Here is a 114,373-nt window from a genome sequence, read left to right on the forward strand (position 1 = left end):
TCGCGGGCAAGCCCGGCTCCCACATTGGAATGCGATCAACTGTGGGAGCCGGGCTTGCCCGCGATGGAGCCCTAGAGCACGGCAGCTTAATCCCTGACACCCACAGGTCAAGTACTCAAGTACCGGGCAATCAAGGCAATGCCGCTGGCCAGCACCAGCCAGGTCACCAACCGCACGAACGCCTCACGGGACATGCGCAGGGTCAGCCGCCGCCCCGCCCACAACCCGAGCGCCATGGCCGGCAACAGGCACACCGCCAACATCAACAAGGGTAGCTCGGCGTAAACACCCGCGATCAAAAACAGGCTCAGGCGCACCACCGTACTGCAGCTGATCAACGCGCTCTGGGTCGCCCGCGCGCCATCCTTGGGTAAACGGCTGTTGAGGTAGATCGCATACAGAAAGCCGCCACTGCCGAACAACGCCCCGAACAGCCCGCCGACAACCCCCATGGGAATCGCCCAGCCGGTTGCCATCTGCGTGGGCTTGGCCTTCACCGCCAGGCTGTAGATCGCATAGGCGCTGATAAACAGGCCTATCAGCAGCAGCAATAAATCGGAATGCAGGTTGAGCAGGAAGATCACGCCGAGGGTGCAGCCAATCGCCATGCACGGCAGCAGCCGCAGCAGTTCCGGCTTCACCACATCCCGCCGCGATTGCAGGAGGTTGCCAAAAGCCGCGACAAAATCCAGCAGCACCAGCAGCGGGATGATCTTCGACAGCGGCATGAACAGAATCAGGATCGGCCCCGCCACCAGTGCGGTACCAAAACCGGCGATGCCAAACACGATATAGGCCAGGGCAATCGCCACGCCGATCACCAGCCAGTCCACACCGCCAAATGACCAATGACTCAACAGCTCGACCGGGCTCATGACGTATTCCTTATTGGAGATGGCCATCACTTTAGCCATTAGCGAGGGTTGCGACTAATATCTTCAAAGCCCATCACTCATCTCGAAAAGGCATGACTCGTGATTTCCACCCGACAATTGCGTTACTTCGTCGAAATCGCCGACAGCGGCAGCTTCAGCGCCGCGGCCGAGCGGCTGTTTGTGGCGCAATCGGCGCTGAGCCGGCAGATCAAGGAGCTGGAGAACCTGCTGCAAACGCCTTTATTCGAACGTACCGCACGCCAGCCCAGGCTGACCGCCGCGGGCGAGGCGTTCTACCCACGGGCACGCAACCTGCTGGGCGAGCTGCTCAAGGCCAGTGAGATGGCGACGCAAGTGGGCAATGGCCAGCTCGGCACCCTGCGCCTGAGCCATTCGAGCACCGTACCCATGAGTGGCCGCCTGCTGCGCGGCATCGGCGCCTGGCTGGAGCAGTGCCCCGGTGTTTCGATGGATATCGCCAAACTGTCCTCCGAAGCCCAGTTGGAAGAAATCGCCGACGGCCGACTGGAGGTCGGGCTGTTGCGCTTGCCCGTGCTGCGCCAACGCGAAGGCGTGCGCATCGTGCCTTTATATACCGAGCGGCTGTTGCTGGCCGTGCCGCCGAACCACCCGTTGGCCGGGCACACATCCGGTATCGATTTGGCGCAACTGAAGAACGAAGCGTTTATCTCGATCCCTCACCCCCAGCGCGGAGGGCTGAGTTACCTGTCAGCCGAGTTGTGCATGCGTGCCGGATTTTTCCCCAAGGCCGCCCGGGTGATGTCGCGCAAGACCACGCAGTTACAGCTGATCCAGGCCGGATTCGGGATTGCCCTGCTGCCGGAGTCGATGCAGGACATCGCACCCGCCAACATCCATTTTTTGCCCCTGGCCGATCCCGACTGCCAAAGCACCGTCGCCCTCGCCTGCCAGCAATCGCCGAGCGCGCTGGTGGAGCAGTTCTGTCAAACCCTGCACGAATGCCTATAAACTGCCGCCCATGATTAAAGATCCCTTTGCCCGTCTGGGCCTGGACCGCGAAGTCCTGACTGTCAGCCAGCTCAACGGCCGCGCGCGGGTGTTGCTGGAAGACGTGTTCACCAATATCTGGGTCGAAGGCGAGATCTCCAACCTCGCCCGCCCGGCCTCCGGCCACGTGTATTTCACCCTCAAGGACAGCGGCGCCCAGGTGCGTTGCGCGCTGTTCCGGCAGAACGCCGCACGGGTGCGCCAGGCGTTGAAAGACGGCCTCGCGGTGAAGGTACGGGGCAAGGTCTCGCTGTTTGAAGGCCGAGGCGACTATCAACTGATTCTCGACACGGTGGAGCCGGCCGGTGATGGCGCGTTGCGCCTGGCCTTTGATGCGCTGAAGGAAAAACTCAGCGCCGAAGGCCTGTTCAGTGCCGAGCGCAAGGTGCCCCTGCCCGCACACCCTCGGCGTATCGGGATTATCAGCTCGCCTACCGGCGCGGTGATTCGTGACATCATCAGTGTGTTTCGCCGCCGGGCACCCAACGTAGAACTGACGTTGATCCCGACGGCCGTGCAAGGCCGTGAAGCGGTGGCGCAGATCGTCCGCGCCCTGAAGCTGGCTGACGCACGCGGCTTTGACGCGTTGATCCTGGCCCGTGGCGGCGGCTCGCTGGAAGACCTCTGGTGCTTCAACGAAGAAGCCGTAGCACGGGCGGTGGACGCCTGCGTGACGCCCATCGTCAGTGCGATCGGCCATGAAACCGATGTGTCCATCAGTGACTTTGTCGCCGACGTGCGCGCGCCGACCCCTTCCGCCGCCGCCGAGCTGTTAGCGCCGGATTCCAGTCACCTGACTCGCCAAGTAGAGAATCTGCACCGCCGCTTGGTGATGCTGATGCGCAACCGCCTGATGCACGACCGCCTGCGCCTGGAAGGCATGGCGCGCCGCCTGCGTCATCCGGGCGAACGCCTGCGCCAGCAAGCCCAGCGTCTCGACGACCTGGACATGCGCCTGCGTCGGGCCTTCGAGCGCAGCCTCAATACCCGTCGCGAGCGATTGATCCGCCTGGAAACCCGCCTCGCCGGCCAACACCCGGGCCGCCAACTGGCGCTGCTGCGCCAGCGCCTGGACAGCCTCGCCGAACGTTTGCCCCGCGCCATGCGCGAAGGCCTCAAGGCCCGTCGCCTGCAACTGCAAAGCCAGGTGCAGACGCTGCACGTGGTCAGCCCGCTGGCCACCCTCGGCCGTGGCTACAGCATTCTGCTGGACGAACGCGGCCAGGCAATTCGCAACGCCGCGCAAACCCACACCGGCCAGCGCCTGACCGCGCGCCTCGGTGAAGGCCAATTGCAGGTGCGGGTGGAAGACAACCACCTGACGCCCGTCACCCTCTCGCTACTGGATTGATTGATGCCACGTTTTTTAAGTGTGTTGATGCTGCTGTGCCTGACCTTCAATGCCCACGCCGACAGCTACATCACCCGGCTGCTGAACAAGCCGGTGCCCGGCGGCGTCGCGGTGATCGACCTCGGCACGTCGGCGACGGCGCCCAAGGCCACCTACCTGAACCGGCCGGTGCTGGTGGTGAAGGAGCAGAACAATTGGCTGGCGATTGTCGGGATCCCGCTGACGGTCAAACCCGGCACCCAGCGCATCACCAGCGGCAACCAAAACCTGCCGTTTATCGTGGGCTTCAAAAAGTACCCCGAGCAGCACATCATCCTGAAGAACAAAAGCCAGGTGAACCCCGATCCGGCCCAGCTCAAGCGCATCGAAGGCGAACTGGCGGTCCAGCTCAAGGCGTATCGCAGCTTCAGCCCGAACACGCCGAGCAACCTGCTGCTGGACAAGCCGGTGAACGGGCCGCTGTCGAGCAAGTTCGGCGTGCGGCGTTTCTTCAATGGCGAGGAGCGTAATCCCCATTCCGGCCTGGACTTCGCCGTGGGCGCCGGTACACCGATCAAGACGCCGGCGGCGGGCAAGGTGATTCTCACCGGTAACTACTTCTTCAACGGCAACACTGTGTTTGTGGACCATGGCCAAGGCTTTATCAGCATGTTCTGCCATATGTCGAAGATTGATGTGAGCGTGGGCCAGCAACTGGCACGCGGTGCAGTGGTGGGCAAGGTCGGTTCCACCGGCCGGGCGACCGGGCCACATATGCACTGGAACATCAGCCTGAACGATGCGCGGGTGGACCCGGCGATTTTTATCGGGGCGTTTCAGCCTTGACGCTCAATTGCGCACGCGGCAACGGGTGCGCAATCTAAACAACCCCGAGCACAATTCCCAACCATAAAATCTCGTTTCCTGCGCCAATAGCAGAACTTCTCTCAATTTTTTCCGACTGCTTGCCATCTTTCACCCCGGCGGTTAGGGTTGGACCTATGAAAACCTCTCACACCCTCATTCAGCTCCGCCAGCACCGCAGCTTGTGCCTCGTCAGCGCACGACTGCCAGGCTGAATCGATCTGCCTCGTCTTTTGCTTTATCCCCAATAACAGTTTTACGGCAGGCCGCCTTTTCTCGGCCCTTAAACAAAGGATTTCCCGATGAGCATGCTCAAAGACCCGTCTTCGAAGTACCGCGCGTTTCCGACCATTGATATCCCGGACCGCACCTGGCCGTCGAAGACCATCACCGCCGCGCCGATCTGGTGCAGTTCCGACTTGCGCGACGGCAACCAGTCGCTGATCGAACCGATGGACGCAGTGAAAAAGCTGCGCTTCTGGAAAACCCTGGTGTCGGTGGGCGTGAAGGAAATCGAGGCGTCATTCCCGGCTGCATCGCAAACCGACTTCGACTTCGTGCGCACCCTGATCGAAGACAACCACATCCCCGAGGACACCACCATCCAGGTGCTGACCCAGGGCCGTGAGGACTTGATCGCGCGCACCTTCGAATCCCTGCGCGGCGCCAAGAAAGCCATCGTTCACTTGTACAACGCCACCTCGCCGTCGTTCCGCCGCATCGTGTTCAACCAGGACAAGGACGGGATCAAGGCCATCGCAGTCAACGCGGCCAAGCTGTTCGTCAAATACGCCGCCCAGCAGCCGGAAACCCAGTGGACCTTCGAGTACTCGCCAGAAACCTTCAGCGCCACTGAGCTGGAGTTCGCCAAGGAGGTCTGTGACGCGGTGATCGAGGTCTGGAACCCGACGCCCGAGCACAAGGTGATCCTCAACCTGCCGGCCACCGTTGAATGCGCCACCCCGAACATCTATGCCGACCAGATCGAGTGGTTCGGTCGCCATATCAACCGCCGTGACAGCGTGATCATCAGCCTGCACACCCACAACGACCGTGGCACTGGCGTTGCCGCCACCGAGTTGGGCCTGATGGCCGGTGCCGACCGTGTCGAAGGCTGCCTCTTCGGCAACGGCGAGCGTACCGGTAACGTTGACCTGGTGACCGTGGCCTTGAACATGTACACCCAGGGCCTGGACCCTCAGTTGGACTTTTCCGACATCGACGGCGTGCGCAAGGTCGTCGAAGAGTGCAACCAGATCCCGGTGCACCCGCGTCACCCATACGTCGGCGACCTGGTGCACACCGCGTTCTCCGGCTCCCACCAGGACGCGATCCGCAAAGGCTTCACCCAACAGAAAGACGACGCCTTGTGGGAAGTGCCGTACTTGCCGATCGACCCGGCCGACATCGGCCGCAGCTACGAAGCGGTGATTCGCGTCAACAGCCAGTCGGGCAAAGGCGGCATCGCCTACCTGCTGGAGCAGGAATACGGCATCAGCTTGCCGCGCCGCATGCAGATCGAATTCAGCCAGGTGGTACAGGCCGAAACCGACCGTGTGGGCCTGGAGATGACGGCCGCACAGATCTACAGCTTGTTGCAGCGTGAATACCTGCAAGCCAACATTCCTTACGCGCTGGTCAGCCATCGCTTGCAGGAAGAGAACGGCAACAGCTCGGTTGAAGTTGAAGTTTCCGGCAAGGGCCAGGGCGAAACCAACCTGCGCTGGCACGGTAAAGGCAACGGCGCCCTGGAAGCGCTGGTGGCCGGCCTGCCGATTGGTGTGGAGATCATGGACTACAACGAACACGCGATTGGCGCCGGTACCAATGCCAAGGCTGCCGCTTACATTGAGCTGCGGGTGAACGGTGAACGTCCGGTGCACGGCGTGGGTATTGATGAAAACATCACCACGGCGAGCTTCAAGGCGGTGTTCAGTGCACTGAATCGCTCGTTGAGCCATCAGGAAGCCAAGGCGGCGTAACTACTGACCGCTGAAATGCAAAAGGCCCCGGGATGCGAATCCAGGGGCCTTTTTTGTGGAGTTCGAAATTTGTGGTGACTGTCAGGGCATCTTCGCGGGCAAGCCCGGCTCCCACAGGGGAATGCATTCCTCCAGACAACTCAGATCAACTGTGGGAGCCGGGCTTGCCCGCGATAGCGATCTCCCTGGCGATGGAGGTCCTTCAGGTGAACTCGAAGCTGTCCGCATCCAGGTTCGCCGGAAAGCGTGTGCGGTACGCCGCCAGTTCCGAGGCATCCAGGCACACCTGGAACACCCCGTCCGCCTCCCCCGCGCTCAGCAGGCTTTCTCCCTGGAAGTCCAGGACCTGGCTGTCGCCGGTGTAGGCAAAACCTTTCCCGTCGGTGCCCACCCGATTCACCGCCGCCACGTAGCACAGGTTTTCGATGGCCCGGGCCGGCAGCAGGCGGTTCCAGTGCTGACGCCGTGCACCCGGCCAGTTGGCGGTGTACAGCAACAGGTCAGTGTCCTGGGCATCACGGCTCCACACCGGGAAGCGCAGGTCGTAGCAGATCAACGGACGAATCCGCCAACCCTTGAGTTCGAACTGCACCTGGCGCTCGCCGGGGGTGTAGTGGTCGTGTTCACCGGCCATGCGGAACAGGTGGCGTTTGTCGTAGTGCAGCACCTCGCCATCCGGGCGCGCCCACAGCAGGCGATTGCGGTGGCTGCGGTCAGCCGCCTGGATGATCACGCTGCCGGTGATCACGGCGTTGTACTTTTTCGCCTGAGCCTGCAGCCATTGATGGGTGGGACCGTTTTCAGGTTCGGCGAGGGTTTCCGACTCCATCGAGAAACCGGTGGTGAACATCTCCGGCAGCACGATCAGGTCGGCGCCGCTTGCCTGTTCCAGCAGCAGTTCAAAATGCTCCAGGTTGGCCTGGCGGTCGTGCCAGGCCAGGGTGGTTTGCACCAGGGCAATGTTCAGGTTGGGCAGTGCACTCAGATCACGCATAGTTTCTCGGCTGCTTCGCGCAGCGTCTCCTCGCGTTTGGCAAAGCACAAGCGCACCAGGCGCTGGCCTTGCGGTGGGTTCTGGTAGAACACCGAGACCGGTATGGCCGCCACGCCATGTTCGCGGGTCATCCACATCGACATGGCGACGTCATCCAGGTCCGGGCGAATCTGTGAGTAATCCACCAGTTGAAAGTAAGTGCCGGCCACCCGGGTAAAGCTGAAACGCGACGGTTCCAGCAGGTCGCAGAACAGGTCGCGCTTGGCTTGATAGAAAGCCGGCAGCTCCTCGACGTGTTCCGGGTGTTCGGCCATGAAGTCTGCCAAAGCGTACTGCAACGGCGTCACGCCGCAGAAGTTGACATATTGATGCACCTTGCGCAGCTCGGCGCTGAGGGCCGGTGGCGCGATCACGTAGCCGGTTTTCCAGCCGGTGACGTGGTAGGTCTTGCCGAAGGAGCTGACCACGAAGGCGCGCTGGTACAACTCTTCGTGCGCCAGCACGCTGACGTGGGGCATACCGTCGAATACCAGGTGTTCGTAGACCTCGTCACTGACCAGGTAGATATCACGGTCGCGGATCAACTCAGCCAACTGGTCCAGTTCGGCACGACTGATCAGGGCGCCTGTAGGGTTGTGGGGGCTGTTGAGGATGATCATGCGGGTGCGCGGTGACAGCGCCGCGCGCAGTCGCTCGAAGTCCAGGGCGAAGTCATGCAGGCCCAACTGCACATGCACGCAGCGACCGCCCGCCAGTTCCACCGAAGGCTCATAGCTGTCGTAGGCTGGGTCAAACACAATGACTTCATCACCGCTGCGGATCACCGCCTGGATCGCACAGAAGATCGCCTCAGTGGCACCAGGGGTGATGGTCACTTCGCTGTCGGCATTCACCGTGGCGCCATAGCTGCGGGCGATCTTGGCTGCCACTTGCTGGCGCAGTACTGGCAGGCCGGTCATGGGCGCGTACTGGTTATGGCCGAGGCTAATGTGCCTGCCCACCCCATCGAGCAAACCCTGGGGCCCATTGAAGTCGGGAAAGCCTTGGGACAGGTTGAGCGCACCGGTATCGGCGGCGAGTTGCGACATGGTGGTGAAAATGGTGGTGCCGACATTCGGCAACTTGCTGGTGATCATCGGTGCGCCCCTTGCGGTGAGCCCCAAGTTTTAAGCTGCATGCCACGAAGGGTCAACCGCCAGGCACAAAAAAAGGGCTCTTGAAGAGCCCTTTTTCAACCGATCAGGATCAGCGCTTGTCGCGGCGCTTTTTGTCGGCTTTCTTGTGGTGCGTCATCATCCGGCGCTTTTTGTTGACCTGGCGGTCGGTGAGGCTGTTTTTGTTGCCTTCGTACGGGTTCTCGCCACCCTTGAATTCGATACGGATCGGCGTACCGACCAGTTTCAAGACACGGCGGTAGGTGTTTTCGAGGTAACGCACGTAGGACTTCGGCACTTTCTCCAGCTGGTTACCGTGGATCACGATAATCGGCGGGTTGGCACCCCCCAAGTGCGCGTAACGCAGCTTGATCCGACGGTTGTTGACCATCGGTGGCGCGTGCTCGCTGACCGCATCTTCAAGAATCTGGGTCAGGCGGTTGGTCGGCCAGCGGGTAACCGCGGATTTGAACGAGTTCTGCACCGAAGCGTAGAGGTTGCCCACGCCGGTACCGTGCAGTGCCGAGATAAAGTGGATATCGGCGAACTCGACGAAGAACAGCCGACGCTGCAGCTCGATCTTGACGAAATCGCGCTCGCTCGGCGTCATGCCGTCCCACTTGTTGATCGCAATCACCAGGGCGCGACCGGCTTCCAGGGCAAAGCCCAGCAGGTTCAGGTCGTGGTCTACCACGCCTTCGCGGGCGTCCATGACGAAGATCACCACGTTGGCGTCTTTGATCGCCTGCAGGGTTTTGACCACGGAGAACTTTTCAACTTCCTCGTGGATCTTGCCGCGCTTGCGCACACCGGCGGTGTCGATCAGCGTGTACTTCTCGTCGTTACGCTCGAACGGGATGTAGATACTGTCGCGGGTGGTACCGGGTTCGTCATAGACGATAACCCGGTCTTCACCGAGCATGCGGTTGACCAGGGTCGACTTGCCCACGTTCGGGCGGCCGATGATCGCGATCTTGATACCGTCTTTTTCGCTTGGGCCAGGAATGCGCTTGGCTTCCTCGCCTTCGGCAACGATCTCTTCTTCGCCTTCGACTTCATCCACGTCATCACGCGGGAAGTCGCGCAGGGCGATTTCCAGCATCTGGGTGATGCCGCGACCGTGAGCACCGGCGATCGGGATCGCGTCGCCCAGGCCCATCGGGCTGAATTCGGCGCGGGCCATTTCAGGATCGATGTTATCGATCTTGTTGGCCACCACGTAGGAACGCTTGTTGCGCTTGCGCAGGTGCTCGCCAATCATTTGGTCAGCAGCGGTGTAGCCCGCGCGGGCGTCCACCAGGAACAACACGACATCAGCTTCTTCAATGGCCAGCAGTGACTGCTCGGCCATCTTTTCGTCCATGCCATGCTCGTCACCGGAGATACCACCGGTGTCGACAATAATGTAGGAGCGCCCTTGCCACTTTGCCTCACCGTATTGGCGATCACGGGTCAGACCGGACAAGTCGCCGACAATGGCGTCGCGAGTCCTGGTCAGGCGGTTGAACAAGGTGGACTTGCCGACGTTCGGTCGGCCCACCAGGGCGATTACGGGAACCATGCGGCTCTCCACTTCGTTATTTCAGAAAATACAAAAGCCGCTGCAAGGCAGCGGCTGGTGCTCGACTGTAGGAGCGAGCTTGCTCGCGAAAAACGCAAAAGCACCGCGTTTATCCTGACTGCACGCGTTATCGTTGACGATTTTCGCGAGCAAGCTTGCTCCTACAGGTGAAGCTGCCTGAGGGTTAGCCCCCCAAGCATAGTTCTTACTTGATGGTCAGCGCTTCCAGTTTGCCGCTGTTGCCATACACGTAAAGCATGTTACCCACCACCAACGGACGAGCACGCAGGCCGTCGCTGTCGATGCGCTCGCGCCCTACGAAGCGACCGTCCACCTGGCTCAGCAGGTGCAGGTAACCTTCAAAGTCGCCTACCGCTACGTAGCTGGAGAACACTTCCGGTGCCGACAACTGACGGCGAGCCAGGGAATCGTTGCTCCACAATGCAGTGGTGGAACGCTCGTCGACACTTTCAACGGTGCCGGACGCCAGGCTTACGTAGACGCTGCCAAACCCTTGGGCGACACCGGCGTAGCTGGAAGCATCACGCTGCCAGTTGATCCGGCCGCTTTGCAGGTCCAGCGCCGCGACACGGCCCTGATAGGTGGCGACGTAGAGGGTTTCACCCGACAGCAGCAGGCCACCGTCGATATCCACTACACGATCAAGCTCGGAGCGACCCTGAGGAATCGCGACCCGTGTTTCCCAGGCCGGCACGCCGTTCTGGGTGTCCAGGGCGACCACTTTACCGGTCGACAGGCCTGCCAGTGCCAGGTTGCTCGTCACAACCGGACCGCTGGTACCGCGCAAGGTCAGGACCGCCGGCGTGCTGTCATACAACCAGCGCTGGTTACCGGTGGCGGCGTCGAGGCCGATCACACGGTCATCCTGGGTCTGGACGACAACGATGTCACCGTTGGTAGCCGGCGGCGAGAGCACTTCACTGGTCACGCGAGCGCGCCATTTCTCTTCACCGGTGCTCGAATCCAGTGCCACGACATCGCCTTTCAGCGTGCCGAGCAGCACCAGGCCGGAACCCACGCCAACGGCGCCGGACACAGGCAGTTCGAGGTCTTTCTTCCATTTGACGTCGCCGTTCATGCGATCCATGGAGACCACAACGCCGGTGGAGTCAGCGGCGAAGATGGTGTCACCGTCGATCGCCGGGACCATCAGGTTGTACAGATCGCCCTGACCGTCACCAATGGAGCGGCTCCACTGCTTTTGCAGGACCACTTCTTCCTTGAAGCTGGTCAGCTCGGCCGGAGGCAGTTCTTTTTTGCTGTTGCTGCTGCAACCCGCGGCCAAAACGGCCAGAGCCAGCAATGCTGCATGTTTCCAACGGATCACGTCACGCATCCCCTTTGGCCAAGTCGTCGAGCTTGATTTGTAAGCCACCGACCGCCGCTTCATCAGACAGCGCCGCCTTGGCTTTTTGGTACGCAGCATTGGCTTCGTCGGTACGACCCAATTGGACCAGCAGGTCGCCCTTGAGCTCTTCACGAGTAGCCAGGAATGCCTTGTCAGCATCGCCGTCGAGCAGTTTCAGTGCATCGTCAGCCTTGTTCTGTGCCGCCAGTACCTGAGCCAGACGCTGACGTGCGATTTCACCCAGTGTCGGGTTGGCCGGCTTGTCGGTGATGGCTTTCAGCTCGGAGGCTGCGTCATCCAGCTTGCCGTTATCGACCGCAACTTTTGCGACGAACAGGCTGCCGTATTGCGCGTAGGTGCTACCGCCGAATTCGCTCTTCAGCTTGCCGGCCAGGTCTGCCACTTGGGCGAGGTCCGGCTTGCCGTTTGGCGTCAGCGTGGTTTCCAGCAATTGCTGATAGATAATCGAGGCGCCTTGCGACTGGTTAGCCTGATACTTGTGCCAGGCTTGCCAGCCGAACACCACTACTAAAGCCAGCAAACCGCCAGTGACCAGGGGCTTGCCGTTGCGCTGCCACCAGTCTTTGAACTCGGCCAGCTGGTCATCATCAGTACTCGACACCCCAATACTCCTTAATCGCTAAATCGGCTGTTTGACAGCTTCAACCCTGCACGATGCAGGTGGCCAGGTGCGCTGCAAGCGCATCAAAGGCAATGCTTTGTTGTTCACCCTGACCACGCAGGGGTTTGAAACTTACCACTTGCTGGGCCAACTCATCATCACCCAGGATCAGTGCAAACAACGCACCGCTCTTGTCGGCTTTCTTGAACTGGCTTTTGAAGCTGCCGGCGCCGGCATTGACTTGCAGGCGCAGGTTCGGCAGTTGATCGCGCAGCTTCTCGCTCAGTTGCAGGGCTGCCAGTTCGGCCGCCTCGCCAAAGGCACAGAAGTACACGTCCACCTGACGGGAGATTTCTTCGGGGACCTGCTCCAGGGTTTCCAGCAGCAGGATCAGCCGCTCGATGCCCATCGCGAAACCAACGCCGGTGGTCGGCTTGCCGCCCATCTGCTCGACCAGGCCGTCGTAACGGCCACCGGCACACACGGTGCCCTGGGCACCGAGCTTGTCGGTGACCCACTCGAACACGGTCTTGCTGTAGTAATCGAGGCCACGCACCAGTTTCGGGTTGATGACGTAAGGAATACCGGCTGCATCCAGGCGAGCCTTGAGGCCTTCGAAGTGGATACGGGACTCGTCGTCCAGGTAGTCGGCCATTTTCGGCGCGTCCACGAGCACGGCCTGGGTCTCGGCGCTCTTGGTGTCCAGTACCCGCAGCGGGTTGGTTTTCAGGCGACGCTGGCTGTCTTCGTCCAGTTTGTCCAGGTGGGCCGACAGGAATTCCACCAGGGCTTCGCGGTAGCGACCCCGGGATTCGCTGGTGCCCAGGCTGTTGAGCTCAAGCTTGACTGCGTCACGGATGCCCAGCATGCCCCACAGGCGCCAGGTGAGCACGATCAGCTCGGCGTCGATGTCCGGACCGTCGAGGTTGAACACTTCCAGGCCGATCTGGTGAAACTGGCGATAACGACCCTTTTGCGGACGCTCGTGGCGGAACATCGGGCCGATGTACCAGAGCTTCTGCGGCTGGCCACCGCCGGTGAGGCCATGCTCGAGCACCGCCCGCACGCACGCGGCAGTGCCTTCCGGACGCAGGGTCAGGGAGTCGCCGTTGCGGTCTTCGAAGGTGTACATCTCTTTTTCGACGATGTCGGTCACTTCGCCGATGGAGCGCTTGAACAGCTCGGTGAACTCAACGATCGGCATGCGGATCTGCTTGTAACCGTAGTTATCCAGCAGGCGCGCGACAGTGCCCTCGAAGTAGCGCCACAGGGGCGTCTGCTCAGGCAGGATGTCGTTCATGCCACGAATGGCTTGCAGAGACTTGCTCACATCAAATCCTTAAATTCGTTCTTAGCCGCGCGCGATCAGCGCTGCGTCAGCCGCAACCTTTTCGGCCGCTTTCTGGCGGATCAGCCGTTCCAGCTCATCCACCAGATTGTCATTCGTCAATTTCTGCGACGGTTTGCCGTCGATGTAAATCAGGTTTGGCGTACCACCGGTCAGGCCCACATGGGCTTCTTTGGCCTCACCCGGCCCGTTGACCACACAACCGATCACCGCAACATCCAGCGGCACCAGCAGGTCTTCGAGGCGTACTTCCAGCTCGTTCATGGTTTTCACCACGTCAAAGTTCTGCCGCGAGCAGCTCGGGCAGGCAATGAAGTTGATGCCACGGGAACGCAAATGCAGGGATTTGAGAATGTCGTAACCGACTTTCACTTCCTCTACCGGGTCTGCCGCGAGGGAGATGCGAATAGTATCGCCAATCCCGTCGGCCAGCAGCATACCGAGACCCACCGCAGATTTCACTGTGCCTGAGCGTAAACCGCCGGCTTCGGTGATACCCAGGTGCAATGGCTGGACGATTTCCTTGGCCAGCAGGCGGTAGGCTTCTACCGCCATGAACACGTCGGAAGCCTTTACGCTGACCTTGAAGTCCTGGAAATTCAGGCGCTCAAGGTGCTCAACGTGGCGCAATGCGGACTCCACCAGTGCGGCCGGAGTCGGCTCGCCGTATTTCTTTTGCAGGTCTTTTTCCAGGGAACCGGCGTTGACGCCGATGCGGATTGGAATCCCGCGATCGCGGGCGGCATCCACCACGGCGCGAACCCGGTCTTCACGACCGATGTTGCCCGGGTTGATCCGCAGGCAATCGACGCCCAGCTCGGCCACGCGCAAGGCGATCTTGTAGTCGAAGTGGATATCGGCGACCAGCGGTACCTTGACCAGTTGCTTGATGCGGCCAAAGGCTTCGGCAGCATCCATATCCGGTACGGACACTCGCACGATGTCGACGCCGGCCGCTTCCAGACGATTGATCTGGGCAACAGTGGCTGCGACATCATTGGTGTCGCTGTTGGTCATGCTCTGTACCGCGATGGGGGCATCGCCACCCACTGGCACCGAGCCGACCCAGATCTTGCGCGATACGCGACGTTTGATTGGAGATTCGCCGTGCATGACTTTATTGTCCCAACTTCAGGCGAGCAGTCTCGCCACTGGTGAACGGCGCCACGTCCACAGGCTGGCCGTTGTAGGCCACTTGCGCGCCACGGGCAAAGCCCAGACGCAGCGTCAGAGGAGGCTTGCCGCCTTGGTCGAGCGTATCTCCCTTACGCTTCAGACCGCTGAACAGCACCTTGCCGTTGCCGTCGCTGACTTGAGTCCAGCAGTCAGCCACGTAGGTAATTTGTACACGACCATCCCCGGCGATAAGCGCCGGAGTGGTCGGCGCGGACATCGCCGGAGCTGCAGGGGCAACCGGAGCGGTTGTCGCCGGAGCCTGCGCCGGGGCTGCGGGCGTATGAACCGGTGCAGCAGGCGTCGCTGCAACCGCTGGAGCGGGTGCGACGGGAGCCTCTGCGGGGGCAGTACCTGCTTGCGGCGCAGGCTGCTCGGCGCCAGGCGCTGCCTCAGGCGCCGCCTGGCCCTGGGCTACGGCCTGGTCTTCCGGCTCGTCCAGCGGATGAATCTGGGTGGTGCCGTCGGCGCTTTCGACTTCGACGTGCTCCATGGCGTTGCTGGACAGGTCCTTGCCGCGCTGGGCGGTCTGGTCCTGCCACCACACAAAGCCACCGCCGATCACCGCGATCAGCAGCAACAGGCTGACAATCCGCAAAATAGTGTGGGAAACCCGCACAGGCTCTTCAATGCGGCCCAGGCCATGCACATTGCTGCCCTGGGAATCGGTACCGGTGATCTGGTCGAATTCCTGGACCAGCGCAGCCTGGTCGATACCGAGCAACTTGGCGTAGGCGCGGATATAGCCGCGGGCGAAGGTGTGCCCTGGCAGCTTGTCGAACGCGCCAGCTTCAAGGTTGCCCAATGAAGTCGTGGTCAAATTGAGCTTGAGGGCCACTTCTGCCAGCGACCAACCATTGCTTTCGCGGGCCTGACGCAAGGTCTCGCCTGGGTTTCCACGATTAGCTGCTACAACTTCCGGGTGCGCCGCTTTCATCATTGCTCCGACAGGTATTGCTGATATTCCGGCGTACCGGGATAGAGTCGTTCGAGTTGCTGGCCAAAACGTGCGGCCTTGTCGCGTTCTTCATGAACCGTCGCCAGGCGCACACCGAGCAATAGACTACGTGCATTTTGCCCGCTCAGCAGGCTAAAACGCTCGTAATAGTCACGTGCCGGCACATAATGCCTGTCTTCGAAGGACAACTCAGCCATTTCGAGCAACGCTCGTGGCTGGCGCTGGTTCAGGTGCAGGGCTTTTTCCAGTTGCTGGCGGGCGGTGTCGCGCTGGCCGAGGCGCATCGAGGTCACCCCAAGGTTCTCGAAAACCCGCGAGCGCTCAGGATAGAGGGTATCGGCCGCAGCCTGCTGGAAATATTCGGACGCCTGGTCATAACGCTTCTGCGCAAACAAAAAACTGCCGTAATTGTTCAGCAGCCTCGGGTCGCCAGGACGTGTGGCCAGGGCCTTGTGGAAATAGTGATCGGCCAGTTCGGGCTCAGCCTGGGCCTGAAACACCAGGGCCAATGCAGCATTGGCGTCGGCGTCGCTGCCATCCAGCTCAAGGGCCTTCTTCAGCGGCACCTTGGCTTGCTCGGCCAGCCCTTGCTGCAAGTACCCCAGGCCCAGCTGCACATAGGCAGCACGCGCTTCGTCACGGCCCTTGCCGGTTTGCAACGGGCTGTCATGGCCCGATGAAACACAGCCAGCCGCAAGGCTGGCAACAAACAAAAGCAGCGCAAGGCGCAAGGGCATAGAGATCCTCTCTCAGGTTCGAGTCGCGGCGCTTTGCGGCATATCGTCGGCGGCACTCAATTCACGCACGGCGATATAACGTTCGCTGCGACGGGTGCGATCCAGCACCTGTCCTACCAATTGGCCACATGCCGCATCGATGTCTTCGCCGCGGGTGGTGCGTACGGTGACATTGAAGCCTGCATGGTGCAGTTGATCCTGGAAACGGCGGATGGCGTTGTTGCTCGGCCGCTCGTAGCCAGAATGGGGAAACGGGTTGAACGGAATCAGGTTGATCTTGCACGGTACATTCTTGAGCAGCTCGATCATCTCGACAGCGTGCTCGACCTTGTCGTTGATGTCCTTGAGCATGGTGTACTCAATGGTCAACACGCGCTTTTCGCCCAACGTCGCCATGTAGCGCTGGCAAGATTCGAGCAGCATCTTAAGCGGATACTTCTTGTTGATCGGCACCAATTGGTTACGCAATGCGTCATTCGGTGCGTGCAGCGACAACGCCAGTGAGACGTCGATGTGCTTGGCCAGCTCATCGATCATCGGTACCACGCCGGAGGTCGACAGGGTCACACGGCGCTTGGAGATGCCGTAGCCCAGGTCGTCCATCATCAGGTGCATGGCCGCAACCACGTTGTCGAAGTTCAGCAGCGGCTCGCCCATGCCCATCATCACCACGTTGGTGATGGCACGGTCGGCGGTCGCCGGGATGCTGCCGAACGATTTATTGGCAATCCACACCTGGCCGATGACTTCGGCGGCGGTGAGGTTGCTGTTGAAACCTTGCTTGCCGGTGGAGCAGAAACTGCAATCCAGGGCACAGCCTGCCTGGGACGAAACGCACAATGTGCCGCGCTTGCCCTGGGGGATGTAAACGGTCTCGACGCAGCTGCCGGACGCCACGCGCACCACCCATTTACGGGTGCCGTCGGTGGAGATGTCCTCGCTGACCACTTCGGGGCCGCGAACTTCGGCAATGGCCTTGAGCTTGTCGCGCAGGGCCTTGCTGACGTTCGTCATGGCGTCGAAATCATCGACGCCAAGATGGTGAATCCACTTCATTACCTGAGCGGCACGAAAACGCTTCTCCCCGATTGAGTCGAAGAATTTTTCCATTTCCTGTTGAGTCAGACCCAGCAGGTTGGTTTTTGCAGTCAATGTAGTCATGGATTCACCTTCGCTCTTTTAAGCCAATGCTTAGCGAGCGGTTACTTCAGTAGCAGCGAAAAAGTACGAGATTTCGCGGGCAGCAGCGGCTTCGGAGTCCGAACCGTGAACGGCGTTGGCGTCGATCGATTCAGCGAAGTCAGCGCGGATGGTACCGGCAGCAGCTTCTTTAGGGTTGGTAGCGCCCATCAGTTCGCGGTTCAGAGCGATAGCGTTTTCGCCTTCCAGAACCTGAACAACAACAGGACCGGAGATCATGAAGGCAACCAGGTCGCCGAAGAAACCACGAGCGCTGTGCTCAGCGTAGAAGCCTTCAGCTTCAGCTTTGGACAGTTGCTTGAGTTTCGAAGCTACAACCTTCAGGCCGGCTTTTTCGAAACGAGTGGTGATCTCGCCGATGACGTTTTTTGCAACAGCGTCAGGCTTGATGATGGAGAAAGTACGTTGAACAGCCATGGTGTAACTCCAGAAACGGTAATTTGCGAAAAATTAAACCCGCGAATTATACGCGGGTTCTTGGGTATTGCCTAACTGCGTAAGGGAGGCTTCAGTCCTGCTCTTCTTTCCAGGCAGTCTGAATAGCTTCAAGAACCTTTTCACCGCCGCGTTCCCGATCATCCTCGAACCCTGGCAAGGCCATGACCATGTCACGCAAAGCTACAAAGTTCAGTGAATAAGGGTTCACGTCCGGGTGACCATCGGCCAGCAGGATAGCGATATCTTGTACATCAACCCATTTAAGACTCATGACACTTCCTTGAATCAGTGCGGCGCTTCAGCGGCATGGTTGAGCGAATACTTCGGAATCTCGACGGTAAGGTCTTCTGTTCCCACTTTTGCCTGACAGCTCAAGCGCGATGTCGGCTCCAGCCCCCACGCCCTATCAAGATAGTCCTCTTCCAGCTCATCAGCCTCTTCCAGGCTATTGAAACCTTCACGGATCACGCAGTGACAGGTGGTGCAGGCGTTGACGCCGCCGCAGGCGCTTTCGATCTCGATGTGGTTGTCGTGAGCGACTTCGAGAATGGACTTGCCGGTCTCAGCCTCCACAACCATACCGTCCGGGCAATGCTCGGCGTGTGGCAGAAAAATGATCTGCGGCATCAGTTAACCCTCAAGTTCATTCAAGTTGCGACCCGCCAGGGCGGCTTTTACCGACTGGTCCATACGGCGGGCGGCAAAGGCATCGGTCACTTGCGACAGGCGCTTGGTCTGTTGCTCGATGGCGTAACCATCGGTGCCTTTCATCAGTTCAGCCAATTCCTGCATCTGCAGGTCAATGACCATGCGCTCTTCGGCATCCAGCAGCCGCTCGCCGTCAGCTTCAAGGGCGCCCTGCACGGCTTCGAGCAGACGCTGGGCATCGACTTGTTGCTCACGCAATACGCGAGCGACCTTGTCGTCACCGGCGTACTGGAACGAATCCTTGAGCATCTTGGCGATTTCGCCGTCGGTCAGGCCGTAGGACGGTTTGACCTGGATGCTGGCTTCAACGCCAGAGGCCAATTCGCGCGCAGCCACGCTGAGCAAGCCATCGGCGTCGACCTGGAAGGTCACGCGAATCTTCGCCGCACCGGCCACCATCGCCGGAATGCCGCGCAATTCGAAGCGCGCCAGGGACCGGCAGTCGCTGATCAGCTCCCGCTCGCCTTGCAGCACATGAATCATCATGGCTGTCTGGCCATCTTTGTACGTAGTGAAATCCTGGGCACGGGCAACGGGGATGGTGGTGTTGCGTGGAATCACCTTCTCCATCAGGCCGCCCATGGTTTCCAGCCCAAGGGACAACGGAATCACGTCGAGCAGAAGCAGTTCGCCACCGTCGCGCTTGTTACCGGCGAGGGTATCGGCCTGGATCGCGGCACCAATGGCCACCACCTGATCCGGGTCAATTTCAGTCAGCGGTTGACGGCCAAAGGCCTCGGCAACGGCCTCACGGACACGCGGCACGCGGGTCGAACCGCCGACCATGACCACGGCGGCCACGTCTTCCAGCTCGATACCGGAGTCACGCACCGCACGGCGGCAGGCTTTCAGGCTGCGGGCGACCATCGGCTCGATCAACGAATCAAAGGCTTCGCGGGTCAGTTGAGCAGACCAACTACCGTAGGAAACTTCAACCGACGCAGCGTCAGTCAGAGCCTCTTTGGCAGCGCAGGCGGTCTGCAGCAGGTTCCGTTGCGCGCCCGGGTCCAGGTCGGCAGACAAGCCGGCACTGGTAATGATCCAACCCGCGATGGCGTGATCGAAGTCATCGCCGCCCAGGGCCGTGTCGCCACCGGTGGCCAGCACTTCGAAGACGCCGCCGGTCAGGCGCAGAATCGAAATATCAAAGGTGCCGCCGCCCAGGTCGTAAATCGCCACCAGGCCTTCGGCGTGCTGATCCAGGCCATAAGCCACGGCCGCAGCGGTTGGCTCGTTGAGCAGGCGCAGCACGTTCAGGCCGGCCAATTTCGCCGCATCCTTGGTGGCCTGGCGCTGAGCGTCATCGAAATACGCAGGAACCGTAATCACCGCCCCCACCAGCTCGCCACCCAAGGTGGTTTCTGCACGCTGGCGCAGCACCTTGAGGATATCGGCCGACACTTCCACCGGGCTTTTCGGGCCCTGGACGGTGTCGATGAACGGCATATGGGATTCGCCACCGACAAAACGGTACGGCAGCTGATCGCCCAGTTGCTTGACGTCGGACAGACCACGACCCATCAAGCGCTTGACCGACAGCACGGTGTTCAGAGGATCGGTAGAGGCCGCCAGCTTGGCCGACTCGCCCACTTCAGTGCGGTCAGCGTGATAGCGCACGGCAGACGGCAGGATGACCTGGCCATCGGCGTCGGGCAGCGGCTCGGAAAGACCGCTGCGCAGCGCAGCGACCAGCGAATTGGTAGTGCCCAAGTCAATCCCGACCGCCAGACGACGCTGGTGCGGTTGAGGACTTTGACCGGGTTCGGCGATCTGCAGTAGGGCCATGGTAATCAGGACTTATCTGTATATCAGGCGTGCAACCTGGGCGGCACTGGGTTAATCGTCGAGGCGCTCTTCTAACTGGCGCACTTCGTAGGTGAGCTTGTCGAGGAACTGCATGCGCCGCATCAGGCGTTCGGCCTGTTCACGTTGCGCTGCATCATCCCAACAGGCTGCGAAGCTTTCGTTGAGTTCATCCTGGGCTACTTTCAGACGACGCTTGAAGACTGCGACTCCGGCCAGATCGGCCTCGTCCTGCAGGTCTTCGAGCTCTTCGCGCCATTGCATCTGCTGCATCAGGAAATCAGGGTCCTGGACCGTGACTTCAAGCGGCAGCTCGCGACCGCCCATGGCGAGCAGGTAGCGCGCGCGTTTGGGAGGGTTCTTGAGCGTCTGATAGGCTTCATTGAGGCTGGCTGATTGCTCCAGCGCCAAGCGCTGCTCACGCTCGGAAGCGTCAGCAAAGCGGTCCGGATGCACCCCACGCGCCAGTTCACGGTAGCGCGTGGCAAGCTGTTCAAGGTCCAGTCGAAAACTCGGCTGCAGCTCGAACAAAGCGAAATGACAAGGAGTACCCACAATCAGCCTCAGATGTTGAAGCTTTCGCCGCAGCCACATTCACCGCGTACGTTGGGGTTGTTGAACTTGAAGCCTTCGTTCAACCCTTCCTTGACGAAATCGAGTTCGGTGCCGTCCAGGTAGGTCAGGCTTTTCGGGTCGATGATCACTTTCTCGCCGTGACTTTCGAACACCTGATCTTCCTCGACCACCTCGTCGACAAACTCCAGCACGTAGGCAAGGCCGGAACAGCCCGTGGTGCGAACACCCAGACGAATCCCCTCACCTTTACCGCGCCCATTCAGGGAGCGGCGAATGTGCTGCGCAGCCGCTTCTGTCATGCTGATAGCCATCGTGACTCCTTACTCGTCGCCAAATGCTTAGATCAAGCCTTTCTTCTGCTTGTAGTCGCGAACCGCCGCCTTGATGGCGTCTTCTGCGAGTACCGAGCAGTGGATTTTCACTGGCGGCAAAGCCAGTTCTTCGGCCAGCTGGGTGTTGCTGATAGTCACAGCCTCATCCAGGGTCTTGCCTTTCATCCATTCGGTCGCCAGGGAGCTGGAGGCGATGGCCGAACCGCAACCGTAAGTCTTGAACTTGGCGTCTTCGATAACGCCAGCTTCGTTGACCTTGATCTGCAGGCGCATCACGTCGCCGCACGCCGGAGCGCCGACCATGCCGGTGCCGACATCAGGGTCTTCCGCGTTCATCTTGCCGACGTTGCGCGGGTTTTCGTAGTGGTCGATGACCTTTTCGCTGTAAGCCATGGTACTGAATCCTCACTCATCAGGGCCGCTCTGGAACCCTGTAAACACGCCTGCGTTTTCCGCCACGTCTTTACAGAGCCTTTTGGGTGGCGGCTTCTATAGTTAGTGTGCCGCCCACTCGATCTTGGAAATATCGACACCGTCTTTGTACATGTCCCACAGAGGCGACAAGGTACGCAGCTTGGTGACGGCCTCGCAGACTTTCTGCGCGGCGTAGTCGACTTCTTCTTCGGTGGTGAAACGGCCGAACGTAAAGCGGATCGAGCTGTGAGCCAGTTCGTCGTTGCGGCCCAGGGCGCGCAGGACGTAGGACGGCTCAAGGGAAGCCGAGGTGCAGGCCGAACCGGACGAAACCGCCAGGTCCTTGAGCGCCATGATCAGCGACTCGCCTTCGACATAGTTGAAGCTCAAATTCAGGTTGTGCGGTACACGGGCGGTCATGCTGCCGTTGACGTACAGCTCTTCAAGGTGCTCGACCTGCTTGTAGAAGCGGTCGCTCAGGGCCTTGATGCGCACGTTTTCGGCAGCCATGTCTTCCTTGGCTACACGGAATGCTTCACCGATGCCGACGATCTGGTGGGTCGCCAGGGTGCCCGAACGCATGCCGCGCTCGTGACCGCCGCCGTGCATGGTGGCTTCGATACGTACCCGAGGCTTGCGGCTCACGTAGAGAGCGCCGATACCTTTGGGACCGTAGGTCTTGTGGGCAGAGAACGACATCAGGTCGACTTTCAGTTTCGACAGGTCGATGTCGACCTTGCCGGTGGACTGAGCCGCGTCGACGTGCAGCAACACGCCCTTGGAGCGGGTCAGCTCGCCGATGGCGGCGATGTCGTTGATAGTGCCGATTTCGTTGTTCACGTGGATGACGGAAACCAGGATGGTGTCGTCACGCATCGCCGCTTCGATCATCGCAGGGGTCACGATACCGTCGGTGGTTGGCTCGAGGTAGGTGATCTCAAAACCTTCACGCTCCAGTTGGCGCATGGTGTCGAGGACAGCCTTGTGCTCAATCTTGGTGGTGATCAGGTGCTTGCCTTTGGTTGCGTAGAAATGCGCCGCACCCTTGATTGCCAGGTTGTCGGACTCGGTGGCACCGGAGGTCCAGACGATTTCACGCGGATCGGCATTCACCAGGTCGGCGACCTGGCGACGAGCGTTTTCCACGGCCTCTTCAGCTTTCCAGCCAAAAACGTGGGAACGGGACGCCGGGTTACCGAAGTTTCCGTCAACCAGCAGGCACTCGCTCATCTTTTGCGCGACACGCGGATCAACCGGGGTGGTCGCTGAGTAATCAAGGTAAATCGGCAATTTCATGGACTTTCTCCTAAATCAGGCTGGCTGGCGTGCCGTTAGCTCTTCGGCTGTCACTCGACGGCGGACGCTTCAATCTTGTCCAGACGCGGCGCCTTGGTGTTACAACGGCGCTGGTCCTGACGCTGGGCTACTTCTTGCACCTCGCGGCGAGTCACAAGATCAGCCAAGCTGATACCACTCAAAAACTCATGGATCTGCAGGCTCAAGTCACACCACAAGTGGTGCGTGAGGCAGGTGTCGCCGGCGTGGCAATCACCCAGGCCCTGGCATTTGGTGGCATCGACGGATTCGTTGACCGCGTCGATCACCTGAGCCACCTGGATGCCCTGCATGTCGCGGGACAGTTGATAGCCGCCGCCTGGACCACGAACGCTGGAAACCAGATTGCTGCGGCGCAACTTGGCGAACAACTGCTCGAGGTAGGACAGGGAAATGCCTTGGCGCTCGGAGATATCGGCCAGGGACACCGGCCCATTTTGCGCGTGCAAGGCCAGGTCAAGCATGGCGGTCACCGCGTATCGGCCTTTTGTAGTCAGTCTCATGGACAAGTACCAAGGTGTTTCAGAATGGGAGCAAGTATGCGATTCCCGAGTATTTAAGTCAACTATAAGACCTAGTACTTTAGTCAGGAATACCCGTAAAAAGGGCGCGCGAATGATAGCAGGACGGGGGCGGATGGAACAGCGGGAACAGGGTCAAGCCCCCAGCCTCAAGACCAATGGAGATCAAATGTGGGAGCTGGCTTGCCTGCGATATCGGTTTGCCAGCCAGCCTATCCGGCACTGACTCGCCGCCATCGCAGGCAAGCCAGCTCCCACAGGGATCGCGACCGGCTCAAGAGTCAGCCGGCCTTGGTAGCGCTTTCGTCCTTGATCTCGGCGAAATCTTCCGTGCGCAGCTCAGGCAGGTCCTTGGCGCAGTAGTTGCTGCCCAAGTCCTTCAAGGCACCGCACATACCGTCCAGCTTGCCGTCCACCGCTTGCAGGTGGTCCAGCAACTGGCCAATGGCACGCGCCACCGGGTCAGGCATGTCTTCGCTGACACCATAGGCATCGAAGCCAATCTTCTCGGCCATGGCCTTGCGCTTGGCCTCCTGCTCATCACCCACTTCCGGCTTGACGATGATCCGCCCCGGAATGCCGACAACGGTTGCACCGGGCGGCACCGCCTTGGTCACCACGGCATTGGAGCCGACCTTGGCGCCCGCACCGACGGTAAACGGACCGAGCACCTTGGCGCCCGCCCCCACCACAACACCATCCTCCAGCGTCGGGTGGCGCTTGCCCTTGTTCCAGGTGGTGCCACCAAGGGTCACGCCCTGGTACAGGGTTACGTCATCGCCAATCTCGGCGGTCTCACCAATAACGATGCCCATGCCATGGTCGATAAAGAAGCGACGACCGACCTTGGCGCCCGGGTGAATCTCGATCCCGGTCAACCAGCGGCCAAAGTTCGACACCAGCCGCGCCAGCCACTTCCAGCCCATATTCCACAAGGCGCCAGACAGGCGGTGAATCCATATCGCGTGCATGCCCGGGTAGCAGGTCAGCACTTCAAAGGCGTTGCGCGCCGCCGGGTCACGGTGGAAAACACTCTGGATATCTTCTCGCAAACGCTCGAACATTTTTAATCCTTCCGCTTAAGAAGCTCGCCACGGGCCGCTTTTTGGGTTTCCGTGAGGATGCCACGCAATATATTCATTTCCGCCCGGCTGACCGAGCTGCGTCCGTATAACCGGCGCAGGCGCGCCATCAAGTGCCGCGGTTTTTCCGGATCGAGGAATTCGATGGCCACCAGGGTCTGCTCCAGGTGCTCATAGAACCGCTCCAGCTCATCCATGGTGGCCAGCTCGCCACTCTTGGTCGAGGCGACCTCGTCCTTTTCCACTTTGCTTGGCTGACCCTCTGCAGCCAGCCAGGCCATGCGCACTTCATAACTCAGCACCTGCACCGCTGCCCCGAGGTTCAGCGAACTGAACTCAGGGTCTGATGGAATGTGCACGTGATAATGACATCGCTGCAGCTCTTCATTCGTCAGGCCGGAGTCTTCACGACCGAATACCAAGGCAATTTCAGCGCCGCCAGCAGCCTCTTCCACGACTTTGGTCCCGCATTCGCGAGGATCCAGCAGCGGCCAGGGAATACGACGGTCTCGAGCACTGGTGCCAAGCACCAGATTGCAGCCGACCAAGGCATCTTCCAAAGTGGCGACGATTTGCGCCTTTTCAAGGATGTCATTGGCGCCAGACGCACGGGCATCAGCTTCGTGGTGCGGAAACACACGCGGCTCGACCAGCACCAGGCGCGTCAGCCCCATGTTCTTCATGGCTCGCGCCACCCCGCCGATGTTGCCGGGATGACTGGTATTGACGAGGACGACACGGATGTTTTGCAGCAAGGGAGGCGCTCTCGGACACAGGAAAGGGGAGCAAATCTTACAGAACAGCCTAAGGTTATGCCATGAAAGGTAACGTCGTCCTTCACCTGAAGAAAGTTTCTGCTAGAATGCTCGGCTTTCTTTAACAACCTTAGGTGACACATCCATGCAGCCCATGCTGAATATCGCGCTGCGCGCCGCCCGCAGCGCCAGTGAATTGATCTTCCGCTCCATCGAGCGCCTGGATACCATCAAGGTCGACGAAAAAGACGCCAAGGATTACGTATCCGAGGTGGATCGCGCCGCCGAGCAGAAAATCATCGACGCGCTGCGCAAGGCCTACCCTACCCACGGCATTCTCGGTGAAGAAACCGGCCTGCACAAAGGCAGCGGCGAAGGCGAAGACTACCTGTGGATCATCGACCCACTGGACGGCACCACCAACTTCCTGCGCGGCATCCCGCACTTTGCCGTGAGCATTGCCTGCAAATACCGTGGCCGCCTGGAACACGCCGTTGTGCTGGACCCGGTTCGCCAGGAAGAATTCACCGCCAGCCGTGGCCGTGGCGCCCAGTTGAACGGTCGCCGCCTGCGCGTGAGCGGTCGCACCAGCCTCGACGGCGCCCTGCTGGGTACCGGCTTCCCGTTCCGCGATGACCAAATGGACAACCTGGAAAACTACCTGGGCATGTTCCGCGCGCTGGTTGGCCAGACCGCCGGCATCCGCCGCGCCGGTGCAGCCAGCCTGGACCTGGCTTATGTAGCTGCCGGTCGTTTTGACGCATTCTGGGAGTCGGGCCTGTCTGAGTGGGACATGGCTGCAGGCGCACTGCTGATTCAAGAAGCCGGCGGCCTGGTGAGCGACTTCACGGGCGGTCACGACTTCCTGGAGAAGGGCCACGTGGTTGCCGGCAACACCAAATGCTTCAAGGCAGTACTGACGGCGATCCAGCCGCACCTGCCGGCTTCGCTGAAACGCTAAGCGAGCGAGCAAAAAAAAGCACCCCTCGGGGTGCTTTTTTATGCCTGGAATTACTGCTGCGGCTGGTTCTGACCGATAACCAGACGCCCTTCCTTGTCGACCGGGATCTGGTTGCCCGGATCGCGATCCATGCGCACGGAGCCTTCCTTGCCGTCCAGGGTGTAACGCACGTCGTACCCGACAACCTTGTCGCTGATGTCGTTAACGGTGTTACAACGAGTCTGGGTGGTGGAGTAGGTATCGCGGTTCTGCATACCTTCCTGAACCTTGTTACCCGCATAACCGCCACCCACCGCACCGGCCACAGTAGCCAGCTTCTTGCCATTACCGCCACCCACCTGGTTGCCCAACAGGCCACCAGCCAGCGCACCCACCACCGTACCGATGATCTGATGCTGATCTTCCACAGGCTTCTGCCGGGTGACCGCCACGTCATGGCACACCTGACGCGGGGTTTTAATCTGGGTTTTCACCGGCTGCACCGCCAGCACTTGCGCATACTCAGGGCCGCTTTTTACCAGGCTGTAGGTGGCAACAGCACCCCCGGCAGTCACACCGACAGCACCCAATACCGCACCAACCAGTAACGACTTGTTCACGTGAACCTCCTGACCATCACAAACGGACCGAACGATCCGCGCTATACCCAGCCTTGGAGCAAAAAAAAAGGCGCGAGTTCAATACTCGCGCCTTCTTTGTAACAGCGTATCAACAATCGCCCATCAAGGGCGGTCGTCGACCTCCTTGCCGGTGCTGGCAGGAGGGATCAGGTCTTCGCTGTTGAGGTTCAGCCAGATCAGTACCACGTTGGCGATGTAGATCGACGAGTAAGTACCCGCCAGCACGCCGATGAACAGCGACAGCGAGAAGCCCCACAGGTTATCACCACCAAATACCATCAGCGCCGTGATCGCCAGCAAGGTGGAGATCGAGGTCGCCATGGTCCGCAGCAGGGTCTGGGTGGTGGAGATGTTGATGTTCTCGATCAACGTCGCCTTGCGCAGCACCCGGAAGTTCTCACGAACCCGGTCGAATACCACGATGGTGTCGTTGAGGGAGTAACCAATGATCGCCAGCACCGCCGCGAGCACTGTCAGGTCGAAGGTAATCTGGAAGTAGGCCAGGATACCCACAGTCACCACCACGTCGTGGATCAGCGACACAATGGCGCCGACCGCGAACTTCCACTGAAAGCGGAAAGCCAGGTAGATCAGGATGCCGCCCAGCGCCATCAGCATGCCGAGGCCGCCCTGGTCGCGCAGCTCTTCACCCACTTGCGGGCCCACGAACTCGACGCGCTTGACGGTCGCCGGGTTGTCGCCACCCACCTTCTGCAAGGCCTCGGCTACCTGGTGACCCAATTGCGGGTCTTCGCCCGGCATACGCACCAGCAGGTCGGTGGTTGCACCGAAGCTCTGCACGATAGCCTCGTGGTAACCGGCCTGACTCAGCTCGGTACGCACCAGGGTGACATCGGCCGGCTTCTCGTAGGTCAGCTCGATGAGCGTACCGCCGGTGAAGTCCAGACCGTAGTTCAGGCCCTTATGGAACCAGCTGAACAACGCCAGAACGGTAAGGAGCACGGTGAAGCCGAACGCAACGTTGCGAACGCCCATGAAGTTGATTGTACGTAACATGGCAGCCCCTTAAATCCACAACTTCTTGAAGTCACGCCCGCCAAAGATCAGGTTGACCATTGCGCGGGTCACCATGATGGCCGTGAACATCGAGGTAAAGATCCCGAGGGACATGGTCACCGCAAAGCCTTTGACCGGGCCGGTACCCATGGCAAAGAGGATGCCACCCACCAGCAACGTGGTCAGGTTGGCGTCGAGAATCGCGGTAAATGCCCGGCCGAAGCCTTCGTTGATTGCCCTTTGTACGGTCATGCCGGCGGCGATTTCTTCACGAATCCGCGAGAAGATCAGCACGTTGGCGTCCACCGCCATACCCATGGTGAGTACGATACCGGCGATACCCGGCAGGGTCAGCGTGGCCCCCAGCAGCGACATCAGGGCCAGCAGCAGCACCATGTTCACACCCAGTGCAACGGTGGCAATGATGCCGAAGAAGCGATAGATGGCGATGATGAACAGCGACACGAACAGCATGCCCCACAGGGAAGCATCGATACCCTTGGTGATGTTGTCAGCACCCAGGCTTGGGCCGATTGTGCGCTCTTCGGCGAAGTACATCGGGGCCGCCAGACCACCGGCACGCAACAGCAGCGCCAGTTCGGACGACTCACCCTGGCCATTCAGGCCGGTGATACGGAATTGAGCACCCAGCGGCGACTGGATGGTCGCCAGGCTGATGATCTTCTTCTCTTCTTTAAAGGTCTGTACCGGTACGTCTTTCTCGACACCGTCGACCAGCTGCTTGGTGTAGGTGGTCACCGGGCGCTGCTCGATGAAGATCACCGCCATGCTGCGACCCACGTTGCTGCGGGTAGCGCGACTCATCAGATCGCCACCATGGCCATCCAGGCGGATGTTCACTTCAGGCGTACCGTGCTGCGAGTCAAAACCGGCCTTGGCGTCGGTGACCTGGTCACCGGTGATGATCAAACCACGCTCGATCAGTGCAGGCGGACGATTGCCTTCACGGAACTCAAACTCCTCGGCAGTAGCGCGGGTAGCACCCGGCTCAGCGGCCAGACGGAATTCCAGGTTGGCTGTTTTACCGAGGATGCGCTTGGCTTCAGCGGTGTCCTGCACGCCCGGCAACTCAACCACGATGCGGTTGGCACCCTGGCGCTGAACCAGCGGCTCGGCCACACCCAGTTCGTTGACCCGGTTACGCACCGTGGTCAAGTTCTGCTTGATGGAGTATTCACGGATTTCCGCCAGCTTGGCCGGGGTCATCGCCAGACGCAGTACCGCCTGACCATTGAGGTCGGCCGGAACAATGTCGAAATCGTTGAAGCTCTTGCGGATCAGTGCACGGGCCTGTTCGCGGGTCGCTTCGTCAGCAAAACCCAGCTGGATGGCACCATTGAGCTGCGGCAGGCTGCGATAACGCACCTTCTCTTTACGCAGCAGGCTCTTCACATCGCCTTCGTAGACTTTCAGGCGAGCATCGATGGCTTTGTCCATGTCCACTTCCAGCAGGAAGTGCACACCACCGGACAAGTCCAGACCCAGTTTCATAGGGTGTGCGCCAATGGCACGCAGCCATTTTGGCGTGGTCTGTGCCAGGTTCAGCGCAACGACGTAGTCATCACCCATGACCTTGCGCACGACGTCTTTGGCCGGCAATTGGTCTTCTTGCTTGGTCAGGCGCAACAAGCCGCCCTTCGCATCAGCAGCCAAGGTTGCCGCTTTAACCTGGATACCCGCGTCAGTGAGCGCTTTGCTCGCACGGTCCAGATCAGCCTGATTGACCTGCAGCGTAGTGCTGGCACCCGTAATCTGGATCGCGGGGTCATCAGGATAAAGATTGGGAGCGGAATAAATAAAACCGATCGCCAGCACCGCCAGGATCAGTACGTATTTCCACAGAGGGTATTTGTTCAGCATCACGCCGCCCGCTTATAACGCGGGGCGCCTTGCGCGCCCCGTCGATTGGTAAAGGTTGGAACTTAGATCGCTTTGAGCGTGCCTTTTGGCAGCGTGGCGGCGATGGCGCCCTTCTGGAACTTCATTTCTACGGTGTCGGAGACTTCCAGAACCACGAAAGCGTCGGACACTTTAGTGATCTTGCCGGCGATGCCGCCCGTGGTCACGACTTCGTCGCCTTTCTGCAAGCTGCCCAGCAGGTTCTTCTGCTCTTTGGCGCGCTTGGCCTGTGGACGCCAGATCATCAGGTAGAAGATGACCAGGAAGCCGACCAGGAAAATCCACTCAAAACCACCGCCCAAAGGGCCAGCAGCGGCCGGTGCAGCGGCATCAGCCATGGCATTAGAGATAAAAAAGCTCATTTAGCACTCCAGTTGCAAATAGTGAATCTTAGGGTCGGAAAACTCAGTCCAAGGGCGGCACGGGCAGCCCGCGCTTGGCATAGAAGGCATCGACGAAGGCGGCCAATGTACCCTGTTGAATAGCCTCGCGCAAACCAGCCATCAGGACTTGGTAATGCCGCAAATTGTGGATGGTATTCAACATGCTACCCAGCATTTCCCCACACTTGTCCAGATGGTGCAGATAAGCACGGGAGAAATTCTGGCAGGTGTAGCAGTCACAGGTGGGATCCAGCGGCGATTCATCATGGCGATGGAACGCGTTACGGATCTTCAGCACGCCTGTATCGATGAACAGATGCCCATTGCGGGCATTACGGGTTGGCATCACGCAATCGAACATGTCCACACCGCGGCGCACACCCTCTACGAGATCTTCCGGTTTGCCAACGCCCATAAGGTAACGAGGTTTTTCAGCCGGCATCAGGCCCGGCAGGTAGTCCAGCACCTTGATCATCTCGTGCTTGGGCTCGCCCACCGACAAACCGCCGATGGCCAGGCCGTCGAAGCCGATCTTGTCCAGGCCTTCCAGCGAGCGCTTGCGCAGGCTTTCATGCATGCCGCCCTGCACGATACCGAACAGGGCAGCCGTGTTATCGCCATGGGCATTCTTCGAACGCTGGGCCCAACGCAACGACAGCTCCATCGACACCCGCGCCACATCTTCATCGGCCGGGTACGGCGTGCATTCGTCAAAAATCATCACGATGTCCGAGCCCAGGTCACGCTGGACCTGCATCGACTCTTCCGGCCCCATGAACACCTTGGCGCCGTCAACCGGAGAGGCGAAGGTCACGCCCTCCTCCTTGATCTTGCGCATGGCGCCCAGGCTGAACACCTGGAAACCGCCGGAGTCGGTCAGGATCGGGCCTTTCCACTGCATGAAATCATGCAGGTCGCCGTGTTTCTTGATCACTTCGGTGCCCGGGCGCAGCCACAAGTGGAAGGTGTTGCCCAGGATGATCTCGGCGCCGGTGGCGACGATATCCCGTGGCAGCATGCCCTTGACGGTGCCGTAGGTACCAACCGGCATGAACGCCGGGGTCTCGACGGTGCCCCGCGGGAAGGTCAGGCGACCACGGCGGGCCTTGCCGTCGGTGGCCAGCAGTTCAAACGACATACGACTCATAAAGTTCCCTCTGGGCCGCGTGGCGCCGGGTTACGGGTGATAAACATCGCATCACCGTAGCTGAAAAAACGGTACTCGTTAGCGATGGCGGCTTGATAAGCGGCCATGGTTTCCGGGTAACCGGCAAATGCCGACACCAGCATCAACAGCGTGGATTCCGGCAAATGGAAGTTGGTGACCAGGCAATCGACCACGTGGAACGGGCGGCCTGGAAAGATAAAGATATCGGTGTCGCCACTGAAGGGCTTCAGCACACCCTCGCGGGCTGCACTTTCCAGGGAACGCACGCTGGTGGTGCCCACGGCAACAACCCGTCCGCCGCGGGCCTTGCAGGCGTGAACCGCATCCACCACGTCCTGGCTGACTTCCAGCCATTCGCTGTGCATGTGATGGTCTTCGATGTTATCCACACGCACCGGCTGAAACGTGCCGGCCCCCACGTGCAAGGTCACAAAAGCCGACTCGATGCCCTTGGCGGCAATCGCTTCCAGCAACGGCTGATCGAAATGCAGCCCCGCCGTTGGTGCAGCCACGGCGCCCAGGCGCTCGGAATACACGGTCTGGTAGCGCTCGCGGTCAGAGTCTTCGTCCGGGCGGTCTATATAAGGAGGCAACGGCATGTGGCCGACGCGCTCCAGCAGCGGCAACACTTCCTCGGCAAACCCCAGCTCGAACAACGCATCGTGACGGGCCAGCATTTCAGCTTCGCCACCGCCATCGATCAAGATCTTCGAGCCCGGTTTCGGCGACTTGCTGGAGCGCACATGGGCCAGCACACGATGGCTGTCCAGCACCCGCTCCACCAGAATTTCCAGCTTGCCGCCGGAGGCTTTCTGGCCAAAAAGGCGAGCCGGAATCACTCGGGTATTGTTAAACACCATCAAGTCGCCCGGGCGTAAATGCTCAAGCAAATCAGTGAATTGACGGTGTGCGAGGGCACCACTGACCCCGTCCAGGGTTAGCAGTCGACTGGCGCGACGCTCGGCCAAAGGATGGCGAGCGATCAGCGAATCAGGGAGCTCAAAAGTAAAGTCAGCAACGCGCATGATGGGGTTCGTCTAGCAGGGCCGGGAAGTCTAGCGGAAATAGTGAAAATTGACCATGAAACGTGATTGACCAACGGTAATCTCATCTCTATACTTCGCCGCCATTGAGCCCTGATGGCGGAATTGGTAGACGCGGCGGATTCAAAATCCGTTTTCGAAAGGAGTGGGAGTTCGAGTCTCCCTCGGGGCACCATCTTAAAAAAAGACCTTGAAATTCAAGGTCTTTTTTTTCGCCTGCAGGAAAGTGATGATGGGCGGGCGAACACGAGAAAAGAGGAACCCTGACCGTGGAACTGACGCTGGAAGCTGTAGCGCTTTTTGCTCTCAAGTTGGTGTATGAGACAGAAGGCGCGAGCCCGATTCTGCGGGACGACCTGGTCATGGACGGCTATGAGCGGGAAGTGTTTGGCTTGCTGGTGCGCCAGGGCGATATCAATGCCATCCAGCATAAGATCGACGAGTGCCTGGCGTTAGCGCTCCAATCCCTGGGCGGCGCACACACCGTGATGGGCCGCGAGCTGCAACGGCTCGCGGAGGATGTGCGCCAAGCGACGACACTCGAAGAACTCAATGCCCCGCTCAACGCACTTAAGGATTACCTGAAGGCGATCCTGTAAAGCGGTCGGCTTTGGGCGCACATCAAAGCTACTGACCCTGCCTTTTCAGATACCAGAAACCGGCCAGCGTAAGTTATCTTGGGCTCCGTCCAAAACGCCTGAGCACTTTCAATGAACACCTCCACGCTTATCCTCTATACCTCAAGCTGCTTGATTGGCGCGCTGATTCCTGGCCCGACGTCCCTCTTGGCGATGTCCAACGGGGCAACTCGAAATATTCGCAAGGTTGCCGTCGGCATGGCGGGCACTGCCCTGTCGGACATTTTGGTGATTGCCGCTGTAGGGCTCGGCCTTGGCGCGATGCTAATGGCATCGCATGAACTGTTTGTGGTGCTGAAATGGATAGGCGTTTGTTATTTGGCATGGCTGGGCGTGCAGCTTTGGCGCAGCAACCCGCCCGCCCTCAACGAGTCAAGAATCGATACCCGTGTAGCCACCGGCGAAGTGTTCTGGCGCAGTTTTTCTGTGGCCATGACAAACCCCAAGGTGTTGTTGTTCTTCACGGCGTTTCTGCCCCAGTTTATTGATCCGAGCGAGCCGACTCTTCCTCAATACGCTGCACTGGCGGTCATCTCCGCCGGAGTGGATGTAGCCGTGATGGCGCTTTACGCCACGGGGGGCGGGCAAGCAGCAAAAATCCTCACCCAAACCGGGATGAAGCGTTTGAATCGATGCTGCGGGGCCGCCATGTTGTCACTGGCAGGATTTTTGGCGCTGTACCGCAAGGCCTGACTGACGCAGGTCCCTGAGCGCCCACAGAGATCGGGCCAGGACTTACCGCCGCCCTTCCACCGCCATACGTACGGCCAGGCCCATCAGCACCGAGCCCATCAACCAGCGCTGTACGGTTTGCCAGACCGGTTTGCGGATGAAAAATCCCGCGATCGAGCCCGCCATAAGAGCGATCAGCCCGTTGACGCTCACACTGATCATGATCTGCGTAAAACCCAGTACCAGGGATTGCGAGAGCACGCTGGCGTGGCCGTTAGGGTCAATGAACTGAGGCAGCAACGACAAATACATCACCGCCACTTTGGGATTCAGCAGGTTGGTGACAAAGCCCATCATGAACAACTTGCGTGGGCTGTCCTTTGGCAAATCCCGCACCTGAAACGGCGAACGGCCACCCGGCTTGACCGCCTGCCAGGCCAGGTACACCAGATACAACGCCCCGCCGAGCCGCAGCGCGTCGTAGGCATAGGGAACCGCCATCACCAACGCGGTGATACCCAATGCCGCGCAGAACATATAGACGACAAAACCCATCGCAACGCCGCCCAAGGAAATCAGCCCGGCCACTCGCCCCTGGCAGATCGACCGCGAAATAAGGTAAATCATGTTCGGGCCGGGCGTCAGCACCATCCCGAGCGAGATCAGGCCATAGGCAAGCAGGCTGGACAGTTCGGGCATGGGGTAGCTCCTTGACGAGGTAAAACTTTGTAATGGCCGGCGGGTTGTTGGCGCCATGGTAGGGCGATAAAAGAGAGGCCGTTAGATACAGATCCACGAGTAAAACGTCATACACCGGCATAGGCGTTTACCGCACCACTCACCCAAGGAAAGGCACATGATCGACTTCAACAACAAAGGCTTCTTCAAGCTCAAGCAAAACAACGAATACGCCGAGCGCGTATCGTCCTTGCTGCTGGATGATGAGCAGGTGATCGATTCCTACAAGGCCATGCGCGACGGCGTGGTGTTCACCACCAAGCGCATCATCGCGGTGAACGTGCAAGGGATTACCGGCAGCAAGAAAGACTTCACGTCCCTGCCGTACAAAAACATCGTCGCGTATTCGGTGGAAACGTCCGGGACGTTTGACCTGGATTCGGAGCTGGAGATTTACTTTTCGGCGGTGGGGAAAGTGAAGTTTGAGTTTACGGGGAAGACGTCGATTGTGGAGATATCGAAGGTAATTTCCAGGCATGTGCTTTGACCTGCCGAAGCCATCAAACGCCTAAAAAAAGACCTCGAATAACGAGGTCTTTTTTTCGCCTACGGAAAAGTATTCCTGGATGGACTCAATCAAATGTGGGAGCTGGCTTGCCTGCGATGACGTCCTCCCACACCCTGCAAAACCACCTACCTACTCAACCGCCCCATTCGGCAACATCCCGTTCGCCAAATCATCCACCACCGCCTTGGCCATCTCCCCCAAATAATGCGACGCCCACGCATAGCGATCGACGCCTTTCTCCATGGCTGCATCCAATGCCAACATCTTTGAACAGTGAAGCAAGACAGACGCGTGCTCCAAGGCATCGCGAATCGGCACACCGGAATTGACGCGGAAAAGATGGTGGAAATCCGGCGAAGCGCCGCAGGTGGAAAAGGTGATGACACCGAGGGTTTTGTTGAGAGGCGGGTTGATCATTGGCCACCTCTGGTATGAGCCGGGGTGGGGATTGCAGAACAGCAGAGGTACGAACAAATGCTCATGGGCTTAGCTCCTAATGTCGAAAGAGCTGCCATATTCGTTATCAGGCGAATAAGGGTGGCAGCTGTGCGCAGGCTGATAAACCGGGACAATAGGAACCCGGCAGGTCCGAAGACCTCCCGCGCACAGCCGCCATAACACGGCCGTACGGACGCAAAAAAAGCGTCGGCAATGGTGCTGGAGACGCTTTGTGCGCCTATTGTTCCACGGGTTATCAGGCCCGGTCACTGAATTTGCAGTGACTACGCAAAGGTAGTCGGAGCCCGTCGGCGTGAATACCACACCTTTGTGGCAAAAAATTTCTAGCACGATGACAAGACCAAAAATCAGTGGTTTGACATTCAGAAACCGCTCTGGTCAAAAAACAATGTTGAGGCTTTTCAACGCCGAGACAAAGTGCCACTATCGGCCAGGTCCATTTTCGCCCCGTTCTGAGAGAACGCCATACGTATAGAAAAATGCGTTCAACATGATTAGCAGACCCACCCAAACAACAACTAAAACGCTATAACAATCAAAATCTTATAATAATTAAAATACAAAAACCCAATCAATGACACAACCTAATCAAGCTAAAAATTCACACAATAAAAGTTTAAAAAATCAAAACTTAATTGAAACAGTGCATCAGGGAAGAAACACATGAGAATAATGAAATTTTCAGCAAAAAAAGTCCATGACTTCTACAACTTTGACTTTAACTTCAAAGAAGACATTAGCTTTTTAGTAGGTATAAATGGCAGCGGGAAAACGACAGCCCTTCGCTTAATGCAAGCCTCACTCTCAATCGACCTATCTACGCTACTATCAATAAACTTTGAAAAACTAAGCATAGAAGTTGAGAGCGAACGAAAGCGATATAGACTTGACATATCGCAAACTAAAGAAAGAATGATATTCAACCTCAACGACACTCGCTTCCACTTTGAAAATGTGACTAGATTTGTTGGAGCAGGAAAGGACATATCAAATGCATCCATGCAAGAATATATAGAAAATCACCGACTTGAGTTAATCCAATCTGGAGGATCAACCTTACAACATTTTATCTCCGGTGCTCGCCCGTTATTTTTAGGGTTAGAACGGAGAATGGGAAGATACGACGACGAAGTCCCACTAACTAGCCACTGGGTATCAGAAACGTGGAGAAAGGATGGTCACGCACGAACATTCAAAAGACCTCAAAGAGAAACCTTAGAGGGCCTTGAAAACTGCCAGCGACTTGTTGAAAAAGCTTATATGCAGTATCGAAAAGCAAGTGACGGACGAGTCGATCGGCTTTCAAACATTGTCATCGAGTCAACTTTTGAATACATAGAATTTGATCCAAAAATGCTAGAGGATCCAGCAAAAAATCCTTATGTAGAATTACGGGTACTACACCAGCGCAAAGAAGAAATTGAGAAATTTGTAAGACAGCTTAGTGGTTCTGAAAAGGTAGTAGCACAAATTGAGAGTTTCTTTACAAAAATGTCACAAGTAGTTGATGAGGCCAAGACACAAAAAGAGCTATGGAGCTTTGAGTGGTTCCTGAACATGGCGCAGATACAACGCATTCGTACAATTCTTACAGAAATGGATAGACAGAAGAAATTTGCAGAACGTTTTTATGCTCCCATTAAAGAGTTCTGCGACACAATAAATACCTTTTTAAGACAATCGGGCAAAGAGCTAACAGTAGACTCCGTAGGAAAAATAAAAATTGTTCAAGGTGGAAAATATATAGATTTACTAACCTTATCATCGGGAGAAAAACAATTATTAATCTTATTAGCTCATGCTCGTTTTGGTTCCACTAAAAGTAGCACCTTCATCGTTGACGAACCAGAACTATCGCTCCATATGCACTGGCAAGAAATGCTTGTAAATGCATTACTAGAAGGAAATAAAGGCAACCAGTTCATTTTCGCAACTCACTCTCCGGAAATAGTTGGATACAGAACTGATAACTGCATTCAAGTAAGCTAAGGAGCGTGATATGGAACGAAGCGCAGCAGCAAAATATGCGGCCTCGGTTTTTTACGAAGGATTTAACGACTTTGACATATACGTTGAGGATACAGCGCCGGGGTATACAAAAATATTTGCATCTATACTCTCGAGAGCAATTTCCAATAACGTCACCCTTGAAAAAATTTTTGCGCTCGGTGAAAGATCCAATGTATTAGATGCTGCAAACAAGAGACTTTCATCAGACTCTGAACGCAAGGCAGTTTACATAGTGGACGGGGATTTATTTCTTCTAGCCGGGGAGCGCGAACCACTGCCAAAAAATGTAATTGCACTTCCTAGATACTGCATCGAAAACTTTCTAATAGACGAATCAACACTGATCAGTATAATGGATGAAGAGCATTGCTCTATAACACAAGATGAGTTAGCGAGAAGATTTGATTACTCCGGTTGGATATCGCGTTCGACCCCTATACTTACTTCGTTATTTCGGACTTTCGCAGCGGCGCACTACCTACGCGCGGGGATACCGACAGTCGCCAGAGGATATACGTCAGTATACATGGGCGATAATGGAGAGTTGAATATAGAAAAAGCAAAACAAACAGAACAAGAAGTCATAAACTTACTGACCGAAAAATATGGGACCAGGGAAGTGAACCTAGCATTACAACATGTAGATGATAAAATAGAACACGACAAGTGCTTTATAACAACTTATGTATCTGCAAAGGACTTTACCTTACCACTTTTAATGATTCGAGTAAGAGCACTAACCGAGACCAAAGCAAAAAACATTAATTTAAAAATGAGAATATCAAAAAACTGCTCACTAGAACCTTTTTCAGACGTCGTAAATAGCATTAAAATAATAATTGGAACCCCGAATTTTCCGCACAATTAAATTTTACAGTATATATCAAACTGCTTGAGAGACCACGACTAAGTTGCGAATACATTCAAGTTAGTGGTGGTCTCACCTTTTATCACAATATAAAGAACACAGGCAGTGACCTCATTAAAGGCGCACATCTCATCACTTGTACCCTTCTTCCAACTCCTGCGCCTGCTGCGCTAACGCATCCATTGCCTCCTGACTTTCATCCTCACGCCGCTGCTTGAACGCCATCAAATCAGAAAACCGTATCCGCCGATGCCGTCCGGTTTTGGTGAATGGAATAGCGCCCTCCTCCAGCATTTTCACCAAATGCGGCCGTGAGACGTTGAGCAGGTCGGCAGCTTCCTGGGAAGTCAGTTCAGCGTGGACAGGTACAACCTTTACGGCATTACCAATGGCCAACTCACCCAGGATATCGACCAGCAGGCGCAGCGCTGAGGTAGGCAGCACCAGCGAATGAGGCTTGTCTTCCTTGTCGAAGATGTCGATACGCTGGGTCTCAAACTTGGTCGACAGTAGAGACGCCAATTCTCGCTGGCCTTGTACAGCGGCTTCGACTTCCTTTTCCAACGGTAGGACGGTTTTGGGGAGATGGCTGGCAATCATGATTTCGCTCCGGCAAGTACTCAACTGAGTGGGAGCAACGCTAGACGAAATAAACGAAAATCGCAATAAACGAAACGACCGCCAGTCAGTACGCTGTTCTTCAGCAAATGAGGACAGGTGGCGACTCTACTGACTCGTCGTACTCCGGGACACGGAGGCCATGATTGGGAATATCGTAAATTTGCTGCTCGCAAACTGCAGCGCGATTGTCGCTGTTGATCTGATGACTTTTCCCACACTTCCCATCGAACAACGAGAATTTCAGGTTCTTCTCAGCTCTCATAGGCTCGCTTCCTTGCACAGGGAAGTGAGTCGTCATGACAGAGCGCGCGTATCCGATTACCGAAGAAGAACAGCTGAAGCGGCGAATTCTGACGCCGCAGCCTAAGCAGATTCCGTATTCACCGTTCATTGATTTGTATGAAGCGCCCCCTGCGCCATCGCCTGAACCTACAAGGATCCCAGGCCACGTATTCGCCAAGTCCTGCCAACTACCCGACGGGATCATCAGCTACAACAACCCCACCGGTTATATGCCGCTTGAGCTGATCAAGGACTACGGCCACTTCACGTTGTTAGGCGGGCGAGAGGTAGATAGCCACGGCGGCGTGTCCCTCAGAAAAATCAGTGGTAGTGCCCTACCCGTCGGACTTGGCCAGCTTGTACTGCGCACAGCGGCGTTGGAGTCCGCGGCTACGGCGGTCGGTGCCGCAGCCGGGAGTTTGCTTGCAGGGTTGGTGGCGCTGGCCTGGCCGTCGGAGCTTGGCGACAGTGCGCTCTATAGCGAAGAGCAGCTTCGTCACCTGCAAAAAGCCCGCTCGCGGATGCGTTTGCATATCGAGCAACGCGCCGATGGGACGCTCAAGGGGTATGGGTTTTATACCGGCAAAAATGCCGACTGGCAGATGATCGATGTAGTGCAGTTTCAGAGTCGTGACAGTCAGTTCGTGGCGGATCTCGGCGAGGGAGTTGAGCTGATTTGGACGCCGGCCATTGATCCTGGCGACACCCTTGGCATTCCGGCATTGGAGGCTGCGCCGCAAGCACCGGTGATGTGGATCTACCCGCCGACTGAGGCGGCCGAGCAGATTCTGGTGAATCCGATTTATCCGCCGGAGTATCGGGATTTTATTCTGGTGTTTCCGGTGGAGTCGGGGGTTAGGCCACTGTATGTGGTTGTAAGCGTTCGACCGGGTGATCATATGTACCACCCAAAACCAAAATTTTTGCCCGCATTCCCCGATGCTGTTCGTGCACCGCCCAAAACAGGAATAAAGGGCGGAGGAGGACTCAGACCCCGTTGGAAAGAAGGAAATAGCTACATTTATGAATGGGACTTCGAACGAGGAAAGGTCGAAAAATATAACCACCGAGGGAAACACTTGGGCGAATTCGACCCGATAACAGGCGAACAAACCAAAGACGCAGACGATACGCGAAGGATAGAGCCATGAGGCACTTGATATATGTGGTACCCACTGGAAGCGACGAAATCTCGGCTGAAATCTACCTCAACGTGAAAGCTGAAGATTTGCGACCCATCATGGGCTGGCAGACAGAGAGTGACGGCGTCTACGACTATCTGCTTACAGCGAAACAGATCAAAGACATTGAAGACCTCACTTCACAAGCTTTTCCAAAAAATGCGTCGCTCTACCTCGCCTGTGACGAGTGAAACCAATCTCAACATTAGAAACAAAAGAAGGTCATAGCTCATGCGTCGTCTTGCACTCTCAGACAAAAAACTCCGCAACATCCCCAGGCGCCTGCGCGCAATCAGCCGATGGGCAGACAGTTTCGAAGGCTGGTTTTTAGCAGACTTCCCGGTGAGGCGAGGATTTGAAAACTTCAAAATCCCCGTCATTGAAACCCTCGTAGAAGGCAAGCAAACCACCCCGGCGATCCAGGCACACTGCGCGCAGCAATTGATCAACGCCGCCGCTCACCTGATCCAAGCCCGGCCCGATGAAGCACCTGAATGCTGGGTCGTAGCAGCCATTCTGGTGCCCGACATGTTCTCAAGCGAAGTCTGCGTCTACATCGATAAAAGCCGCTACCTCGGCTCTACCCTGCCCTTCGAATACGACTATTTTCGCCAAACCCGTATTACCGGCAGAAGCCTTGCTAATGAATGGGGTCTGATCGTCCCACCGGGGATCCAAGAGGTGGGTTTTCACTTCATCCACGAAGATGAGGACGGAGAACAGTTTGAATCTGAGCATTGGTATTTCGGCGAGGTCAGTTCATCGGATGAAGATCCGGGCGGCGATCGCTGGAAGTACAAGACGTTCAAAGCATTCCAGGCGGAGCACCCGCATTTATTCAGCACGGCAACATAGTCTTGCGGCAACCGCCGTGCTTCCAACGACGGCCTTTTCAAACCGCTCCTTCGGTAAAACTCAACCGCGCACACAACCCACCCACCTCCCGGTTATACAACTCCAACCGCCCCCCAATCCTCCCCACGATCATCTGCACAATCGCCAACCCCAACCCTGCTCCATTCGCATTCCCACGGCTGTAAAACCGCTCAAACAACCGCCCAATCTCCCCTTCATCAATCCCCGGCCCCGCATCTTCCACACACAGCTGCACCACTCCCGAATCCGTCCCCCGCACCATCACCCTCACTTCACTCCCCGCCGGCGAGAAATTCAGCGCATTGGTCACCAGGTTCTGCAGCGCAATCGCCAACGCTATCGGGTCCGTTTCAATCCAGCATTCCTCATCCCCTTCCAGCACCAACTCAACCCCTTTCTCCATCGCCAGGGGCGTCAGTTCCGCAAGCTCTTCGCGCACCAACTCCGTCAACGACACACGCACGCGAACGGTGTTGTTCAACTGCGGCTCAATGCGCGCCATGGTCAGCAGTTGGCTGCCAATACGCGTCGCCCGATCCACGCCATTGACCAGGAAGTCCAACGCCTCTCGCCGCTGCTCCTCCGTCCCTGCGCTCTGGGCGTTCTGTGCATGAATGCGCAATATCGCCAACGGCGTGCGCAACTCATGCGCCGCATCCGCAATAAACCGACGCTCCCGCTCCAGCAGGTCGTCCACCTGCACCAACAACCGGTTCAGCGCGGTTTGCATCGGTTCCAGGTCTGTGGGCAATGGCTCAAGCTGCAGCGGTCGCAAGGTCTCGCTGTCCCGCCCGCGTATGGCCTGGGCCATGGCGCGCAGGGGGTTGAGGCCCCAGCCAATGGTCAGCCAGATCAACAGCGCCAGCAGCGGTACGCCAATCAGGATGGGCCAGAGGGTGTGGCGGATGATGCGCTGGATCACGTCCTGGCGAATGTCGTCGCGCTCGCCCACCCAGATCAGCAGGCCTTGCTGCATGTCGGCGAGCATGAATGCGCACCAGTCATTGCCGTTGTCCATCAGGTCGTGGGGCCCAAGGGTGGTGGGCGGGGCGTTGAGGATAGGCGCGTCGGTGGAGCGCACCAGCAGTTGGCCGTCGGTGCGCCATACCTGGAAGGTCAGCCGGGTTTCGTAAGGGTGCGCGGCGCCGTCTTCGCCGACGCGACTCATGGCCTGGTCGAAGGCCTGGTAGAGGCGCTCCCAGTCGGCATCGCCGGGGTCGCGCTGGCGCAGTACGCCTTGTAGCAAGCGCGCGCTTTGGGCGAGTTGGGCGTCGTAGACTTCTTCGATTTCGTGGTGGCTGTCCCGCAGCACGAGCCAGCTGATCAGGCCATCCCCCAGCAGGATCAGCACCAGTACCGGGATGAGAATGCGCGCGCGGACCGAATTCATGGTTTGAGTTCCACCACATAGCCTACGCCGCGCACGGTGCGGATCAGTTCGGTGGAGAGTTTTTTGCGCAGGTTGTGGATAAGGACTTCGAGGGTGTTGCTTTCGACGCGGTCCTGCCAACCATAAAGCGCGCGGGACAAGCGTTCGCGGGTGACGACTTTGCCGGGGCGCACCATCAGTTGGTGGAGCAGTTGGTATTCCATCGGCGTGACCACGATATCCTGGCCTTGATAGCTGACTTGTTGGGTCGCCGGGTCCAGGCTCACGCCCGCATGCTCCAGCAAGGGCTGCGCACGGCCCTGGCTGCGGCGCAACAGGGCGCGCACGCGAGCCTTGAACTCTTCGACATCGAAGGGTTTGACCAAGTAGTCATCGGCGCCGGCATCCAGGCCGGCGATACGCTCGGAAGTGCCGTCGCGGGCGGTGAGGATCAGCACCGGCAGGTCGTATTGCTCGGCGCGCAGGGTTTGCAGGAGCGTCAGGCCGTCGAGGCGCGGCAGGCCGAGGTCGAGCAGCAGCAGGTCGAAGCTTTCGCTGCGCAGCGCGTGCAAGGCGCTGACGCCATCCTCCAACCAGTCCAGGGTGTAGCCCTCAGCACCCAGGGCCACGCGGATCCCCTGGCCGAGGGCACGATCATCTTCGACGAGGAGCAGGCGCATAGCGGATTCTCTGTAGGAAACGGCGGCATCATGACGGGTTCTCGTGATGGCTATTTCGAGAAAGATGTTACGGGCCGTTGCCAACTAAGCTTTCGCTAAGGTTGGTTTTGCACAGTGAAATCTCCCACATCTGCTGAGAGCATTTCCATGCGTAAAATTCTCCTGCTGTCGCTGATTATTGCCAGCCCCCTGGCCATGGCCGGCCCGCAATGCACCACTGCCGAGCGCTCGCAATGGCAGGACCAAAAGGCTTTTCAGGACCAACTCAAAGCCCAGGGTTACGAGATCAGCAAGTTCAAGGTCACCGATGGCAACTGCTACGAGATCTACGGCTTTGACAAGGACAAGCGCAAGGTCGAGATCTACCACGATCCCGTCACCGGCAAGGCCGTGAAGACTGAGATCAAGGGCTGATGCCAGCAACCTCCCTGCGCCTCTGGGACCCGGTGGTGAGGGTGTTTCACCTCTCCATCGCCGGCGTCTTTGTGGCCAATTACTTCTTCAACGAAGCCGGCGACGACTGGCATGTGTGGCTGGGCTATTACGCCATGGCCTGGTTGCTGGTGCGGTGGGTGTGGGGATTTGTCGGGCCGCGCAGCGCACGCTGGGCGGATTTCTGGCCGACGCTGGAACGGCTCAAGGGCCATGTACGTTCACTGCTCAACCGCCAACCGCTGCACCGCCTGGGCCACTCGCCCCTTGGGGCGCTGGTGATGATTCTGATGTTGCTGGCACTGCTGACCCTCGGCGTCAGCGGCTTTTTGATGCAGGAAGTCGACGCCCTGTGGGGCGCCGATTGGCCGCTGCTGTTGCACGAAACCGCCGCCAATGTGCTGGCCGGGCTGGTTGGCGTGCATGTGCTGGCGGCGGTGTTTGAAAGTATCCAGGTGCGGGACAACCTGCCGTTATCCATGCTCACCGGCCGCAGGAGGCGCCTGCCGGATGACCGTGCGCAGTAATCCTTTTTCCCGACAGGTTCTCTATGCGCCCGCTTTTCATGATCTGCAGTCTGCTCGTGGTATTTTTCGCCGCCTGGCAAAGTCATCCGCCCCACGTGTTGGCGCCGTTTGCCCTGCCCGCCAAGGACACGTCCCCGGCAGCGGCCGCCCCGCAATACAGCAGCCGCTTCGTCTCCTCCCAGCTCAATGACTTTGTGCATTCCTCCTCCGTCACTGCCCTGCCCGGCGGCGACCTGATGGCCGTGTGGTTCGCCGGCTCACGCGAAGGCGCCGCCGATGTGCAGGTACGCACCGCGCGCTTTGATGCCAAAAGCGCCGAGTGGGGCCCGGAGCAGGTACTTGCCACCCGCGAAAGCACCCGCGACGGCACCCACCGCTACATCCGCAAGCTGGGCAACCCGGTGATCGCCCTGGCGCCGGACAATCGCCTGTGGATGTTTTACGTCTCGGTGTCGGTGGGCGGCTGGGCCACCAGCGCGATCAACGTGATGGTCTCGGACGATCTCGGGACGAACTGGTCGGCGCCTCGGCAACTGATCACCTCGCCATTTTTCAACATCAGCACCCTGGTGCGCGCCGCGCCGGTGTTCCATGCCGACGGCTCCATCGGCCTGCCGGTGTACCACGAGTTCATGGGCAAATTCGCCGAGTACCTTTACCTGAGCGCCGACGGTGCGGTGGTCGACAAATTCCGTATCAGCCGTGGGAAGAATTCGCTGCAACCGACCATTGTCCCGCAGGACGGCCAGCGTGCCATCGCCATGCTGCGCTACGCCGGCGAGACCCATCACCGGGTGCTCGCCAGCCGCACCGAAGACGCCGGCCAAACCTGGAGCGAGCCATACCCGCTGGAGCCGTCCAACCCCAACTCTTCGCTGGCGGCCGTCAGCACCGAAGGCGACGGTTTGCTGGTGGCCCTCAACGACCTGCAAGATGGTCGCTTCAAGCTCAGCCTCTACGGCACCGATGCCAACCTCAACCAGTGGCGCACCGTGGTGGAACTGGACCAGTCCCCCGACCCGCTGGGCCAACCCTTCTCCCCCGAGGCCTACAAGGAAATCATCGGCGAAGGCTTCCGAGAGTCCAGCGGGGCCCGGCGCCTGCCCCTGGAACAACGCTTTCTCAGCAGCCTGGATTACCGGGTATGCAAACCCCGAGGCTGCGATTTCGAATACGAGTACCCGTACTTCAGCCGCAGCCCGGACGGCATGTACCACTTGGTGTACTCGTGGAATAACACCTTTATCAAACATGTCAGCTTCAACGAAGCCTGGCTGTCGGAGCGCCTGTGATGGTTTCTGAATGGCAAGCGCATTTGAGTTTTGTGCTGTTGGGTTTCGTGCTGCTCAGCCTGTTGCGCATCACAACACCCTGGCGCCCATGGCTGCTGCCGGTGTTGGTGGTGGTGAGTTTTGTCCCGGTCAACGAACTGCCGTTGGCGGCCTATGTGCGCAGCTTCACTGATGACTTGGCCATCAGCACCCTGGTGCTGTTGGCGTGGGTCACCCTGTGCCGCCTGGGCGTGGTGCAGCCACTCCAGCCCCCGCAGAAGCTCCAGGTGTTGCTGATGTTTGGTGCCCTGAGCCTGGTGCTTTACCCGGCGACGATGGGCCTGACGTATTTCGACCCCTACCGCTGGGGTTTCAACCCTCGGCCGATGATTGTGCTGATAGGCATCGCCGCACTGCTGATGCTCTGGCTGCGTAATACCTTGGCCGTGTGGATGCTTGCGGCGGGCACCCTGGCGTTCGCGCTGCGGCTCAAGGCCTCGGAAAACTACTGGGACTATCTGATCGACCCGTTGCTGACAGGCTACTGCCTGGTGGCCGGGTTGTGGATGCTGGCGATGGCCGCCTGGCGCCCTCTTATAAAACTGCACAGAGGTCAATGATGGGATGGTTGCACTCGCGCCGCCTGCGCTACGGCGTGGGCGCGATCGGTTTGGTATTTGCGTTGCTGGCGGCACTGCGGCTGGTGTTTGTACTGGGGTTTTCCGGGGTCGATCCCAGGGAACCCGCACTGCTGGAAACCTTCGGGATCGGCCTGCGTTTCGACCTGCGCCTGGCGGTGCTGATCCTGCTGCCCCTGGCCCTGCTCGCCTGGCTACCGCGCTGGAACCTGTTGACCGTGCCCGCCCTGCGCTGGCTGGCGCGGGGTTACCTGCTGCTGGCGCTGGCGATGGTCGGGCTGGTGTACATCATCGACTTCGGCCATTACGCCTACCTCGGGGTGCGCATCAACGCCACGGTGCTGCGTTACCTGGAAGACGCGCAGATTTCCCAGCAGATGGTGTGGGAAACCTATCCCGTGCTGTGGATAACCTTGAGTTGGCTTACGGCTGTTTGCCTGTGGACCTACGCCCTGGTACGCCTCGAGCGCATTACCCTGGATGGCGAACGCAAACCTATCGGCAAGCTGGCCATTGCATCCGTGGCCACCGTCGGCGTGATCGCGGTGTTGCTGGCCTTGCTCGGCCGCGTCGCCAACCTCAATCTGGAAAACCCGGTGCCCCTGCGCTGGAGCGATGCGTTCTTTTCCGGTAACAACCAGATCGCCGCCGTGGGCCTCAACCCGGTGCTGTTCTTGTACGACACACTCAAGGTTGGCCAGTCGCAATTCGATGAAGGCAAGGTGCGCGAGCATTACCCGCAAGTCGCGAATTATCTGGGAGTCAGCCAACCCGATCCCGAGCAACTGAACTTCGCCCGCGAACAGGCCGTGCAACCTTATCGGCTCAAGGGCGAGCGCCCGCCGAACGTGATCTTCGTGATGCTCGAATCCCTGGGCACCAGCGCCGTAGGCGCCTACGGCAACCCTCTGAACCCCACACCGAACCTCGACAAACTGGCGAAAGAAAGCTGGTTCTTCAAGCACTTCTACGTGCCCGTCACCGGCACCGCCAAAACCGTGTGGGCAAGCATTACCGGCGTGCCCGACGTCACACGCCGAGAGACCGCCACCCGCAACCCGCTGATCACCCGGCAACACACGCTGATCAACGCCTTCGAAAATTATCAGAAGCTCTACATGATCGGCGGCAATGCCGGCTGGGCGAACATCAACGCCCTGATCCGCCAGAGCATCGACGGCGTGACACTCTATGACGAAAGCCACTGGCGCTCGCCACGGGTGGATGTGTGGGGCGTGTCCGACCTGGACCTGTTCAAGGAAGGCGACGAACTGCTGCGCGCCATTCCCAAAGACCAGCCGTTCTTCGCCTACCTGCAAACCTCCGGCAACCATCGCCCGTTCACCATCCCCAAGCACAACGACGGCTTCGTGGTGCATGACCTCACCGTGGAACACGTCCAGGCCGCAGGCAGCCGCAGCGTCGAGCAATACAACGCCGTGCGCCTGCTGGACTTCAACATCGGCCGCCTGATGGAAATCGCCAAGGCCGGGGGTTACTACGACAACACCATCTTCGTATTCTTCGGCGACCACAACACCCGCATCAGCCAGATCCCGCACATGGCGCCAGCGTTCGAACAGCTCGGCTTGGAAAGCAACAACGTACCGATGATGATCCATGCACCCGGCCTGGAACCCCGGGTGATCGAAGAAGCGGTCGGCCTGGCGGACTTGCTGCCCACGGTCGCCGGCATGGCGGGCATACCGTTCCACAATGGCGCCATGGGCCGCGATATCCAGCAACCTGCGCCGGAAGGCGAGCGGGTGGTGCCGCTGGTATTGCGCGAGGGCACGTTCCCGCTGATCGGCGGTGTAACCAAGGACTTCCTGCTGCAGATGGAGCACGACGGCAGCTCGCCCACCCTGCATGACCTGGCGTCACAAACGCCGAGGGACGATGTGGCTCAGCAGTACCCCGAGGAGTTTCAGCGGTTGCAGGGGCTGACCCGTGGCCTGCACGAGAGTGCGCGGCTGATGTTGTTCAGAAACGTTCGTTAAAGATACCCGCGGCAGGGCCGTACTATCGGCCCAGCCAATCCATCCCCCCGATCTATCGATTTGAGGTCCCTCTCCCCCTCCCCGACTATGGCGGCACTTCCGATAACAAAAACCAGGAACCCGCCATGACTGCCCGATTCCACAACCCGGTAGACACCCGCTTCGGCTGGGGCTGCCTGCAAGAGCTGGCCACCCTCACCGCAGGCCAGAGCGTCGCCCTCGTGACCTTCCCCGAAGCCCGCGGGCTCGGTTTGGTAGACCGCATCCAGGCGTTGCTGGGTGAGCGCCTGGTGTACGTGATCGAAGACGTGCAGCCCAACCCCGACGTGGCGCAACTGCGCGACACCTACGAGGGTTTCTGGCAGCAGGCCGGTGATTGCCAGGTGGTGGTTGCCGTCGGCGGGGGCAGCGCGATTGATACGGCCAAGGCGTTGATCGTCGGCACCGAATCCGGGAGTTTCGACGAGTTGTTGGCGCTGCTGGCCACCGGAAAGCCTTTCGTCCCGGCGCGCCACAAGCAATTGATTGCCGCACCGACCACGGCGGGCACCGGCAGCGAAGTCACGCCATGGGCGACGATCTGGGACTCTGCCAGCCTCAAGAAGTATTCGCTGCACCTGGACTGCACCTGGCCGACAGTGGCGATCATCGACCCGCAGTTGATGCTGACGGTACCGGGTGGCGTCACCGTCTCTACCGGCCTGGACGCCTTGTCCCATGCACTGGAGTCGATCTGGAATATCAACGCCAACCCGGTCTCGGACACCTTCGCCATCTCCGCCATCGAAGACATCCTGGAATGCCTGCCGCGCTTGCGGCGTGATCTCGGCAATCAGGAGTTACGCTCACGGATGGCGTTGGCGGCACTGAAAGCCGGCCTGGCTTTTTCCAATACCAAGACCGCCCTCGCCCACTCCATCTCCTATGAGATGACCTTGCACCACGGCCTGCCCCACGGCATCGCCTGTTCCTTCACCTTGCCGCTGGTGCTGGGCCTGGCGTGGGGGCATGACGCCGCACGGGACCGCACCCTGCAACGGGTATTCGGCACCGACCTGCGCCAGGCCCAGGCGCAGTTGCGCGACTTCCTCCACAGCCTGGACGTGAAGACCGAATTTGCCGACTACGGCGTGAGCGCCACCGAGGCCGAAGCGATGATCCGCTTCGCCCTGCAAGGCGCACGCGGCAAGAACTTCATCGGCGCACAAGCGGCCTAGACTCTTCGTAATTCGGTCGTTTCCTGTTGCACCTCTCAAGAGTGCCCCCCGGCGGCTGCGGTCGCCAGGGCGAATAACAATAAGGAAAACATCATGAATCGTGCACACGTGCTGCCTGTTCCTGCCGTCCGTACTTCGTCGTTCCGCGTTGCCCAGTGGCGCATGCTGCTGGCAGCTATGTTTTGCTATCTGTTTTTCTACACCGGCCGCCAGACCTTTGGTTTTGCCATCCCCGGCATCCAGGCCGAATTCGGCCTGACCAAGGAAACCCTCGGCTGGGCCTCGGCCGCCATGCTCTGGTCGTACGCGATTGGCCAGGCCATCAATGGCAACCTCGCCGACAAGTTCGGCGGGCGCCGCATCATGACCCTGGGCGCGGTGCTGTCCTGCGCGGCCAACTGGGTCACCAGTTTCGCCAGCGGCTTTGCCGGGCTGATCCTGCCGTGGGGCATCAACGGTTACTTCCAGGCCCTCGGTTGGGCGCCCGGCAGCCGGCTGATTTCCAATTGGTGGAGCGCCGGCGAACGCGGCAAGGTGTACGGTTTTTATGTGTTCGCCGCCGGATGCGCCTCGGTCCTGTCGTACGTGACGTCGATCGTGGTGCTGGAAGTGTTCCAACTGGAATGGCGCTGGATCTTCCGCCTGCCGGTGCTGTTGATGCTGGCCGGCGGCATCATTTTCTACCTGGTGGCTCGCGAACGACCTCAGGACCTGGGCTTCGAACCCCTGGCCGACACCGGCGTGGCCAATGCCGACGACAAAGCCCATGAAGTGGCCCATGGTGAAGTTGAAACGTCGGCGCAGCGCTACAAGGCCGTGCTGAAAAACCCGCGCCTGATCATTGCCGCCCTCTCCCTGGGCTTCCAGAACGCTGCCCGCTACGGCCTGATCGTCTGGGTACCGGTGCACTTCCTGGGGGCCAACTGGAAAAGCGGCGACAGCCTGATCGATCCCAAGTGGATCACCGTGGCCCTGCCGGTGGGCATGGCCATTGGCGCCCTGAGCAATGGCTGGGTCTCGGACAAGCTGTTCGGTTCCAAACGCTACCTGGCGATCATGCTGTACATGTTCCTCGGCGCCGCCACCAGCCTGTGGATGTGGAGCCTGCCGCCCCATAGCGCCATCGGCCTGGTGGCGTTGTTCCTGTGCGGGTTCTTTGTGTACGGGCCGGCGTCGAGTTTCTGGGCGCTGTGCCCGGACCTGGTCGGCGCCAAACGCGCAGGCACGGCAACGGGCGTGATGAACTTCTCCTCCTATCTGTTCGCCGGCCTGGCGGAACCGTTGATCGGCGGTATGCTCGACAGTACCGGCAATACCTCGCTGATCTTTATCGTCGTGACCTCGGCCTGCCTGTGCAGTGCGGCGGTGGCCTTGTTTATCCGACGTTGATGACCGACCCGGCGGACCTCAGGAACAGGACTTTTTATGTACCAGTACCACAAGTGGCTGCGCTCGTTTCATGCGGTGGCGAAGACCGGCAGTTTCACCCTCGCCGCCGAGTACCTGAGCGTCGGCCAGCCGACCGTCAGCGAGCAGGTCAACGGGCTGGAGAAGCAGTTCTCGGTGGAGCTGTTCCACCGTCGCGGGCGGTTTATCGAGATGAGTGCGGCCGGGCACGCCCTTTACGGGATCACCCAGGGGCTGTTCGGCCAGGAGGATGAAGCCATGCAACTGTTGCAGAGTTTCAAGCAGCGCAAGACCGGGCTGTTGCGCCTGGGCGCGGTGTCGCCGCCGATCGCGATGAACCTGACCTACGAGCTGATGCAGCGCCACCCGGACATCGAACTGGAAACCTCGTTTTCCCCGGAAAAGGAAACCCTCGACCGGCTGTTCAACTTCGACATCGACGTGGCGATCCTGGCCCTTTCGGAATTCAACCAGCGCTTTGATACCCAGCTGTACCGGCGCTATCCGATTATTGCGGTGGTGCGCGATGACCATCCGTGGGCACAACAGGAAGCCGTGCACGTGGAACAGATCAGCCACGAAAAATGGGTGATGCGCGAGAAAAGCTCACGCACCCGGCAACTGGTGGAAGAACGCTGCAAGCGCCAGGGCATCGCAGTGAACTGCGTGATGCAACTGAACAGTCGCGAAGCCATCGTGCACGCGATCACCAAGGGCATCGGCATCGGCTTTGTGTCCGCCGTGGAATACGCCGAAACCCCGGGCACCACGCCGATCACCTTCGTCGACCATCCGTTTTTCATCGACTACCACCTGTGTTGTCTGGGCATCCGGCGCAACCGACCGATGATCGCAGAGCTGTTCGAGGCCAGCCCGATCCCGGCCACCTGATCGCCTTCCCCGTTTAACCCCTCACCAGGCGCTTACCTCTACTCCGGCAGAGGGACGGCCTGCTCACACCTGAAAATGGAGACTTGCCATGCACTACCAACAACCTTCCACGCTGCAAGCCGTGGTCCTGGATTGGGCCGGCACCGTTGTCGACTTCGGCTCCTTCGCCCCCACGCAGATTTTTGTCGAGGCGTTCGGCGAATTCGGCGTTGCCGTTTCCCTGGAGGAAGCCCGCGGCCCGATGGGCATGGGCAAGTGGGACCACATCCGCACCTTGTGCAACCTGCCGCAGATTGCCGAGCGTTATCGGGCGGTGTTTGATCGCCTGCCCACCGACGAGGATGTCACGGCCCTCTACGAGCGCTTCATGCCGTTGCAGATCGAGAAAATCGCGCTGCATTCGGCGGTCATTCCCGGCGCCCTTGAAGCGATCAACACCCTGCGCGACCAGGGCTTGAAGATCGGCTCCTGCTCGGGCTACCCGGCGGTGGTGATGGCCAAGGTGGTCGAACTGGCGCGGCAGAACGGCTACGTCGCCGACCATGTGGTGGCGACCGACGAAGTGCCCAACGGGCGGCCGCACCCGGCGCAGGCACTGGCCAATGTGATTGCGCTGGGCATCAGTGATGTGGCCGCGTGCGTGAAGGTCGACGACACCTGGCCGGGAATCCTGGAAGGCCGCAGCGCAGGCATGTGGACGGTGGCGCTGACCTGTTCGGGCAACGCGCTGGGGTTGACCTATGCGCAATACAAGGCGCTGCCCGCCGCAGAACTGGCGCAGGAGCGAGCCCGTATTACCCGGATGTTCGAGGGCTCGCGGCCCCATTACCTGATCGACACCATCGTCGAACTGCCGGCGGTGATCGACGACATCAATGCGCGTTTGGCGCGTGGGGAAACACCGCAGGGTTCTTGACAGGCCGACGGGGTCAGCGTGCGCTGACCCCGCACCGCGGCCTAACGTGCGCCCATCAGGTGTTCGCTTAACGTCCACAGCCGCTGCGCCAAACCGGCATCCACCGCCCACGGCCTGACGCCCAACGGCTCTTGCGAATCCGCACTCACCGCCACCGCCACATCGCAGTTCTCGCAATACACCCCGCCCATTCCCGCCAACTGCTCGCTGACCGCGCACCACACACTGGTGGCTGCGCCTTGCTCCGGGGTTTTCATGTTCCGTGCGGGGTCGATCACCGGTTGCCCGTGCTCATCCACATAACCTGATGCCTGCAAGACTTCAGCCTTCATGTGCCGTACCAGATCGGTAATGATCCCGCCGGGATGCACCGCAAACGCCCTCACCCCGCTGGCCGCCCCCTGGGTGTCCAGGTGCACGGCGAACAACGCATTGGCAGTCTTGGACTGACCGTAGGCCTTCCATGGGTCGTAGGGCTGGCGCTCGAAATTCCAGTCGTCAAAGTCGACGGCGCCATGCACATGCCCCCGAGACGACAACGCCACCACCCGCGCACCTTCGGCACGTTGCAGGGCGGGCCACAGGCGCTGGGTCAGCAGGAAATGCCCGAGATGGTTGGTGGCGAACTGGGACTCGTAGCCCTGGGCATTGCGGCTCAGCGGCGGCGCCATGATCCCCGCGTTGTTGATCAACAGATGCAGCGGGCGACCGGTCGCCAGAAAACGCTCGGCAAACTGTTCAATGGAATGGGCGTCCATCAGGTCGAGGGCTTCAAGGTGCAGCTGTGGATAAGGCTGGAGCGCGGCGCTGGCCTTGACCGGGTCACGGGCCGGAACGATCACATGAGCGCCGGCGGCAGCCAGGGTGCGGGCGGTGACCAGGCCAATGCCGGAGTAACCACCCGTGACAATCGCCACCTTGCCGCAGAGGTCGACGCCTCGGATCACGTCGGCGGCAGTGGTCGCCGCGCCGTAGCCGCCAAGGATCGGGTTTTGTGCTGTGGGCATGACAGAATCTCCATTAGACGTGTGGTTAACACGCTACGCCGTGAAAGCCGTACTCTGAATACTCGAACTTCCCGTTTACCTGCGTAAAAGTACGAATATGCACAGCGACCCGTTTTCCGAGATTCTCACTTTCGTGAACGCCCAATCGGTGATGACCGGCGGTTTCAGCGCGGGCGGCGCCTGGGCCCTGGGTTTTCCGGCGCCGGACAAGATCAAGTTCTTCGGGCTGGTGAAGGGCCAGTGCTGGCTGTGGCTGGAAGGCGAGCCGGCGCCGGTGTTGATTGAGGCGGGCGATGTGTTCCTGCTGTGCGCACAACGCTCGTTTGTGCTCGCCAGTGATGTGTCGGTCACGCCGCTGGAGGCGCGGCAGTTGTTCGCGAACGCCGGCCGTTTCCCGCAAATCGGTGACGGCCAAGGCTGCGTGCACATCGGCGGCTATGTGCAACTGGACCCGGAAAGCGGCGGCCTGCTGGCCAACGCACTGCCGCCCCTGATCCACGTGCGGGCCACGGCGCCGCAAGCGGCAATCGTGCAATGGCTGCTTGGCCAACTGGCGCATGAGGGGCAAGCCAATTTGCTGGGGGCGAGCCTGGCATCGGCGCAACTGGCGCAGTTGATGTTTATCCAGATCCTGCGGGCCTACGTCGAGACCTCGGGCGTATTACCCGAAGGCTGGCTGCGTACGGTCAGCGACCCGCGGCTGGCGCCCGCACTGCGCTTGATGCACGGCGAACCGGGGAGTGCCTGGACGCTGCAAGCCTTGGCGGCCGCTGCCGCGATGTCACGCACCACCTTTTCGCAGTACTTCAAGCGCGTCGCCGGGGTGCCACCGCTGACGTACTTGACCGAATGGCGCATGCGCCTTGCGCAACGGGCGTTGCGTGAAGGGAACCTGTCGGTAGGCGTGTTGGCGCAGTCATTGGGGTATGGGTCTGAAAGCGCGTTCAGCAATGCTTTCAAGCGAGTGGCCGGGAAGGCGCCGAGGCATTATCGGGAGGCGTTTCGTCAATCCAGCAATGCGGCGCGTTTGAGCAACTCGTAAAGCCCCTCCGGCACCAGTGGCGACTGCGCCGTAAAGCTTGAGCTGTCCCTCCAACTCACCTTGAATGCAAAACCGTTGCTTTCGGCACCGTCGAGGTATGGTTGCTCATACAGGTCCTGATCCTCAAATTGGCCATCGTAGACCTGGACGATCTCGTGCCCGGGATTGCCGTCATAGGTGAAGATGCTTTCCAGAGTGCCGAGCAGGCGCAGGCTGTGAATGGGTTGTGCGAGTTCTTCCTGGACTTCTCGCACAATGGCCTCGGCGCTGTATTCACCGAATTCGATGCCACCACCGATCGGACGAAAGATCGTCTGCTGTTTCACCAGATCCTGGAATTCGTGAACCAGAATTCGGCCGTTTCGGTGGAAGACACAGAGCGCAAGCGCCCGGATACGCGGTGAGACCATGAGGGAAAATCCTTGTCTTGGAATCGCTTTTTATTGCGCCGGAAAGGTCGCGAGGTACGCCAGCAAGTTGTCGATTTTCTCTTGATCACTGATCCCCCAGAAAATCATCCGGGTGCCGCTCACCACCTTTTTCGGCGCCTCGATATAGGCCGCCAGCTTATCCCGCGTCCAGACCACGCCTGAGTTCTTCATCGCATCGGAGTACTGATAGTCAGTGGTGGTCCCGGCCGGGCGGCCAATGATGCCGTTGAGTTCCGGCCCGAAACCGCCGCGGGCGTTTTCGCCGATGCTGTGGCAACCGCCGCAGGTTTTGCTGAATAGCTTTCCACCGGCTTCGGCGTCGCCTGCCGCCATGGCCTGGGCACTGACAAAACCGGACATCAGGGCAAAGGTGAGTAAAACAACGTGCTTCATAAATAACGTTCCATCCGGTGTGCCGGTTCAGGTGGTGACCTGCCACGACATGGCGCAGCGACTGCCCGGCGCAAAACCGTGACGATACTCCTCACGCAAAGCCTCCGCCAAACGATGATCCGGGGGCAGAGAGTGCTGTTGCCGAAATCCCAGCCGCTGGTAAAACGGGGCATTCCAGGGCACATCACACAACGTGGTCAGGGTGACCGTCCGCAAACGGCGCGAACGGGCCTCATTCATCACGGCCTCAAGCAATTGCCGTCCTGCGCCACGGCCTTGCATGGCCTGCGCCACTGACAGTTCATGAATGTGCAGGTCGTCATCAAACACCTGGGCACTGATGAAACCCTGGACTTGGCCAGCAGCGCCCACCGCCACCCAACACGTGCCCATCGCGATCAATTGCCGATGACGTTCAACACTCATGACCTCAGCATCGGCCAGCCAGCCCAAGGATTCGATGGCGCGGAAAACCTGAGCTGCAGATGCTTCTATCGCCGGCAACAACGCCGCATCATCAGGGGTAGCGACCCGGATAACAACAGGGAGGCGACTGCAGCCACTCACGAACGCATGCCCATCCAGATCACCGCCTCCGTCCAGGCCGTCACCACCGGGTTCAACGCCCGGCTCCACGGATCGCGCGGGTCAATCTGCGCGGCTGACTGGTCATGGTGCTGCTGTTCTTCTTCCACGATCGAGGAAATCGCCACCACGGCCTGCGAATCGCTATCCCGTAGAACATGAAGCTGATGGGCCAAATGTTTAAGCACCACGCTTTCGACGGCGACGGTGGTGGCGAGGATCGCCTTGCGGCCGCACAGCCCGGTAACCAACCCCAAGACCAGGCCGCCGATGCCGCATAACCAGTAGCTGCGGCAACGCCGGCGGCCACGGCGCTGCAACTCGGCCTGGAACACCGCGCGGTGGCGCAATTCGTGGGAGCGTAACGCTTTGAGTTCTTCCACCAGGTTTGGGGCAACCAGGCGTGCCATGAACAGTTGGCCGCTGTAGATGCAGATCGCGCCGTGTTCGCCGGCGTGGTCGACCTTGATCATACGGCCGCCGATATCGGGAGTGCTCAACACGGGATTGCCTTCCATTGCGTGGGGGACGGCATCGTGACGTATCGGGCCTGTCGCCCGCAAGAACTCCCACCAAATGACCACCCATCGCAAAAAACATATCCAATCGAACCTAATCAGTCGCCCCCCACTCCACCTTACTTAACCCGGATGGTGGAGTAAGGATCATGGCTCAGCCATCGATATTGGTGCTGGAAGACGACGAAATCATTCGCTCGTTGATGGTGGATGTACTGGAGGATTTCGGTGCGGTAGTAACGTCGTTCCCCTCCGCAGACGAAGGGATGATTTTTCTGGAGCGGGCCAGTGATCCGGTGGACCTGATTGTCAGCGATATTCAGATGCCCGGCCTGCTCAATGGCTACGACTTGAGCAAGGTGGTGGCCCATCGTTGGCCGTCGCTGCCGGTGCTGCTGACCTCGGGTAATACCGCAATGGCCTCGCAACTGGGCGGCACCGTGCGGTTCCTGCCCAAGCCATGGAGCACCGAGGGTTTGATCGATTGCGTACAATCGGCCCTCGTGCAGGGGCCGCCCATGCATTGATAGCGTCGCGATATCAGTTGCGGCGAACTTCACGACAGCCCCTGCGGTCAGTTATTACGCAACCTTTTATGGCCCGCAGGCCCCCCGTTCGAGTTGACTGAATGCATTCACAGGCCCATGACGTTGGTGCGCCCCCCGTACTTGAAGCCTTGCGCTCAGGTACCGCCTTACTGCACGTCGCCCTGGAAAAACGCTTGCCGTTTTTCTCCCCGCAGCTGGATCACGACGGCTATCGACGGCTGCTCCAGGCCTACTACGGGTTCTACCGCCCACTGGAAGCAGCGCTGTATGACAGCGACTTGATCCCCGTGGGATTCGATCAGGCGCTGCGCCTGAAAACACCGACCTTGCTGACCGATCTCCACGCCCTGGGCCTGGACGACCCGGCCGTTGCCGCCCTGCCCCGCTGCACCTCCCTACCGCCCCTCGACACACCCGCCGCCTGCCTGGGTGCGTTGTACGTGCTGGAAGGCGCCACATTGGGCGGCCAGATCCTGCGCCGGGAAATGGCGCAGCGCCTGGGCCTGGATGCCGACAACGGTGGCGCGTTTCTCAATGTGTATGGCGCCGAAACCGGTCGGCGCTGGAAAGACTTTCTCGATTACCTGAGCCGTGTGCCCCTCGACGCGCACGCCAAGCTGCGCGCCGTAAACGCCGCGCGCTCAACATTCAGCTGCTTTGAGCAATGGCTCGACAGCCAGGAGGTACTGCTATGAAACCCCAAGACTTTGAAGAACTGCTGGCCAACTGTGCTGACGAGCCGATCCGTTTCCCGGGGGCCATCCAGCCTCACGGCGCATTGCTGACCTTGTCCGAGCCAGGCCTGCGCATCGAGCAGGTCAGTGCCAACGTGGCCGGGCTGTTCAATCAGCCGCCCGAGTCCTTGCTGGGCCAGCCGCTGCATACCTTGATCGGCACAGAACATGCCGAAGCCGTCCAGGCCATGGTCACGCACAACCGTTTCTTCGACGCCCCACCGTTGCACATAACCCTCAACGGCGCCGAGTTCGAAGGGTTGCTGCACCGTCATCAAGAGGTGCTGGTGCTGGAGTTCGAGCCACGGCTCAAGGACTTCCAGCCACGGGCCCTCAATGGCCGAACCAGCAACCTGGGCAAAATGCTGCAGCGCCTGCAAGCGGCGAAAACCCTGCAAGCCTTGTATGAAATCAGCGTCAACGAAATCCAGGCCATGACCGGTTACGACCGCGTGCTGATTTATCGCTTCGAAGAAGAAGGTCACGGCCAGGTGATCGCCGAAGCGTCCGCGCCTTCGATGGAGTTGTTCAACGGCCTGTTCTTCCCCGCGTCCGACATCCCCGAACAGGCCCGCGAGTTGTACCGCACCAACTGGCTGCGGATCATCCCCAACGCCGATTATGAGGCGGTGCCGCTGGTGCCCAGGTTGCGCCCGGACACCGGCCAGCCCCTGGACCTGAGCTTCGCCACCCTGCGCAGTGTGTCGCCGATTCACTGCCAGTACATGAAGAACATGGGCGTGCTGTCGTCCATGAGTATTTCCCTGATGAAGGGCGACACACTCTGGGGCTTGATCAGCTGCGGTAATCGCCAGCCGCTGCTGGTGCCCAATGACCTGCGCACGGCGTGCCAAACCATCGGCCAAGTGCTGTCGTTGCAGATCAGCGCCATGGAAGCCCTGGAACTGAGCCGCCAGCGCGACGAAAAACTCGAGGCGCTGGCCTCGCTCAACCAGGCCATGCAGGCCTCGCCCGACAATGTGTTCGACGGCTTGGCGAAATGTCCGCAACAGTTGATGGACCTGACCCTGGCCGGCGGCGTGGCAATCATCGAAGACAAGCAACTGCACCGCTACGGCAACTGCCCTGAACCCGGGCAGATTCGTGCCCTGCACAAGTGGCTGCAAGAGGCCGGGCAGCCGGTGTTTGCCAGCCATAACCTGGCCTCGGTGTACCCGCCGGCGGCTGAATACCAGCACGTCGCCAGTGGCGTGCTGGCCATGAGTTTGCCCAAGCCGGTGGACAACGGCGTGTTGTGGTTTCGCCCCGAGGTGAAGGAAAACATCAACTGGAGCGGCGACCCGAATAAGCCCCTGGACCTGGAAAGCACCGACGCGGGCCTGCACCTTCGCCCCCGCACCTCCTTTGAAATCTGGAAGGTGGAGATGGCCGGCATCTCCACCAAGTGGAGCCACGGCGACCGCTTCGCCGCTAACGACCTGCGCCGCTCGGCCCTGGAAAATGACCTGGCCCGCCAGGTGCTGCGCGAACAGCAAGCCGTGCGCGCGCGGGATGAGTTGGTGGCGGTGGTTTCCCACGACCTGCGCAACCCGATGACCGTCATCTCGATGCTCTGCGGCATGATGCAAAAGGCCTTCAGCTCCGATGGCCCGCACACCTCACGGCGGATTTCCTCGGCCATCGACACCATGCAACAAGCCGCCGGGCGCATGAATGTGCTGCTGGAGGATTTACTCGACACCTCGAAGATCGAAGCCGGGCGCTACACCGTCAAGCCGGTAGCCCTGGACGTGAGCCAGATCTTCGAAGAGGCCTACTCACTGCTGGCGCCTTTGGCGATGGAAAAGGGCATCGACCTGTCGTTCAACGCCGAGCCCGGGCTGCAAATCAACGCGGACCCGGAACGGTTGTTCCAGGTGCTGTCGAACCTGATCGGCAACGCCATCAAGTTCACGCCGCGCCAGGGCAATATCGGCATCAGTGCGTTGAGCAATGGCGAAGAAATTGTGTTTTCAGTACGTGATTCCGGCGAAGGGATCGCCCCTGAGCAGTTGCCCCATGTGTTTGATCGCTACTGGACCCAAACCGAAAACAACCCCACCGGCAGCGGCCTCGGGCTGTACATCACCCAGGGCATCGTGCAGGCCCATGGCGGGCGAATCGAGGCCGAAAGTGAATTGGGCCGTGGCAGCGAGTTTCGGTTTACGGTGCCGAAGCCGGCTTGAAACCGACACCTTTGAGACGATGAAGCAACTGGAAAACCAATGGCCCGGAACGCCGGACCGGGCCAGGGCCACTGATCGGTGTCGCACTCAACGCGAACATCCTATTGAGCGAGAGGTACACCCATGATGATCGGCAGCGTTTTTCATAACCAAAACCTGATCCAGGCACTTCAACCCGTTCAGCCTGTTCAACCTGCACCCAAACCAAAGGAGGAACCCTCGCATAGCGGCGCCAATCAACAAAACGCCCAGTCGAACAGCGGCTCTCTGAGCGGCCTGGGACGCGAGTTGACATGAAGGCTTAAGCCTCCTAAACCGGCAACACCACCACGGCGGCCAACCCGCCGCACGGGCGATTTTCCAACGTCAGCGTCCCACCGTGTTCCAGCACAATCGCCCGTGCTGTGGAGAGCCCCAAACCGACACCACCGGTACTTTTGTTGCGTGAGCCCTCCAACCGGAAGAACGGCAGGAACACCTGCTCGTGCTGCTCCACCGGGATGCCGGGGCCACGGTCCAGCACCCGCACCGTCACCCTTCCAGGACTCTGTTGCAGTTCAACTTCCGGCGCCAGCCCGTAGTGAATCGCGTTGTCCAAAAGGTTGGTCATCACCCGTTTGAGCCCCAGCGGTCGGCCGAAATAAACCAGTCGCTGCGGGCCGTTGAAGGTGATGTCGATGGCCTGGTCGCGGTAGTCGTCAATCAGCGTTTGCAGCAACTCGGCGAGGTCCAGTTGGGTGGCCTGTTCCAGGCGCGCGTCGTCGCGGAAGAATTCCAGGGCGGTGCTGATCATTGCCTGCATCTCGTCGACATCCCGGAACAGGCGATGTTGCTGGTCGGCGTCCTCAATGAATTCGCCCCGCAGACGCAGGCGGGTCAGCGGCGCCCGCAGGTCATGGGAAATCGCCGCGAGCATCTGGGTGCGGTCCTGGATGAAGTGTTGCAACTGCGCCTGCATGCCGTTGAACGCGAGGATCGCCTGGCGGATCTCGTGGGGGCCGACCGGCTCGATGGGCGGTGCTCGAAAGTCGGCACCAAAGCGTCGCACGCCTTGGGCGAAGTCTTGCAGTGGCCGGGCAAGCCGACGGGTGGCAACCCAGGTGACCAACGCCGTCGAGAGCAACACCAGCACCAGCACCACCAGGCTGCGCAGCCCCTCCGGCAGGCCCCAACTGCGGGAGCTGGCATTGAGGGTCAGCCAGGAATGGTCCGTCAATTCCACCAGCAATGCGTAGTGCCCGCCGGGGCCTGACCAGTCCGAGGGGTCGTAGGCCTCGATGCGCCGCTGCGGCCAGTTGAGTGAATGGCCGAACACTTCCTGGGCAGGATGCACCGACGGATTTTTCATGAGGGGCAGGTCGACCTGTCCACGATTGGCCGCCCACTGCACGCTGAACGTGTCGTCCCCGGCGGACCGGGCCAGCCCTGGACGCTGAAGCGGATCCGCCGCCTCAATCATCCGGACAATCACGGCCACCTTGTCCAACAGGCCGGTCTCAATCAAGGGCGGCCGGGCCCACACCCCCGCCAGCTGCACAAACAGCGCGTTGAAGGCCAACGCCGTGAGCATCGCAATCAGGATGGTCAGGGCAATCCAGCGGGCCACCGTGTACCGGGGTTTGAAGCGGCTCATGAGCGGGTCACGGCAACGGTGAACTGGTAACCGCCGTTGCGCACGGTGCGAATCATCGCCGGGCGCTTGGTGTCGAACTCCAGCTTGCGGCGCAGGCGGCTGACCTGCACGTCGATGCTGCGGTCGAACGCGTCGTGGCTATGGCCCCGCGCCAGGTTCAGCAATTGCTCCCGGGTCAGCACGCGCTGAGGGTGTTCGACGAACACCAGCAGCAGGTCGAACTCCCCGGACGACAACGGGATCATCACCTGGTCCGGCGAGCGCAATTCACGGCGCGTCAGGTCCAGTTGCCAGCCGGCGAAGCGAATCAACGGGCGCGCGGCATCCCCCAGCGGCGGCCGGTTTTCCCCGGCCCGACGCAGTACGGCGCGCACCCGGGCGAGCAATTCACGGGCGTCGAACGGTTTGCTCAAGTAGTCATCGGCGCCCATTTCCAGGCCCACCACGCGATCACTGAGTTCGCCCATGGCGGTCAGCATGATCACCGGCGTTGTGTATTGCTGGCGCAGGCGCTGGCACAGCAGCAGGCCGTTATCCCCCGGCAGCATCAGGTCGAGGATGATCAGGTCGGCAGGTGCACGCTCCATGGCCGCCCACAGCGCAGCGCCATGGGCGGCGGTCTCGACCGTGTAGCCATGTTGCAGAAAAAATTTCTTCAGCAGGGCGAGGACCTCAAGGTCATCGTCCACGATTAAAAGATGGCTCACCGGCGGGCATCACTGGGTCTTGTCGATGCGCCATCTAAAACTATTCGGCGCGGCCCGTCATATATTTCAATCATGCAATAAAGCGTCAACCGCGCAATAAAGCAGACATCTTTGCGCAAGCTGCGGCTGCCAGCATCGGCCTCCTTTTCCCGGAGACTGAACCTATGCGCTCGCTGACGTATCCCCAGCACCTGGCCCGCCAGGCGGTGTTGTTGCTGACTGTGTCCTACCTGACAGGCTGCGCAAGCCCGGCCAACCTGGCGAGTACCACACGCTGCGCACAGGTTTCCTACCCGGTGTACGACCCGGCCGAGCGGGTCAACCGGGGCGTCTTCGCCTTTAACCGCACTGTGGATAACTATGCCCTGGCGCCTGTGGCGCGCGGCTACCGATACATGCCAGATTTTTTCCAGCAGGGTGTGCATAACTTCGCCAGCAACTTCAGCGAACCCAAGGTATTTATCAACGACCTGTTGCAAGGCAACCCACGGCGCTCGATCAACACGTTGGGGCGCTTTGCGGTGAACACCACGGTGGGCATCGTCGGGTTGATTGATGTCTCGGACAGAATGGGCATCCCACGCCACACCGCCGACTTTGGCCAGACCTTTGGCGTGTGGGGCATTGGCAATGGACCGATCGTCGAGCTGCCTTTGCTGGGCACCGGCAACAGCCGCGATGCAGCCGGCAAAGTCTTGAGCTTCCTGGTGGCGCCGCTGGGCGACAGCGACACTGTGCAAACCCTGAGCACCGTCAGCCTGGTGGGCGGCACGGTCGATACGCGGGCCTCGTTGCTGCCGCTGACCGACAGCCTGCAAAAGTTACCGGACTACTACAGCGCCATGCGTAATGTGATCGCCGAACACCGCGCGGCCTTTGTGCTGGAGGGCAAACAGGGGGCGACGTCGCCCCGGGCCGATAGCTGCGGGAAGGGCACCGGCGATGACTTCTGATTCAAGCTCACTGGTCCTGCAACGCCAGGTCCGCAAACGCGGGGTCAATGCCCTGCTCTGCCGGGAAACCCGTCTGAGTGTATCGTCGGAGCACGGCCGCCTGGTCCTCAGCCGCTATGTGGAGCAGTACAGCCCGCAGGGTGTGCGTTGGGTCGAGCGCCAACACAGTGTGGCGCTGGGCGACGTGCTGCGCTGGATGATCGCTGAAGGCGAGCCGTCTGCCATGGGGTCATGATTTGAGGTGAACGGTTTATAGCCCCTGCCCCCGGGTGCCGGGTAATGTGCGGCTCGCCCGGGTATCGCGCCTTAACAAAACGCTGACATTCAATGCGTTACCTTTTCGGCCCAACCTTGCCCGGAACCGTTGCCTTGATGCCTCACCTCGACACCCTTCCCGCTGTTCTCGCAGGCCCATTGCTGCGGCGCCTGGAACCCCGGCGGCTGGTGATGTGGCTGGTGGGAAGTCGGGCCCTGGCATTGACCCTGAGGGTGCAGATCCCCCAGGGCGCGTCCCTCGAGATCGAACTGGACGCCAGTCGCTGCCAGGTCGTGCCCGTGGGGCGCCACGCGTTTATTCACCTGATCGACGTTGAACTGGCACACGCCCTGCCCGAAGACGTGAGCATCGGCTACGACCTGCAGGTAAACGGTGCCGGCATCGCCGAGTGGGCGCCACACCTGCTCTACCCGGGCGCCCCAGGCCCGAACTTCGTCCTGCACAGCCGCATCCACCAGTTGGTGCACGGCTCGTGCCGCAAACCTCACCACAGCGCCGCCGACGGTTTGCTGTGTGTCGACCGGTTGCTGGCCGAGTCGAACACGGTGGAAGAACGCCCGGCCTTGTTGATGATGAGCGGCGACCAGGTCTACGCCGACGATGTCGCGGGGCCGATGCTGCGGGCCATTCACGCGCTGATCAGCCGCCTCGGCCTGTTCGACGAACACCTCGACGGTGCCGTCGTCGACAACAGCGCAGCCCTCTATGAGCATGCCGCCAGCTACTACCATCGCGCCGATCTGTTGCCCGCCCTGGAGAGCAACGAGACCCTGCGCGAGCGATTTTTTGGTGGCGTAAAAAAACCGATTTTCACCAGCAGCAGCGCCGACAACCACCTGGTGACCTTCGCCGAAGTCATGGCGATGTACTTGCTGGCCTGGTCGCCCACACCGTGGCAACTGATCACCCCGCAAGCACCACAACTGCGTGCCGAAGAGCACGTACGCTATGCACACGAGCACGTGCAGATCGATACGTTTCGTGACGGCCTGGACGGCGTCGCCAGGGTGTTCGCCCACCTCTCCTGCCTGATGATCTTCGATGATCACGACATCACCGACGACTGGAACCTCAGCGCCCAATGGGAAGAAACCGCCTACGGCCACCCGTTCTCCAAGCGCATCATCGGCAACGCCCTGCTGGCCTATATGCTCTGCCAGGGCTGGGGCAACAACCCGGATGCGTTTGACACGGTCATCGCCAAAACCCTGGCACTGACCACACAGCCCCACGGCAACTACTTGAATGCCGTCGCCCAGGATGAACTGGTGGACGAGCTGCTGACGTTCCAGCACTGGCATTACGTGCTGCCGACCACGCCTGCGCTGGTAGTGATCGACACCCGCACCCGGCGCTGGCGCAGCGAGTTCAACCTCAAGCAGCCCTCTGGCCTGCTGGACTGGGAAGCCTTGAGCGAACTGCAACAGGCACTGCTGGATCACCCTTCGGCCATCATCGTGTCACCGGCGCCCATCTTTGGCGTCAAGCTGATCGAGACCGTGCAAAAAGCCTTCAGCTGGTGCGGCTACCCACTGCTGGTGGACGCGGAAAACTGGATGGCCCATCGCGGCGCGGCGCAGGTCATCCTCAATATCTTTCGCCACTCCCGCACCCCGGGCAACTACGTGATCCTGTCGGGTGACGTGCACTACTCGTTCGTCTACGAAGTACTGATCCGTCACCGCAACGCCGGCCCGAACATCTGGCAGATCACCAGCAGCGGTATCAAGAACGAATTCCCCCCGCGCCTGCTGGAATGGTTCGACCGCCTCAATCGCTGGCTCTATTCACCCCGTTCACCGTTGAACTGGCTGACCCGGCGCCGGCCCATGCAGGTGGTGCCGCATATTCCGGAACACGCCGAGGCGGGTGAGCGCTTGTGGAATTCCGCCGGGATTGGCCAGGTATTTTTTAACCGGCAAGGGCAGCCTGAAGCGATTTATCAGCACAATGCCAATGGGGCGCCACGGACGAGGATGGTTGCGCCGAAGTAGGCCCCGGTGGACTGAGCTTCTCAGCAATTAAACAACTGGACCAACGCCCCTTTCTAAGCGCCAAAGCGCCGTTGTACAGTACCGCCAGCCACGGAGTATCGGCGTCAACTTTGACTGGCCATCGGAGCCAGCCCACGCAGGGAGCGCGTAATGGACGATACATCCACCAGCGAACCGTCACGGAACGAGTTCTGCAACCTTAACGCCGACATGCTGCACGCCATCATGGAGCTGGTCAGCGACGGGATCTGGGACTGGAACGCCAACACGGGGTTCGTCTATCGCAACCCCGGCTGGTACGAAATGCTCGGCTACGCCCATCACTCCCTGGAAAACAGCGTGTTCACCTGGGAAAGCGTGATTCACCCCGAGGACTACCCGAATGTGATGATGCAGTTTGATGACTACATCAACCGCCGCACCACGCATTACCAAGCCGAATACCGCTGCCGCCGGAAAGACGGCTCCTACCTGTGGATCGAAGACCGTGGCTACGTGATCGCACGTAACGACGATGGCTCGGTGGCCCGCATGATCGGCGCCCACCGCAGTATCCAGGCGCGTAAACAGTCCATTGAACAGCTGGAACGACGCAATCAATCCCTCGAGGCCCTGGTGGCCGAGCGCACCCGCGAGCTGTCGCGGGTCAATCAACAACTGCAGTTGCAACTGGACGAAAACCGCTCCCTGGCCGAGCGCGACGCCTTGACCCGGGTGGCCAATCGTTACCGCCTGGAGCGCGTCCTCCTGGAGGAATGCGACCGCGCCCAACGATTTCGCCTGCCGCTGTCGCTGATTGCCATGGATATCGATGACTTCAAGCCCATCAACGACCAGCACGGCCACGCCGTAGGCGATGAAACCCTGGTGCGCGTGGTGGAATGCCTGGAAGCCTGCCTGCGCCACGGCGATTTGCTGGCCCGCTGGGGCGGCGATGAATTCATGGTGATCACGCCCAAAAGCACGTTGGACGCAGCCCGCACACTGGCCGAGCGGATGCGCACCGCACTCCAGGCGCTGCCCGCCGTGGGCAACTTCAAGGTGACATTGAGCCTCGGCGTCGTGGAGCGACTCAACGATGAGTCACCCGCCTGCCTGATGGCCAGGGCCGATCAGGCGTTGTATCGCTCCAAGGCAGCGGGCAAGGACACGGTGTCTTCGTGACGCCTCAGCGAACCGGCGGCGCGTACTGGATGCCGCCGTTGCTCCACAGGGCATTCAGGCCGCGCTTGATTTTCAGCACACTGCCCTGGCCGATGTTGCGCTCGAACACTTCGCTGTAGTTACCCACTTGCTTGACGATCTGCACCACCCAGTCCTTGCGCAGTTTCAGGTCCTTGCCGTAGTCACCGTCGGCACCCAGCAGGCGGGCGACGTCCGGGTTCTTGCTGGACTTGGCCTGCTCTTCGACGTTCTGCGAAGTGATGCCCATTTCCTCGGCATTGAGCATGGCGAACAGCGTCCATTTGACGATGCTGAACCACTCGTCGTCGCCCTTGCGCACCAGTGGGCCCAACGGTTCCTTGGAAATCACCTCCGGCAATACGACGAACTCATCCGGGTGGGCCATCTTGATCCGCTGGGCGTAGAGCCCTGACTGGTCGGTGGTGAGCACGTCGCAGCGGCCAGCCTCGAGGCCCTTGGCGCTTTCGTCGGCGGTGTCGAAAGTGATCGGCGTGTACTTCAGGCCGTTGGAGCGAAAGTAGTCAGACACGTTCAGCTCGGTGGTGGTGCAGGCCTGGATGCAGATGGTCGCGCCGTCCAGGTCCTTGGCGCTCTTCACGCCGAGCTTGGTGTTCACCAGAAACCCGATGCCGTCGTAGTAGGTGACGCCGGTGAACACCATGCCCATGCCCGCGTCGCGGGAACTGGTCCAGGTGGTGTTGCGGGAAATCAGGTCGATCTCGCCGGACTGCAACGCGGTGAAGCGCTCCTTGGCGGTCAACTGGCTGAACTTCACTTTCGACGCATCACCGAACAGCGCCGCCGCGACGGCGTGGCACACGTCCACATCAATGCCGGTCATCTTGCCGTTGGCGTCCGGCACGCCGAAGCCCGGCAAACCGTCGCTGACCCCGCACTGGATAAAACCTTTCTTCTGGATCGCATCCAGGGTCGCCCCCGCGTGGGCGCTCCCGGCCAAACCCAATACGGCGGCGGTAAATACCGCCAAAATGGATTTCATGTGCTTCATGCAAGGCGCTCCCTGTCGGTCTTTATTATTCGGCGCCAAAAACCCGCGCCGGTTTATAGTGTTGCGGGTCAGTATCAACGGCTTTACACCTTGGCCACAAACGACGTTTAGGCTTAGGCTCCTTCCGATTTGGAATGAACTCGGTTATTTGAAAGGATCTGCGAGCCCGTGATTTCAAAACGTATGACCCCTTCAATGACGGCGCTGCAATGCTTCGAAGCCGCCGCCCGCCACCTGAGTTTCACCCGCGCCGCCGAAGAGCTGCACCTGACCCAGAGTGCCGTGAGCAAACAGGTGGCGCAGTTGGAAGAGATGCTCTGCCACCCTCTGTTCCAGCGGGTGCGCCAGCGTTTGTACCTGTCGCCGGCGGGGTCGTTGTACCTGGAGGAAGTGCGCAAGATCCTCAACCAGGTGGATATTTCCAGCCGCTACATCCTGACCTACGGCGGCGAGACCGAAGTGCTGCGCATCGCCACCCAGCCGACCTTCGGCGACCGCTGGCTGGTGCCCAAGCTCAAGGATTTTGCCGCGCTTCATCCCACTGTCCACCTGGACGTGCGCAACGAACTGGAGCCGTTCGACGTGTTGCAGGCCAAGGCTGACATCGCGTTTTTCTTCGGCCAGGGATCCTGGCCGGGGGCGACCTGCATTGAGTTGTTTCGCGAAGCCGTGGTGCCGGTGTGCGCCCCCGGGTTTGTCACCGCCGGCAGCGACGCCTCGTCCCGCCACACGTTGCTGCAATGCACCTCACGCCCCGAAGCCTGGCACGCATGGTTTCTGGAACAGGGCCTGCACTCGCAAAACAGCTACCACGGGCCGCGTTTCGACACGTTCTACATGTGCATCCGCGCGGCGCAATCGGGGTATGGCGTGGCCTTGGTGCCGAAGTACCTGGTGGCCGAAGAGCTGGCAAACGGCAGCCTGATGATCCCCTGGGATTACACGATGCCCAGCGCCGGCGCGCACTTTATCGCCCACGCCGAACATGCCGGGGACATTCCGAAAGTGAAGGCGTTTTTGAACTGGATGGTGGGGTACCTCGCAGCACATCCCGACTTTTAATAATGACCCGGCGACTTTATTTCGTTTGCGGGGCAAGGCAGCTCGCGGCTTAGATAAAAGAACGCACCCCATTCTTGAGTCCCGGATCCATGAGCCGCGAAACCATCAGCCAGTCGATTTCCGTCGTCCACCCCATCAGCCTCAGCCATGGCAAGAACGCCGAAGTCTGGGACACCACCGGCAAGCGCTACATCGATTTCATCGGCGGCATCGGCGTGCTCAACCTGGGCCACTGCCACCCGCGCGTGGTCGAAGCGATTCGCGAGCAGGCGACAAAGCTCACCCACTACGCCTTCAACGCTGTGCCTCACGCGCCGTACATCGAACTGATGGACCGTCTGACCGCGTTCATTCCGGTGGATTACCCGGTCAGCGGCATGCTCACCAACAGCGGTGCGGAAGCGGCGGAAAACGCCTTGAAAATCGTCCGCGGTGCCACTGGCCGCACCGCGGTGATTGCCTTTGACGGCGCATTTCACGGGCGAACGCTGGCCACCTTGAACCTCAATGGCAAAGTCGCACCGTACAAGCAAAAAGTCGGCGTGCTGCCGGGGCCGGTGTTCCACCTGCCGTTCCCCAGCCGCGACAACGGCGTGAGCTGCAGCGACGCACTCAAGGCGATGGATCGCCTGTTCAGCGTGGAAATTGATGTCGAAGACGTGGCCTGTTTCATCATCGAACCGGTGCAGGGCGAAGGGGGTTTCCTGACCCTGGACGTGGAATTCGCCCAGGCCCTGAGACGTTTCTGCGACGAAAAGAACATCCTGTTGATTGCCGATGAAATTCAGTCCGGCTTCGGTCGTACCGGCCAGCGGTTTGCGTTCTCACGCCTGGGCATCGAACCGGACCTGATCCTGCTGGGCAAAAGCATCGCCGGCGGCGTGCCGCTGGGGGCGGTGGTGGGGCGCAAAACGTTGCTCGACAACCTGCCCAAAGGCGGCCTGGGCGGCACCTACTCCGGCAACCCGATTGCCTGCGCGGCGGCCTTGGCCACGCTGGATGAGATGACTGACGAGCACTTGAAAAATTGGGGGGCGCAACAGGAAGAAGCTATCGTCAGCCGTTATGAATCATGGCGTTCGAAAACGCTCTCCCCGTACCTCGGCCGCTTGACCGGCGTGGGCGCCATGCGTGGCATCGAACTGGCCAACGCCGACGGCAGCCCGGCGCCACAACAACTGACCCAACTGCTGGCCCTGGCCCGCGACGCTGGTTTGCTGTTGATGCCCAGCGGCAAATCGCGGCACATCATCCGGCTGCTGGCGCCGTTGACCATTGAGGCGGCAGTGCTGGAGGAGGGGCTGGATATTCTTGAGGGGTGTTTGGTGAAGTTGGCTTAGCAACCAAAAAGCCCGGCAGGGTGCCGGGCTTCAAACGGATAAACTCAATGAACGAGTCGGGCCACACCAAATGCGATGGCAGACAAGGCTCCAGCCGTTCCGACAAACCATTTCAACAGCCGGGTTTCCAACGATTGCATATCCGTTCTGAAATGGGCGATTGAGAGATCCAATCTAGAGGTTGCTTCGAGCAGGTCGATCTTGGTCTGCAGCAGGTCGGACTTGGTAACCATCTGCTCTTGCACACCACTCCGCTTTGCCTCGACGCGCTCCAGCCTTGTCTCAACTTGCGAAATACGCTTTTCCAAACCGTTTCCTCCTCCGTTGCCCCCACCGCCTGCGCCGCCTATGCGATCGTAGCCTGATGACGAACCTTGACGGTACTCGTGGCGAAGATAGCTCACATTATCCTTGAGGTCATTCGCCATTTTGGGCCTCCTTCTTCTGGGTCAGCGCATTCAATCCATCCGCTACACCATCCATACAATCGACAAACTCATTCAGCTTCATCCATGCTTCATCTGCAGCCTGTTTTACCTCAGCGTCTTCACTACGCTTGAGCGCGCCGGACAAGCTGATGATGCCGGAACCCAGTCTTGCAATTGCGCTGTGATACTGCCCGAGAATAACGACTAACTCCCCAGCCGTTATGACCTTTGCCTCACCCGCTTTGCTGTCGCACTCCATGTCGACCCCCATCCGTTTTGGTGACGCAGATAACCACGCTCTCAACCCCAAACCAATGAACAGTTGGATACCAAATCCAACGACCCAGCCCACTATTACCAAATCCGAAAGAATCCATCTTCCGTTTAGCCCTTTCTCTCCCCGCGTCAGGGCATTATCCTTGCCAGCAACAAACTGAAACGTTTCATCATCCTCATCAAACCATCGACTGCCCGCGTCCAGCGCCTTTGCGCGAACGCGCCAGGCCGCTGTTTGCGTTTCAAAACCCTAAAATATTAAGACCCCATTTTGCCTATGCCTGCTTTCCCAAACCTGCGCCTGTGCGCTGCGTTGTTACCCCTCGGCCGGGTCAACTGTGCCCAGGCGGCATCGGCCTTTGAGGCTGAGTCCTCGTGGATGCCGGGTGATTTCGGCGGCACTCAGACAGCGCTGTCTTAGCAAGGCGACGATCGGCGGGATCAAGCAGCACAGTGCCTTCTGATTTCTGAATAAACCTAATTTGCCCTGAACCAAGCCTGCGCCGGAACGTCATCTACAGTGAACTGTGCGCAACCAATTCAAAACGTAACGGAGAACCACACTATGAGCACTGATGGTGCTTCAAGTCCAAGTCGCCTGCTGCCCAGGCTACTGGGGATCTTGCTGCTGATAATGGGCCTGGCCTTGTTGGCCGGGGGGATCAAGCTGAGCATGCTCGGCGGGTCGCTGTATTACCTGCTGGCCGGTCTCGGCATCACCGTCACCGGCCTGTTGCTGCTGGCGACTCGCCGCGCGGCGCTGGGCTTGTACGCACTGGTGCTGTTTGCCAGCACCGTCTGGGCGCTGTGGGAAGTGGGCCTGGACTGGTGGCAACTGGTGCCGCGCCTGGCCCTGTTGTTCGCCCTCGGCATCGTCATGCTGCTCCCGTGGTTCCGCCGTCCGTTGCTGCGCGGCCAAGCCTCGCCGCTGGGCACGGGCGCCCTGAGCGTCGCCGTGGTGCTGGCCGGCGCTGCCGCCTTGGCCAGTCAATTCACTGACCCGGGTGCCATGGTCAAGAAAGGCCAACTGGACCGCGACGCGGTACCGGGCATGGCCAGCGCAGCCCCAACCCAGGCCGATGGTGACTGGAACTCCTATGGCCGTTCGGCCTTTGGTGATCGCTACTCGCCTCTGGCGCAGATCACCCCGGAAAACGCCCACAAGCTGGTGCCAGCCTGGACGTACCGTACCGGCGACATCCCTGGCCCAGGCGATCCCGGTGAAACCACCGCGGAAAACACCCCGCTGAAAGTCAACGGCATGCTCTACGTGTGCACGCCGCACAGCCAGGTGATTGCCCTGGACCCGGACACCGGCAAGGAAATCTGGCGTTTCGACCCGAAGATCAGCAGCGAAGGGGCTGCCAACTTCAAGGGTTGGGCGCACATGACCTGCCGTGGCGTGTCGTATCACGATGACGCGGCCTACGCTTCCGAGCAGAGCCCGACTGGCAGCGCCAGCCCGGCCGCCGCGCCGAATGCCTGCCCGAAACGCATCTTCGTACCGACCGCCGACACCCGTCTGATCGCCCTGAACGCCGACACCGGCAAGATGTGCGAAGACTTCGGTGACAAAGGCCAGATCGACCTGCGCGCCAACATCGGCACCTTCGCCCCGGGCGGTTACTACTCCACCTCGCCACCGGCCGTCACCAAGAACCTGGTGGTGATCGGCGGTCACGTGACCGACAACGTCTCCACCGACGAGCCGAGCGGCGTGATCCGCGCGTTTGACGTGCACACCGGCAAGCTGGTGTGGAACTGGGACAGCGGCAACCCGGACGACACCACCCCGTTGGCCGAGGGCAAGACCTACACCCGCAACTCGCCAAACATGTGGTCGATGTTCGCGGTCGACGAAAAACTCGGCATGCTCTACCTGCCGATGGGTAACCAGATGCCCGACCAGTACGGCGGCGACCGGACCCCGGACTCCGAGAAGTACAGCGCCGGCCTGACCGCCCTGGACATCGACAGCGGCCACGTGAAGTGGACCTTTCAGTTCACTCACCATGACCTGTGGGACATGGACGTGGGCGGCCAGCCTTCTCTGATCGACATCAAGACCGCTGATGGCGTGAAAAAAGCGGTGATGGCGTCGACCAAGCAAGGCAGCATCTACGTGATCGACCGTACCAACGGTCAGCCCGTGGTGCCGATCAACGAAATCCCTGTACCGCAAGGCGCAGTGGCCGGCGATCACACCGCACCGACCCAACCGAAATCGGACCTGAACTTCATGCCACCGCCCCTCAAGGAGCGTGACATGTGGGGCGTGACGCCGTTCGACCAGATGCTGTGCCGGATTGACTTCAAATCCATGCGCTACGACGGTCCGTTCACCCCGCCATCGCTGCAGGGCTCGATCGTTTACCCGGGTAACTTCGGTGTGTTCGACTGGGGCGGCATTTCCGTCGACCCGGTTCGCCAGATTGCCTTCGTGAACCCGAGCTACATGGCGTTCAAATCGAAACTGATCCCGGCCGCCGATATTGCCAAGCAAGGCCCACGGGTCAGCGAAACCGAAGGCGTGCAGCCAAACAAAGGCGCGCCATACGGTGTGATCCTCGAAGCCATGCTGTCGCCACTGGGCCTGCCGTGCCAGGCGCCGGCGTGGGGTTACGTGGCCGCGGTCGACCTGACCAACCACCAGACCATCTGGATGCACAAAAACGGCACCGTGCGTGACAGCTCGCCGGTTCCGGTCCCGTTGACCATGGGCGTGCCTAGCCTGGGCGGTACATTCACCACCGCCGGTGGCGTGTCCTTCCTCAGCGGTACCCTGGACCAGTACCTGCGTGCCTATGACGTGAAAAACGGCAAACAGTTGTGGGAAGGCCGCCTGCCAGCAGGCGCGCAAACCACTCCGATGACCTACACCGGCAAGGACGGCAAGCAGTACGTGCTGGTCATGGCCGGCGGTCATGGTTCCCTGGGCACCAAGCAGGGTGACTATGTGATGGCGTTCAAACTGCCGGATTAAGTACAACCGGCGGTAAGAAAAAGGCGGCTACCTCATGGGTAGCCGCCTTTTTTTATGTGGGCAATAAATTAAAGCAAGACGGCCTGTGCACTTAAATAAACACTCAGAAAAATCCTATACCACCCTCCAAATATTTCACTCTACTTTAGTTCCGGGCAAACCCCGCCCAATTAAACGTTGCCCATAACAATCAACATGGAGTTATTTATTATGACGGACCTGAACAACAGCAAACTAACGCCCGCCGCATCGTGCGTCAAAACACCTGCCATCTTAGAGCTTACACAACTCGATGCAGCCAGCTTAAGAAAACTCATCACGGGTGAAGTACTCGCCATTCGAATACCTGATTTTGCGAATGAACAAACCAGCGCAGTATTAAATAAATATATAGACGAAACGGCGATTCTCCAGGCGTACAACCACGAAACCTATGAGAGCGGGAAAGTTGTCCAGCAATTCTATGGCGTCCATCGCTGGGGAACACCGTTCAACTCTACCTACGGCAAGAGCGCAGGCAGTGACGCTCAACAGCAATACTATGCCGACGCAGCCCATATGCGCGACTTGATCGACAGCCTCTGCGCCCCGCAGAAGCCGCCCATCCACCTGCTGTTGGAGCACCTGCAGCAGGTTTGGCCAGAAGGTGCGACCACCGCCGCATTCCAGGGCCAGCCCATGTTCTGCGGTATTATCCGCGCCATGTTCCCGGAGACAGCTCACCTCTCGGAAACCGTGCCCCATGTTGATTGCCTGCCTATTTCCATTGCCAAACTGGAACATCAATTCAGCGCCAACATTTACATTGAGACGCCACCTTCGGGAGGAGAATTGATCATCTGGGATACCGAAGCGTTTGCCTACGAAGACGTCGAACGTTTTGAAGGTGCGCAACTTCCCGAAGAACGTTTGCAAAAGCCACTACGCATCCAGCCGCGCAAAAACGAACTGATCATCATCAATACCCGCCGCCCTCACGCCATTAGCGGATTCGACTCAGGCAAACGCATCAGCATCCAATCGTTTATCGGCTATACCGCTGGTGAGCCGTTTTACTTCTGGTGCTAACGCCCTTACTTCTTTTCCTGATGGACACTCTTATATGACACCTGAAGAATTCCGCCGACATGGCCACGCCCTGATCGACCTGATTGCAGACTATCGACAAAACATCGAGCAACGCGGTGTGCAACCCACCACGACCCCAGGCGAAATCAAATCCGCCCTGCCGGCCAGCCCGCCTGAAACAGCCGAACCGTTCGAACAGATCATGGGCGACGTCGAAAAACTGATCATGCCCGGTCTGTTGCATTGGCAGCATCCAAGCTTCTTCGGGTTCTTCCCGTCGAATGTGGAACTGTCCTCCGTCCTCGGCGATTGCTTGAGTACTGGCCTGGGCGTGGTGGGATTGTCGTGGCAATCGAGCCCGGCCCTGACCGAAATCGAGGAAGTCACCACCGATTGGCTGCGCGACATGATCGGCCTGAGCGCCAACTGGAGCGGCGTGATCCAGGACTCGGCCTCAACCTCCACCCTGGTGGCACTGATCAGTGCCCGCGAACGCAGCTCCAACTACGCGCTGATGCACGATGGCCTGCAAAACAGCGGCGCACCCTTGATCGTCTACACCTCGGCCCACGCCCATAGTTCAGTGAACAAGGCCGCGATCCTGGCGGGGTTTGGCCAGAACAATATCCGTACCGTGGCCACCGACGAACACCATGCAATGTCGCCGCATGCATTGGAGCGGGCCATCGAACAAGACCTGGCTGCCGGGAACAGACCCTGTGTGGTGATCGCGACCACCGGCACAACGGCTGCCATGGCCATCGACCCCCTGGAAGCCATCGGCGCCCTGACTCAGCGTCACGGCCTCTGGCTGCATGTCGACTCGGCCATGGCCGGGGCCGCGATGATCCTCCCGGAATGCCGCATGCTATGGAACGGCATCGAGCACGCCGACTCGCTGGTCCTCAACCCTCACAAATGGCTAGGGGCGGCGTTTGATTGCTCGGTGTACTTTGTACGCGACCCCGAGCACTTGATTCGCATCATGACCACCAACCCCAGCTATCTACAGTCCAAGGCTGATGGCCAGGTCAGAAACTACCGCGACTGGCGGATCTCCCTGGGCAGCCGGTTCCGCGCCCTGAAGCTGTGGTTCCTGATTCGTGAACAAGGCGTCAGCGGCCTGCAGGCCCGGCTGCGACGTGACCTCGCCAATGCCCGCTGGCTGGCGGAACAGATTGAAGGCAGCAAGCACTGGAAACTGGTGGCCGCCGTAGCCCTGCAAACGCTGTGCATCCGCCACGAGCCGCCAGGCCTTGGTGGTGAGGCGCTGGATAACCACACCCGCGCCTGGGCGGAAAAACTCAATCAATCAGGCAAAGCCTACGTCACCCCCGCCATTCTGGGCGAGCGCTGGATGGTACGTGTGTCCATCGGCGCACTGGGGACGGAGCGCCACCACATCGAAGGCTTGTGGAAGCTGTTGCAAACCCTGGTCGATGAAACGGCCTAGCATTGACAACACCTGCGTCGGTGTAACCGCCGACGCTCTAGACCGGCACCCGCTCACGGCGCATCCACATTTCAAACGCCATGGCATTCAACGGCCGGCTGATCAAATAGCCTTGGGCCGTGTCGCATTTCCAGAGCTTGAGCAGCTTGAGGCTCGGCTCGAACTCCACCCCTTCGGCCACCACCTTAAGCCCCAAGTTGTGGCTCATTTCGATGGTCGAACGCACGATCACCCCGTCGCCCGAGGTGCTGTCGAGGTTGCGCACGAACGACTGGTCGATCTTCAGCTCCTGCACCGGCAGGCGTTGCAGTTGTGCGAGGGATGAATAGCCGGTGCCGAAGTCGTCCACCGACAGGCTGATGCCACAGCCGCGCAGTTGCTCCAGCACGCTGAGGGCCTGGGCCGGGTTGTGCATGATCGCGCTTTCGGTGATTTCGAAAATCAGTTGCGCGGCGGACACGCGGTAACGCGTCAACAACTCGGTCACCCGCAGGGCCAGGCCGTCATCGGCCAGGTCGTCCACCGAGATGTTCACCGACAACTGCACCTGCAACCCGCGCACCTCCCACTCGGCCAATTGCCGAATCGCTTCTTCGATCACCCAGTGGGTCAGGCTGCCCATGCTGCCGGTGCGCTCGGCCAGGGGAATGAATTCGGCCGGCGACACCAGCCCAAGCACCGGATGCTGCCAGCGCAACAGCGCTTCGGCCTGGCGCACATGGCCAAGGTGCAGGTCGAGCTTGGGTTGATAACACAGGTATAACTCGCCCTCCGCTGCCGCCCGGCGCAAGTCACGGATCAGGCTGATCTGGCGTTGGTGAGCCAGGTCGCGGTCTTGTTGGTAGATCTGCAAATAGCCCGGCAGCGCCGCCGCATCGTGACGGGCAATGGCGGCGCGGCTGATCAGTTCTTCAACCTGCTGGCCGTCGGCCGGGTAAGCGGCGATGCCGATGCTCACTTCGTGGCGCAGTTCATCGCCGCCAATGCGCTGGGGCTCGGTCAGCAGCCCATACAAGCGGTCGGCCAGGGCCACGACACGGTCGATCTCGGTGTTTTCCAGCAGCAGCAAAAACTCGCTGCCGGTGATACGCGCGGCGGTGTCGCTGGCCGACAGGCTCGACAGCAGGCAACGGCTGGCCTCGCGGAGCATTTCTTCCACGCCTTCCGGGCCGTAGCCTTCGTTGATTACCCGGTAGTTTTCGATCCCCAGGTACAGCAACACCACGGGCCGGCCCGCGCTGATGGCGCTGCCCAGGCGTTCCATGGCCAGCGCCCGGTTGGGCAGGCCGGTGAGCGGGTCGTGCAGGGCGTTGTGGGCCAGTTGCCGTTCCCTCACGGCGATCCCGGTTTGCATGGCGTTGAAGGCATGGGCCAGCAGGCCGAATTCATCATGGCTGCGCACCCGCACCGGCGTACGGTAATCACCGGCACCGATGCGTTCGGCCGCTTGCACCAGCGCATTGAGTGGGCGCGAAACCCGCCGCGCCAGGAACAGCGCCCCCGCCAGTGACACCAGCAGCACCACCAGAGCGATCGCGAGAAACTGCCGGTCCAGCGGCGCGAAGGATTCGAGGGCGTGGTCCAGCGGGCTTTGCAACAGCACCCGCACTTCTCCGCCGTCTGTGGTGTTGCCCAAGGGCAGCACCTGGCTGAGGTAACGCTGGCCGTGAAACAGGTTCAACTGCGGCACTGGGTTGATATGCGGGGCCTGCAAGTCGCTGACAACGGAAGCCTCAAAAGCCTCGGGCTGGGTGCTGAACACTTCGCCGGGCTGGCCCTTCTGCACACTGAGGAACGACACCTCAAGGTTGCTCATGGAACGCAGTTCACTGGCAAACACGTCATCCATGGGAAAGCCCATGACGACGCGGGCGATCGGTGCGGGGTCGACGACCTCCTGCTGCACCAGCAGAAACGGCCGGCCATCCACGGCCACAATCAACATTTGCAGGCCGCTGCGCCGGGCCTGGCGCAAGTCACTGTTATAGGGAAAGGCCTGGCCGAGGGGCAGTGCCTGTAACGTGCTGAGCATCACCTGCCCTTCGAGGCCCAGCACAAACACTTCACTGGACGTCAGGCCGGTGCCATGGCGGCGCAGGGCGGCGAGAATCGCAGCGGGTTCGCCCTCGGCGATGGCCTGGCGGAAGGGCAAGTCTGCGGTGAGCCAGTTCAAGCCGTATTGCAGGCGCCGGCCACGCAGGTCGAGCAGGCGTTCGAACACCTGGCTGCCGGTTTCCAGCTGTACCCGGGCCTGGTTTTCCACGGCGCGATTGGTGGCGGTCTTCACCGCGAAATACACCGCGGCCACCACCACCAGCAACAGCAGCGCCAGCACCCCGGCGATCCGGGTTTGAAACGTATGGCGCCACCTCATTCTGTTGCCCTCTGGCAGCGCCTGCCCCCTCCAGCTGAAACGTCCCTTCGTCATACGCGTCCCTCGCGACAGCTGAATCGGCGTCAAATAAATATCCTTTTTAAAAGGATATTCGAATTATCCAGATTAGCTGTGCGAGAGAAGAAGTGCACCCAATAAATACTGGAACTTCAGTGTCATTAAATTGGCGACATAGCGCCGTATCTACGCGCGCGCCCGCATAAAGTCACCCCAGCGCCGCACCAGGTAGTTGTGTTCGTCCATCACCGAGTTCCACACCGCGATATGCCCCATGCGTTGCTCATAGGAGCCACCGTCACGCACCTCGCCCACCTCGATCAGCGGCAAGCCATCGCTGCCCAGCAGCTCTTCCCGTGCGGGCAGGCCGGCGTACCAGTAATCCCATTCGGCGCTGCTCAGGTGATCGCGGCTGCGGGCCGGGTTGCCGATGTAGTAACCCTGGCGTGCCATCACCGCACCGGGCCAGCCGGACAGCCACCAGTTGAGGTAGGCGTAGGCCGCATCCAGCACCGGGCCCTTGGCATGGCGCGACAACGACAACCCGCCGAACCAGGCGCGATAGCCTTCACGGGGTACGGCCAGGCGGTATTTGACCCCGGCCCGATGCAAGCGCATCAAAGTCGGTGACCACAGACTCTGGATATCAATACTCGGGCTGAGCATCAGTTGCGCCGCTTCTTCGTCATCGGACCAGAACGCCGCAAAATGCCCCTCCTTCTGCTTGCGCACCAGGATATCCGCCAGCACATCGATCTCTTCGATGCTCATGTTGCCGATGTCCTTGAAGCTCGCCAGCCCCGCGCCCTGCACCGCCAGCGCCGCGTCGAGGGCACCGATGGCGGCGTCACTTTGCAGCGCGGTGCGCGCGCCCCAGGCCGGGTCCAGCAGCCAGCCCCAGCTCTCGTTGGCGCGGTTGAACCCCTCGGGCAAGCGCTCCGGGCGATAGGCAAAACTGTCGGCGTTATGGGTCAGGGGCAACATGCTGATGCGTTCGGTGACGGTGCTGCCGAGGCTGCCGTCGTGCTGCACGAACAGGCGCTCGCTGGGCACACTGCCGCTGCCCAGGCGGTCGTTGGCGGACAGCCGGCCGCGCTTGGGCAAGTCGTTGATCTCATGCCACAGCGCAATGCGCCGGGTGTCGATCGGCTGGATCGCCCGCGCCGGCCACACGAAGTCGACGTTGTGAAACCACTGGTCATAGAGGTCGTAGCTGTCGGGCTGCATCACCGCGATGCGCTGGGCCTGCTCGACGTCGTGCACCTGGTACACCAGGCGAATGCCCAGTTCCTGTTCGGCGCGCACACGCAGGGTTTCCAGCAGGGTCACCGACGTGCCGAGGACGCGAAGCGTGATCATGGGGCGAACCTTCTGGAGAACACGTCAAAGGAGCGACGCAGCAGCGCCGGGTCCAGCCCGCGCAGGATAAACACCAGGCGCGATTGCCGATCGGTACCCGGCCAGGCAGGCAGGTGAACCGGCGCATGCAGGCAATGCTGCACGCCATGGATAACGATGGGAGCCAAACTTGCGTTCACGTTGAGCAGTCCTTTGACGCGAAGAATACGTTCGCCGTGGCATCTTAACAGCATCGATAACCAGACCCCGAAACCCACCCAATCCAGCGGCTGATCGAAGGTCAGGCAGCAGACTTGCGCCGCGCCATGGTTGGCGGCGGTGGTGTGATGGAGTTTCCAGCGGCCGACTTCCGCCGCCGGTTCGGCGCTGCGCAGGCCTTCGCCGAGCAGCAGTTGTTCACCGCTGTCGATATCGCAGGTGTTGAGGATCGGCGTGCCGGCGTTCAGTGCCTGCAAGTGCGCGCGCAGCGAGTCGCAGTCGTCGACGAGGTCGGTCTTGCTCAACAGCAGGCGATCGGCGGCGGCCACTTGCGCCAGCCATTCCGGGTGCAGGCGTTCCTGCAAGGCGGCGTGACTGGCGTCTACCAACGTCACCACCAGGCCGATATGAAAGCGCCCGCGCAGTTGCACATCGTTGTTCAAGGTGGCGAGGATCGGCGCCGGGTCGGCGAGGCCGGTGGTTTCCAGGATCACCCGCTTGAAGGCCGGGATCTCGCCCCGCTCGCGGCGCTGCAGCAGGCCGAGCAAGGCGTCTTTCAACTCGCCGCGAATCGAACAGCAGACGCAGCCGCTGGGCAGCAGCACGGTGTCCGGCGCGACTTCCTCCACCAACAGATGGTCGATGCCGACATCGCCGAATTCATTAATCAGCAACGCCGTGTCGCCGAGGCTTTCGCCTTGCAGCAGTCGCTTGAGCAAGGTGGTCTTGCCGCTGCCGAGGAACCCGGTGATGACGTTGAGGGCGATGCTCATATTTCTACCTCGTTGCTCGCCCCCTGTAGGAGCGAGCTTGCTCGCGAAAAACCTGAGAACGTCGTGTTTAACCAGACAGGGCCGGTTATCGTTGACGTTTTTCGCGAGCAAGCTCGCGCCTACAGAAGGCCGTGTTCCAAGTGGTCGAGTAATTGGGGATCAAGAGGGTCCAGCGGTCGACCGAGCATGCTCTCCGCCGCCCGCCACAGTTGATCCAGGCCGCTGGCCAGTTCCTGTTTGCCGGTGGCGCCCAGCAGCAGATAGGACGCGCCCTGGAAGTCTTCGACCTTGAGCCGGAACACCGCCAGCACCTGGTTGATCGCCGCAATCCGGCGCAGGCGTTCGCGCCGCCGGGGCAGCTCATCGCCCAGCGGATCGCTCCAGTGCAGGTCTTCACCCAGCAGGCCACAGAGTCCGCACATGCTTAGTGCCCGCTCATGGCATGACATCGCCAGAGTTCGGGCCCAGGGTCTGGCCGACGAACAGATTGCCCCCCGGCTCGCTGGCCAGCAGCACGGCGGTGGGGGCCACTTCGTCTGCCAGGCCAAAACGGCCCAGGGGCAACTCGGCGGCCTTGGCGCGTTTCCAGGTGTCGCTGATGCCGCCCACCAACGGCGTCTCGATCGGCCCGGGCGCAATGGCGTTGACCAGCACGTTGTCCTTGGCCACTTCCAGGGCCAGGGATTTTGTGAAACCGATGACGCCGGCCTTGGCCGCCGCATAGTGGGTCAGCTCGGCGCCGCCCTTGATGCCCAGTTGCGAGGCGACGTTGATGATCCGGCCCCAGCGCTGGGCCAGCATGTGGGGCAAGGCGCGCTGGCTGGCGACGAATACGCTGGTGAGGTCGACACGCAGCATGTCGTTCCACATGTCCATGGTCAGGTCGATGCAACGGGCCTGGGTCAGCATGCCGGCGTTGTTGACCAGAATATCGATGCCGCCGTAGTGAGCGACGCAGGCATCCACACTGGCCTGGGCGCCGTCGACGGTGCCGACGTCGGCCACGCATTCGAGGACGTCGGCGCCGAGGTTGCGGCAGGTGATGGCGGTTTCGGCGAGGGTTGCTGCGTCGCGGTCGGCCAATAGCAGGCGCGCGCCTTCGACGGCGTAGGCGCGCGCGATGGCGGCGCCGATGCCGCTGCCGGCGCCGGTGATCACGGCGCGGCGGTTATGCAGTTGGGACATACAAAAAACTCCTGATGACAACACTGGACCTGTGGTGAGGGGGCTTGTCCCCCGTTGGGCTGCGCAGCAGCCCCAAAAAAGCGGGAGCGCTGCGCATTCCAACGGGGGACAAGCCCCCTCGCCACAACAAGCCCTCACCGCTTAAGCCTTCATTTCCACGCTGCGTGGGTCAGTCCGGCCAGCGCACGGTCAACCCGCCATCAATCACAATGCTCTGCCCGGTCAGGTAACTCGATTCCTCACTGGTCAAGAACCGCACCAGGGACGCCACTTCGTCCGCCCGCCCTACCCGGCCCAACGGAATCGCCCGCGCGGCTTTCGCCAGCCCTTCCGGGCCGAGGGAGTTCTTCGCGTCCAGCGACTGCGGGGTCTCGATCAACCCCGGAATCACCGCATTGCAGCGAATCCCCAGCGGCGCCAATTCCACCGCCAGCGAGCGGCACAACCCCGGCACGCCGGCCTTGGCCGCCGCGTAATGCGCGTGCTCTTGCCAGCCATACACGCCACCGGCAATCGATGAAATCGCCACCAACGCCCCGCCCTCCCGCATATGCCGGGTCGCCGCCCGGAAGGTGCGCATCACCCCGGTCAGGTCGACGTTGAGCATCTCGTTCCACAGTTCGTCAGTCATCTCCAGCAACGGCGCGCGCCTTAACAGCCCGGCGTTGGCCACCGCGTAATCGAGGCGACCGAAGTGCTGGACCGCTTGCGCGGCCAGGTTATCCACAGAAGCGGTATCGCCCACGTCCAGCGGCAACATCAGGCATTCACCGCCGGCCTCTTCCACCCGCGCAACGGTGTGATGCGGTTCATGGGGGTCGGCCGGGTAATACCCGCCCACCACCGCCACGCCGCTGCGGGCATACGCCACCGCGAGGGCCTGGCCGATGCCGCTGGCGGCACCGGTAATCAACGCAACTTTACGACTCATCAACTGACTCCTTACTGGACGGTTTCCGGACGCACATGGCGCGCGGCAAACATCAGCGCACCGGACAAAAAGCACGGCACGGCGCCAAACCACAGCGCGGCGGTCTGCCAGTCACTGCCGGCCGACAACACTTGAGTGGCACCGAACCCGGCGACCACGGCACCGATCGGCCCCATGGCATGGATGATCGCGCCGCCGGTGGCACGGATGCTGGTGGGAAAACTTTCGCTGATGAAAAACAGCGCCGCCGAGTACGGCCCGATCAGGAAGAACAGGCCCAGGCTGTACAGCCCGACCACCATCGCCATGTTGCTCGGGCCAAACAGCATCCCGGCGAACGACAGCCCGCCGAGCATCCAGCCCAGGCCGATGACATTGCGGCGGCCGATCTTGTCGCCCATCCAGCCGTGGCTGAGGTAGCCGCAGTAACCCACCAGGTTCGACAGCACGAGGATGATCAGTGAGTTCTCGAACGAGATGTGGTGCACGCTGACGATCACCGAAGTACCCAGCACGCTGAACACCTGGATCGCCGCCCAGTTGAGCAGCAGCGCCGCACCAATCACCAGGGTTGCGCGGCGGGCCGGGCCACGGAATGCGGCCTTGAGGCCGGCCTTGCTGTGTTCGTCATAGTCCACGCCGTAGGTCACGGCGACGTTTTGCGCTTCTTTCACCGCGCCGCTTTTGCGCAGCTCGCTGATGCGCTGGTGAATCTGGAACTGCGGGCTCTCCTTGAGCTTGCGCGCCATGATCGCAATGACAATCGCCGGGACCGCCGCAAACACAAAGCACCCCTGCCAGCCAATCACCGGCAGCAACAGCGCGGTCAAACCTGCCGCGATCAACGCGCCCACCGGCCAGCCACCCTGCACCAGGCTGTAGATAAAACCGCGACGCTTGGCCAGTTTCGGGTCATCGGAGGCGGCGTACAGTTCGCTCAGGTACGTGGCGTTAACCGTTTCCTCGGCATACCCCAGGCCGCCCAGGGAACGGATCAGGATCAACGACGACTTGCCCCACGCGCCACCAATGGCGGTCAGCGCCGAGCAGATCGCCGAACCGGCCACGGTGAAAATAATCCCCTTGCGCCGACCCAGCTTGTCCACGATCGGACCGATGGCCAGCGCGACCACGGCAGTGCCGACTGCCACCCATGTCGCAATCTCCGCTTGCTCCACTTCACCCCAGCTAAAGTGCCGCCCGATTTCCGGCAGCAAGGTGCCGAACAGGATGAAGTCATACACCGCAAACACCCAGGCGAAAAACGCGATCCAGGTGGCGAAACGCACTTCCTTGGGCGTCAGTTGCCGGGGTTTCCAGCCAGTCAGATCAAGCTTGTTGTAGATAGACATGAATCGCGCCTCGGGAGGTTGGCCAGGGGTTGGTTACAGGTATCAGGTACGCGGTTGGCCCGACTGTAGGAGCGAGCTTGCTCGCGAAAAACCTGAGAACGCCACGTGTAGCCAGACAGAGCGCGTGATCGTTGACGTTTTTCGCGAGCAAGCTCGCGCCTACAGACGTTGGGCAGTGTCAGGTACGCGGTTGGCGGCGGATAAAGTCATCGGCGATTTCGTCGAAGGTGACGAAGCGCACGCCGGCATGGCTCTGGATGTGTTCGATCAGCCGTTCAAGCATCAACAGCACTTGCGGGCGGCCGGACACGTCGGGGTGGATGGTCATGGTGAACACCGCGTGTTCGTGTTCGCGGTAGACCCAGTCGAACTGGTCGCGCCACATTTCTTCCAGGTGACGCGGGTTGACGAAGCCGTGGCTGTTGGGGGCCTTTTTGATGAACATCATCGGCGGCAGGTCATCGAGGTACCAGTTGGCCGGAATCTCCACCAGGTCGGTTTCTTCGCCGCGCACCAAGGGTTTCATCCAGGTGTCGGGGTGCTGGCTGTAGTCGATCTTGGTCCAGGTATCGCCCTTGCGCACGTAGTAGGGGTGGAAGTCGTTGTGCATCAGGCTGTGGTCGTACTTGATGCCTTTTTTCAGCAGCAATTCGTTGGTGACCTTGCTGAACTCCCACCACGGCGCGACGTAGCCGGTGGGGCGTTTTCCGGTGACCTGGGTGATCAGTTCGATGGACTTGTCGAGGACGATTTCTTCCTGCTCGGCGGTCATCGCAATCGGGTTTTCGTGGCTGTAGCCGTGCACGCCGATTTCGTGGCCGGCGTCGGCGACGGCCTTCATCTGCTCGGGGAACGTTTCCATCGAGTGGCCGGGGATAAACCAGGTGGTGCGCAGGCCGTAGCGCTCGAACAATTTGAGCAGGCGCGGCGCGCCGATTTCACCGGCGAACAGGCCACGGGAAATGTCGTCCGGGGAGTCTTCGCCGCCATAGGAGCCGAGCCAGCCGGCGACGGCGTCGACGTCGACGCCAAATGCACAGAGGATGTCTTTAGCCATGATGTGTCTCCTTAAAAAGTAAGTGCGGTTTCGGCTGACAGGGCAGCTCGAAGCAGGCGTGCGTCTTCGCCGCTGGGGGCGCTGAGCAGCAGGCCGGTAGGCAGGCCCAGGGCATCGCGGCCGCTGGGCAGGCTGACGCCGGGCATGTCCAGCAAACTGCCGGGCATGGTCAGGCGCAAGGTGGCGAGGTTGGTGCTGACGAACAGTGAGTCGTCGGCTTCCAGCGGCGCCAGGGCCGGGGCAACGTGGGCCACGGTGGGGGTGATGAGGATCGCACCGTCGAGTTCATCGATCAGTTGCTGCTGCAGGTGGCGGCGCGCTTCGTACAGCGCCAGCAGTTGGCTGGCCGGCAATGTGCGGGCCGCTTCAAGGCGACGGCGTACGCGGGGGTCGAGTTGGCTGGCGTCGGCGCTGTCGAGCAGGGCTTCGTGGAGCGCGAAGGCTTCGAAGGAGCCGAGCCAGCCCTGGTGCTGGATCAGGTCGAGGGTGGCCTGGAAGGTCTTCGAGGGGCGCACATCAATCAGCGCCCCTTCGGCTTTCAATCGCTCCATGCAATACAACAGGTTGTTGCGCACGCCAGGCTCGACGCGGGCGTCTTCCAGCACACTTTGTTCAACCCAAAAACGCTGGCCATTGAGGCTGCGGGCCTGGCGTGGCTGGCGCTGGTCGCGACCGTTGAGCAAATCATCAATGGCCAGCGCATCGCGCACGCTGCGGGTCAGCGGGCCGAGGCTGTCGAGGGTATGGGCCAGCGGGAAAACGCCGTCGCGGCTGTAGCGCCGGCAACTGCTGCGATAACCCACTACGCCATTCAGTGCCGCAGGAATACGGATGGAGCCCGCGGTGTCGGTGCCCATGGCGATCGGCACGATACCGGCCGCCACGGCGACCGCCGACCCCGACGACGAACCACCGGGGATCCGTGGTTGATCGATGCCGCGCGGATTGTGCGGGGTGCCGAAGTGCGGGTTCAGGCCAAGGCCGGAGTACGCCAGCTCGCTGAGGTTGGTCTTGCCCACGCTGACCATTCCGGCGCGGCACAACAGGCCTACACTCGGCGCGTCCAGCAAAGCCGCCGGCGCGTCGCTGCGATAGGCCGCGCCTGCCGTGGTAATGCTGCCGGCCACGTCAAACAGGTCTTTCCAGGCCAGGGGCACCCCATCGAACACGCTCAAAGGCTGGCCGGCACGCCAGCGGGCAGCCGACGCTTCGGCCTCACGCCGGGCGCGCTCGGCGGTCAGGGAGATGAATACGCTGGGGGCCTGACTCGCGCGAGCGAGTGCCTGTTCGAGGGCGTGCACCGGGTCGCTGCGACCGCTGGCGAAATCCTCGGCCAGTGAAGTGGCGTCTGACATGGGAATGACCCTCTAAAAACGTACATATTAATAAAATGTACATTTTACAAAGGCAGCTTTCGTGCCAGTCTCTCAGGGGAGATGTCTGAAGCATCTGGCGCTTTCGGTCAGACCCACGGGATAGATGGGTTGTTGACATCAAAAGAAATAGTGGGCGGCGCTCAATACTCGCCCACAATGAAATAATGTATCTTTTATTAATAAATACATTTTGGTGCAGAAAAGTAACAAGTCCCCTCTGAAGGCCCCAAAAAAGTGCCACCGACGTGGCGCAGAGTGACAGGCGCAACTATGAGAGAATCCCCGGCCACCGACCCGTTTGCCCCAGAGAACCCGATGAAAGCAGTGTCCGCCTCGGCTTCCCGTTACGCGATGATTCACCAGGTTTTGCGCGACGCCATCACCCACGGCACCGCCCGCCATGGCCTGGTGTTGCTGGAAGCGCCGCTGGCCGAGCTGTTCGGTACCAGCCGGGTGCCGGTGCGCAAAGCCTTGAACCTGCTGCATGACGAAGGGCTGATTTGCCGCTTCGATGGCCGGGGTTACCTGATCAACCCCGACGGCCTGGACCTGGAGCCGTTGCGCCTGCCCTTGAGTCATGCACACCTGGGCCTCAACGGTGAAGATGAACTGGTGGACACCCGGCCCCTGGGGGAGCGCATCGTCGAGGAAATCGGCGCCGCGCTGTCGACCTGCATCGCTTTCGGCCATTACCGCCTCGATGAACAGGCCGCCGCCGAGCACTACAACGTCAGCCGTGCGGTGGTACGCGAAGCGCTGATGCGCCTGCGGGACCGTGGCCTGGTGGAAAAAGAACCCTATTCCCAATGGCTCGCCGGGCCGCTGACCGCCCGGGAAGTCACCGAAGACTACGAACTGCGCGCCTGCCTGGAGCCCGAAGCCCTGCGCCAGAGCGCGCCGAACCTCGACCGCGACCGGCTGCAAGCCATGTTGCAGCGCGTGCTCGACGCCCAGAACAGCGCCCATTGCAGCCTGGAAGAGATCGAGCAGATCGAGGAAGACCTGCACCAGCACTGCCTCGCGGGCCTGCAAAACTGCAAGATCGCCGCGCTGATTCGCCAGGGGCAGAGCCCGATGATCATCAGCCGGATTTTCTACCGACTGCTGGGTATCGGCGCCGATCCGGCGATGCTGGCCGAGCACCGGTTGATCCTGGAACTGTTGCTGCATGGCGCATTCGACGCCGCCGCGCTGAACCTGCGCGAGCACTTGCAACGGGCCCGGCAGCGCATGTTGCAGCGCTTGAAGGTGTTGTCGGTGCTGCCTGAACAGCCGTTGCCGGCCTACCTGCACAAACTCAGCTGACGAAATGCAATCCAACCTGTGGGAGCGGGCTTGCTGTGGTGAGGGGGCTTATCCCCCGTCGGGTTCACCCCAGATGGATGGGGCTGCTTCGCAGCCCAACGCGGGGCAAGCCCGCTCGCCACAGCAAGCCCGCTCCCACATGGGTCCAGCGGCGCGTTTGAAAATAGTGTGCAATATGTTGCTATCTCTCCCTGCCCATTGAAACCACTGCCGACCTGCCCCATCTAACTTGCATACTTCCTTATGCAGGTGCCCCATGAGCGACCAGCAAGAATTCCCGGACATCGACCTCAACGACTACGCCGACCCGGAAAACGCTGAACACACTTCCGCCAACACTGGCCTGGCCCTGCCGGGGCAAAACCTGCCCGACAAGGTCTACATCATCCCGATCCACAACCGGCCGTTCTTCCCCGCGCAAGTATTGCCGGTGATCGTCAATGAAGAGCCGTGGGCCGAAACCCTGGAGCTGGTGAGCAAATCCGACCACCACTCCCTTGCCCTGTTTTTCATGGAAACGCCGCCCGACGACCCACGCCACTTCGACACCTCCAGCCTGCCGCTGTACGGCACCCTGGTGAAGGTGCATCACGCCAGCCGCGAAGACGGCAAGCTGCAATTCGTCGCCCAGGGCCTGACCCGCGTGCGGATCAAGACCTGGCTCAAGCACCACCGCCCACCGTACCTGGTGGAAGTCGAATACCCGCACCAGCCGACCCAGCCGACCGACGAGGTCAAGGCCTACGGCATGGCGCTGATCAACGCGATCAAGGAACTGCTGCCGCTCAACCCGCTGTACAGCGAAGAGCTGAAGAACTACCTCAACCGCTTCAGCCCCAACGACCCATCGCCCCTGACCGACTTCGCCGCGGCCCTCACGTCGGCCACCGGCAATGAGCTGCAGCAAGTGCTGGACTGCGTGCCCATGCTCAAGCGCATGGAAAAAGTCTTGCCGATGCTGCGCAAGGAAGTCGAAGTCGCGCGCCTGCAAAAAGAAATCTCCGCCGAGGTGAACCGCAAGATCGGCGAACACCAGCGCGAGTTCTTCCTCAAGGAACAACTCAAGGTCATCCAGCAAGAGCTGGGGCTGACCAAAGACGACCGCAGCGCCGACGTCGAACAGTTCGAACAACGCCTGGTGGACAAAGTACTGCCAACCCAGGCGCAGAAACGCATCAGCGAAGAAATGAACAAGCTGTCGATCCTGGAAACCGGTTCGCCAGAGTATGCGGTCACCCGCAACTACCTCGACTGGGCCACCTCGGTGCCGTGGGGCGTGTATGGCGAGGACAAACTCGACCTCAAGCACGCCCGCAAAGTGCTCGACAAACACCACGCCGGCCTGGACGACATCAAGAGTCGCATCCTCGAATTCCTCGCGGTGGGCGCCTATAAAGGCGAAGTCGCCGGCTCCATCGTGTTGCTGGTAGGCCCGCCGGGTGTGGGCAAGACCAGCGTGGGCAAATCAATTGCTGAATCCCTCGGCCGGCCGTTCTACCGCTTCAGCGTCGGCGGCATGCGTGACGAGGCCGAGATCAAGGGCCATCGCCGCACCTACATCGGCGCCATGCCGGGCAAGCTGGTGCAAGCGCTCAAGGATGTGGAGGTGATGAACCCGGTGATCATGCTCGACGAGATCGACAAGATGGGCCAGAGCTACCAGGGCGACCCCGCCTCGGCCCTGCTCGAAACCCTGGACCCGGAACAGAACGTCGAATTCCTCGACCACTACCTGGACCTGCGCCTGGACCTGTCCAAGGTGCTGTTCGTATGCACCGCCAACACCCTGGACTCGATCCCCGGCCCGTTGCTCGACCGGATGGAAGTGATTCGCCTGTCGGGCTACATCACCGAAGAAAAAGTCGCGATTGCCAAGCGTCACCTGTGGCCCAAGCAGCTGGAAAAAGCCGGTGTGTCGAAAAACAGCCTGTCCATCAGTGACGGCGCCCTGCGCGCCCTGATCGATGGCTACGCCCGCGAAGCCGGTGTGCGCCAGCTGGAGAAACAGCTGGGCAAACTGGTGCGCAAGGCAGTGGTCAAGCTGCTGGATGAGCCGGACTCGGTGATCAAGATCGGCAACAAGGACCTGGAAGCCTCCCTGGGGATGCCGGTGTTCCGCAATGAGCAAGTGTTGTCGGGCACCGGCGTGATTACCGGCCTGGCCTGGACCAGCATGGGCGGCGCGACCTTGCCCATCGAGGCGACGCGCATTCACACGCTTAACCGCGGCTTCAAACTCACCGGGCAACTGGGTGATGTGATGAAGGAGTCCGCCGAGATTGCCTACAGCTACATCAGTTCGAACCTGAAGTCCTTTGGCGGTGACCCGAAGTTCTTCGACGAAGCCTTCGTGCACCTGCACGTGCCGGAAGGTGCCACGCCCAAAGACGGACCGAGCGCCGGGGTGACCATGGCCAGTGCGCTGCTGTCGCTGGCGCGCAACCAGCCGCCGAAAAAAGGCGTGGCCATGACCGGTGAACTGACGTTGACCGGGCATGTACTGCCGATTGGCGGGGTGCGCGAGAAGGTGATTGCGGCGCGGCGCCAGAAGATTCACGAGTTGATCTTGCCGGAGCCCAATCGCGGGAGTTTTGAAGAGTTGCCGGAGTACCTGAAGGAAGGCATGACGGTGCACTTTGCCAAGCGCTTTGCGGATGTGGCGAAGGTGTTGTTCTAACCCTTATTGATGCCTTGCCTGGACTGGCGCTTTCGCGAGCAAGCCCGCTCCCACATTTGACCGCATTCCAAAGGATGAACTCGGTCAAATGTGGGAGCGGGCTTGCTCGCGAAGGCGCCGGTGCGACCCACACAACCTCCTCGCTTGTCACACTTTGTCTCATCTTCGGTTATGCTCGCCCTTCGTCGCCCAACAACGGAGCCCCCATGACCGCTGCCCGCCTGCTTCTCCCCCTGAGCCTTTGCCTGCTCGCCGCCTGTGCCAGTGCGCCGAAGCAAAACGTCACCGTGGAAAAACAGAGCGCTTGCCCCCTGCAACTCAAAACCGGGCAAAACCTGATTTTGACCCTGCCCAGCAACCCCACCACCGGTTACCGCTGGGCCATCCAGGACTCGGCCGGCGGCGTGCTGCGCAGCCTGAGCCCTGAGGTGTACAGCAACACCGAAGACACCGGCGTGGTGGGCAGTGGCGGTCAATCCACATGGCGCTTCCAGGCCTTCAACGCGGGCCAGGGCCGACTGCGCCTCACCTCACAACAACCCTGGGAGCCGGAAGCAGAACCGGCCGAAACCTTCGACTGCGCCATTACGGTGAACTGATATGCCATGGATGATCCTTGCGTTGATGGGAGCGGTGACCTTTATCTACGGCCTGAGCACCCACGCCACCCTGCTCTGCCTGCTGGTAAAGCCATTGCCGGTGCTGGCGTTGCTGGGCTGGCTGCATGATGCGCCGCCCACCGACTATCGACGCTGGATCAGCCTGGGGCTGATTTTTTCCCTGGTGGGCGACGTGCTGCTGGCCTGGCCCGGCGACCTGTTCATCTTCGGCCTCGGGGCGTTTTTGTTCGCGCACCTGGCGTACCTGAAAGCCTACTTGAGCGACTGCCGCCGCCCGGCGATTTTGCCGCTGGTACTGGCGCTGGTGGTCGGTGCGATATTGCTGAGCATCCTGATTTCCCACGGCCTGGGCCCATTGCTGGTGCCGGTGGTGGTGTATGCGCTGGTGATCAGCGCGATGCTGTGGCGAGCGCTGGCGCGCTTGGGCAGCACCGTGCCCAAGCGCTCGGCGTACCTGGCGGCGGCTGGCGCGGCGTCGTTCGTGTTTTCCGACACCTTGATCGGGATCAATCGGTTTGTGGTGGCGTTTGAAGCGGCGCCGTATTTGCTGATTGTCAGCTACTGGCTGGGGCAGTGGGGGATTACGGCCTCCTCCTTTCCTCAGAAAAAACCCGTCAACCTGTAGGAGCTGGCTTGCCAGCGAAAAAACCCACAGTTGCCGCGTTCATCCAGAATGTCCGCGTCATCGTTAACGAACATCGCCGGCAAGCCAGCTCCTACGCTAAAATGCCGGGCTTTCCCCCTTCGTCGCCGGAACAGCCGTGAGTAAAGAACCCGATCGCCTATTCGCCCAGCCCCTGCCCCAGGTGCCGGACTTCGCCTTCAACGAAGACGTGGTGCGGGTTTTCCCGGACATGATCAAGCGCTCGGTGCCCGGTTACCCGACCATCGTCGAGAACCTCGGCGTGCTCGCGGCGCAATTTGCCCAGCCCAATAGCGTGCTCTACGACCTCGGTTCGTCCCTCGGCGCCGTGACCCAGGCCTTGCGCCGTCACGTGCGCACCGACGGGTGCCGGGTGATCGCTGTGGATAACTCGGCGGCGATGGTCGAGCGTTGCCGCGAATACCTCAACGGCCAGGACTCGATGTTCCAGGAGCTGCTGCCGGTGGACGTCATCGAGGGCGATATCCTCGCCCTGCAATTCCAGCCCGCTTCGGTGGTGGCGCTTAACTTCACCCTGCAATTTATCGCCCCCGAACAACGCCTGGCGCTGCTGGGGCGGATTCGCCAATCGTTGCTGCCGGGCGGCGCGTTGATCCTCTCGGAAAAGCTGCGCTTCAATGATTCGGAAGAACACGCACTGCTCACCGATTTGCACATCGCCTTTAAACGCGCCAACGGCTACAGCGAACTGGAAATCGCCCAGAAGCGCAGCGCCATCGAAAACGTCATGAAGCCCGACAGCCTCGAAGAACACCGCGAACGCCTGCTGGCGGCCGGGTTCTCGAAAGTCGTGCCGTGGTTCCAGTGTCTTAACTTTGCCTCGTTGATTGCCTTGCCATGATTGATCTGTCTCCCCTCGCCCGCCATCTGGTCGGCACTCCCCTGGCCGTGTGGGCCCAGGGCCTGCAAGCGCAACTCGATGCGAAGATGGAAAAAGGCCATGGCGACCTGGAGCGTTGGCAAAGCGCGCTGGACGCGCTGCCGAAGATCATGCCCAGCGAAATCGACCTGCTGAACGGCCTGGTGCTCGACACCGATTGCGACGACAACACCCGCGCACAAATGCGCACCGCGCTGATGGGCTTGTGCCCATGGCGCAAGGGCCCGTTCGATCTGTTCGGCGTGCACGTGGACACCGAATGGCGCTCCGACTGGAAGTGGTCGCGGGTCGCGCCGCACCTGGACCTCAAGGGCAAGCGCATTCTCGATGTGGGTTGCGGCAACGGTTACTACATGTGGCGCATGCTCGGCGCCGGGGCCGACAGCGTGATTGGCGTCGACCCGAACTGGCTGTTCTTCTGCCAGTTCCAGGCGGTGCAACGCTACCTGTCAGCGCCGAAGGTCTGGCACCTGCCATTCCCGTTTGAAGACCTGCCGCCGAATATGGAAGGCTTCGACACGGTGTTTTCCATGGGCGTGTTTTATCACCGTCGTTCGCCCATCGAGCATTTGCTGGCACTGAAGGATTGCCTGGTGAAGGGCGGTGAGTTGGTGTTGGAGACGTTGGTGGTGGAAGGCGATCAGCAACAGGTGCTGGTGCCGGAAGACCGTTACGCGCAGATGCGCAACGTGTGGTTCCTGCCGTCGGTGCCGGCGCTGATGCTGTGGCTGCGGCGTGCCGGCTTCAGTGATGTGCGCTGTGTGGATGTGAGCGTGACCACCCTTGAAGAACAGCGCGGCACGGAGTGGATGAAGTACCAGTCCCTCAGCGACTTCCTCGACCCTGATGATCACAGCAAGACCATCGAAGGCCTGCCGGCGCCGATGCGGGCGGTGATTGTCGCGAAGAAATAAGACTGCTGTTGTGTTGAAGAAATAAGACTGCTGTTGTGGCGAGGGAGCTTGCTCCCGCTGGAGTGCGCAGCGCTCCCCAGATTTTGGGGCCGCTACGCAGCCCAACGGGAGCAAGCTCCCTCGCCACAGGGTATCGCGTCAGCCTTTGGCGCGACGTGCCTTGAAGAACTCACTCAACACCGTCCCGCACTCTTCGGCCAACACCCCGCCTTCATACACCACCCGATGGTTGAGAAAGCCTTGGGTAAAAAACTGCCCCTGGCTCTGCACAATCCCGGCCTTTGGCTCCAGCGCGCCATATACCACCCGGGCAATCCGTGAATGCACGATCAGCCCGGCGCACATGCTGCACGGCTCCAGCGTGACGTAGAGCGTACTGCCCGGCAGCCGGTAATTGCTGACGGCCTGCGCCGCCGCGCGAATCGCGACCATCTCGGCATGGGCACTGGGGTCGTTGCCGCTGATGGGGCAGTTGAAGCCGCGCCCGATGATTTCGCCATCCTGCACCAGCACCGCGCCCACCGGCACTTCACCCAAGGCCGCGCCTTGGGCAGCGAGGGTCAGCGCTTCACGCATAAAGTCCTGGTCGCGGCTGCGGTCGATAATCGCCGTAGGGCGAAACTGGCGCATCACGCCACCTCGATGGCGGCCATCAGGCCGGTTTCCATGTGGTCGATCACATGGCAGTGGAACATCCAGACACCCGGGTTATCCGCCACCAGCGCCACCCGGGCACGTTCGTTCTTGCCCAGCAGGTAAGTGTCGGTGAAGTACGGAATCACCTTGTGGCGGTTCGAGGCGATGACCTTGAAGCTCATGCCGTGCAGGTGGATCGGGTGTTGGTACTGGGTCATGTTCTTCAATTCGAAAATGTAGCTCTTGCCCTTTGCAAGCTTGGCAATCGGGCGGTCGGCGCAGGTCTTGTCGGTGATGTCCCAGGCCTGGCCGTTGATCTGCCACAGGCTCGGCGGCTTGCCATTGTCCACGTTCACTGAGACCGATCCAACCCATTCGAAATTGAAGTTGAGTTTCTCGGCATTGGCCAGGTCCGGCTCGGCAATTGGGTTGGCGGGCAACGCGGGCGGCCACTCGGTGGGCGCGTCGGTAGTGGCGACAGAACGGAAAGTACCCAGGCGCACCGGCCCGTTGCGGATCGACAATTCTTCACCGGCGGGAGGCGCCTTGATCGCCAGGCAGATGCGCATGCCCGGGCCCAGCCAGTATTCCTTGCCCAACGGGCGCGGTTCGACGGGGTTGCCGTCCAGGGCGTAGATCTGCGCCTCAACGTCGGGGATGTTGAGGCGATAGGTCAGGGTGTTATCGAGGTTGAGCAAACGCACACGGGTGATTTGCCCGGCCGGCAGATCGATCACCGCCTGAGACACGCCATTGATGGTCGACAGGCGCCCGGCGGTGCCGCCACGGGCCGCTTCGCGGGGAATGCTGAAGGCGACAAAGGCACCCTCTTCGTCCACGTGCCAGCTTTTCAGGCTCAGGGTGCGTTCGTGCTTGAAACCGGTGGGCTCGCGCTCTTCGACGATCAGCGGGCCGACCAGGCCACGGCCCAGTTCTTCGCTGCTGTTCACATGAGGGTGATACCAATAGCTGCCGGCATCGGGCACGCGGAATTGGTAGTCGAAGTATTCGCCGGGCAGTACCGGCAGTTGCGAGACGTACGGCACGCCGTCCATTTCCAGCGGCAGGCGAATGCCATGCCAGTGGATGGTAGTGGCGACCGGCAGGTGGTTGATAAACCGTACCCGCAGCCATTCACCCTGGCGCACCCGCAGCTCGGTGCCCGGCGCCGACGGGCCAAAGGCCCAGGCTTCAGTCTTGTGCCCCGGCACCAGTTCCACGTCCAGCGGTGCGGCGATCAACTCGTAATCGTGCCCCGCCTCGGCCTCGGCGACTTTGCCCAGCCAATAGCGGTAGGCGCCACCGGCACCGACGCCCACTACGGCGAGACCGGCAAGACCACCCAGGATTTGTCGACGGGAAAACGATTGGGACACAACAACCTCACGTATCTGCCGCGGGTCCGAGACCCGCAAAGGGCAGATACCATACACCGGCATCACCTAAACAGTAAGGGTTCGCATCGCCGCATGTGGGAGCTCGCTTGTGTGGGAGCCGGGCTTGCCCGCGATGCAGGCACCTCGGTATGTCAGATACACCGCGGTGACGCTATCGCAGGCAAGCCAGCTCCCACATTGGATCGTTGTTATGTCAGGCCTTGGCGGCGGCCAGAATCAACGCTTTCATCTCGGCAACCGCACCTTTGAACCCGACGAACAGTGCGTGGGCCACCAGCGCATGGCCGATGTTCAGTTCGTTGATGCCCTTGATCGCGGCCACGGCTTCGACGTTGTGGTAATGCAGGCCATGGCCGGCGTTGACGATCAGGCCTTCGCCCAGGCCGCAGTTGACGCCGTCGATGATGCGCTGCAACTCATCGGCAACTTCGGTCGGCGTGGTGGCATCGGCGTAACGGCCGGTGTGCAGTTCGATGGCCGGTGCACCGACACGGCGCGAGGCTTCGATCTGGCGCTCGTCGGCATCGATGAACAGCGAGACTTCACTGCCGATCTTCGACAGGCGCTCCACCGCGGCCTTGATCCGCGCCTCCTGGCCGGCCACATCGAGGCCGCCTTCGGTGGTCAGTTCCTGGCGGGTTTCCGGCACCAGGCAGATATGCGCCGGGCGGATGCGTTCGGCGAACGCCATCATTTCTTCGGTGACGCCCATTTCGAAGTTCATGCGGGTTTGCAGCACGTCCTTGAGCAGCAACACGTCGCGCTCCTGGATGTGGCGGCGGTCTTCGCGCAGGTGCACGGTGATGCCGTCGGCACCCGCTTCTTCGGCGTCCAGCGCGGCCTTGACCGGGTCCGGGTAACGGGTGCCCCGGGCCTGGCGCAGGGTGGCTACGTGGTCGATGTTCACGCCGAGAAGAATGCGATTGCTGGTGGTCACGAAAAGCGCTCCTGAAGAGGGAAGGAATCGCTGCACAGCATACACGGGGATGTCAGGGCTTTCGAAACAACTCGCGGCTGACCAATGGCCGACCGCCTAAATGCACGGCCAGGGCCTGGCGCATCAGGCGCTTGGCGGCGGACAACGCGCCGGGGGCGGTCCAGTCGGCTTCGCTCATGGCCAGCAATTCAGTGCCCTGGAACAGGCCAGGTTGCAGCAGGTAGACCCGCTCAAGGCCCGCGTCCACTTGAAGGCGGTACATGCCGTCGGCGGCGATGGGGTCTCCGTGCAAGTCGTTGCTCAATTCGAAGCCGTAGCCGAGGTCGTCCAGCAGGCGCCATTCGAACGCCCGCAGCAAGGGCTCCAGCGGACGGCCTTCGGCCAGGGCGAGCAAGGTGGCGGCGTAATGATCGAAGACGCCGGGGTGCGGGTCTTCGGCGGGGAGCAGGCGGATCAGCAATTCGTTGAGGTAGAGGCCGCTGAACAGCGCCTCACCGTTGAGCCAGTTGGAGGCGCCGGCGGCTTCCATGCGGCCGACGTTCTTCAGCTCGCCGCGTCCGCGAAACTCCACTTCCAGGGCCACAAAGGGCCGCGCCAGGGTGCCGGCCTTGCCGCGTGCGCTGCGCAAGACGGCGCGCAGGCGGCCTTGGGGCGTGAGGAAGTCCACCAGGGCGCTGGTCTCGCGGTAGGCGCGGCTGTGCAAGACGTAGGCGGGTTGGCCGGTGGGTGGGGTTTGAGACATGGAAAGTAAGAGTCTCTAAAGAGAAGCCAATGTGGCAAAGCGCTTTTGTGGCGAGGGAGCTTGCTCCCGTTGGGCTGCGAAGCAGCCCTGAAACCAGGCACCGCGTTTTAACTGACGGACCTCGGCGACTGGATTGGGGCCGCTTCGCGACCCAGCGGGAGCAAGCTCCCTCGCCACAGCAAGCTCCCTCGCCACAACAAGCCCGCTCTCACATTTTGTCCTGCAATGTTTCTTACAGGTCGCCGTAACCCAACGAACGCAACGCGCGCTCATCATCGGACCAGCCACCCTTAACCTTGACCCACAGGTTGAGCATGATCTTGGAATCAAACAGCAATTCCATGTCCTTGCGCGCTTCGGTGCCGATGCGCTTGATGCGCTCGCCCTTGTCGCCAATGATGATTTTCTTCTGGCCGTCACGTTCAACGAGGATCAGCGCGTGGATGTGCAAGGTCTTGCCCTGCTGCTTGAACTCTTCGATTTCGACGGTGATCTGGTACGGCAGCTCGGCGCCCATCTGGCGCATGATTTTCTCGCGTACCAGTTCGGCGGCGAGGAAACGGCTGCTGCGGTCGGTGATCTGGTCTTCCGGGAAGAAGTGCTCGTTCTCCGGCAGGTAACCGGCGATCACGCGCTCCAGGGCTTCGAGGTTGTGCCCGTGCTGGGCCGAGATCGGCATGATCTGGGCGTTCGGCAGTTGTTCCTGCAACCAGCTCAGGTGCGGCATCAACTCGGCTTTGTCTTCGATGCGGTCGGTCTTGTTCAAGGCGACGATCAATGGGCCGGTGACGTACTGCACGCGCTCCAGAACCATCTGGTCTTCGTCGGTCCACTTGGTGCGGTCGACCACGAAGATCACCACGTCGACGTCTTTCAACGCCGCCGAGGCGGTTTTGTTCATGTAGCGGTTAAGGGCCTTTTCACCGCCTTTGTGCATGCCCGGGGTATCAACGTACACCGCCTGTACGGCGCCTTCGGTCTTGATGCCCAGCATGTTGTGGCGGGTGGTCTGGGGCTTGCGCGAGGTGATCGCCAGCTTCTGTCCCAGGATGTGGTTCAGCAACGTGGACTTGCCCACGTTGGGACGGCCGACGATGGCAACATAGCCACAGCGCGTTGCGGTTGAATCAGTCATGGCCATTCTCCACGCCCAGGGCAATCAGTGCTGCAGCGGCCGCTACCTGTTCGGCAATACGACGGCTCACACCCTGACCTCGGCTTTTTTCATTCAGTAAGGTGATTTCACATTCGACGAAAAACACTCGGCAATGTGGCTCACCCTGGATATCCACCACTTCGTAACGCGGCAGGTCGCAACCACGGGACTGCAGGAATTCCTGCAGGCGGGTCTTCGGATCTTTGTTGGTGTCTACCAGTGTCAGGCTTTCGATCTCGGTCGCCAGCCAGGCGACAACGCGCTCTTTGGCTGCTTCCATGCCGGCATCGAGGTAGATCGCACCGATCAGCGCTTCAAGGGCGTCGGCCAGGATCGACTCGCGACGGAAACCGCCGCTCTTCAACTCCCCGGAGCCCAGGCGCAGGTAATCGCCCAAGTCGAAACCACGGGCCAGTACGGCCAGGGTCTCGCCTTTCACCAGGCGCGCACGCAAGCGCGACAGCTGGCCTTCGCGGGCCAGGGGGAAGCGATTGAACAGGGCTTCACCGGCAACGAAATTGAGGATGGCATCACCGAGGAATTCCAGGCGCTCGTTGTTACGCCCGGCAAAACTGCGGTGTGTCAGGGCAAGGATCATCAATTCCTGATCCTTGAAGGTGTAACCGAGCTGACGCTCGAGACGGCTTAAAGAAACGCTCACGGTTTACCCACATTCAGTTCGAGGCACCGGTGGCCATCGACGATTAACGCTGTGTTCAAATTCAAATCCTGGCGGTTGCTGCAGGGGACCGGACGGTTTGTCGAAGCCCCAGAAAAGCATTCGGCGCTGTGTTCACAGCGCCGCATGGATTACTTGATCAGCCCGACCCGCGAGAAGTTCGGCAGGTGGCTGAGCTTGGGTTCCGGCCAACTCATCCAGACCGCGAAGGCCTTGCCGACGATATTCTGGTCGGGGACCATGCCCAGCAGCTCTTTGGGAATATTGGGGTCATCCCAGTAGCGGCTGTCATTGGAGTTGTCGCGGTTGTCGCCCATCATGAAGTAGTGCCCGGCAGGCACGGTCCACTGGTTGTCAGGCGGCGAACGGTAGCGGCTCATTTCCTTGCGGATCTCGTGCTCTACCGCTCCGAGTTTCTCCTGGTACAGCTCGGCGCTGCCCAGGGTGTTCGGCTCGGCGCCGATCAGTTTTTCTGCCACCGATTCGCCATTGACGAACAGGCGCTTGTCGCTGGTGTAGCGAATCACGTCGCCCGGCAGGCCCACGACACGCTTGATGTAGTTGACGTTGGGGTCGCTTGGGTAGCGAAACACCATCACATCGCCGCGCTGCGGATCACCGATTTCGATGACTTTCTTGTCGATCACCGGCAAGCGGATCCCGTAAGAAAACTTGTTCACCAGGATGAAGTCGCCCACGTCCAGGGTAGGTTTCATCGAGCCCGAAGGGATCTGAAACGGTTCCACCAGGAACGAACGCAGCACCAGCACGATGAACAACACCGGGAAGAACGACTTGCCGTATTCAACCAGCATGGGCTCTTTGTTCAGTTTCTCGATCACCGCCACATCGGGCTGGCTGACGCTGCCCTGATAGGACGCGATGGCTGCCCGGCGACGCGGGGCGAAGAACACCAGATCGAGCAACGCCAGGAGACCGCAAACGGCAACGGCGATGACCAGCAACAGCGGGAAATTTAGTGACATAGGACCTAACTATCCAACCTGAGCACCGCAAGGAAGGCTTCTTGTGGAATTTCCACGTTGCCCACTTGCTTCATGCGTTTTTTACCGGCCTTTTGCTTCTCGAGCAGCTTGCGCTTACGGCTGACGTCGCCGCCATAGCATTTGGCCAGTACGTTCTTTCTGAGTGCCTTGACGGAGGTCCGTGCAATGATCTGCCCGCCAATGGCGGCCTGGATCGCGACGTCGAACATCTGGCGCGGAATCAGTTCTTTCATCTTTTCGGTCAACTGGCGACCTTTGTAGTGCGCGTTGTCCTTGTGCACGATCAGCGCCAGGGCATCCACCTTGTCGCCGTTGATCAGCACATCCAGCTTGACCAGATTAGCTGATTGGTAACGATCAAAATGGTAATCCAGCGAAGCATAGCCGCGGCTGGTGGATTTGAGACGGTCGAAGAAGTCCAGGACCACTTCGTTCATCGGCAAATCGTAGGTCACTTGCACCTGGGTACCGAGGAACAGCATGTCGTGCTGTACGCCACGCTTTTCAATACACAGGGTAATGACGTTGCCCAGGTGCTCTTGCGGCACAAGAATATTGGCCCGCACGATCGGTTCGCGCATGTCCTCGATGGAAGATAGATCCGGAAGCTTGGACGGGTTGTCGACGTAAATCGTTTCACCGGTTTTCAGCAACAGCTCAAAAATAACTGTCGGCGCGGTGGTGATCAGGTCCAGGTCGTATTCGCGCTCGAGGCGCTCCTGGATGATTTCCATGTGCAGCATGCCCAGGAAACCGCAGCGGAAGCCGAAGCCCAGGGCGTCGGAGCTTTCCGGGGTGTACTGCAACGACGAGTCGTTGAGGGTCAGCTTCTGCAGGGCTTCGCGGAAATCCTCGAAGTCGTCGGAGCTGACCGGGAACAGGCCGGCGTAAACCTGCGGCTGGATGCGCTTGAAGCCCGGCAGCACGTCGACGTCAGGGGTAGCGCTCAAGGTCAGGGTGTCACCCACCGGTGCGCCGTGAATGTCCTTGATACCGGCGATGATGAAGCCCACTTCACCGGCTTTCAGATCAACGGTTGCGGTGTGCTTGGGGTTGAACACACCCACGCTGTCCACCAGGTGGATCTTGCCGGTGGATTTAACCAGGATCTTGTCGCCCTTCTTCACACGGCCATGGCGCACGCGTACCAGGGAAACAACGCCCAGGTAGTTGTCGAACCAGGAGTCGATGATCAACGCTTGCAGCGGATCTTCGTAGTTGCCGGTGGGGGCTGGAATGGTCTTGACCAGGCGCTCGAGCACTTCGTCGACGCCCAGGCCGGTCTTGGCGCTGCACTCGACGGCGTCGGTGGCGTCAATGCCGATGATTTTCTCGATCTCTTCCTTGACGCGGTCCGGATCGGCCTGTGGCAGGTCGATCTTGTTCAGCACCGGCATCACTTCCAGGCCTTGCTCGATGGCGGTGTAGCAGTTGGCTACGGACTGGGCTTCAACGCCCTGGCCCGCGTCCACCACCAGCAACGCACCTTCACAGGCCGCCAGGGAACGGCTGACTTCATAGGTGAAGTCGACGTGGCCCGGGGTGTCAATGAAGTTGAGCTGGTACTTGATACCGTCTTTGGCGGTGTAATACAGAGTAACGCTGTGGGCCTTGATGGTGATCCCGCGCTCGCGCTCGAGGTCCATGGAGTCCAGCACCTGGGCTTCCATTTCACGCTCGGCAAGGCCGCCGCACATCTGGATGAATCGATCGGCCAGCGTCGACTTGCCATGGTCAATGTGGGCGATGATGGAGAAATTGCGGATATGACTCAAATCACTCACGGATCAACACTCAAAAAGGCTGCAGGCAGACTGCCCGCTGAAAAATAGCCGGGAATTGTACCTGATGCGCAGACCGGACGTCATCCATGGTGACCAAGAACAAAAATGCCCCGGTCGTGCGAGCGGGGCATTTTTTGTTCATAAGCGCGGGGTTAACCGGCCCGACGCAACAGCCAGAACCCGGCCACGGCGCAGATCGCGGTCGGCACCAGCACCGCAAACAGCGGCGAGAAGCCAAATACCAGGCTGGACGGCCCCAGCAGGTCCTGGGCGATACGGAAGGTGAAACCCACCAGTACGCCGGTGAACACGCGCTGGCCGAGGGTCACCGAGCGCAGCGGGCCGAAGATGAACGAGATCGCCATCAACACCAGCGCGGCGGTCACTACCGGCTGCAACACCTTGACCCAAAACGCCAGCCAGTAACGGCCATTGTTCAGGCCCTGATCCTTGAGGTAGTGGATATACCCCCACAAACCGGAGATCGGCAGGCTTTCCGGGATCATCACCACGGTGTTCAACAATTCGGGCTTGAGGGAAATATCCCACGGCTCCGTCGGTACGTTGATCACTTCGGTGCTCGACGCCGCGCCTTTGCCGATATCACGGAAATACGTGGTACTCACATCGCTCAGTTGCCATTTTTCGTCGCTGTACTGCGCACGTTTGGCGAAACTGGACGACAGCAAGTGACGTTCCTTATCGAAATGATAGCGGGTAACACCAATCAACAGGCCGCCCGGCTGCACGGCGTTGATGTGGATAAACTCCTCACCCTGACGGTGCCACAGGCCATGCCTGGAGCTCTGGGCATCGCCTGAACCCTGGGCCAGGGCACGATTGGCCTGGGCCGTGGTTTCGGCCGGGGGTGCCACGTACTCGCCGATCAGCACGCTGACCACCATCAGCAACAGCATGGGCTTCATCACCGCCCACACGATACGGCCGATGGAAACACCCGCCGCGCGCATGATGGTCAGTTCGCTGTTGCTGGCCAGGCTGCCCAGGCCAATCAGGCAGCCGATCAGCGCGGCCATCGGCATCATGTCGTACAAGCGACGGGGCGCGGTCAGCGCCACATAGCTCAGGACGTTGGTCACGGTATAGGTATCGCTGACGTTACCGACTTCATCAATGAAGGCGAACAACGAGGCAAGCCCCAGAATAATGCCCAGTACCGCAAGGATTGCGACCAGGACGCTGCTACCAATGTAGCGGTCGAGCTTAACCACGAGCCATCTCCTTCATGCTGCGACGACTCTGCATCTTCAAGCGCAACGGTTCCCAATAGAGCAGGCCCAGGCCAATCGCCAGGAAGATCCCGTGGACCCACCACAACCCGAGAGTCGGCGACAGCTTGCCCTTCTCCAGGGAGCCGCGGGCGGAAATCAGGATGGTCAGGTAAGCCATATACAGCAGGATCGCCGGCAACAGCTTGAGGAAGCGGCCCTGGCGCGGGTTGACCCGGGACAGCGGCACGGCCATCAAGGTCACGATAAATACCAGCAGCGGCAGGGAAATCCGCCATTGCAGCTCGGCGATCGAGCGCAATTCCTTGCTGCCGATCAGGTCTGGCGTCGGGATGGCGTCGCGGTCGGTGACCTCGTCGCTGACATCCGGGCGGGCCAGCATCACGCCATAGGTGTCGTACTTGATTGCACGGTAATCCGCCTGCCCAGGGCTGCCGTCATAACGATAGCCGTCCTCCAGGATCAGGTAGCGGCTGCCGTCCGGGCGCACTTCCTGGCGCCCCTTGTCGGCCACCAATATCGAAATACCACGGTCTTTCTGGTTCTGGCCGAGGTTTTTCTGGGAGATGAACACGCCGCCCAGGTTGGCACGGTCATCCGACAGCTGTTCGGTGTAGGTCACCCGGGTACCGTCGTTGAGCGCTTGAAAGCGGCCCGGCTCCAGGGTGTCGAATTCGGTCATGGCGTCCTGCTTGTTGAGCACCAGCTGGAACTGCAGGGCACCCTGGGGCGCCAGGCTCAGGCTCAACCAGGCCACCACCAGCGCGATACCGGTGGCCGGAACCATGGTCATGGCCAGCAAGCGCTGCTGGCTCATGCCGGTGGCCGACAGCACGGTCATTTCGCTTTCGAGGTACAAGCGGCCGTAGGCCAGCAAAATCCCGAGAAACAGACCCAGAGGCAGGATCAGTTGCAAAAAGCCTGGCAGGCGAAAGCCCATGATCAGGAACAGCGAGCCCGGATCCAGGGCACCCGAGGCAGCCTGGGCGAGGTATTTGACGAAGCGACCACTCATGATGATGACCAGCAATACCGCACTCACGGCACTCAGGGTCAACAGGACTTCGCGGGACAGATAACGGAAGACGATCAAACCAGACACTCCAGGGTTGTCAGGCTAAGGCGGCCAAACAAGCAAGCATATCGAGTCGACCCAGTGAGACAGGCCGGCTAAAAAGATGGCGCATTATCCTGTGATTGGCCGCGCCTGTCACGGAGCTTGCTCGTGCACGTGCACAAAGCTGCCCGCAAGGGTTGTCAGCCTCGGGCGGCGAGGTTCAAACTGCGGCCTTTGTCGCGGGCGGCCTACAGGCTGCCTGGCTTAAAAGCCGGAGTACAGACTCCTGGCTCACTGACCTTTATAAGGGACCCGAAAATGGAACTGGTTGTAAAAAGCGTTAGCCCCGAAACGTTGAAAACCGCCACCCTCGTGGTCGCTGTCGGCGAAGGCCGCAAGCTGGGCGTTGCCGCCAAGCAACTGGACGAACTGAGCGGCGGCGCCATCAGCGCGGTCCTCAAGCGCGGCGACCTGGCCGGCAAAGTGGGCCAGAGCCTGCTGCTGCAAAGCCTGCCTAACCTTAAAGCCGACCGCGTATTGCTGGTGGGCGTGGGTAAGGACGCTGAACTGGGCGACCGCCCGTTCCGCAAAATCATCAGCGGCATCCTCAATACCCTCAAGGGCCTGGGCGGCACCGACGCCGCCCTGGCACTGGACGAAATCGTGGTCAAGGGCCGCGACAGCTACGGCAAGACCCGCCTGCTGGCCGAAAGCCTGCTGGACGGCGAATACGTGTTCGACCAGTTCAAGAGCACCAAAGCCGAACCCCGCGCCCTGAAGAAAGTCACCCTGCTGACCATCAAGGCTGCCCAGGCTGAAGTCGAACGCGCCGTGACCCACGCCCAGGCCATCGCCGGCGGCATGGCGTTCACCCGTGATTTGGGCAACCTGCCACCGAACATCTGCCACCCCACCTACCTGGGCGAGCAAGCCAAGGCACTGGGCAAGGAATTCAAGGGCCTGAAAGTCGAGGTCCTGGATGAGAAGAAGATCAAGGAACTGGGCATGGGCTCGTTCTATGCCGTAGGCCAGGGCAGCGACCAGCCGCCACGCCTGATCGTGATGCAATACAACGGCGGCAAGAAGTCCGAGAAGCCCTTTGCCCTGGTCGGCAAAGGCATCACCTTCGACACCGGCGGCATCAGCCTCAAGCCGGGCCTGGGCATGGACGAAATGAAGTACGACATGGGCGGCGCCGCCAGTGTCTTCGGTACCCTGCGTGCCGTGCTGGAACTCAAGCTGCCGATCAACCTGGTGTGCATCCTGGCCTGCGCCGAGAACATGCCGAGCGGCGGCGCGACCCGTCCGGGCGACATCGTCACCACCCTCAGCGGCCAGACCGTGGAAATCCTCAACACCGACGCCGAAGGCCGCCTGGTGCTGTGCGACGCCCTGACCTACGCCGAACGCTTCAAGCCCCAAGCCGTGATCGACATCGCCACCCTGACCGGTGCCTGCGTGGTTGCCCTGGGCGCCCACACGTCGGGCCTGCTGGGCAACAACGACGAACTGATCGGCCAACTGCTCAGCGCCGGCAAGGCGGCTGACGACCGCGCCTGGCAACTGCCGTTGTTCGACGAATATCAGGAACAGCTGGACAGCCCGTTCGCCGACATCGCCAACATTGGCGGCCCGAAAGCCGGCACCATCACGGCGGCCTGCTTCCTGTCGCGTTTTGCCAAGAACTTCAACTGGGCTCACCTGGACATCGCCGGCACTGCCTGGACCAGCGGCGGCAAGGACAAGGGCGCCACAGGCCGTCCGGTTCCTTTGCTGACCCAGTACCTGCTGGACCGCGCCAAGGCTTAAATATCGCCCCACTGCCCCCTGTAGGAGCGAGCTTGCTCGCGAAAAACCTGAGAACGACGCGTTCATCCAGAATGAACGCGTCGTCGTTAACCCTCTTCGCGAGCAATCTCGCGCCTACAGTTTCCAGGCAGCTCAGGACCTCCAATGACCCAAGTCGACTTCTATATATTGCCCAGCGCCGATCCTTCCGCGCGCCTGGACTTTGCCTGCAAGCTCACCGAAAAAGCCTGGCGCATGGGCCACCGCATCTACCTGCATTGCAGCGATGCCGCCCAGCGTGATGACCTCGACGCCCGCCTGTGGCGCTTCAAGGGCGAAAGCTTCGTGCCACACGGCCCCGCCGAATCAGAGCCGGAAGGCCTGGTGGTGCTGGGTTTGGGCGACAGCTGTGGCGATCACACCGACCTGCTGGTCAACCTCGACCTGAAAGTACCGGCCTTCGCCAAAGGTTTCGCCCGCGTGGCGGAAGTGGTGGTGGAAGACCCGGCTATTCGTCAGGCCGCGCGGGAGAGTTTCCGTTTCTACCGCGAACAGGGCTATTCTCTGCAAGATCACCGGCTACAACGACTTTGAGCACATGATGGACACTCCAAACCCGCTAAAAGACTCTGACCACCTGCTGGATGACCTTGAGTCGATCCGCAAGCTGCTCGGTGATGATGACCTGCAACCGCCACTGTTGACCGACTCGGTCAATGGCGACATACAAATTCCGTTGCTATTCGATATGGTCGGTGGCAAGCCTGTTGCGCCGGAACCTGTCGAAACGCCCGCCGTGCAAGCCGCGCCCGCTCCGGCGGTTGCCGTAGCTGCCGTTGAAAAAGCCCCCGACGCCCTGCTGCTGCACCTGGACAATGAACTGCGCGCCGCCGCCCAATTGATCATGCAAGACGTGATCGACGATTTCGCCCCGCATATCGAAACCGAGATCAAGCGCCGGCTGGATGCGCGGATGGAGCGATTGTTGAGCCAGTACCAGAACTTGTAGGAGCGAGCTTGCTCGCGAAGGGCGTGAACAATAACGCGGGCATTCAGAATGAACGCGCCGCCCTCAGGCTTTTCGCGAGCAAGCTCGCTCCTACCCCTCTCCCCTATCCCTCGCTATACTTGCCGGCTTTCCTGAATTAATGCCAACTAGGGTCCCGCCGCGCATGGATAAGACCTACCAGCCGCACGCTATTGAAACTTCCTGGTACCAGACCTGGGAGTCCGAGAATTATTTCGCTCCGCAAGGCGCGGGCGATGCCTACACCATCATGATTCCGCCACCGAACGTCACTGGCAGCCTGCACATGGGCCATGGCTTCAACAATGCGATCATGGATGCCCTGATTCGTTTCCGCCGCATGCAGGGTCGCAACACCCTGTGGCAGCCAGGCACCGACCACGCCGGTATCGCCACCCAGATGCTGGTGGAACGCCAACTGGAAGCCACCGGCCAGAACCGTCACGACCTGGGCCGCGAGAAATTCCTCGAGAAAATCTGGGAATGGAAGGATCAGTCCGGCGGCAACATCAGCCGTCAGATCCGTCGCCTGGGTTCGTCCGTCGACTGGAGCCGCGAGCGCTTCACCATGGACGACGGCCTGTCGGAAGCCGTAAAGGAAGCCTTCGTGCGCCTGCATGAAGACGGCCTGATCTACCGCGGCAAGCGCCTGGTCAACTGGGACACCAAGCTGCACACGGCGATTTCCGACCTTGAAGTGGAAAACCACGACGAGAAAGGTTTCCTATGGAACCTGAAATACCCGCTGGCCGACGGCGCCAAGACCGCCGAAGGCAACGATTACCTGATCGTCGCCACCACCCGTCCGGAAACCATGCTGGGCGACGCCGCCGTCGCGGTTAACCCGAACGATGAGCGCTACCAGGCCCTGATCGGCAAGTTCGTCGAGCTGCCGCTGGTTGGCCGCCGCATCCCGATTATTGCAGACGACTACTGCGACCCTGCATTCGGCACCGGCTGCGTGAAGATCACCCCGGCCCACGATTTCAACGACTATGAAGTCGGCAAGCGCCACAACCTGCCGCTGCTGAACATCTTCGACAAGAACGCCGCCGTTCTGCCGGCCTGCCAGGTGTTCAACCTCGACGGCACGCTGAACGAAAGCATAGACGGCAAGATCCCGGCCGAATACGCCGGCCTTGACCGCTTTGAAGCGCGCAAGCAAATCGTTGCGGCCTTCGACGCCGCCGGCCTGCTGGTGAGCGTTGACGACCACGGCCTGAAAGTGCCGAAGGGCGACCGTTCCGGCACCATCATCGAGCCTTGGCTGACCGACCAGTGGTACGTGTCCACCAAGCCGTTGGCTGAGCCGGCGATTGCGGCCGTGGAAGATGGCCGCATTGCGTTCGTGCCGAAACAGTACGAAAACATGTACTTCTCGTGGATGCGCGACATCCAGGATTGGTGCATCAGCCGTCAGCTGTGGTGGGGCCACCGGATTCCGGCCTGGTACGACGAGTCGGGCAAGGTCTACGTGGGCCGTGACGAAGCTGAAGTCCGCGCCAAGAACAACCTCGGCCCGGACGTGGCGCTGCAACAGGACAACGACGTACTGGACACCTGGTTCAGCTCGGGCCTGTGGACGTTCTCCACTCTCGGCTGGCCGCAACAAACCGAATTCCTGAAGAAATTCCACTCCACCGACGTGCTGGTCACCGGCTTCGACATCATTTTCTTCTGGGTTGCCCGGATGATCATGCTCACCATGCACTTGGTGAAGAACGAAGACGGCACGCCACAGGTACCGTTCAAGACCGTGTACGTGCACGGCCTGGTACGTGATGGCCAGGGCCAGAAGATGTCCAAGTCCAAGGGCAACGTCCTGGACCCGCTGGACATCATCGACGGCATCGACCTGGAAACCCTGGTGCAGAAACGCACCTCGGGCCTGATGCAGCCGAAACTGGCGAAGAAGATCGAGAAGCAGACCCGCGACGAGTTCGCCGACGGCATCGCCAGCTACGGCACCGACGCCCTGCGCTTCACCTTCTGCTCGCTGGCGTCCACCGGTCGCGACATCAAGTTCGACATGGGCCGCGTCGAAGGCTATCGCAACTTCTGCAACAAGATCTGGAACGCTGCGCGCTACGTGCTGGATAAAGGCGAAGACTGCGGCCAGAACGGCGAGGCCATCGAGCTGTCCCTGGCGGACCGCTGGATCATCTCCCAGCTGCAGCGCACTGAAGCCGAAGTGACCCGTCAACTCGACCAGTTCCGCTTCGACCTGGCGGCACAGGCCTTGTACGAGTTCATCTGGAACCAGTATTGCGACTGGTACCTGGAACTGTCCAAGCCCGTGCTGTGGGACGAGAACTCGCCGATCGAACGCCAGCGCGGCACCCGTCACACCCTGGTACGCGTGCTGGAAGTGGCGTTGCGCCTGGCGCATCCGTTCATGCCGTTCATCACCGAAGAAATCTGGCAGCGCCTCGCGCCGCTGGCCGGCAAAGACGGCAAGACCATCATGCTGCAACCTTGGCCGGTGGCCAACGAAGCCCGCATTGATGAGGCGGCCGAAAGCGATATCGAATGGCTCAAGACCCTGATGATGGGCACGCGCAACATCCGCGCCGAGATGAACATCGGGCCAGGCAAGCCGCTGGCGGTGTTCGTGAGGAATGCCGGCAGCGAGGACCTGCGTCGTCTCACCGAGAACGATGCGCTGCTCAAGAAGCTGGCGAAGCTGGAGTCGATCACGGTGTTGGCCGCTGGCGCCGAAGCACCGCTGTCCGCTACCGCACTGGTGGGCGAGATGGAAGTGCTGGTGCCGATGGCCGGCCTGATCGACAAGGGTGCCGAACTGGCGCGCCTGGACAAGGAAATCCTGCGCCTGCAAGGCGAAGTGCAGCGGGTGGGCGGCAAGCTGTCCAACGCGGCGTTCGTCGACAAGGCTCCGGCTGAAGTGATCGACAAGGAACGCGCCAAACTGGCCGAAGCGGAACAGGCTTTGGGCAAACTGGCCGAGCAACACGCACGGATTTCCAGCCTGTAAGGGCAGCCCGTGTGAAAAAAGAGACCTTCGGGTCTCTTTTTTTTGCCTGTAGAACACTGCTATTTCTCTTTGAAAACCCGATCAATGTGGGAGCTGGCTTGCCTGCGATACAGACGACTCGGTGTATCTATCAGACCGAGCCGATACCATCGCAGGCAAGCCAGCTCCCACATTTGACCGAGTTCAACCAAGGAATGTGTGACAATACCCGCCACTTTTGAAACAAACGCAGAATCGACGCAGCCCATGACCGCCCCCAGCACACCCAAAGCACCGCGCAAGAAGCCTAAATCCACGACCCCGGCCAAGCCCGTCGTTCCGCGGAAAGAGGCCACCTTGCACCCGCGTAACCGCCACCAGGGCCGTTACGACTTCCAGGCGCTGATCAAGACCACGCCTGAACTGGCGCAATTCGTGATCATCAACCCGTACGGCAAGGAAAGCATCGACTTTGCCAGCCCCGACGCGGTGCGGGTGTTCAACCGGGCGTTGCTCAAGGCGTTCTATGGCATCAATCACTGGGACATCCCGGCGGATTACCTGTGCCCACCGGTGCCAGGGCGTGCCGACTACGTGCACTTCCTCGCCGACCTGCTGGCCAGCGTCAACGAAGGCGTGATCCCCCGTGGCGCGCCGGTGAAGGTGCTGGACATCGGCATGGGCGCCAACTGCGTCTACCCGTTGATTGGCTACAGCGAATACCGCTGGCACTTCCTCGGCTCGGAAGTCGACCCGACTGCCGTGGCCGCTGCCAGGGCGATTGTGCAGTCCAACGGGCTGAACAAGGCCATCCAGCTGCGCCAGCAAACCAACCCCAAGCAGATCCTCTTGGGCCTGCTGGAGCCGGGCGAGCGTTTTGACCTGACGATGTGCAACCCGCCCTTCCACGCCTCGATGGATGAAGCGACCAAGGGCAGCGAGCGCAAGTGGCGCGCACTGGGCAAGGCAGATCCGAAACGTAAGTTGCCGGTACTGAATTTCGGTGGTCAGTCGGCCGAATTGTGGTGTGAAGGCGGTGAAGCGCGGTTTGTGACGCAACTGATCGCTGAAAGCGCGCATTTCCAGCATAAAGTGCTGTGGTTCAGCACCCTGGTGTCAAAGGCGTCGAACCTGCCGGCGATCCAGACCGCGCTGAAAAAGGCCGGTGTGCTGGAGAGCCAGGTGGTGGAGATGTCTCAGGGCCAGAAGCAAAGCCGCTTCGTCGCCTGGACCTTCCAGACCCCGAGCGAGCAACAGGTGTGGCGCCAGCGTTGGGCGCGCAAGGACTAAACCTGTAGGAGCGAGCTTGCTCGCGAAGAACCAACAGGCGCCGCGGGGTATCAGATGCCCCGCGTTATCGTTGACGATCTTCGCGGGCAAGCCCGCTCCACCGTTAAAACCAAATCGCAGGCAACAAAAAACCGCGCCCGGATCACTCCGGAGCGCGGTTTTTTTTGCTGCGTCTTACTTGTTAACAGCGTCGGTCAGGCCTTTGGCCACAACCAGCTTGATAACTTTCTTGGCAGCGATTTCGATGGCAGCGCCAGTCGAAGGGTTACGGCCAGTACGGGCAGGACGCTCGGTCACTTTCAGTTTGCCAACGCCTGGCAGAGTGATTTCGCCGCCGTTTTCCAGCTGATCAGCAACGATCTGGCTCAGTTGGTCCAGCAGAGCACGCACGGTGGTTTTCGGTGCGTCTACAGCTTCAGCCAGGTCAGCGATCAGTTGGTCTTTAGTAATAGCCATTGTGGTGTTCCTTCCCTATCAAATTCATTTGGATTGCAGAGTGCAGTGTCAGCCATCGAGCCCTGCCATCAAGGCCTGGCACCCTAGGGCTATAACCACGAAGATCGGGGTTATAGATACCTGAAACGGGGTTTGGTTCGACCTGACAGATGCTGAATGCACGCTTAACGCCGAGACATCGCGTAAGACGGGGCAAAACTAGCACAGAGACGGGGAAATATCCGCCTCAACATACCCATTTGGTCAGCTTTATCGCTCTAAACCGTGAAAAAAAGGCATATGACCCGTCGGAGGGCGCTCAAAACGCCCTCTGAAGAGCGCCATCCCCAGCGGGTGCGGTACACTGGCGACTTTTTCCGGGAGCTCAACCACTCCCCTTCACCTGCCGAGAAGCCCATGCCGATCCGTCATTGCATCGTCCACCTGATCGACAAAAAACCCGACGGCACACCCGCAGTTCTCCACGCCCGCGACTCCGAGCTTGCCGAGTCGGCTGCGATCGAGAACATGCTTGCCGACCTCAACGAGAGCTATAACGCCAAACAAGGCAAGGCCTGGGGCTTTTTCCATGCCGAGTCCGGCGCGCATCCGTTCAGCGGCTGGTTGAAGGAATATTTCGACGGCGGCAAGGATTTCACCGCGTTCAGCCGCATTGCCGTGGAACACCTGCAAAAACTGATGGAGGAGTCCAACCTCTCCACCGGCGGCCACGTGCTGTTTGCCCACTATCAACAAGGCATGACCGATTACCTGGCGATCGCCCTGCTGCACCACAGTGAAGGCGTGGCAGTGACCGACCAGCTGGACGTGACCCCGTCGCGCCACCTGGACCTGGGCCAGTTGCACCTCGCCGCGCGGATCAACGTCTCCGAGTGGCAGAACAACAAGCAGTCCAAGCAGTACATTTCGTTTATCAAAGGCAAGAACGGCAAAAAGGTCTCGGAGTACTTCCGCGACTTTATCGGCTGCCAGGAAGGCGTCGACGGCCCGGGCGAGACCCGCACCTTGCTCAAGGCCTTCAGCGACTTCGTCGAAAGCGAAGACCTGCCGGACGAATCCGCCCGCGAGAAAACCAAGACCCTGGTGGACTACGCCAGCAGCCAGGCCAAGCTCGGCGAACCAATGGGCCTGGAAGAGCTGTCGGGGCTGATCGACGAAGAACGGCCAAAAGCCTTTTACGATCACATCCGCAACAAGGATTACGGCCTGTCGCCGGAAATTCCGGCGGATAAACGTACCCTGAACCAGTTCCGCCGCTTCACCGGGCGCGCCGAAGGCTTGTCCATCAGCTTTGAAGCGCACCTGTTGGGCGACAAGATCGAATACGACGAAGCCGCCGGCACCTTGATCATCAAGGGCCTGCCGACCCAGTTGACCGACCAGCTCAAGCGTCGCAACTGATGCTGGGCGGGGTTCTGAAGAAAGTCCTGCTGGTGTTGCTGGTGGTGGTGGTTTTCCAGAACTGGGGCAAGATCGAGCGGCTGCTCAACCCCTCGCAGGTAGTGCCGGAGCAGACACGCGCAGCGGCGCGCGTGGTGCTGTATTCCACCGAGTGGTGCGGCTACTGCAAGCAGACCCGGCGGTTTCTGGATTCGAAAGGAATTCCCTACCAGGCGTTTGATATCGAGAAAGACGCCCAGGCACGCAAGGCGTATGAGGCGTTGGGAGGTGGCGGGATTCCGTTTGTGGACGTGAATGGCACGCTGATTCGCGACTACAACCCCGAAGCGATCATGGCGGCCCTTAAGTAACGCAGCTTGTGCGGTCTTACATCAGAACCTGTGGCGAGGGAGCTTGCTCCCGCTGGGCTGCGCAGCAGCCCCAAAACAGGTGCCTGAATTCCTCCAGGTTGAACCCGATTGTCAGGTTTAGGGCCGCTTCGCGCCCCAGCGGGAGCAAGCTCCCTCGCCACAAGTCACTTGTCAGCTATTGATAGGCGTACGGAGCCCTAGAAGTTGGCCTCCAGGGAAACCATCGCCGTACGCTCCTCACCCACATTGTAGTAAGCCGAACTGGCCGCCAGGCCATTCACCGGCGCCGAGTTGAACGACACAGTGCGCGCCGAGCTCAGGTATTCCTTGTCGAACACGTTGAGCATCGAGAACCGCAGCGCGGCCGACTTGAAGACCTTTTTGTCCACCGGCAGGTAAATACCGGCGTTGAGGTCAAACACAGTGCGCCCGGAGATTTTCTCGTTGTTGGTCAAGTCGCCGTAGAACGCCCCCACG

Annotated in this window: 112 protein-coding genes and 1 tRNA gene (1 of these 113 cut by a window edge); 49 read left to right on the top strand and 64 right to left on the bottom strand. The window is 60.4% G+C overall.

What is annotated here, in order from left to right:
* Positions 1–107: 107 nt before the first annotated feature.
* Complete coding sequence (locus HX855_RS12595) at positions 108–875, bottom strand: sulfite exporter TauE/SafE family protein (RefSeq protein ID WP_177083626.1); 768 nt, start codon at positions 873–875, stop codon at positions 108–110.
* A gap of 99 nt (positions 876–974) precedes the next feature.
* Between HX855_RS12595 and HX855_RS12600 the strand changes: the two genes are divergently transcribed.
* From HX855_RS12600 to leuA, 4 genes are all read left to right on the top strand, one after another.
* Positions 975–1,865 carry a LysR family transcriptional regulator gene (locus HX855_RS12600; protein ID WP_177083537.1) on the top strand — a complete coding sequence of 297 codons (891 nt, stop codon included), beginning with the start codon at positions 975–977 and terminating at the stop codon, positions 1,863–1,865.
* 10 nt (positions 1,866–1,875) lie between these two features.
* Complete coding sequence (xseA, locus tag HX855_RS12605) at positions 1,876–3,255, top strand: exodeoxyribonuclease VII large subunit (protein ID WP_177083535.1); 1,380 nt, start codon at positions 1,876–1,878, stop codon at positions 3,253–3,255.
* A gap of 3 nt (positions 3,256–3,258) precedes the next feature.
* A complete protein-coding gene (locus HX855_RS12610; RefSeq protein WP_177083533.1) occupies positions 3,259–4,080 on the top strand; it encodes a peptidoglycan DD-metalloendopeptidase family protein in 822 nt (273 codons plus the stop codon).
* A gap of 320 nt (positions 4,081–4,400) precedes the next feature.
* A complete protein-coding gene (gene leuA, locus HX855_RS12615; RefSeq protein WP_177083531.1) occupies positions 4,401–6,080 on the top strand; it encodes a 2-isopropylmalate synthase in 1,680 nt (559 codons plus the stop codon).
* A gap of 202 nt (positions 6,081–6,282) precedes the next feature.
* On the opposite strand, the gene HX855_RS12620 is transcribed toward leuA, so the two are convergent.
* From HX855_RS12620 to trmJ, 21 genes are all read right to left on the bottom strand, one after another.
* Positions 6,283–7,074: an amidohydrolase gene (locus HX855_RS12620; protein ID WP_177083529.1), complete on the bottom strand. Its 792-nt coding sequence runs from the start codon at positions 7,072–7,074 to the stop codon at positions 6,283–6,285.
* The gene (locus HX855_RS12625; RefSeq protein ID WP_177083526.1) at positions 7,062–8,210 is read right to left on the bottom strand and encodes a pyridoxal phosphate-dependent aminotransferase; all 1,149 of its coding nucleotides are present in this window, start codon (positions 8,208–8,210) and stop codon (positions 7,062–7,064) included. The genes HX855_RS12620 and HX855_RS12625 overlap by 13 nt, the downstream gene beginning before the upstream one ends.
* Before the next feature lie 109 nt (positions 8,211–8,319).
* On the bottom strand, positions 8,320–9,789 hold the full coding sequence (der, locus tag HX855_RS12630; protein WP_088423691.1) for a ribosome biogenesis GTPase Der: 1,470 nt from the start codon (positions 9,787–9,789) through the stop codon (positions 8,320–8,322).
* 205 nt (positions 9,790–9,994) lie between these two features.
* Positions 9,995–11,146 (bottom strand): outer membrane protein assembly factor BamB, encoded by a 1,152-nt coding sequence (gene bamB / locus HX855_RS12635; RefSeq protein ID WP_177083524.1) that lies wholly within the window; start codon positions 11,144–11,146, stop codon positions 9,995–9,997.
* Positions 11,139–11,780 carry a tetratricopeptide repeat protein gene (locus HX855_RS12640; RefSeq protein ID WP_010176862.1) on the bottom strand — a complete coding sequence of 214 codons (642 nt, stop codon included), beginning with the start codon at positions 11,778–11,780 and terminating at the stop codon, positions 11,139–11,141. Before HX855_RS12640 ends, bamB begins: the two co-directional genes overlap by 8 nt.
* Positions 11,781–11,820: 40 nt before the next feature.
* The gene (hisS, locus tag HX855_RS12645) at positions 11,821–13,110 is read right to left on the bottom strand and encodes a histidine--tRNA ligase (RefSeq protein ID WP_177083522.1); all 1,290 of its coding nucleotides are present in this window, start codon (positions 13,108–13,110) and stop codon (positions 11,821–11,823) included.
* A 21-nt stretch (positions 13,111–13,131) separates the two neighbouring features.
* The gene (gene ispG / locus HX855_RS12650; protein ID WP_017478664.1) at positions 13,132–14,241 is read right to left on the bottom strand and encodes a flavodoxin-dependent (E)-4-hydroxy-3-methylbut-2-enyl-diphosphate synthase; all 1,110 of its coding nucleotides are present in this window, start codon (positions 14,239–14,241) and stop codon (positions 13,132–13,134) included.
* 4 nt (positions 14,242–14,245) lie between these two features.
* A complete protein-coding gene (locus HX855_RS12655) occupies positions 14,246–15,238 on the bottom strand; it encodes a RodZ family helix-turn-helix domain-containing protein (protein WP_177083520.1) in 993 nt (330 codons plus the stop codon).
* A complete protein-coding gene (gene pilW / locus HX855_RS12660) occupies positions 15,238–15,996 on the bottom strand; it encodes a type IV pilus biogenesis/stability protein PilW (RefSeq protein WP_177083518.1) in 759 nt (252 codons plus the stop codon). The genes HX855_RS12655 and pilW overlap by 1 nt, the downstream gene beginning before the upstream one ends.
* 12 nt (positions 15,997–16,008) lie before the next feature.
* Positions 16,009–17,157, bottom strand: coding sequence for a 23S rRNA (adenine(2503)-C(2))-methyltransferase RlmN (gene rlmN / locus HX855_RS12665; RefSeq protein ID WP_003209670.1), 1,149 nt, complete (start codon positions 17,155–17,157; stop codon positions 16,009–16,011).
* A 30-nt stretch (positions 17,158–17,187) separates the two neighbouring features.
* Positions 17,188–17,613 carry a nucleoside-diphosphate kinase gene (gene ndk / locus HX855_RS12670; RefSeq protein WP_003175956.1) on the bottom strand — a complete coding sequence of 142 codons (426 nt, stop codon included), beginning with the start codon at positions 17,611–17,613 and terminating at the stop codon, positions 17,188–17,190.
* A gap of 91 nt (positions 17,614–17,704) precedes the next feature.
* A complete protein-coding gene (gene iscX / locus HX855_RS12675; protein WP_177047060.1) occupies positions 17,705–17,905 on the bottom strand; it encodes a Fe-S cluster assembly protein IscX in 201 nt (66 codons plus the stop codon).
* A 14-nt stretch (positions 17,906–17,919) separates the two neighbouring features.
* Entirely contained in the window at positions 17,920–18,261 is a 342-nt protein-coding gene (gene fdx / locus HX855_RS12680; RefSeq protein WP_177083517.1) for an ISC system 2Fe-2S type ferredoxin, read from the bottom strand.
* 3 nt (positions 18,262–18,264) lie between these two features.
* Positions 18,265–20,127 carry a Fe-S protein assembly chaperone HscA gene (gene hscA / locus HX855_RS12685; protein ID WP_177083516.1) on the bottom strand — a complete coding sequence of 621 codons (1,863 nt, stop codon included), beginning with the start codon at positions 20,125–20,127 and terminating at the stop codon, positions 18,265–18,267.
* A gap of 51 nt (positions 20,128–20,178) precedes the next feature.
* Positions 20,179–20,700, bottom strand: coding sequence for a co-chaperone HscB (gene hscB, locus HX855_RS12690; RefSeq protein ID WP_177083624.1), 522 nt, complete (start codon positions 20,698–20,700; stop codon positions 20,179–20,181).
* A gap of 8 nt (positions 20,701–20,708) precedes the next feature.
* Positions 20,709–21,032, bottom strand: a complete 324-nt coding sequence (gene iscA, locus HX855_RS12695) for an iron-sulfur cluster assembly protein IscA (protein ID WP_003209680.1) — start codon at positions 21,030–21,032, stop codon at positions 20,709–20,711.
* 27 nt (positions 21,033–21,059) lie between these two features.
* Positions 21,060–21,446, bottom strand: a complete 387-nt coding sequence (gene iscU / locus HX855_RS12700; protein WP_003209682.1) for a Fe-S cluster assembly scaffold IscU — start codon at positions 21,444–21,446, stop codon at positions 21,060–21,062.
* A gap of 102 nt (positions 21,447–21,548) precedes the next feature.
* Positions 21,549–22,763 (bottom strand): IscS subfamily cysteine desulfurase, encoded by a 1,215-nt coding sequence (locus tag HX855_RS12705; protein ID WP_177083515.1) that lies wholly within the window; start codon positions 22,761–22,763, stop codon positions 21,549–21,551.
* A gap of 50 nt (positions 22,764–22,813) precedes the next feature.
* Positions 22,814–23,305, bottom strand: a complete 492-nt coding sequence (gene iscR, locus HX855_RS12710; RefSeq protein ID WP_003210305.1) for a Fe-S cluster assembly transcriptional regulator IscR — start codon at positions 23,303–23,305, stop codon at positions 22,814–22,816.
* Positions 23,306–23,604: 299 nt separating this feature from the next.
* Positions 23,605–24,387, bottom strand: a complete 783-nt coding sequence (cysE, locus tag HX855_RS12715; protein ID WP_177083514.1) for a serine O-acetyltransferase — start codon at positions 24,385–24,387, stop codon at positions 23,605–23,607.
* Between the two features lie 2 nt (positions 24,388–24,389).
* On the bottom strand, positions 24,390–25,160 hold the full coding sequence (trmJ, locus tag HX855_RS12720) for a tRNA (cytosine(32)/uridine(32)-2'-O)-methyltransferase TrmJ (RefSeq protein ID WP_124418419.1): 771 nt from the start codon (positions 25,158–25,160) through the stop codon (positions 24,390–24,392).
* 145 nt (positions 25,161–25,305) lie between these two features.
* Here trmJ and suhB point away from each other — a divergent pair, with 145 nt between their 5' ends.
* Positions 25,306–26,121, top strand: coding sequence for an inositol-phosphate phosphatase (gene suhB / locus HX855_RS12725; protein ID WP_003175971.1), 816 nt, complete (start codon positions 25,306–25,308; stop codon positions 26,119–26,121).
* A gap of 50 nt (positions 26,122–26,171) precedes the next feature.
* Here suhB and HX855_RS12730 read toward each other — a convergent pair whose 3' ends face one another.
* The 6 genes from HX855_RS12730 to queA all read right to left on the bottom strand — a co-directional run bounded on the left by HX855_RS12730 (position 26,172) and on the right by queA (position 32,254).
* Positions 26,172–26,720: a glycine zipper 2TM domain-containing protein gene (locus HX855_RS12730; protein WP_177083513.1), complete on the bottom strand. Its 549-nt coding sequence runs from the start codon at positions 26,718–26,720 to the stop codon at positions 26,172–26,174.
* Positions 26,721–26,843: 123 nt separating this feature from the next.
* Positions 26,844–27,758: a protein translocase subunit SecF gene (secF, locus tag HX855_RS12735; RefSeq protein WP_177083512.1), complete on the bottom strand. Its 915-nt coding sequence runs from the start codon at positions 27,756–27,758 to the stop codon at positions 26,844–26,846.
* A 9-nt stretch (positions 27,759–27,767) separates the two neighbouring features.
* Entirely contained in the window at positions 27,768–29,639 is a 1,872-nt protein-coding gene (secD, locus tag HX855_RS12740; RefSeq protein ID WP_177083510.1) for a protein translocase subunit SecD, read from the bottom strand.
* Between the two features lie 62 nt (positions 29,640–29,701).
* Complete coding sequence (yajC, locus tag HX855_RS12745; protein ID WP_076017553.1) at positions 29,702–30,040, bottom strand: preprotein translocase subunit YajC; 339 nt, start codon at positions 30,038–30,040, stop codon at positions 29,702–29,704.
* Positions 30,041–30,083: 43 nt separating this feature from the next.
* A complete protein-coding gene (gene tgt / locus HX855_RS12750; RefSeq protein WP_177083622.1) occupies positions 30,084–31,199 on the bottom strand; it encodes a tRNA guanosine(34) transglycosylase Tgt in 1,116 nt (371 codons plus the stop codon).
* A 5-nt stretch (positions 31,200–31,204) separates the two neighbouring features.
* The gene (queA, locus tag HX855_RS12755; protein ID WP_177083508.1) at positions 31,205–32,254 is read right to left on the bottom strand and encodes a tRNA preQ1(34) S-adenosylmethionine ribosyltransferase-isomerase QueA; all 1,050 of its coding nucleotides are present in this window, start codon (positions 32,252–32,254) and stop codon (positions 31,205–31,207) included.
* 108 nt (positions 32,255–32,362) lie between these two features.
* Here queA and HX855_RS12760 point away from each other — a divergent pair.
* From HX855_RS12760 to HX855_RS12770, 3 genes are all read left to right on the top strand, one after another.
* Positions 32,363–32,447, top strand: a tRNA-Leu gene (locus HX855_RS12760).
* 94 nt (positions 32,448–32,541) lie between these two features.
* Positions 32,542–32,871, top strand: a complete 330-nt coding sequence (locus HX855_RS12765) for a hypothetical protein (RefSeq protein ID WP_177083506.1) — start codon at positions 32,542–32,544, stop codon at positions 32,869–32,871.
* Between the two features lie 111 nt (positions 32,872–32,982).
* On the top strand, positions 32,983–33,603 hold the full coding sequence (locus tag HX855_RS12770; RefSeq protein WP_177083504.1) for a LysE family translocator: 621 nt from the start codon (positions 32,983–32,985) through the stop codon (positions 33,601–33,603).
* 42 nt (positions 33,604–33,645) lie between these two features.
* Here HX855_RS12770 and HX855_RS12775 read toward each other — a convergent pair whose 3' ends face one another.
* Positions 33,646–34,281, bottom strand: coding sequence for a LysE family translocator (locus HX855_RS12775; protein WP_003210319.1), 636 nt, complete (start codon positions 34,279–34,281; stop codon positions 33,646–33,648).
* Positions 34,282–34,438: 157 nt separating this feature from the next.
* On the opposite strand from HX855_RS12775, the gene HX855_RS12780 reads away from it, so the two are divergent.
* Entirely contained in the window at positions 34,439–34,807 is a 369-nt protein-coding gene (locus HX855_RS12780; RefSeq protein ID WP_010176876.1) for a PH domain-containing protein, read from the top strand.
* 150 nt (positions 34,808–34,957) lie between these two features.
* Here the strand turns inward: HX855_RS12780 and HX855_RS12785 are convergent, their stop codons facing one another.
* A complete protein-coding gene (locus HX855_RS12785) occupies positions 34,958–35,245 on the bottom strand; it encodes a DUF3077 domain-containing protein (protein WP_177083502.1) in 288 nt (95 codons plus the stop codon).
* 705 nt (positions 35,246–35,950) lie between these two features.
* Between HX855_RS12785 and HX855_RS12790 the strand changes: the two genes are divergently transcribed.
* Together HX855_RS12790 and HX855_RS12795 are read left to right on the top strand one after the other, a co-directional pair.
* Positions 35,951–37,276: an AAA family ATPase gene (locus HX855_RS12790; protein ID WP_177083500.1), complete on the top strand. Its 1,326-nt coding sequence runs from the start codon at positions 35,951–35,953 to the stop codon at positions 37,274–37,276.
* A gap of 10 nt (positions 37,277–37,286) precedes the next feature.
* On the top strand, positions 37,287–38,165 hold the full coding sequence (locus HX855_RS12795) for a DUF4435 domain-containing protein (protein ID WP_177083498.1): 879 nt from the start codon (positions 37,287–37,289) through the stop codon (positions 38,163–38,165).
* A gap of 132 nt (positions 38,166–38,297) precedes the next feature.
* Here HX855_RS12795 and HX855_RS12800 read toward each other — a convergent pair whose 3' ends face one another.
* A complete protein-coding gene (locus HX855_RS12800; protein WP_177083496.1) occupies positions 38,298–38,765 on the bottom strand; it encodes a helix-turn-helix domain-containing protein in 468 nt (155 codons plus the stop codon).
* 317 nt (positions 38,766–39,082) lie between these two features.
* Between HX855_RS12800 and HX855_RS12805 the strand changes: the two genes are divergently transcribed.
* Genes HX855_RS12805 through HX855_RS12815 form a run of 3 tightly spaced genes read left to right on the top strand, consistent with a single transcriptional unit; the run spans position 39,083 to position 41,104 of the window.
* The gene (locus tag HX855_RS12805) at positions 39,083–40,219 is read left to right on the top strand and encodes a colicin E3/pyocin S6 family cytotoxin (RefSeq protein ID WP_177083494.1); all 1,137 of its coding nucleotides are present in this window, start codon (positions 39,083–39,085) and stop codon (positions 40,217–40,219) included.
* A complete protein-coding gene (locus tag HX855_RS12810; protein WP_177083492.1) occupies positions 40,216–40,440 on the top strand; it encodes a hypothetical protein in 225 nt (74 codons plus the stop codon). The genes HX855_RS12805 and HX855_RS12810 overlap by 4 nt, the downstream gene beginning before the upstream one ends.
* A gap of 40 nt (positions 40,441–40,480) precedes the next feature.
* A complete protein-coding gene (locus tag HX855_RS12815; RefSeq protein ID WP_177083490.1) occupies positions 40,481–41,104 on the top strand; it encodes a DUF3916 domain-containing protein in 624 nt (207 codons plus the stop codon).
* Between the two features lie 37 nt (positions 41,105–41,141).
* Here HX855_RS12815 and HX855_RS12820 read toward each other — a convergent pair whose 3' ends face one another.
* Together HX855_RS12820 and HX855_RS12825 are read right to left on the bottom strand one after the other, a co-directional pair.
* Positions 41,142–42,515, bottom strand: coding sequence for an ATP-binding protein (locus HX855_RS12820; protein WP_177083488.1), 1,374 nt, complete (start codon positions 42,513–42,515; stop codon positions 41,142–41,144).
* Positions 42,512–43,174, bottom strand: coding sequence for a response regulator (locus tag HX855_RS12825; protein ID WP_177083486.1), 663 nt, complete (start codon positions 43,172–43,174; stop codon positions 42,512–42,514). Before HX855_RS12825 ends, HX855_RS12820 begins: the two co-directional genes overlap by 4 nt.
* A 147-nt stretch (positions 43,175–43,321) precedes the next feature.
* On the opposite strand from HX855_RS12825, the gene HX855_RS12830 reads away from it, so the two are divergent.
* The 9 genes from HX855_RS12830 to phnX all read left to right on the top strand — a co-directional run bounded on the left by HX855_RS12830 (position 43,322) and on the right by phnX (position 52,473).
* Positions 43,322–43,588 (top strand): PepSY domain-containing protein, encoded by a 267-nt coding sequence (locus tag HX855_RS12830; protein ID WP_177083484.1) that lies wholly within the window; start codon positions 43,322–43,324, stop codon positions 43,586–43,588.
* Positions 43,588–44,133 (top strand): cytochrome b/b6 domain-containing protein, encoded by a 546-nt coding sequence (locus HX855_RS12835; RefSeq protein WP_177083482.1) that lies wholly within the window; start codon positions 43,588–43,590, stop codon positions 44,131–44,133. The genes HX855_RS12830 and HX855_RS12835 overlap by 1 nt, the downstream gene beginning before the upstream one ends.
* Positions 44,134–44,171: 38 nt before the next feature.
* Entirely contained in the window at positions 44,172–45,425 is a 1,254-nt protein-coding gene (locus HX855_RS12840; protein ID WP_177083480.1) for an exo-alpha-sialidase, read from the top strand.
* Complete coding sequence (locus HX855_RS12845) at positions 45,425–46,024, top strand: hypothetical protein (protein ID WP_177083478.1); 600 nt, start codon at positions 45,425–45,427, stop codon at positions 46,022–46,024. Before HX855_RS12840 ends, HX855_RS12845 begins: the two co-directional genes overlap by 1 nt.
* Positions 46,024–48,042, top strand: a complete 2,019-nt coding sequence (locus HX855_RS12850) for an LTA synthase family protein (RefSeq protein ID WP_177083476.1) — start codon at positions 46,024–46,026, stop codon at positions 48,040–48,042. The genes HX855_RS12845 and HX855_RS12850 overlap by 1 nt, the downstream gene beginning before the upstream one ends.
* A gap of 125 nt (positions 48,043–48,167) precedes the next feature.
* Positions 48,168–49,259 (top strand): iron-containing alcohol dehydrogenase PsrA, encoded by a 1,092-nt coding sequence (psrA, locus tag HX855_RS12855; RefSeq protein WP_177083474.1) that lies wholly within the window; start codon positions 48,168–48,170, stop codon positions 49,257–49,259.
* A gap of 93 nt (positions 49,260–49,352) precedes the next feature.
* Positions 49,353–50,648: an MFS transporter gene (locus HX855_RS12860; protein ID WP_177083471.1), complete on the top strand. Its 1,296-nt coding sequence runs from the start codon at positions 49,353–49,355 to the stop codon at positions 50,646–50,648.
* A 36-nt stretch (positions 50,649–50,684) separates the two neighbouring features.
* The gene (locus HX855_RS12865) at positions 50,685–51,557 is read left to right on the top strand and encodes a LysR substrate-binding domain-containing protein (RefSeq protein WP_177083469.1); all 873 of its coding nucleotides are present in this window, start codon (positions 50,685–50,687) and stop codon (positions 51,555–51,557) included.
* An 88-nt stretch (positions 51,558–51,645) separates the two neighbouring features.
* Entirely contained in the window at positions 51,646–52,473 is an 828-nt protein-coding gene (gene phnX, locus HX855_RS12870) for a phosphonoacetaldehyde hydrolase (RefSeq protein ID WP_177083467.1), read from the top strand.
* Between the two features lie 41 nt (positions 52,474–52,514).
* Here the strand turns inward: phnX and HX855_RS12875 are convergent, their stop codons facing one another.
* Positions 52,515–53,480 (bottom strand): oxidoreductase, encoded by a 966-nt coding sequence (locus HX855_RS12875; RefSeq protein WP_177083465.1) that lies wholly within the window; start codon positions 53,478–53,480, stop codon positions 52,515–52,517.
* Positions 53,481–53,577: 97 nt separating this feature from the next.
* Between HX855_RS12875 and HX855_RS12880 the strand changes: the two genes are divergently transcribed.
* On the top strand, positions 53,578–54,522 hold the full coding sequence (locus tag HX855_RS12880; RefSeq protein ID WP_177083463.1) for an AraC family transcriptional regulator: 945 nt from the start codon (positions 53,578–53,580) through the stop codon (positions 54,520–54,522).
* Here HX855_RS12880 and HX855_RS12885 read toward each other — a convergent pair.
* Genes HX855_RS12885 through HX855_RS12900 form a run of 4 tightly spaced genes read right to left on the bottom strand, consistent with a single transcriptional unit; the run spans position 54,486 to position 56,434 of the window.
* Entirely contained in the window at positions 54,486–54,932 is a 447-nt protein-coding gene (locus HX855_RS12885; RefSeq protein WP_177083461.1) for an NUDIX hydrolase, read from the bottom strand. The two genes, HX855_RS12880 and HX855_RS12885, sit on opposite strands and share 37 nt — an antisense overlap.
* A 30-nt stretch (positions 54,933–54,962) precedes the next feature.
* Positions 54,963–55,346 carry a cytochrome c family protein gene (locus HX855_RS12890; protein ID WP_177083459.1) on the bottom strand — a complete coding sequence of 128 codons (384 nt, stop codon included), beginning with the start codon at positions 55,344–55,346 and terminating at the stop codon, positions 54,963–54,965.
* Positions 55,347–55,373: 27 nt separating this feature from the next.
* Positions 55,374–55,913 (bottom strand): GNAT family N-acetyltransferase, encoded by a 540-nt coding sequence (locus HX855_RS12895; RefSeq protein ID WP_177083457.1) that lies wholly within the window; start codon positions 55,911–55,913, stop codon positions 55,374–55,376.
* Positions 55,910–56,434: a demethoxyubiquinone hydroxylase family protein gene (locus HX855_RS12900; protein ID WP_309139790.1), complete on the bottom strand. Its 525-nt coding sequence runs from the start codon at positions 56,432–56,434 to the stop codon at positions 55,910–55,912. Before HX855_RS12900 ends, HX855_RS12895 begins: the two co-directional genes overlap by 4 nt.
* 164 nt (positions 56,435–56,598) lie before the next feature.
* On the opposite strand from HX855_RS12900, the gene HX855_RS12905 reads away from it, so the two are divergent.
* The 3 genes from HX855_RS12905 (at position 56,599) to HX855_RS12915 (ending at position 59,917) form a co-directional block, all read left to right on the top strand.
* Positions 56,599–56,976 (top strand): response regulator, encoded by a 378-nt coding sequence (locus HX855_RS12905; RefSeq protein ID WP_177083453.1) that lies wholly within the window; start codon positions 56,599–56,601, stop codon positions 56,974–56,976.
* 101 nt (positions 56,977–57,077) lie between these two features.
* Positions 57,078–57,692, top strand: coding sequence for a biliverdin-producing heme oxygenase (locus HX855_RS12910; RefSeq protein WP_177083451.1), 615 nt, complete (start codon positions 57,078–57,080; stop codon positions 57,690–57,692).
* Positions 57,689–59,917: an ATP-binding protein gene (locus HX855_RS12915; protein WP_177083449.1), complete on the top strand. Its 2,229-nt coding sequence runs from the start codon at positions 57,689–57,691 to the stop codon at positions 59,915–59,917. Before HX855_RS12910 ends, HX855_RS12915 begins: the two co-directional genes overlap by 4 nt.
* Before the next feature lie 310 nt (positions 59,918–60,227).
* Here the strand turns inward: HX855_RS12915 and HX855_RS12920 are convergent, their stop codons facing one another.
* Together HX855_RS12920 and HX855_RS12925 are read right to left on the bottom strand one after the other, a co-directional pair.
* Positions 60,228–61,550: an ATP-binding protein gene (locus HX855_RS12920; RefSeq protein WP_177083447.1), complete on the bottom strand. Its 1,323-nt coding sequence runs from the start codon at positions 61,548–61,550 to the stop codon at positions 60,228–60,230.
* Positions 61,547–62,257, bottom strand: coding sequence for a response regulator (locus HX855_RS12925; protein ID WP_177083445.1), 711 nt, complete (start codon positions 62,255–62,257; stop codon positions 61,547–61,549). Before HX855_RS12925 ends, HX855_RS12920 begins: the two co-directional genes overlap by 4 nt.
* A 164-nt stretch (positions 62,258–62,421) precedes the next feature.
* On the opposite strand from HX855_RS12925, the gene HX855_RS12930 reads away from it, so the two are divergent.
* From HX855_RS12930 to HX855_RS12945, 4 genes are all read left to right on the top strand, one after another.
* Positions 62,422–63,210 carry a VacJ family lipoprotein gene (locus tag HX855_RS12930; protein ID WP_177083443.1) on the top strand — a complete coding sequence of 263 codons (789 nt, stop codon included), beginning with the start codon at positions 62,422–62,424 and terminating at the stop codon, positions 63,208–63,210.
* A complete protein-coding gene (locus tag HX855_RS12935) occupies positions 63,200–63,445 on the top strand; it encodes a hypothetical protein (RefSeq protein WP_177083441.1) in 246 nt (81 codons plus the stop codon). The genes HX855_RS12930 and HX855_RS12935 overlap by 11 nt, the downstream gene beginning before the upstream one ends.
* 137 nt (positions 63,446–63,582) lie before the next feature.
* Positions 63,583–65,481, top strand: a complete 1,899-nt coding sequence (locus tag HX855_RS12940) for an alkaline phosphatase D family protein (protein WP_177083439.1) — start codon at positions 63,583–63,585, stop codon at positions 65,479–65,481.
* Between the two features lie 150 nt (positions 65,482–65,631).
* Positions 65,632–66,645, top strand: a complete 1,014-nt coding sequence (locus HX855_RS12945; protein ID WP_177083437.1) for a diguanylate cyclase — start codon at positions 65,632–65,634, stop codon at positions 66,643–66,645.
* Positions 66,646–66,649: 4 nt separating this feature from the next.
* Here the strand turns inward: HX855_RS12945 and HX855_RS12950 are convergent, their stop codons facing one another.
* Entirely contained in the window at positions 66,650–67,675 is a 1,026-nt protein-coding gene (locus HX855_RS12950; protein WP_177083435.1) for an amino acid ABC transporter substrate-binding protein, read from the bottom strand.
* Between the two features lie 171 nt (positions 67,676–67,846).
* Between HX855_RS12950 and HX855_RS12955 the strand changes: the two genes are divergently transcribed.
* Both HX855_RS12955 and HX855_RS12960 read left to right on the top strand, forming a co-directional pair.
* Positions 67,847–68,737, top strand: a complete 891-nt coding sequence (locus HX855_RS12955; RefSeq protein WP_177083620.1) for a LysR substrate-binding domain-containing protein — start codon at positions 67,847–67,849, stop codon at positions 68,735–68,737.
* Between the two features lie 89 nt (positions 68,738–68,826).
* A complete protein-coding gene (locus HX855_RS12960) occupies positions 68,827–70,077 on the top strand; it encodes an aspartate aminotransferase family protein (protein ID WP_177083433.1) in 1,251 nt (416 codons plus the stop codon).
* Positions 70,078–70,121: 44 nt separating this feature from the next.
* Here the strand turns inward: HX855_RS12960 and HX855_RS12965 are convergent, their stop codons facing one another.
* Together HX855_RS12965 and HX855_RS12970 are read right to left on the bottom strand one after the other, a co-directional pair.
* Positions 70,122–70,505 carry a hypothetical protein gene (locus tag HX855_RS12965; RefSeq protein WP_177083431.1) on the bottom strand — a complete coding sequence of 128 codons (384 nt, stop codon included), beginning with the start codon at positions 70,503–70,505 and terminating at the stop codon, positions 70,122–70,124.
* Positions 70,495–70,764 (bottom strand): hypothetical protein, encoded by a 270-nt coding sequence (locus tag HX855_RS12970; protein WP_177083429.1) that lies wholly within the window; start codon positions 70,762–70,764, stop codon positions 70,495–70,497. Before HX855_RS12970 ends, HX855_RS12965 begins: the two co-directional genes overlap by 11 nt.
* A 582-nt stretch (positions 70,765–71,346) precedes the next feature.
* Here HX855_RS12970 and HX855_RS12975 point away from each other — a divergent pair.
* From HX855_RS12975 to HX855_RS12985, 3 genes are all read left to right on the top strand, one after another.
* The gene (locus HX855_RS12975) at positions 71,347–73,764 is read left to right on the top strand and encodes a glucose/quinate/shikimate family membrane-bound PQQ-dependent dehydrogenase (protein ID WP_177083427.1); all 2,418 of its coding nucleotides are present in this window, start codon (positions 71,347–71,349) and stop codon (positions 73,762–73,764) included.
* A 210-nt stretch (positions 73,765–73,974) separates the two neighbouring features.
* On the top strand, positions 73,975–74,832 hold the full coding sequence (locus tag HX855_RS12980) for a 2OG-Fe(II) oxygenase (protein ID WP_177083425.1): 858 nt from the start codon (positions 73,975–73,977) through the stop codon (positions 74,830–74,832).
* Between the two features lie 34 nt (positions 74,833–74,866).
* Positions 74,867–76,285 (top strand): pyridoxal-dependent decarboxylase, encoded by a 1,419-nt coding sequence (locus HX855_RS12985; RefSeq protein WP_177083423.1) that lies wholly within the window; start codon positions 74,867–74,869, stop codon positions 76,283–76,285.
* A gap of 37 nt (positions 76,286–76,322) precedes the next feature.
* On the opposite strand, the gene HX855_RS12990 is transcribed toward HX855_RS12985, so the two are convergent.
* The 9 genes from HX855_RS12990 to HX855_RS13030 form a co-directional block, all read right to left on the bottom strand.
* On the bottom strand, positions 76,323–78,659 hold the full coding sequence (locus HX855_RS12990) for a bifunctional diguanylate cyclase/phosphodiesterase (protein WP_177083421.1): 2,337 nt from the start codon (positions 78,657–78,659) through the stop codon (positions 76,323–76,325).
* A gap of 204 nt (positions 78,660–78,863) precedes the next feature.
* Positions 78,864–80,036 carry a PotD/PotF family extracellular solute-binding protein gene (locus HX855_RS12995; protein ID WP_177083419.1) on the bottom strand — a complete coding sequence of 391 codons (1,173 nt, stop codon included), beginning with the start codon at positions 80,034–80,036 and terminating at the stop codon, positions 78,864–78,866.
* Complete coding sequence (locus HX855_RS13000) at positions 80,033–81,007, bottom strand: GTP-binding protein (RefSeq protein WP_177083417.1); 975 nt, start codon at positions 81,005–81,007, stop codon at positions 80,033–80,035. Before HX855_RS13000 ends, HX855_RS12995 begins: the two co-directional genes overlap by 4 nt.
* Positions 81,008–81,126: 119 nt before the next feature.
* Positions 81,127–81,429 (bottom strand): hypothetical protein, encoded by a 303-nt coding sequence (locus tag HX855_RS13005; RefSeq protein ID WP_177083415.1) that lies wholly within the window; start codon positions 81,427–81,429, stop codon positions 81,127–81,129.
* A gap of 13 nt (positions 81,430–81,442) precedes the next feature.
* On the bottom strand, positions 81,443–82,192 hold the full coding sequence (locus tag HX855_RS13010; protein WP_177083413.1) for an SDR family NAD(P)-dependent oxidoreductase: 750 nt from the start codon (positions 82,190–82,192) through the stop codon (positions 81,443–81,445).
* Between the two features lie 169 nt (positions 82,193–82,361).
* Positions 82,362–83,123, bottom strand: coding sequence for an SDR family NAD(P)-dependent oxidoreductase (locus tag HX855_RS13015; RefSeq protein WP_177083411.1), 762 nt, complete (start codon positions 83,121–83,123; stop codon positions 82,362–82,364).
* 11 nt (positions 83,124–83,134) lie between these two features.
* Positions 83,135–84,475, bottom strand: a complete 1,341-nt coding sequence (locus HX855_RS13020) for an MFS transporter (protein WP_177083409.1) — start codon at positions 84,473–84,475, stop codon at positions 83,135–83,137.
* A 178-nt stretch (positions 84,476–84,653) separates the two neighbouring features.
* On the bottom strand, positions 84,654–85,532 hold the full coding sequence (locus HX855_RS13025) for a polysaccharide deacetylase (RefSeq protein WP_003210406.1): 879 nt from the start codon (positions 85,530–85,532) through the stop codon (positions 84,654–84,656).
* Positions 85,533–85,543: 11 nt separating this feature from the next.
* Positions 85,544–86,887: an amidase gene (locus HX855_RS13030; RefSeq protein WP_177083407.1), complete on the bottom strand. Its 1,344-nt coding sequence runs from the start codon at positions 86,885–86,887 to the stop codon at positions 85,544–85,546.
* A gap of 336 nt (positions 86,888–87,223) precedes the next feature.
* On the opposite strand from HX855_RS13030, the gene HX855_RS13035 reads away from it, so the two are divergent.
* The 6 genes from HX855_RS13035 (at position 87,224) to cmoB (ending at position 93,968) form a co-directional block, all read left to right on the top strand.
* Complete coding sequence (locus HX855_RS13035) at positions 87,224–88,213, top strand: GntR family transcriptional regulator (protein WP_177083618.1); 990 nt, start codon at positions 87,224–87,226, stop codon at positions 88,211–88,213.
* A gap of 256 nt (positions 88,214–88,469) precedes the next feature.
* Positions 88,470–90,890 (top strand): endopeptidase La, encoded by a 2,421-nt coding sequence (gene lon, locus HX855_RS13040; protein ID WP_177083405.1) that lies wholly within the window; start codon positions 88,470–88,472, stop codon positions 90,888–90,890.
* 206 nt (positions 90,891–91,096) lie between these two features.
* Positions 91,097–91,489, top strand: coding sequence for a protease inhibitor I42 family protein (locus HX855_RS13045; protein ID WP_010176924.1), 393 nt, complete (start codon positions 91,097–91,099; stop codon positions 91,487–91,489).
* Between the two features lies 1 nt (position 91,490).
* A complete protein-coding gene (locus HX855_RS13050) occupies positions 91,491–92,135 on the top strand; it encodes a lysoplasmalogenase (RefSeq protein WP_177083403.1) in 645 nt (214 codons plus the stop codon).
* Positions 92,136–92,271: 136 nt separating this feature from the next.
* A complete protein-coding gene (gene cmoA / locus HX855_RS13055) occupies positions 92,272–93,015 on the top strand; it encodes a carboxy-S-adenosyl-L-methionine synthase CmoA (RefSeq protein WP_177083401.1) in 744 nt (247 codons plus the stop codon).
* On the top strand, positions 93,012–93,968 hold the full coding sequence (gene cmoB, locus HX855_RS13060) for a tRNA 5-methoxyuridine(34)/uridine 5-oxyacetic acid(34) synthase CmoB (protein ID WP_177083399.1): 957 nt from the start codon (positions 93,012–93,014) through the stop codon (positions 93,966–93,968). The genes cmoA and cmoB overlap by 4 nt, the downstream gene beginning before the upstream one ends.
* A gap of 138 nt (positions 93,969–94,106) precedes the next feature.
* Here the strand turns inward: cmoB and tadA are convergent, their stop codons facing one another.
* The 10 genes from tadA to lptF all read right to left on the bottom strand — a co-directional run bounded on the left by tadA (position 94,107) and on the right by lptF (position 104,649).
* Positions 94,107–94,598: a tRNA adenosine(34) deaminase TadA gene (gene tadA / locus HX855_RS13065; RefSeq protein ID WP_177083397.1), complete on the bottom strand. Its 492-nt coding sequence runs from the start codon at positions 94,596–94,598 to the stop codon at positions 94,107–94,109.
* The gene (locus HX855_RS13070; protein WP_177083395.1) at positions 94,598–95,980 is read right to left on the bottom strand and encodes a multicopper oxidase family protein; all 1,383 of its coding nucleotides are present in this window, start codon (positions 95,978–95,980) and stop codon (positions 94,598–94,600) included. The genes tadA and HX855_RS13070 overlap by 1 nt, the downstream gene beginning before the upstream one ends.
* A gap of 214 nt (positions 95,981–96,194) precedes the next feature.
* Complete coding sequence (gene pdxJ, locus HX855_RS13075) at positions 96,195–96,938, bottom strand: pyridoxine 5'-phosphate synthase (protein WP_063033049.1); 744 nt, start codon at positions 96,936–96,938, stop codon at positions 96,195–96,197.
* Between the two features lie 52 nt (positions 96,939–96,990).
* The gene (gene recO / locus HX855_RS13080; protein ID WP_093201548.1) at positions 96,991–97,680 is read right to left on the bottom strand and encodes a DNA repair protein RecO; all 690 of its coding nucleotides are present in this window, start codon (positions 97,678–97,680) and stop codon (positions 96,991–96,993) included.
* A gap of 232 nt (positions 97,681–97,912) precedes the next feature.
* Positions 97,913–98,815 (bottom strand): GTPase Era, encoded by a 903-nt coding sequence (gene era / locus HX855_RS13085; RefSeq protein ID WP_003210432.1) that lies wholly within the window; start codon positions 98,813–98,815, stop codon positions 97,913–97,915.
* On the bottom strand, positions 98,808–99,497 hold the full coding sequence (gene rnc, locus HX855_RS13090; protein ID WP_088424075.1) for a ribonuclease III: 690 nt from the start codon (positions 99,495–99,497) through the stop codon (positions 98,808–98,810). The genes era and rnc overlap by 8 nt, the downstream gene beginning before the upstream one ends.
* 149 nt (positions 99,498–99,646) lie before the next feature.
* A complete protein-coding gene (gene lepB / locus HX855_RS13095) occupies positions 99,647–100,501 on the bottom strand; it encodes a signal peptidase I (protein WP_177083393.1) in 855 nt (284 codons plus the stop codon).
* A gap of 5 nt (positions 100,502–100,506) precedes the next feature.
* Positions 100,507–102,306 carry a translation elongation factor 4 gene (lepA, locus tag HX855_RS13100; protein WP_076017607.1) on the bottom strand — a complete coding sequence of 600 codons (1,800 nt, stop codon included), beginning with the start codon at positions 102,304–102,306 and terminating at the stop codon, positions 100,507–100,509.
* A gap of 152 nt (positions 102,307–102,458) precedes the next feature.
* Positions 102,459–103,538: an LPS export ABC transporter permease LptG gene (gene lptG / locus HX855_RS13105; RefSeq protein WP_177083391.1), complete on the bottom strand. Its 1,080-nt coding sequence runs from the start codon at positions 103,536–103,538 to the stop codon at positions 102,459–102,461.
* A complete protein-coding gene (gene lptF / locus HX855_RS13110) occupies positions 103,531–104,649 on the bottom strand; it encodes an LPS export ABC transporter permease LptF (RefSeq protein WP_177083389.1) in 1,119 nt (372 codons plus the stop codon). The genes lptG and lptF overlap by 8 nt, the downstream gene beginning before the upstream one ends.
* Positions 104,650–104,931: 282 nt before the next feature.
* Between lptF and HX855_RS13115 the strand changes: the two genes are divergently transcribed.
* The 5 genes from HX855_RS13115 (at position 104,932) to rlmF (ending at position 111,689) form a co-directional block, all read left to right on the top strand.
* Complete coding sequence (locus HX855_RS13115; RefSeq protein WP_177047190.1) at positions 104,932–106,422, top strand: leucyl aminopeptidase; 1,491 nt, start codon at positions 104,932–104,934, stop codon at positions 106,420–106,422.
* A 144-nt stretch (positions 106,423–106,566) separates the two neighbouring features.
* Positions 106,567–106,995, top strand: coding sequence for a DNA polymerase III subunit chi (locus HX855_RS13120; protein ID WP_102605183.1), 429 nt, complete (start codon positions 106,567–106,569; stop codon positions 106,993–106,995).
* 7 nt (positions 106,996–107,002) lie between these two features.
* Complete coding sequence (locus HX855_RS13125) at positions 107,003–107,410, top strand: DNA polymerase III subunit chi (RefSeq protein WP_177083616.1); 408 nt, start codon at positions 107,003–107,005, stop codon at positions 107,408–107,410.
* Between the two features lie 163 nt (positions 107,411–107,573).
* Complete coding sequence (locus HX855_RS13130) at positions 107,574–110,420, top strand: valine--tRNA ligase (RefSeq protein WP_177083387.1); 2,847 nt, start codon at positions 107,574–107,576, stop codon at positions 110,418–110,420.
* Positions 110,421–110,666: 246 nt separating this feature from the next.
* A complete protein-coding gene (gene rlmF, locus HX855_RS13135) occupies positions 110,667–111,689 on the top strand; it encodes a 23S rRNA (adenine(1618)-N(6))-methyltransferase RlmF (protein ID WP_177083378.1) in 1,023 nt (340 codons plus the stop codon).
* A 174-nt stretch (positions 111,690–111,863) separates the two neighbouring features.
* Here the strand turns inward: rlmF and HX855_RS13140 are convergent, their stop codons facing one another.
* Entirely contained in the window at positions 111,864–112,145 is a 282-nt protein-coding gene (locus tag HX855_RS13140) for an HU family DNA-binding protein (protein WP_003212743.1), read from the bottom strand.
* A gap of 396 nt (positions 112,146–112,541) precedes the next feature.
* Here HX855_RS13140 and yejK point away from each other — a divergent pair, with 396 nt between their 5' ends.
* Together yejK and HX855_RS13150 are read left to right on the top strand one after the other, a co-directional pair.
* Positions 112,542–113,546, top strand: coding sequence for a nucleoid-associated protein YejK (gene yejK, locus HX855_RS13145; protein WP_010176940.1), 1,005 nt, complete (start codon positions 112,542–112,544; stop codon positions 113,544–113,546).
* Positions 113,546–113,896, top strand: a complete 351-nt coding sequence (locus HX855_RS13150; RefSeq protein ID WP_177083376.1) for a glutaredoxin family protein — start codon at positions 113,546–113,548, stop codon at positions 113,894–113,896. The genes yejK and HX855_RS13150 overlap by 1 nt, the downstream gene beginning before the upstream one ends.
* 197 nt (positions 113,897–114,093) lie before the next feature.
* On the opposite strand, the gene HX855_RS13155 is transcribed toward HX855_RS13150, so the two are convergent.
* A protein-coding gene (locus tag HX855_RS13155) for a TonB-dependent receptor (protein ID WP_177083375.1) crosses the window boundary here: on the bottom strand, positions 114,094–114,373 show its final stretch. It continues 1,961 nt past the right edge of the window; 280 of the gene's 2,241 nt are visible here — the last part of the coding sequence; the start codon falls outside the window, past its right edge; it ends in the stop codon at positions 114,094–114,096.

The sequence above is a fragment of the Pseudomonas sp. IPO3778 genome, assembly GCF_013386825.1.
GTDB lineage: Bacteria > Pseudomonadota > Gammaproteobacteria > Pseudomonadales > Pseudomonadaceae > Aquipseudomonas.

Excerpts from the sequence above, each read along its gene's own strand:
- HX855_RS12595 (WP_177083626.1), bottom strand. The coding sequence starts at position 875 with ATGAGCCCGGTCGAGCTGTTGAGTCATTGGTCATTTGGCGGTGTGGAC.
- xseA (WP_177083535.1), top strand. The coding sequence starts at position 1,876 with ATGATTAAAGATCCCTTTGCCCGTCTGGGCCTGGACCGCGAAGTCCTG.
- HX855_RS12610 (WP_177083533.1), top strand. The coding sequence starts at position 3,259 with ATGCCACGTTTTTTAAGTGTGTTGATGCTGCTGTGCCTGACCTTCAAT.
- leuA (WP_177083531.1), top strand. The coding sequence starts at position 4,401 with ATGAGCATGCTCAAAGACCCGTCTTCGAAGTACCGCGCGTTTCCGACC.
- HX855_RS12620 (WP_177083529.1), bottom strand. The coding sequence starts at position 7,074 with ATGCGTGATCTGAGTGCACTGCCCAACCTGAACATTGCCCTGGTGCAA.
- HX855_RS12625 (WP_177083526.1), bottom strand. The coding sequence starts at position 8,210 with ATGATCACCAGCAAGTTGCCGAATGTCGGCACCACCATTTTCACCACC.
- der (WP_088423691.1), bottom strand. The coding sequence starts at position 9,789 with ATGGTTCCCGTAATCGCCCTGGTGGGCCGACCGAACGTCGGCAAGTCC.
- bamB (WP_177083524.1), bottom strand. The coding sequence starts at position 11,146 with ATGCGTGACGTGATCCGTTGGAAACATGCAGCATTGCTGGCTCTGGCC.
- ispG (WP_017478664.1), bottom strand. The coding sequence starts at position 14,241 with ATGCACGGCGAATCTCCAATCAAACGTCGCGTATCGCGCAAGATCTGG.
- HX855_RS12655 (WP_177083520.1), bottom strand. The coding sequence starts at position 15,238 with ATGAAAGCGGCGCACCCGGAAGTTGTAGCAGCTAATCGTGGAAACCCA.
- pilW (WP_177083518.1), bottom strand. The coding sequence starts at position 15,996 with ATGCCCTTGCGCCTTGCGCTGCTTTTGTTTGTTGCCAGCCTTGCGGCT.
- rlmN (WP_003209670.1), bottom strand. The coding sequence starts at position 17,157 with ATGACTACATTGACTGCAAAAACCAACCTGCTGGGTCTGACTCAACAG.
- ndk (WP_003175956.1), bottom strand. The coding sequence starts at position 17,613 with ATGGCTGTTCAACGTACTTTCTCCATCATCAAGCCTGACGCTGTTGCA.
- iscX (WP_177047060.1), bottom strand. The coding sequence starts at position 17,905 with ATGAGTCTTAAATGGGTTGATGTACAAGATATCGCTATCCTGCTGGCC.
- fdx (WP_177083517.1), bottom strand. The coding sequence starts at position 18,261 with ATGCCGCAGATCATTTTTCTGCCACACGCCGAGCATTGCCCGGACGGT.
- hscA (WP_177083516.1), bottom strand. The coding sequence starts at position 20,127 with ATGGCCCTACTGCAGATCGCCGAACCCGGTCAAAGTCCTCAACCGCAC.
- iscA (WP_003209680.1), bottom strand. The coding sequence starts at position 21,032 with ATGGCTATCAGCATGACAGAAGCGGCTGCGCAGCACATTCGCCGCTCC.
- iscU (WP_003209682.1), bottom strand. The coding sequence starts at position 21,446 with ATGGCTTACAGCGAAAAGGTCATCGACCACTACGAAAACCCGCGCAAC.
- HX855_RS12705 (WP_177083515.1), bottom strand. The coding sequence starts at position 22,763 with ATGAAATTGCCGATTTACCTTGATTACTCAGCGACCACCCCGGTTGAT.
- iscR (WP_003210305.1), bottom strand. The coding sequence starts at position 23,305 with ATGAGACTGACTACAAAAGGCCGATACGCGGTGACCGCCATGCTTGAC.
- cysE (WP_177083514.1), bottom strand. The coding sequence starts at position 24,387 with ATGTTCGAGCGTTTGCGAGAAGATATCCAGAGTGTTTTCCACCGTGAC.
- suhB (WP_003175971.1), top strand. The coding sequence starts at position 25,306 with ATGCAGCCCATGCTGAATATCGCGCTGCGCGCCGCCCGCAGCGCCAGT.
- secF (WP_177083512.1), bottom strand. The coding sequence starts at position 27,758 with ATGTTACGTACAATCAACTTCATGGGCGTTCGCAACGTTGCGTTCGGC.
- secD (WP_177083510.1), bottom strand. The coding sequence starts at position 29,639 with ATGCTGAACAAATACCCTCTGTGGAAATACGTACTGATCCTGGCGGTG.
- yajC (WP_076017553.1), bottom strand. The coding sequence starts at position 30,040 with ATGAGCTTTTTTATCTCTAATGCCATGGCTGATGCCGCTGCACCGGCC.
- tgt (WP_177083622.1), bottom strand. The coding sequence starts at position 31,199 with ATGTCGTTTGAACTGCTGGCCACCGACGGCAAGGCCCGCCGTGGTCGC.
- queA (WP_177083508.1), bottom strand. The coding sequence starts at position 32,254 with ATGCGCGTTGCTGACTTTACTTTTGAGCTCCCTGATTCGCTGATCGCT.
- HX855_RS12770 (WP_177083504.1), top strand. The coding sequence starts at position 32,983 with ATGAACACCTCCACGCTTATCCTCTATACCTCAAGCTGCTTGATTGGC.
- HX855_RS12775 (WP_003210319.1), bottom strand. The coding sequence starts at position 34,281 with ATGCCCGAACTGTCCAGCCTGCTTGCCTATGGCCTGATCTCGCTCGGG.
- HX855_RS12780 (WP_010176876.1), top strand. The coding sequence starts at position 34,439 with ATGATCGACTTCAACAACAAAGGCTTCTTCAAGCTCAAGCAAAACAAC.
- HX855_RS12785 (WP_177083502.1), bottom strand. The coding sequence starts at position 35,245 with ATGATCAACCCGCCTCTCAACAAAACCCTCGGTGTCATCACCTTTTCC.
- HX855_RS12790 (WP_177083500.1), top strand. The coding sequence starts at position 35,951 with ATGAGAATAATGAAATTTTCAGCAAAAAAAGTCCATGACTTCTACAAC.
- HX855_RS12795 (WP_177083498.1), top strand. The coding sequence starts at position 37,287 with ATGGAACGAAGCGCAGCAGCAAAATATGCGGCCTCGGTTTTTTACGAA.
- HX855_RS12800 (WP_177083496.1), bottom strand. The coding sequence starts at position 38,765 with ATGATTGCCAGCCATCTCCCCAAAACCGTCCTACCGTTGGAAAAGGAA.
- HX855_RS12805 (WP_177083494.1), top strand. The coding sequence starts at position 39,083 with ATGACAGAGCGCGCGTATCCGATTACCGAAGAAGAACAGCTGAAGCGG.
- HX855_RS12810 (WP_177083492.1), top strand. The coding sequence starts at position 40,216 with ATGAGGCACTTGATATATGTGGTACCCACTGGAAGCGACGAAATCTCG.
- HX855_RS12815 (WP_177083490.1), top strand. The coding sequence starts at position 40,481 with ATGCGTCGTCTTGCACTCTCAGACAAAAAACTCCGCAACATCCCCAGG.
- HX855_RS12820 (WP_177083488.1), bottom strand. The coding sequence starts at position 42,515 with ATGAATTCGGTCCGCGCGCGCATTCTCATCCCGGTACTGGTGCTGATC.
- HX855_RS12825 (WP_177083486.1), bottom strand. The coding sequence starts at position 43,174 with ATGCGCCTGCTCCTCGTCGAAGATGATCGTGCCCTCGGCCAGGGGATC.
- HX855_RS12830 (WP_177083484.1), top strand. The coding sequence starts at position 43,322 with ATGCGTAAAATTCTCCTGCTGTCGCTGATTATTGCCAGCCCCCTGGCC.
- HX855_RS12835 (WP_177083482.1), top strand. The coding sequence starts at position 43,588 with ATGCCAGCAACCTCCCTGCGCCTCTGGGACCCGGTGGTGAGGGTGTTT.
- HX855_RS12840 (WP_177083480.1), top strand. The coding sequence starts at position 44,172 with ATGATCTGCAGTCTGCTCGTGGTATTTTTCGCCGCCTGGCAAAGTCAT.
- HX855_RS12845 (WP_177083478.1), top strand. The coding sequence starts at position 45,425 with ATGGTTTCTGAATGGCAAGCGCATTTGAGTTTTGTGCTGTTGGGTTTC.
- HX855_RS12850 (WP_177083476.1), top strand. The coding sequence starts at position 46,024 with ATGGGATGGTTGCACTCGCGCCGCCTGCGCTACGGCGTGGGCGCGATC.
- psrA (WP_177083474.1), top strand. The coding sequence starts at position 48,168 with ATGACTGCCCGATTCCACAACCCGGTAGACACCCGCTTCGGCTGGGGC.
- HX855_RS12860 (WP_177083471.1), top strand. The coding sequence starts at position 49,353 with ATGAATCGTGCACACGTGCTGCCTGTTCCTGCCGTCCGTACTTCGTCG.
- HX855_RS12865 (WP_177083469.1), top strand. The coding sequence starts at position 50,685 with ATGTACCAGTACCACAAGTGGCTGCGCTCGTTTCATGCGGTGGCGAAG.
- phnX (WP_177083467.1), top strand. The coding sequence starts at position 51,646 with ATGCACTACCAACAACCTTCCACGCTGCAAGCCGTGGTCCTGGATTGG.
- HX855_RS12875 (WP_177083465.1), bottom strand. The coding sequence starts at position 53,480 with ATGCCCACAGCACAAAACCCGATCCTTGGCGGCTACGGCGCGGCGACC.
- HX855_RS12880 (WP_177083463.1), top strand. The coding sequence starts at position 53,578 with ATGCACAGCGACCCGTTTTCCGAGATTCTCACTTTCGTGAACGCCCAA.
- HX855_RS12885 (WP_177083461.1), bottom strand. The coding sequence starts at position 54,932 with ATGGTCTCACCGCGTATCCGGGCGCTTGCGCTCTGTGTCTTCCACCGA.
- HX855_RS12890 (WP_177083459.1), bottom strand. The coding sequence starts at position 55,346 with ATGAAGCACGTTGTTTTACTCACCTTTGCCCTGATGTCCGGTTTTGTC.
- HX855_RS12905 (WP_177083453.1), top strand. The coding sequence starts at position 56,599 with ATGGCTCAGCCATCGATATTGGTGCTGGAAGACGACGAAATCATTCGC.
- HX855_RS12910 (WP_177083451.1), top strand. The coding sequence starts at position 57,078 with ATGCATTCACAGGCCCATGACGTTGGTGCGCCCCCCGTACTTGAAGCC.
- HX855_RS12915 (WP_177083449.1), top strand. The coding sequence starts at position 57,689 with ATGAAACCCCAAGACTTTGAAGAACTGCTGGCCAACTGTGCTGACGAG.
- HX855_RS12920 (WP_177083447.1), bottom strand. The coding sequence starts at position 61,550 with ATGAGCCGCTTCAAACCCCGGTACACGGTGGCCCGCTGGATTGCCCTG.
- HX855_RS12930 (WP_177083443.1), top strand. The coding sequence starts at position 62,422 with ATGCGCTCGCTGACGTATCCCCAGCACCTGGCCCGCCAGGCGGTGTTG.
- HX855_RS12935 (WP_177083441.1), top strand. The coding sequence starts at position 63,200 with ATGACTTCTGATTCAAGCTCACTGGTCCTGCAACGCCAGGTCCGCAAA.
- HX855_RS12940 (WP_177083439.1), top strand. The coding sequence starts at position 63,583 with ATGCCTCACCTCGACACCCTTCCCGCTGTTCTCGCAGGCCCATTGCTG.
- HX855_RS12945 (WP_177083437.1), top strand. The coding sequence starts at position 65,632 with ATGGACGATACATCCACCAGCGAACCGTCACGGAACGAGTTCTGCAAC.
- HX855_RS12950 (WP_177083435.1), bottom strand. The coding sequence starts at position 67,675 with ATGAAGCACATGAAATCCATTTTGGCGGTATTTACCGCCGCCGTATTG.
- HX855_RS12960 (WP_177083433.1), top strand. The coding sequence starts at position 68,827 with ATGAGCCGCGAAACCATCAGCCAGTCGATTTCCGTCGTCCACCCCATC.
- HX855_RS12965 (WP_177083431.1), bottom strand. The coding sequence starts at position 70,505 with ATGGCGAATGACCTCAAGGATAATGTGAGCTATCTTCGCCACGAGTAC.
- HX855_RS12970 (WP_177083429.1), bottom strand. The coding sequence starts at position 70,764 with ATGGAGTGCGACAGCAAAGCGGGTGAGGCAAAGGTCATAACGGCTGGG.
- HX855_RS12975 (WP_177083427.1), top strand. The coding sequence starts at position 71,347 with ATGAGCACTGATGGTGCTTCAAGTCCAAGTCGCCTGCTGCCCAGGCTA.
- HX855_RS12980 (WP_177083425.1), top strand. The coding sequence starts at position 73,975 with ATGACGGACCTGAACAACAGCAAACTAACGCCCGCCGCATCGTGCGTC.
- HX855_RS12985 (WP_177083423.1), top strand. The coding sequence starts at position 74,867 with ATGACACCTGAAGAATTCCGCCGACATGGCCACGCCCTGATCGACCTG.
- HX855_RS12990 (WP_177083421.1), bottom strand. The coding sequence starts at position 78,659 with ATGAGGTGGCGCCATACGTTTCAAACCCGGATCGCCGGGGTGCTGGCG.
- HX855_RS12995 (WP_177083419.1), bottom strand. The coding sequence starts at position 80,036 with ATGATCACGCTTCGCGTCCTCGGCACGTCGGTGACCCTGCTGGAAACC.
- HX855_RS13000 (WP_177083417.1), bottom strand. The coding sequence starts at position 81,007 with ATGAGCATCGCCCTCAACGTCATCACCGGGTTCCTCGGCAGCGGCAAG.
- HX855_RS13005 (WP_177083415.1), bottom strand. The coding sequence starts at position 81,429 with ATGTGCGGACTCTGTGGCCTGCTGGGTGAAGACCTGCACTGGAGCGAT.
- HX855_RS13010 (WP_177083413.1), bottom strand. The coding sequence starts at position 82,192 with ATGTCCCAACTGCATAACCGCCGCGCCGTGATCACCGGCGCCGGCAGC.
- HX855_RS13015 (WP_177083411.1), bottom strand. The coding sequence starts at position 83,123 with ATGAGTCGTAAAGTTGCGTTGATTACCGGTGCCGCCAGCGGCATCGGC.
- HX855_RS13020 (WP_177083409.1), bottom strand. The coding sequence starts at position 84,475 with ATGTCTATCTACAACAAGCTTGATCTGACTGGCTGGAAACCCCGGCAA.
- HX855_RS13025 (WP_003210406.1), bottom strand. The coding sequence starts at position 85,532 with ATGGCTAAAGACATCCTCTGTGCATTTGGCGTCGACGTCGACGCCGTC.
- HX855_RS13030 (WP_177083407.1), bottom strand. The coding sequence starts at position 86,887 with ATGTCAGACGCCACTTCACTGGCCGAGGATTTCGCCAGCGGTCGCAGC.
- HX855_RS13035 (WP_177083618.1), top strand. The coding sequence starts at position 87,224 with ATGAAAGCAGTGTCCGCCTCGGCTTCCCGTTACGCGATGATTCACCAG.
- lon (WP_177083405.1), top strand. The coding sequence starts at position 88,470 with ATGAGCGACCAGCAAGAATTCCCGGACATCGACCTCAACGACTACGCC.
- HX855_RS13045 (WP_010176924.1), top strand. The coding sequence starts at position 91,097 with ATGACCGCTGCCCGCCTGCTTCTCCCCCTGAGCCTTTGCCTGCTCGCC.
- HX855_RS13050 (WP_177083403.1), top strand. The coding sequence starts at position 91,491 with ATGCCATGGATGATCCTTGCGTTGATGGGAGCGGTGACCTTTATCTAC.
- cmoB (WP_177083399.1), top strand. The coding sequence starts at position 93,012 with ATGATTGATCTGTCTCCCCTCGCCCGCCATCTGGTCGGCACTCCCCTG.
- tadA (WP_177083397.1), bottom strand. The coding sequence starts at position 94,598 with ATGCGCCAGTTTCGCCCTACGGCGATTATCGACCGCAGCCGCGACCAG.
- recO (WP_093201548.1), bottom strand. The coding sequence starts at position 97,680 with ATGTCTCAAACCCCACCCACCGGCCAACCCGCCTACGTCTTGCACAGC.
- era (WP_003210432.1), bottom strand. The coding sequence starts at position 98,815 with ATGACTGATTCAACCGCAACGCGCTGTGGCTATGTTGCCATCGTCGGC.
- lepB (WP_177083393.1), bottom strand. The coding sequence starts at position 100,501 with ATGTCACTAAATTTCCCGCTGTTGCTGGTCATCGCCGTTGCCGTTTGC.
- HX855_RS13115 (WP_177047190.1), top strand. The coding sequence starts at position 104,932 with ATGGAACTGGTTGTAAAAAGCGTTAGCCCCGAAACGTTGAAAACCGCC.
- HX855_RS13120 (WP_102605183.1), top strand. The coding sequence starts at position 106,567 with ATGACCCAAGTCGACTTCTATATATTGCCCAGCGCCGATCCTTCCGCG.
- HX855_RS13125 (WP_177083616.1), top strand. The coding sequence starts at position 107,003 with ATGGACACTCCAAACCCGCTAAAAGACTCTGACCACCTGCTGGATGAC.
- HX855_RS13130 (WP_177083387.1), top strand. The coding sequence starts at position 107,574 with ATGGATAAGACCTACCAGCCGCACGCTATTGAAACTTCCTGGTACCAG.
- rlmF (WP_177083378.1), top strand. The coding sequence starts at position 110,667 with ATGACCGCCCCCAGCACACCCAAAGCACCGCGCAAGAAGCCTAAATCC.
- HX855_RS13140 (WP_003212743.1), bottom strand. The coding sequence starts at position 112,145 with ATGGCTATTACTAAAGACCAACTGATCGCTGACCTGGCTGAAGCTGTA.
- yejK (WP_010176940.1), top strand. The coding sequence starts at position 112,542 with ATGCCGATCCGTCATTGCATCGTCCACCTGATCGACAAAAAACCCGAC.
- HX855_RS13150 (WP_177083376.1), top strand. The coding sequence starts at position 113,546 with ATGCTGGGCGGGGTTCTGAAGAAAGTCCTGCTGGTGTTGCTGGTGGTG.